The organism is Streptomyces lunalinharesii (genome assembly GCF_039532155.1).
Lineage (GTDB): Bacteria > Actinomycetota > Actinomycetes > Streptomycetales > Streptomycetaceae > Streptomyces > Streptomyces lunalinharesii.
Window position 1 is genome coordinate 286,391 of record NZ_BAAARK010000005.1, and the last position, 113,043, is coordinate 399,433.

Sequence of the window (113,043 nt, forward strand, 5' to 3'; positions counted from 1 at the left end):
GTCGCCTCCGTGGGTGCCGAACCGCTGCTCACCGACGAGTGGGGAGTGGACCTGTGCGTCATCGGCGGGCAGAAGGCGCTGGCCGGTCCGGCCGGGGTCTCCGTGGTGTCGGTCAGCGCCCGCGCCTGGGAGCGCATCGCGGCCAACGAGCAGGCCCCGCGCCGCTCGTACCTCTCGCTGCTGGACTGGAAGGAGCGCTGGGTCGACGCCGGGCGCACCGCCCTGCCGCACGCCCCGGCACAGCTGGAGATGCTGGCGTTGGAACAGGCCGTGGACCGGATCGAGGCGGAGGGGCTGGAGACGGTCATCGTCCGTCACCGGGCCGCCGCCGCGGCGGTGCGGGCGGGTGTCGCGGTGCTCGGCGGCCCGGTGCCGTACGTGATCCGGGACGAGCACGCGGCGCCGGCGGCCACCACGCTCCGCACGCCGGTCGGGGTGGACGCCCGTGAGGTGGTGTCCGCCGCGCTCGCCGCTGACGGTGCGGTGCCGCTGCAGGCCGCTGCCGGGGCCCTGGCAGCGGAGATGATCCGGGTGAACCACTACGGACGGGCCGCGGACCGAGCGGTGGTGCTGGCCTCGCTGGCGGCGCTGGCGGCCGGCATGCGGGCGCTGGGCGTGGCCGTCGACGAGGACGCCGCGGCCGCCGCGGCCGGTGCGGCCTGGGACGGGGTCGTCGCCGCGGCCTGAGCCGTGCCGTTGCGCTGACCCGCCGACGGAGGCGGGTCCGACCGTAGGACGCGCCCTCGACAGCAGGGCCAGGGTGCGGTCCGTTTCACGTGAAACGGACCGCACCCTTTTTGCTGCCCAGTTCCGTGCCCCGGCGCTTCCGAGCCCCTGCCGGGACGGGGCCCCGGGTTCACTCGGCCGTCTTCCTCGCCCCCGTCGCGTCCTCCGCCGCTTCCTCCCCACCACGGTGCGCCGTCCTCCGCCGTTGCCCCGTTCCGGCTCCCGTTCCCAGCCCCCTCTCCTCGGCTCTCCGCGGCTCTCCGCGGCTCTCCTCGGCTCTCCGCGTGGCCCGCCGGCCTCGCGCGCCGATCCGCACGCATGTTTTAAAGCCCTCGTAGAATCGGAACGATCGACCCGGTTCTTTCCCGGGGGTGGAACGCGGAGGAGCACGGTGGTCTCAGCAGGGGCGCGAAGGGCGGACGGCGGAGCGGTGACCGCCCGCGCGGATGCCCGACGGAATCGTGCGCTGGTGCTCCAGGCGGCCCGATCCGCCTTCGAGGAAAGGGGGTTGGGGGTCCCGCTCGACGAGATCGCCCGGCGCGCCGGGGTCGGTGCCGGCACCGTGTACCGCCATTTCCCCTCCAAGGACGTGCTGTTCCGCGCGGCCGTCAGGGAGCGGTTGCAGCTGTTCGCCGATGCCGCGGAGGAGTTGGCCGAGGCGGACGACCCGGGAGGGGTGTTCTTCCGCTTCCTGGCGTCGGTGGTGCGGCTGGCCGCCCCCAACAGGGCGCTCTGCGAGGTGCTGGAGGCGGCCGGGGAGGCCGGCGCGGAGTCGCCGGCGGGGCCGGAGCTGGAGTTCCTGGTGGCGCTCGGCGTCCTGCTGGACCGGGCCCAACGGGCGGGTGCCGTAAGGGCGGACGTCGATCTGGCGGACGTCCGCACGCTGCTGGGCGGGTGCCTGGCGATGGAGCGCCGACGCTCGATCGGGCGGGAGCCGGCGGCACCGGATGCGGGCGGCGGCGCGGTCCCGGCGGGCCGGATGACGGCGCTGCTGCTCGACGGTCTCCGCGCTGCCCGGGCCGTAACGGAACTTCCGGTGGCGGCCCCGGAACGTAACGGAACCGGCTGTGCGGTGTGCGGTGCGGCGCTCGTCACCGCGCGCACCGGGCGGCCCGCGCGGTACTGCGGCGGGGCCTGTCGGCAGAAGGCCCACCGGGCGCGCCGTGCCGCTCCCCCGGGCCGCCGCTGACCGTCTCCGGCGGGTCAGAGCTGCCGCTTGAAGCCCAGGTGGGACGCATCGAAACCGAGGCGCTCGTAGAAACGGTGCGCGTCGACGCGGGTGGCGTCGGAGGTGAGCTGGACGAGCTGGCAGCCGAGCCGCTCGGATTCCGCGACCGCCCATTCGATGAGTTCGGTGCCCAGGCCGGCCCCGCGTTCGTCGGCGTGCACCCGCACCGCCTCGATGATCGTGCGGGTGGCGCCGCGTCGGGACAGGCCGGGGACCACGGTGAGCTGGAGGGTGCCGACCACTCGGCTACCGCGGTCGGCGACGACCAGGTGCTGGTTCGGGTCGGAGTCCAGGGCGGCGAACGCGGTGCGATACGGCGTCAGGTCGTCCGGGGACTCGCGGGTGGCGCCCAGCGCGTCGTCGGCGAGCATCGCGACGATGGCGGGCAGGTCGGCCTCGGTGGCACGGCGTATCTCAAGATCGCTCATGGGCGTGACCTTATGCGGCGGATCCGGGGCGGCCCAGGGGTGCGGGCGGTCCGTGTCGCCGCTCTGGGCGGAATGCGGTGGTCCGGTGCGTTACGCGGAGGTGCCCAGCGCCTCGACCGCGGTCACCAGCGGGGCGAGCTCCGGCCGTTGGGCGGCGTCCCCGAGGGCCTCGCGCAGCGCGGTGTCATGGGTGGGCCGGGCCTCTTCGAGGAGGCGCAGGCCGTCGGGCGTGACGTTGGTGTAGATGCCGCGTCGGTCGTCCGCGCAGAGGTAGCGCGCGAGCAGTCCGCGCTCTTCGAGTCGGGTGACCAGCCGGGTGGTGGCGCTCTGGCTGAGCACGACCGAGTCGGCTACCTGGTGCATCCGGAGGTGCCCGCCCGGCCCGTCGTGCTGCTGGCTGAGCACGTTGAGGACCGAGAACTCCCGCACGCTGAGGTCGTGCCCGGCCTGGAGGGCGCGCTCGATGTGCGACTCGATGCGGCCGTGCAAGGAGGAGAGCGCGCACCAGCCCTGCGCGAGGCCCCCGGCGGCCGCTTCCTGCGTCGTGGCCGTCTCCCGCGTCCGCTGCGTCATCGCAGACCTCCCCATCCGTCGTACGCCCAGGGTAGGGCACATGTGAAATATCCGGCGCACGCCAATAAAAGGCGTCAGCAATAATTGTTAACGCCGGTTAATGGGGTGTGCGATGAGGCGGCGGGGCCGGCCGTCCCCCGTGTGGTCGGCCGCCGCGTCGGGTGCGCCCCCAGGGCTTGAGCACGGAGAGCGCGGTGAGGAAGAGGTAGAGGGCCGAGGCGACCGCCGGCGCGACGAGGAGGCCGGGATCGGGTGCCGGCTGGTCGGCGGCGGCCGCCGAGGCGAGCCGGTCGATGCCGGGGCGGAGCGCGAGCACCGTCATGCCGACGGCCGGCAGCGTCAGCCAGAACTTGGTCAGGACCCAACGGTGCCGGGCCAGTCCCCACGGGGTGCCCAGGGCCAGCACCACACCGCTCGCCAGGGAGAGCACGGCCACCGGGAGCACCAGGTAGTCGGTGAGGATCCGCATCGCCCCGTAGGCGCCCGCGGCGGTCTGCGGGGCGTCGGCCGTGAAGCCGGTGACCCCGAGGGCGAGGAGCCCGGTGGTGAGCCCCAGCCAGCCGACGGACACGGCGACATGGGCGACGAGGAGGGCCCGACGGGCGGGCCGGCTGAGCTGCATGCCCCCACGGTGGCGGGCGGCGCCCGGCGGGACATCTGACGGCGGGAGTATCCGCGCCTACGCGGCGGCGCGTACGGCCCGGCCGGCGTGCGGCCTCCGCCCGCCAGCGCAGGGCTCCGGGGCAGGCCCTAGGCTCCGCCCATGAGCAAGCTGCATCTGTTCGACATGGACGGCACCCTGCTCCACGGGTCCGCGGCCGCCGTCGAGATCTCCCGGCAGCTCGGGCTGGAACGGGAGATCGCCGTGTTGGAGCGGGCGTTCGCGGCCGGCGAGCTGACCCCGGCGGGCTTCGCGCAGCGGGCCTGCGCGCTGTGGGCGGCGGACTTGAGCGAGGTTCAGGTGGCGGCGGCCTTCGAGGGCGCGCCGTGGCTGGCCGGCATCCGGGAGGTGTGGGCCGACATCCGGGCCCGCGGCGAGCGGTGCGCCGTGATTTCCCTCTCGCCGGGCTTCTTCGTCGAACGGCTCCTGGCGTGGGGCGTCGACACCGCGCACGGCTCCCGGTGGCCCGCGGTGCCGATCCGGGAGCCGCTGGAACCGGCCGGCATCCTCTCGTCGTCAGCGAAGGTACGGATCGCGGACGACCTCTGTGCGCGGTACGGGCTGACCCGGGGCGATTGCGTGGCGTACGGCGACTCGATGTCGGACACCGAACTCTTCGCAGTGGTACCGAAGTCGGTGGCGGTGAATGCGGATCACCATGTCAGCGACCTGGCCACGTACGCGTACACGGGGCGTGATCTGCGCGGGGCATACGAACTGGTGCGTACCGGCGAGTAATTCGTCGGGCCGGGCGTTTTCCGCGGTGGATTCGTCCGCTGTGCACAAGGAAATTGCTGTCTGTGGGGAGGATCACGGATATTGCCGCGGGCGTGCGGAGTGTTCCCAGATCGGGGCTTGTGGTTTCAACTACTGCCGGTATGGTCGAGTCCGGCTTGGCGGGGGTGAGGTTCCCCGTGGGCGCGTGGATGGCCGGGCAAAGCTCGTCAGCCTAGCGGGGAAGCAGCCCGTGTCACCCGGGCTTCCGGCTATTTGTCCGGTGCGGTGGGGCGGGATGGCATGCTGACGGTACGGCATCTGGGCCGCTTGGTACAGGGAAGTGAGATGTGTCTGCTTTAGGGGATGTTGCCGGAATCGCTTGAGTCGATTAAGAATTCCGGTCAGGGCGGGGGAATTCCGGCAGTTCCGGTCAGTGGAACGGCGAAGACAACCGAAAGACGTTCGAGGCGAGGCAGACCATGGACGCTCCGACCACCACGTCGGCCGATAGCGGCTCTTCTGGCGGCAGCAGTGGCGATTGGGGTTGGTTCACTCCGCCGTCGAAAAAATCTTCCGGAGATCAACAGGACCGGCAAAACAGCCGGGACGGGCAGCAATCGCCGCAGGACGACCCCAATGCACCGGACGAACGGGCCGCATCGGAACGGATACCCAGCCGTCCGGTGAATCCGATACGCCCGGTGGGCACCGCCGCCGAGCGGGAGCGCGAACCGGAACCGCAGCGGGTGCCGCGCCAGGCCCCGCAGCCCCGATGGGAGACGTCCCGTCAGCCCGCCGGCCCCGCGCCCGCCGAGCGGCCCGCGCCGCCCGCCCCGCGCCAGGAGGCCGAGCCGGAGCCGGTCCACGAGCCCGCCACGCAGTCCCCGTTCGACGCGTTCGGCCTCGTCGCCCCGCCGCCCGAAGCGGCCCCTTCGGCCACCGCCGGGCCCCCCGCAGGCGTCACCACCCCCGCGGCCCCGCCCGCCCCCTCGGCCCCGGCCGCACCCCCGGCCGCGCAGGCACCGGCCACCGCGGCACCCTCCCTCGCCACGCTGGCGGCCACCGGCCCGTCCGACGCGGGGGCCTCACCCGACGCGATCCTCATCCGTCGCACCATGGCCGAGATCGAGCCGGTGGCCGACAAGGTCACCTCGTACTTCTACGCGCTGCTGTTCGTCCAGCACCCGGACCTGCGGGCACTGTTCCCCGCCTCCATGGACGCCCAGCGCGACCGACTCTTCAAGGCGCTGCTCACCGCGGCCCAGCACGTCGACAACGGCAAGGTGCTCACCGAGTACCTCTCCCAACTCGGCCGCGGACACCGCAAGTACGGCACCCAGGCCGACCACTACCCGGCCGTCGGCGAGTGCCTGTTGAGCGCGCTGTCCCGTTACGCCACGTCCAGTTGGAGCCCGGAGGCCGAGGGCGCCTGGGTGCGCGCGTACACCGCGATCTCGCAGATCATGATCGACGCGGCCGCCGAGGACGAGGCGGTCGCCCCCGCCTGGTGGCAGGCCGAGGTCGTCTCCCACGAGCTGCGCACCCCCGACACCGCGGTACTGACGGTCCGCCCGGACCAGCCGTACCCGTTCCGCGCCGGCCAGTACACCAGCCTGGAGACCCCGTGGTGGCCGCGGGTCTGGCGGCACTACTCCTTCGCCTCGGCGCCGCGTTCGGACGGCCTGCTGGCCTTCCACGTGAAGGCGGTGCCGGCCGGCTGGGTCTCCAACGCGCTGGTGCACCGCGCCCGTCCCGGGGACGTCCTGCGGCTGGGCGCGCCGGGCGGCTCGATGACCGTCGACCACTCCACCGCCGGCGGCCTGCTCTGCGTCGGCGGCGGCACCGGCATCGCGCCCATCAAGGCGCTGATCGAGGACGTCGCGGACCACGGCGTCCGGCGCCCGGTGGACGTCTTCTACGGCGCCCGCAGCGACCACGACCTGTACGACATCGACACCATGCTGCGGCTGGAGCAGACCCACCCCTGGCTCTCCGTCCGCCCGGTCGTCGCCATCGGTCCGGGCACCCGGGGCGGCCCCGGCACCCTGACCGGCCAACTCCCGGACGCGGTCCGGCAGTACGGCCCGTACCACGCGTACGACGCATATCTTTCCGGACCGCCGGGGCTGATCCGCAGCGGTGTGGAGGCATTGATGGGGGTCGGTGTCCCGGCCGAGCGGATCCGGCACGACTCCATCGAAGAGCTGGTATCGACAGGAGACTGAAGTCTTGGCAGCAGACGGTGAATACGGTCGGCCGACGGAGGGGAGGGGGCTGCGCCAACCGGCGGAGCGCCCCGGGAGCGACGGTGAGCACCTGGTGCAGCAGAGACTCGGGACGTCCGGGCGCGCCGACCGCTTCTACGCGGACCAGGTCCTGGACCACCTCAACGTGCGGATGCAGGAGTTCGTGGCCCGACAGGAGATGTTCTTCCTGGCCACGGCGGACCGGCACGGCGAGTGCGATTCGACGTTCCGGGCCGGCCCGAGCGGTTTCGTGCAGGTGCTGGGCGACCGGCTGCTGGCGTACCCGGAGTACCGCGGCAACGGCGTCATGGCGTCCGTCGGCAACCTCTCCGAGAACCCGCGGCTGGGCATCCTCATGATCGACTTCACCCGGGATCGGATAGGACTGCACCTCAACGGCCGCGCGCGGGTGGTGCTGGACGAGGAGATGCGGGCGCACTTCCCGGACCTCCCGGTGGACCCGATCCCCGGCCGCCGGGCGCAGCTGTGGGTGATGGTCGAGGTGGAGGAGGCGTACATCCACTGCGCCAAGCACATCCCGCACCTGCAGAAGGTCCCGGTGAACGAGCGCGGTGCCCGGGCCTGGGGCACCGACGACTTCAAGCGCAAGGGCGGCGACTTCTTCGGGGCCGCCGCCGAGGCGGACGGGCGCCGTCCGTTCCGACGTCCGCAGCACGTCAACGAGCACCTGCGCGGCGGACTGCACGAGGACCTCCCGGCGCCCGGCCACGGGGCCCAACCGGGCTCCGTGCCCGGTCCGCGGTCGTCGCGGCACGACCTCGCAGCGGAGCTGAACGGGGAGTTCCTCGACCGGGTCGAGCGAGTGCTGGCCCGTGCCCAGCCGCGTCGCCCCGCGGAGGACGGGCCGGAGTTCCGCGGCTGGTTCGACCGGCGCGACGGCTGACCGGCGCGACGGCCGACCGGCGGGCGGCACCGTCGGCGGCGGGCACCACCGCGCCGCCGCCGGCCCGACCCGCCCTAGCCCAGGTCGGGGGCGTGCATCGCCCGCACGCCCTCGATGTTGCCGTCCAGGTAGTGCCGCAGGGACAGCGGTACGACGTCGACCGAGGCGATCCCCACCCGGGTGAAGGGCACCCGCACGATCTCGTACTCCCCGCACGGCTCCTCGACCTCGGGGCCGTGCCGGCGGGACGGGTCCATCGAGTCCAGCCGGCAGACGAAGAAGTGCTGGACCTTCACGCCGTCCACACCGCCGTCGGTGAGGTGCTCGACGGTGTCCACGAAGACCGGCACCACATCGGTGACCTTGGCGCCGAGTTCCTCGTCCAGCTCGCGGTGGAGCGCCTCGATGACCGTGGCGTCCTCCGGCTCGACGCCGCCGCCCGGAGTGATCCAGTACGGGGCCCGTCCCGGCTTGGTGCGCTTGATCAGTACGAGGTCCGCTCCGTCGAGCAGGATCGCGCGGGCGGTGCGTTTGACGACTGGCCGTACGGTCATAGGGGACAGATGCCGCAGTCACGGCCCGGTGAAACCCCGTCCCGCCGCTCGCGTCACCAGCCCGCGGCGGTGCGCAGCAGCCACTCGTGGGCCCGGGCGATGTGCGGCAGCCCGAGCGTGCCGGTCCGTACGGCCAGGAAGTAGGTGCGCAGCGGGGGCACCGGCGGGTCGAGGAGGGCGACCACCGCGCCGCTCTCCAGCGCCTCGGTGCACAGGTACCGCGGCAGCACGGCCATCCCGGCGCCCGCCGTGACGCAGGACAGCACTGCCCGCAGGTCGCCGGCGACCACCGCGGCGGCGGCGGTCGGCTTGGCGTCGAAGACGGCGGCCCAGTAGCGGGCGATCAGCGGCAGGCTCTCGTGGACCTCGACGAGCGGGACCGGGTCCAGCAAGCGGACGCCGCGGTCCTGGAGGGCGCCGGGGCCGCCCAGTCGGGTCGCCCAGTGCGGCGCGGCGACCAGTACGTGTTCCTCGTCGCACAGGGGGGTGGCGGTGAGCAGTCCGCCGCGCGGTCGGGTGGTGGTGACGGTCATGTCGTGGTGTCCGGCGGCGAGGCCGTTGAACAGTTCGTCGGCGGCGCCGAAGGCGGTGCGTATGGACAGGCCCTGGGAGACGAGCGGGCTCAGGGCGGGTAACGCGCGTTCGGCGGTGAACTCCGGTGGCCCGCCCAGGTGGAGCGTGCGGGTGGGGGAGTCCTGGTCCAGCCCGGTCTCGGTGATCTCGGTGAGGGCGTCGAGGTGCGGCGCGACCTTGTGGGCGAGCTCGTCGCCGACGGTGGTGGCGGTGACGCCACGGGCGCAGCGGACAAAGAGGGGGCGGCCCAACTGCCGCTCCAGCGTGCGGATCTGGCTGGTCACCGCCGGCTGGGAGAGTCCGAGCAGCGCGGCGGCCCGGGTGAAGGAGCCGGCCCGGTGGACCGTGACGAAGGTACGCAGTAGCGCCAGATCCATCGGGTACCTCCTGCGCCCCTCGGAAGCCTGGTCGCGGGACAACTATAAATTTGTCGATAGGGCTGTGTCGCTAGCGTGATTGGACACTGACGCTCAGTCAACTAGCCTTGTTGAAGCGGTTCGTTTCACGTGAAACACCGGTCCGTGGAAACGTCCGGACCGGATTCACGGGAACCGCCGGCCGGCAGGGTGACGAGGGGGGATACCCTGCCGGCCGTTCTGCGCGCTACGCCTTCGCGTTACGCCTTCGCCTCGTCCAGCGCCCGCAGGACGTCGGCGACCAGGTCCTCCGGATCCTCCACGCCGACCGAGAAGCGGACGAAGCCCTCGGGCACGTCGTCCCCGCCCCAGCGGGCGCGCCGCTCGGCGGTGGACCGCACGCCGCCGAAGCTGGTCGCGTCGTCCACCAGCGTCAGCGCGGCCAGGAACCGCTCCGCGCGGGCCTTGTCCGGCAGGACGAAGGACACCACGGAGCCGAAGCGGCCGGGCCGCATCTGCCGGACGGCGAGCGCGTGCGACGGGTCCGACGGCAGGCCGGGGTGGCGCACTGCACGGACTTCGGGGCGGTCGGCCAGTGCGGTGGCCAACGCCATGGCGCCCTCGGCCTGTTGGCGGACGCGCAGCGCCAGGGTGGCGAGCGAGCGGTGGGCCAGCCAGCTCTCCATCGGACCGGGGATCGCCCCGACGGTCTTGCGCCACAGCCGGACGCCGTCGGCCAGCGCCGCGTCCCGGCAGGTGGCGTAGCCCAGCAGGACATCGCCGTGGCCGGTCAGCGCCTTGGTGCCGCTGGCGACCGAGAAGTCCGCGCCCAGGTCCAGCGGACGCTGGCCGAGCGGGGTGGCGAGGGTGTTGTCCACGGCGACCAGCGCCCCGCGGGCGTGCGCCGCGTCCGCCAGCCGTCGCACGTCACAGACGTCCAGGCCGGGGTTGGAGGGCGTCTCGATCCACAGCAGCCGGGCGCCGTCGAGGACGTCGAGCTGGGCGTCGTCGGCGGTGGGGGCCGTGCGGACCTCGATGCCGTAGCTCTCCAGGCGGGAGCGGACGGCGGGCAGCAGTTGGTAGCCGTCGTCGGGGAGCACCACCGCGTCGCCGGCGCGCAGTTGGGAGAAGAGAACGGCGGTGATCGCCGCCATCCCGGAGGCGAAGGCGACCGTGTGGGCGGGTTCGTCCGGCGACTCCAGCTCGCCGATGGCGGCTTCCAGTCGGGTCCAGGTGGGGTTGGTGTCGCGGCCGTAGGTGTACGGGCCGGTGGCCTCGCCCGGGAGGTGGAAGTGGGCGGCGAACACCGGTCCGGGAAGGGCCGGTTCGTAGGCCGCGGGCTCCGGGAGCCCGGCCCTCACCGCACGGGTGCCGTCGCCGGTCATGCGCTCTCCTCGTGGTGGGGGTGGTGGAGGCCGGGCCGGGGCTCGGCGGGGCCGGGCGTCGTGGAGGTGACCTCGGCGCGGACCGCCTCCAGGAGGCCGTCGCAGGCCGTCTCGATCATCTCCAGGCACTCCTCGAAGCCGGCGAAGCCGCCGTAGTACGGGTCCGGCACGTCGAGGTCCGCGGGGTCCGCGGCCGGGCTGGTGCCGCAGCTGTAGGAGCGCAGCAGCCGGACCTTGGCGGCGTCCTCGGCGGTCGGGGCCAGCCGGCGCAGTGCGCGCAGGTGGCCCGAGTCGAGCGCGATGACCAGGTCACGGCGGGCGAACCAGGAGGCGCGGAACTGCCGGGCGGCGTGCGTGCTCGGGTAGCCGCCGGTGCGCAGCACGGCGAGGGTGCGGGGGTCGGCCGCGTCGCCCTCGTGCCAGCCGCCGGTGCCGGCGCTGTCCACCTCGACCAGCGCGTCGAGCCCGTCCTCGGTGATCCGGGCACGGAAGACGGACTCGGCCATCGGCGAGCGGCAGATGTTGCCGGTGCAGACGAAGCAGACGCGGTAGCAGGGGGACAAGCGTCAGTCCTTGTCGGGGAGCATCACGTGCATCGCCCAGGAGACGATGGAGACGATCACGCCGCCGAGCAGCGCCGCCCAGAAGCCGTCCACGTGGAACGCGAGGTCGGCCTTGCCGGCCACCCATGAGGTCAGCAGCAGCATCAGCGCGTTCACGACCAGCGTGATCAGACCGAGCGTGAGGATGAACAGGGGGAACGAGAGCAGCTTGACCACGGGCTTGACCAGGAAGTTGACCAGCCCGAAGATCAGCGCCACCAGGATCAGCGTGAGCACCTTGCGGCCGGTGTTCTCTCCGGTGAGCGTGATGCCTTTGAGGAGCCAGATGGCCACGGCCAGGGCCGCGGCGTTGGCGAGCGTCTTGACCAGAAAATGCTTCATGGTGAGATCGTCGCAGACGACTGCCGACTGGTGAGAGGTGCGAACGGGATGAAGGCTTTCCGACTGGACGAACTGGAAGCGGAACGGGTCGCGAACGACGGCGCGTATCTGCAGTTCCTCCGGGAACGCACCATGTCGGTGGGGCTGTACGCGCTGGACGCCGGCACCGCGGACCCGCAGCAGCCGCACACCCAGGACGAGGTGTACCTGGTGGTGAGCGGCCGGGCGGCGATCACGGTGGGGACGGAGACCGAGTCGGTGGCCCGCGGCAGCGTGGTCTACGTGCCGGCCGGGGTGCCCCACAAGTTCCACCACATCAGCGAGGACCTCCGGGTCGTGGTGGTCTTTTCTCCGCCCGAGAGCTGAGGGCCCGACCCCGGAACCCGTAAGGGTCAGCTCAGGGGAGAGCCGGGGCTGTCGGGCCCCCACGGCGCCAGCCGGCGGCCTAGCATCGATGGTGTACAGGGGGAACCGGAGACGCGGCGCGACGGATGCGGAGCACGCGGACGGTGCCACCGGAGCGGTACGGACCGACAACGGCGCGACAGAAAGAAAGCAGGGCAGAGCAGTGGCTGGTAAGGGGATACTCGCAGGGCTTCCGTGGTGGGTCACCTGGGTCGTGGTGCCCGTCATCCTGATCGTCGTCTTCGGCGGACTGATCGCCACCGCCGTGGGATTCCTGATCGGCCTGCTCTTCAAGGTGCTGATCGCGGCGGCGCTGATCGCCGGTGTGATCTACCTCGTGCGCAGGTTCACCGGATCCTCGTCCTCGTCGAAGAGCGACTGGTAGGCCGAGCCCCCACTGATCGGCACTGTCCGACCCGCACCCCCGAAGACGCCCTGCCCCCGCCCGGGAGCAGGGCGTCCGGCGTTCCGGTGGCCGTCCGACACGCCTTGCGCCGGGGCCGAACGAGGATCGGAATCCGGCCCACCTGCTGTTCTCGCGCCGGTGGGGTGCACGGCGTTCCGCCTGCTCACCAAGAGTGTGTACCGTGCTTCGTAGCGTCATCGGGGCCGGGCACGCCGTCGAGGCGGGGCAACTCCCCGATTTTCGGCTCCCGTTCCGGATCGCCCGGGTTACAGTGCGGACGCAGGCGTCTTCCGGATGTTGACGTTCCGGAAAATACCGAGCGATCGGGCCGGAGTTATGCCGGCAGTCCGGGGAGGCGCACGGCCGCGGGTGGGGATCCCGCGGCCCGGGCCACGGGGCCATGGCACTCGGACCTGGGGGTTGCGTTGGCGATCGGCAACGACGAGTCCGGCTCGCACCCCACCCTGATCGGGTCGGTGCAGCGGGCGCTGCGGCTCCTGGAGGCGGTGGCCGCGCACCTCGACGGGGCGCCCGCCAAGCAGCTGGCCAGGGAGGCCCAACTCCCCCTGCCCACGACCTATCACCTGCTGCGGACGCTGACCCACGAGGGCTATCTGCGCCGGGAGAACGGCGTCTTCGTCATCGGCGAGGGCGCCGAGTCCATCGGCCGGGCGGGGGCCCGTCGCCGGCAGCGCCGGCAGTTGGCCGACGCGCTCGCCGTGGCGGGTCGCGAACTCGGCGCCGCCGTCTACTTCGCCGTCTACCGCGAGGGCGAAGTGGAGGTGGTGGCGATAACTGCCGATCCGGCGCGACCGCCCGTCGAGGAATGGGCCGACTTCCGCTCCACCGCCCACACCCACGCGATCGGCCAGTGCCTTCTCGCGCAACTCGACGAACCGACCAGGAAAGAACACCTGTCCCGTTATCCGGTGCAGTCGATGACGCCCTTTTCGGTGCGTTCCGAAGGCGATCTACTGAATCGGCTGGCTACCGTGCGTCGCGGCCAGGTTGCCTACGATCGCCAGGAATATGCCCTGGGCACGGTGTGTTCGGCGATCCCGATCCGTGTCGGCTCGGCCGCCGCGACGCTGGCGGTTTCTCTTCCTGCGACGGAAGTGCATCGATTGCAAGCAGTTACGGACCGGCTACGGAAAATGGCGGAGAGGGTACTAACGACACTCGCCTTCTCTATCAGTATCTGAAAACTCACTCCTTGTGATCTGCCTGCATGTGACCGACGATGGCGTCAATAGGGCTTCCGGGGATGATTCCCGGCCATCTCCGATCAAGTGCGGGGCAGTGGTTGATGAACGACACGGTTCAGGCAGAAGTGATCATGAGCTTCCTCGTCTCGGAGGAGCTCGCCTTCCGGATCCCGGTGGAGCTGGAATTCGACAGCGCCGATCCCTACGCCGTCCGGCTCACCTTCGATCTCCCCGGAGACGCGCCCGTGACCTGGGTGTTCGGCCGTGAGCTGTTGCTGGACGGGCTGACCCGGCCGGCGGGCGAGGGCGACGTCCGGGTCGAGCCGTCCGCCCCCGAGCACCTCAGCGACGTCTACATCAGCCTTCAAGTCGGCCCCGAGCGGGCGCTGTTCCGGGCCAGTGCGCCGCCGCTGATCGCCTTCCTGGACCGCACCGACCGGATCGTCCCGCTCGGCAAGGAAGAGGTCTGCGACACCCTGGAGGCCGCGCTCGACCGGATCCTCACGGAGGCGCCGGCCGGCTGAGCCGCCGGCCCCTCTCCCCCGTCATCGCCGTCCCGTTGCCGGTCGCCCCTGCCCTGTTGCGCCCACGTCCGTCACACCGCCCCTCTCGCCCCGGCCGGCCTCCGTCGCCCGCCCGCCTTCAGTGCTTACGGCGCCGTCCGCGCGCCGCACGTCGCCCGCCGCGTCCACCGACGGCCGCCGCCCGCCCCGACCCGTCCGGCGCCGGCTGGTCCGCCGAGACCACCAGGGCCGCCAGCAGCGTGGTCACCGGCACCGAAGCGACCAGCCCGATGCTGCCCACGAGGGTGCGGACGATCTCCTCCGCGACGACCTCGCTGCCGGCGACCCGCCCCACGCTGCTCTGCGCGATCGAGAACAGCAGGAGCAGCGGGAGCGCGGCGCCCGCGTAGGCCATGACGAGGGTGTTCACCACCGAGGCGATGTGATCCCGCCCGATCCGCATCGCCGCGCCGTACAGCTTGCGCCAACCCGCCGTCGGATCGGCCTCCTTGAGCTCCCAGACCGCGGCCGTCTGCGTCACCGTCACGTCGTCGAGCACCCCCAGCGAACCGATGATGATCCCCGCCAGCAGCAGACCGCGGATCTCGATGTTCGGGTACAGCCCGTGCACCAGCCCGGTGGTGTCGTCCGTGTTGCCGGTCAGCAGCGCCCAGTGGGTGAAGACCGAGCCCAACAGGGCGATGAGCAGGAGCGAGGCGAGGGTGCCGAGCACCGCCACCGACGTGCGGGCCGTCAGCCCGTGGCACAGGTAGAGCGCGATCAGCATGATCGCGCTGCCGCCGACCACCGCCACCACCAGCGGATCGGAGCCCTGGAGGATCGCCGGCAGAATGAACAGGGTCAACAGGCCGAAACTGGCCGTCAGAGCCACCAGCGCGAGCACTCCGCGCAGCCGTCCGATGATCACCACCGCGAAGGCGAAGAGCGCTGCCAGCACCCACATCGGCACCGTGCGGTCGACGTCGGTCACCGCGTACTGAAGCTCCCTCGGCGCCTTGGGGGAGTAGGAGACGATCACGTCCTGGCCCGTCGTGTAGTGCCGCGGGGCGTCCGGCGTCACCACCGTCTGGAAGGTCCGACCGGTGTTCTCCCCCGTGGTGACCTTGATCGTCGCCTGTTCGCAGGGCTTGCCGCGGGACGCTCCCTCGGCCGGCGGCCGGCCCCCGGGGGCGGTGGGCTGCGGCTGCTGCTCGGCGTGCACCGCCGCGCAGTCCACCTCCTCGACCTTGGTGACCCGGGCCTTCTCGGTGGGCTGGTCGAAGCCCACGCCGGACGGCTTGTGGGGCGGCGCGCCACCGGGCCAGAGGACGAGCAGACCGACCGCCACCGCGGCCGCGAACGGGATCAGGACGGCGGCGATGACCTTGCGCAGATGCCGGGACACCGGTGCGGCCGGCCCGTGGCCGTGCGCGTGCGCATGGCCGGCGGTGGCGTGCTGGGTTTCGGGAGGGCTCACCGCCCGATCATTGCAAGAACCCGTGGGCCCCCTGTTCACACCGCCGCCCCGGCCGCTACCGTGGTGGCACCTTTGCAATCGCGGGAGCTCGGAGCACCGGGCTGAGAGGGCGCTGACCTCCGTCCCAGCGGTGTTTCACGTGAAACACCGGATGACGGAAGCCGCTGCGTCGACCGCCGAACCTGTTACCGGGTAATGCCGGCGTAGGGAGTTGGGTCTACATGACTCTGCAGGATGCACGCACGCCTGAAAACGGCTCGACCGACGGCGAAAAGCCGCAGATCGGCTGGCACAAGGGCTACGTTTCCGGATCGCGTCCGGACCTCCGGGTCCCGGTCCGGCGGGTGCACCTCACCAACGGCAAGGACGTGACGCTCTACGACACGTCCGGGCCGTACACCGATCCCCAGATCGAAACCGACGTCCGCCGCGGCCTGGCGCCGGTGCGCGAGAACTGGATCATCGCCCGGGGCGACACCGAGGAGTACGCGGGCCGCCCGCTGCGTCCCGAGGACGACGGGATCAAGCACACGTCACCGCGCGGTGGCCTGCGGAACCTCGACGCGGTCTTCCCCGGCCGGCCGCGCCAGCCGCGTCGCGGCCGGGCCGGCACCCCGGTCACCCAGCTCGCGTACGCGCAACGCGGCGAGATCACCGCGGAGATGGAGTACGTGGCCGTCCGCGAGAACGTCTCCCCCGAGTTCGTGCGGGACGAGATCGCGGCGGGCCGGGCGGTGCTGCCGGCCAACATCAACCACCCGGAGATCGAGCCGATGATCATCGGCAAGAACTTCCTGGTGAAGGTGAACGCCAACATCGGCAATTCCGCGGTCACTTCGTCGATCGAGGAGGAGGTGGAGAAGATGACCTGGGCGACCCGCTGGGGCGCCGACACGGTCATGGACCTCTCCACCGGCCGCAACATCCACACCACCCGCGAGTGGGTGCTGCGCAACTCCCCCGTTCCCATCGGCACCGTCCCCCTCTACCAGGCGCTGGAGAAGGTCGACGGCAAGGCCGAGGAGCTGACCTGGGAGATCTACAAGGACACCGTCATCGAGCAGGCCGAGCAGGGCGTCGACTACATGACGGTGCACGCCGGCGTGTTGCTCCGCTACGTCCCGCTCACCGCCAACCGGAAGACCGGCATCGTCTCCCGCGGCGGTTCGATCATGGCGGCATGGTGCCTGGCGCACCACCAGGAGTCCTTCCTCTACACGCACTTCGAGGAACTCTGCGACATCCTCGCCGCCTACGACGTCACCTTCTCCCTCGGTGACGGCCTGCGTCCCGGCTCCATCGCGGACGCCAACGACGCGGCGCAGTTCGCCGAGCTGCGCACCCTCGGCGAGCTGAACACCATCGCCAAGCGGCACGGCGTGCAGACCATGATCGAGGGCCCGGGCCACGTCCCGATGCACAAGATCAAGGAGAACGTCGACCTCCAGCAGGAGATCTGCGAAGAGGCCCCGTTCTACACGCTCGGCCCGCTCACCACCGACATCGCGCCCGCCTACGACCACATCACCTCCGGCATCGGCGCCGCGATGATCGCCTGGTGGGGCACCGCGATGCTCTGCTACGTCACGCCCAAGGAGCACCTGGGCCTCCCGGACCGCGACGACGTCAAGACCGGCGTCATCACCTACAAGATCGCGGCCCACGCGGCAGACCTGGCCAAGGGACACCCCGGCGCCCAGGAATGGGACGACGCGCTCTCCGACGCCCGCTTCGAATTCCGCTGGGAGGACCAGTTCAACCTGGCCCTCGACCCGGACACCGCCCGCGCCTTCCACGACGCGACGCTGCCCGCCGAACCGGCCAAGACGGCCCACTTCTGCTCGATGTGCGGGCCGAAGTTCTGCTCGATGAAGATCTCCCAGGACATCCGCCGCGAGCACGGCAGTGCCCTGGCCGTCGACGCCGACGCCGAGGCCGGCATGGCGGAGAAGTCCAAGGAGTTCGCGGCGGCCGGCAACCGCGTCTACCTGCCGATCGCGGACTGAGCCGGCGGGACGGACCGGGCGGGTCGGGCGTGAACCGCAGGACCGGTCGGGAACGGCCCGAAGACGTGCGTCACGTGCGTCTTCGGGCCGTCCGTTCGTCACCACGACCGGGCACCGCGGCGCACCGACCCGGTGCCCGCCCGGCGGCTACTCGGACCGGTGTTCCGACCCCCCGTAGTCCGGGCTGGTGAAGTCCGGGCTGGAGTAGCGGGGGCGGGCCCAGGACGCGTCGGTGTCGCGGCTGCTGAAGCGGGGACGGGTGTAGCCGAGTGTGGGGGTGCGGCGCTCCTGGGCCGGCGCGGGACGGGGCACGTACCGGACCGGATCGTCCTCGGGGTCGGCCGCGGGATCGGCCAGCGCCTCGCGCAGGAAGGGCAGCAACCCGCGGTCCAACAGGGCCTGCCGCCAGGCGTCGTGCGCGCTGTCCAGCGCGGCGGCCCGCTCCTCGACCGCCGCGTCCCGGGCCGTGCCGTTGCGCAGCGCGGTGACGACCACGCAGCCCATGGCGACCAGGGCCCCGGCGGCGGCCAGCCCCGCGAAGACCCAGCCGACGCTGACCAGGGGCCGGGAGACGTCCGGGTCCGGGTCGACGGCGCGCAGCACGTAGCCGATGACGAGGAAGAGGACGGCCGCGATGCCGGCGAGTACCGGCACGAGGACGGTGGCCATCGCGGCGAGCCCGAAGCCGGCAGGATCGGAATCCGGTTCGTCGTCCGCGGTGGCCGGTCCGGTGCGTTCGTCAGAGGTCTGGTCCGCTGACGGACCGCCCCCTGTGGCGCCGGCCGCGGCGGACGACGGGGCGCGCAGCTCGGTGCGCAGCTGTGTGAAGCGTTGGTATTCGGCCGTCGCGCAGGCGGCGATCGCGCTGGTCGCGCTGAGCGCCATCATGCGCAACTGCTCGCTGCTGAGCCGGTTTCCGGCGGCGGTGGCGAGGTCGTCCGGGCGGTTTTCGGCGGTGCGCAGCGCCTCATCAAGGATCCGCGCGAATTCCGCGTGGTCCTCGTTCAGCAGGTGCGGAGCGCTGTTCATGTGGATCCCCCGAAGCTCCGTAGGGCCGTACGGGCCGGCCGGGGGCCGGGCGCCGGGCGGAAACGGAGGAGAGCCTGCTACGGATAGACCGATGGTAGAGCGCCGCCGGCGCGGGGTGACAGAGAGTTTGCGGAATTTGCCTGATGCCGCGACCGATTCCCGTCCTGTCTGATAACAGGTCGGGTCGGCATCGGACCATCAGAGGAACCGTCAGCCGGCCAGCGGGAGTTGGCAGACCAGTAGCTTTCCGGCCATCGTGACACCGCCGTCCATCGCGATGGCCAGACCGTCCGCGTAGACGTGCGGGCCGTCCACGGCGACGCCGTCGTCCTCGCCGTCCTCCCCGCCGACCTCGCCCAGCAGGTACGGGATCGGGCTGTGGCCGTGCACGACGCGGTTGCCGCCGTAGGCGTCGAGCAGTTCGCGCACGGCCTGCGCACCGGCCTCGTCGCGGAAGGCGAACCTCTTGGTGAACTTGCGGAAGAGGTCCCAGACTTCGTCGGCTTCGCTGCGCGTCAGCACGTCGTGGACGGTGTCGTTGACCTCCTCGATCGACGCGCCGTATTCGAGGTAGGCGGTGGTGTCGGAGTGCACGAGCAGGTGCCCGTCCTCCTCCATCACGGCGTCCAGGCGGGCCATCCACTGGAGGTGGTGGTCCTCCAGGCGGTCCATGTCGTTCTTCTGGCCGCCGTTGAGCAGCCAGGCCGCCTGGAAGGAGGCGGTGCCGGCGCCGGACTGCACGGGCGTGTCACCGAACCGCTTGGCGCCCAGCAGCAACAGCTCGTGATTGCCCATCAGGGCCTTGCAGTAGCCGCCGGCCGCCGCGGCCTCGGCGGAGAGCTGCATGACCAGGTCGATGACGCCGATGCCGTCGGGACCGCGGTCGGTGAAGTCGCCGAGGAACCAGAGCCGGGCGTTGCCGGCGGCCCACGTGCCGTCGGCGTCGATCAGCCCCTCGGCCTCCAGCGCGGCGCGCAGCTCCTCGTAGTAGCCGTGCACGTCGCCGACGACGTACAGCGGGCCCAGGCCCTCCGTTTCGGGGGCCGGCTCCTGCGCCGCCAGCACGGACGGGTGGTCGACGAGGGTGTCCGTGCGCGTGATGACCGGCAGGTCGCGGGCGGTCGGGGTGTACTCCTCGGGCATCTGCACCGGAGGCGCGACGGGCGGCGCGACCGGGGGCGCGGCCGGCGCCGGGACCGGTTGCCCGGCGGGCGCCGCGGGCGGTGGAACGGATGCCGGAGGTTGTGCCCCCATGGTCCACACCATGGGTCCCTGACTGGCCCCCTGAGTCATCGACCCCTCCACCGTTGCGCCGCCGTGCACCTCTCGGACCTTTGCCTGGTCGACGGCGGTCCGCAGTGTCGTGCGCCCATCATAGGAACGCCGCTCGCGGGTTGTGACGCACCCGGGGGTGATCAATCCCGCGAAGCCCGGCGTTCACGATGGATTTCTCCCGTGATCAGCCCGTTTTTTCCTCGGCGGAGCGGGCGCCCGGAGTGCGTCGGAGCGCCCGACCCGTCGTGCCGGGGCACGCTCAGTCCCCGGCCGGGCCCCGCGGCGGGCTGACCGTCGTCCTCGGGGAGCGGCGTTGCGAGGAGGTGCGCACGATCAGATCGGTCGGTATCACCTGCTCGACCGGGCACGTGCTGTCGAGTCCCTCGATGGCGTCGATCAGGATCTGGACCACGGCGGTGCCGATGCGCCGCGGCTTGAGCGAGAGCGTCGTGATCGGTGGTTCGGTGGTGGCGTAGACGGTGGACTCGCTGCAGCACACCAGCAGCAGGTCGTCCGGTACCCGCAGTCCGTAGCGGCGGGCCGCGGCGAGCAGGTCGGTGCCGTTGGGGTCGAAGAGCCCGTAGACCGCGTCCGGCCGGTCCGGGCGGGCCAGCAGCCGGTCCGCGGCCACGGCGCCCGCCCGCGGGTCGTACGCGGGGTACGACTCGTAGACCGGGTCCTGGCCGACCCGCTCGCACCAGTTCAGGTAGGCGGTGGTCGACAGCCGGGTGTAGGTGTCGGTGGTGGTGCCCGTGAGCAGTCCGATGCGGCGGGCGCCGGCCTCGGCGAGGTGGTCGAGCAGGCCGAGGACGGCCGCCTCGTGGTCGTTGTCGACCCAGCCGGTGACCGGGATGGTGCCGCCGGGGCGCCCGTCGGAGACGACCGGGATGCCGTGCCGGACGAGTTCGGTCAGGACCGGGTCGCCGTCGGCCGGGTCGATGACGACGGTGCCGTCGAGGGCGACGTTGGACCAGACGTCGTGCCGGGAGGTCGCGGGCAGGATGACCAGGGCGTAGCCGCGGGCCAGCGCGGCGGAGGTGGCGGCTCTGGCCATCTCCGCGAAGTACGCGAACTCGGTGAAGGTGAAAGGTTCATCCCCGTAGGTGGTCACGGTCAGGCCGATGAGGCCCGACTTGCCGGTACGGAGCGTGCGGGCGGCCGCGGACGGGCGGTAGCCCAGCCGGTCGGCCACCTCGCGGACGTGGCTACGGGTGGCATCCGGAAGCCGGCCCTTGCCGTTGAGCGCGTCGGAGACAGTCGTGATCGATACACCGGCTGCGGCGGCCACGTCCCGGATGCCCGCGCGTCCCAGTCGGCGACCGGACGACCGGCCCACCTGGTGCTTCCCTGCTGCTGTCATGGCGAGCCGATAGTAGGGCTCGCTACGGCCATTCGCGGGTGACCGATGGCGACGTTGAGAAGGCACGTTTCTGCATGGTGATGTGTCATCAGTTTCCTTGCAATTGAAGGAACTTGCCGGCCCTGATGGCCCGATGGGGGGAGCGTGAGGTGCTCTGCCTGGCGATACGTCCAGGTCTCGAAGAGGTCTCAAGTCACCTTGACGAGGGACGCGCGCCACGGAGCGAGCCACCGGCGCGCGGTGCATCGCCTAGCGCTCCCCCTCGGATGCACGCCCGGCGCTCGCCACCGCGGAGCCCACGGGAGGGCCGTCACTTTTGGGCCTGACGCCGGACGGGTCAATCCTCATAAGGTGTGCAGTATTGGAGTCGAGAGGGATGGTTGAGGAGGACCTGCGGTGAGCGAGAAGACCCCGAGGCTGCGTGCTGCGCTGGACGGCATCCCCACCTACAAGCCGGGGCGGCCGGCGGCGGCCGGTGGCCCGGTCGCCTACAAGCTGTCCTCCAACGAGAACCCCTACCCGCCGCTGCCGGGCGTGCTGGAGAGCGCGGTGGCGGCCGCCGGGTCGTTCAACCGCTACCCGGACATGGCGTGCACCGGCCTGATGGCGGAACTGGCCGACCGGTTCTCGGTGCCGGTGGACCACCTGGCGACCGGCACCGGATCGGTGGGGGTGGCCCAGCAGCTGGTCCAGTCGACGGCCGGCCCCGGGGACGAAGTGATCTACGCCTGGCGCTCGTTCGAGGCGTACCCGATCGTCACCCAGGTCTCCGGTGCGACGCCGGTGCAGGTGCCGCTGACCTCCGGTGAGGTGCACGATCTGGACGCGATGTTGGCGGCGATCACCGAGCGGACCCGGCTGATCTTCGTTTGCAACCCCAACAACCCCACCGGCACCGTCGTGCGCCGTGCGGAACTGGAGTCCTTCCTGGACCGGGTGCCGGACGACGTGCTGGTGGTGCTGGACGAGGCGTACCGCGAGTTCATCCGCGACGCGGACGTACCGGACGGGATCGAGCTCTACCGCGACCGCCCCAACGTGTGCGTGCTGCGCACCTTCTCCAAGGCGTACGGCCTGGCGGGGCTGCGGGTGGGCTTCGCGGTGGCGCACCCGGAGGTGGCCGCCGCGCTGCGCAAGACGGCGGTGCCGTTCGGCGTCAGCCAGCTCGCGCAGGAGGCCGCGGTGGCGTCGCTGCGCAGTGAGGCGGCGCTGCTGGAGCGGGTCGAGGCGCTGGTCGTCGAGCGGACCCGGGTGCACGACGCGCTGGTGGCGCAGGGCTGGACCGTCCCGGCGTCGGAGGCGAACTTCGTCTGGCTGCGGCTGGGGGATCGGACCACCGCGTTCGCCGAAGCGTGCGAGCGGGCCGGGGTGGTGGTGCGGCCGTTCGCGGGCGAGGGCGTGCGCGTGACGATCGGCGAGGAGCCGGCGATGGACCTGTTCCTGCAGGCGGCGGCGGAGTTCCGCAAGGCTCTGTAGTCGTCTTCCACTCCGCCGGCGGCGTGGCAGCCGTCGTGCGGTGGCGTGTTCCGAGGCCGTGGGTCCCTGTCCGACCCGCGGCCTCCGGCGTGTGCGGCCTTCAGGCCTTCTGGACGTGGATGGCGTCGCCGTTGCGGACGGTGGCCAGTGCCCGCGGGTCGCCGTCGATGCGGCCCAGGACGTTGCAGGGGGAGGCGAGTCGGGACTCGTCGCCGCGGGATATCGGGGTCGGTCCGTAGGGGAGCGCGAGGGCGTTGCCCTCGGTCCAGAAGGCGACGGTGCCGGGGTCGACGACCTGGCGGGCGTCGGACTCCAGGGCGGGGGTGAGCCCGGTGTCGAAGTAGACCTCCTCGCCCCAGGTGTTCGCCGTGCCCTGGAGTGGGAGGGCGGCGAGGAGCGCGGTGGTGGTCGGGGTGTCGTCGAGGGTGGCGGTCACGTGCCCGGCGGGCCAGGAGATGCGGATCTTCATGGCGACGAATTCAACAATATGTTGAAGCTGCGCGGAAGGGCGCGGACATAACCTCGGCATAAACGTTCACGGGCCATGGATTCAAGCGTGACCGCAGTCACGTACCCCCCTTCCCCAAGGCAAGAGGCGCATGGGTAATAATGCTTGTGAATGTGAACGCGTTCACAAGCTCACGTCCTGAGGTGTGCGTCTCGCGCGCCATAAAAGGGACATATCCGCCGTGAAGCGGCGATGCAAGGACGTAAGGAGGTCGCGACGTGGAACTGGCTCTGGCGCCGGAGACTATGGCGCGATGGCAATTCGGCATCACGACCGTCTACCACTTCCTGTTCGTCCCGCTGACGATCTCCCTCGCCGCCTTGGTGGCCGGACTTGAGACCGCATGGGTGCGAACCGGTAAGCAGAAGTACCTCAAGGCCACCAAGTTCTGGGGCAAACTCTTCCTGATCAATATCGCGATGGGTGTCGTCACCGGCATCGTCCAGGAATTCCAGTTCGGCATGAACTGGTCGGACTACTCGCGGTTCGTCGGGGACGTCTTCGGTGCGCCGCTCGCCTTCGAAGCCTTGATCGCCTTCTTCTTCGAGTCCACGTTCATCGGCCTGTGGATCTTCGGCTGGGACAAGCTGCCGAAGAAGCTCCACTGCTTCTGCATGTGGATGGTGTCGATCGGCACGATCCTCTCGGCGTACTTCATCCTCGCCGCCAATTCCTGGATGCAGCACCCGGTCGGTTACAAGTACAACCACGTCACCGGGCGGGCCGAGCTGACCGACTTCTGGAAGGTGCTGACGCAGGACACCACCCTCGTCGTCGTCTTCCACACCCTGACCGCGGCGTTCCTGACCGGTGCCGCCTTCATGGTCGGCGTCTCCGCGTACCACCTGATGCGCAAGAAGCACGTCAAGGTCATGCGGACGTCGCTGCGGCTCGGCCTGATAACCCTGGTCATCGCCGGCATGCTCACCGCGATCAGCGGCGACTCGCTCGGCAAGGTCATGTTCAAGCAGCAGCCGATGAAGATGGCCTCGGCCGAAGCGCTGTGGGACAAGGCCGCGCCGGCGCCGTTCTCGGTCTTCTCGTACGGCGACGTCGCCAAGGGGCACAACAAGGTCGCCATCGAGATACCGGGCCTGCTCTCCTTCCTGGCGCACAGCGACTTCTCCTCGCCGGTCCCCGGCATCAACGACGTCAACAAGGCCGAGCAGCAGAAGTTCGGGCCCGGTGACTACCGGCCCAACATCCCGGTCACCTACTGGGGCTTCCGCTGGATGATCGGCTTCGGGATGACGTCCTTCGTCATCGGTCTGGCCGGCCTGTGGCTCACCCGCAAGAAGTTCTGGCTCGCGCCCGCGCTGCGGACCGGCGACGAGGAACCACCGCACCTCGCGCTCACCAAGGACAGGGTGCTGGGCGAACGCCTGGCCAAGTGGTACTGGCGACTGGCCTTCGTCACCCTCGGCTTCCCGCTGATCGCCAACTCGTGGGGCTGGATCTTCACCGAGATGGGCCGCCAGCCCTGGGTCGTCTACGGCGTGCTGCGCACCCGTGACGCGGTCTCGCCGGGCGTCACGCAGGGCGAGGTGATCACGTCCCTGGTCGTCTTCACCACGCTCTACGCGATCCTCGCCGTGGTCGAGGTGCGGCTGCTGGCGAAGTACATCAAGGCCGGACCCCAGGAACTCACCGACTCCGACCTCAACCCGCCCACCAAGATCGGTGGAGATTCCACCGACGCCGACCGGCCGATGGCCTTCTCGTACTAGGAGGCGACCGTGCAACTCCACGACATCTGGTTCGTCATCATCGCCTTCCTCTGGACCGGGTACTTCTTCCTGGAGGGCTTCGACTTCGGGATCGGCGTGCTCACCAAGCTGCTGGCCCGTGACCGGAGCGAGCGGCGAGTGCTGATCAACACCATCGGCCCGGTCTGGGACGGCAACGAGGTCTGGCTGCTCAGTGCGGGCGGCGCGACCTTCGCCGCCTTCCCGGACTGGTACGCGACCCTCTTCTCCGGGTTCTACCTGCCCCTGCTGCTGATCCTGGTCTGCCTGATCGTGCGCGGGGTGGCGTTCGAGTACCGCGTCAAGCGGCCCGAGGAGCGCTGGCAGCGCAACTGGGAGCACGCGATCTTCTGGACCTCGCTGCTGCCCGCGGTGCTGTGGGGCGTGGCCTTTGGCAACATCGTCCACGGCATGAAGATCGACGCCCACAAGGAGTACGTCGGCGGCCTGCTCGACCTGTTCAACCCGTACGCGATCCTCGGCGGTCTGGTGACGTTGACGCTGTTCACCTTCCACGGTGCGGTGTTCGCCTCGCTGAAGACCGTGGGGGATATCCGGAAGCGGGCGCGCAGGACGGCGGGTGTCCTCGGACTGATCACCGCCGTGCTCGCGATCGGGTTCCTGACGTGGACCCAGGTCGACCGGGGGAACGGCAGCAGCCTGGTCGCCATGGTCGTCGCGGTCGTGGCGCTGGTCGCCGCGCTCGGGGCCAACAAGCTCGGGCGGGAGGGCTGGGCGTTCGCGTTCTCCGGGGTCACCATCGCGGCGGCGGTCGCGATGCTCTTCCTGACGCTCTTCCCGAACGTCATGCCGTCCACGTTGAACGAGAGCTGGAGCCTCACGGTCAGCAACGCCTCGTCCAGCCCCTACACCCTGAAGATCATGACGTGGTGCGCCGGGATCGCCGCGCCGCTCGTGATGCTCTACCAAGGGTGGACCTATTGGGTGTTCCGCAAGCGGATCGGCACCCAGCACATCGCCGAAGCCCACTAGCTGAGTCCCGCCCCGCCCGGCCAGGGCGGGGCTCGGGAGAACGGAAGGTTTCACGTGAAACCGGTCGACCCGCGCCTGCTCCAGTACGCCCGTGCCACCCGTGGTTTCCTCATCGCGGTGGTGGTGCTGGGGCTTGCCGGAGCGGGCCTGGTCATCGGTCAGGCCATGCTGATCGCGGAGATCGTGGTCGGCGCCTTCCAACACGACCTTTCCTTCCACGCGTTGGTCACGCCGGTGGCGCTGCTCGCCGCGATCTCCGTCGGCCGGGGGTTGGTCTCCTGGCTCACCGAACTGGCCGCGCACCGCGCCAGCGCGGCGGTCAAGTCCGAACTGCGGATGCGGCTGATCGAGCGGGCCACGGCGCTCGGGCCCGGGGCGGCGGTCCGGCGCGCGGACGGGACCGAGGACGCCGGCACCCTGGAGCTGCGGACCGGGGAGCTGACGACCCTGGCCACCCGCGGCATCGACGCCCTCGACGACTACTTCGCCCGGTACCTGCCGCAGTTGGGGCTGGCGGTCGTGGTGCCCGTCGCGGTGCTGGTCCGGATCGTCACCGGGGACTGGATCTCCGCGCTGACGATCGTGGTCACCCTGCCGCTGATCCCGCTCTTCATGGTCCTCATCGGCTGGACCACCCAGTCGCGGATGAACCGCCAGTGGCGGCTGCTCGCCCGGCTTTCCGGACACTTCCTCGACGTCGTCGAGGGCCTGCCGACCCTGAAGGTCTTCGGCCGGGCCAAGGCCCAGGCCGCTGCCATCCGCGCGATCACCAACGAGTACCGCCAGGCCACCCTGCGCACCCTGCGGATCGCCTTCCTCTCCTCGTTCGCGCTCGAACTCCTCGCCACCATCTCCGTGGCGCTGGTCGCGGTCGGTATCGGCATGCGCCTGGTGCACGGCGAACTCGACCTCTACACGGGGCTGATGGTGCTGGTCCTGGCGCCCGAGGCGTACCTGCCGCTGCGGCAGGTGGGGGCGCAGTACCACGCGGCGGCCGAAGGACTCTCGGCGGCGGAGGAGATCTTCGCGGTGCTGGAGACCCGGCCGCGGACGCCCGGCACGGCGCCCGCGCCCGACGGCACCGGGCTGACCGTCGAGCAGCTGGTGGTCCGCCACCCCGGGCGCAGCGCGGCATCGCTGCCGGCGACCTCGTTCGAGGTCCGGCCCGGCGAGACCGTCGCACTGGTCGGCCCCTCCGGCGCCGGCAAGTCGACGCTGCTGAGCGTGGTGCTCGGCTTCACCGAACCGTCCGAGGGGCGGGTCCTCGTCGACGGACAGGACGTCGCAGACCTCTCCCCCGCCGACTGGCGCAGCCGGATCGCCTGGGTGCCGCAGCATCCGCACCTCTTCGCCGGCACCATCGCGGAGAACGTCCGGCTGGTGCGGCCGGACGCCGACGACGCGGCGGTCCGCACGGCGCTGGGCGAGGCCGGGGCGCTGGACTTCGTCGACGCGCTGCCCGACGGCCCGGCCACCCGGCTCGGGGAATCCGGCGCCGGCCTCTCCGCCGGCCAGCGCCAGCGCATCGCGCTCGCCCGCGCCTTCCTCGCCGACCGCCCGGTCGTGCTGCTCGACGAGCCCACCGCCAATCTGGACGGTACGACCGAGCAGGCCCTGGTCGAGGCGGTGGGCCGGCTCGCGGCCGGGCGCACGGTCCTGATGGTCGTCCACCGGCCGGCGCTGCTGGCGGTGGCGGACCGGACGGTGCGGTTGGCGGCGCCCGAGGTGGCCGACGGGCCCGTGGCACCGACGGTGGCGGCGGTTTCCGCGCCGGGTCCGGCGGCCGATGCGGTGCCGCCCGCCGAGCCGGTCCCGCCGGTGGTCGACGGGCCGGAGCCGAGCGGCTCCGCGCCGGGTTCGGCGCGCTCCGCGCTGGGGCGGCTGCGTGGACTGGCCCGGGCCCGGCGGGCGCGCCTGGGGCTCGCGTTGCTGCTCGGCAGCCTCGCCCTGGGCTGCGCGGTGGGCCTGATGGCGACCTCCGGCTGGCTGATCTCGCGGGCCTCGCAGGAGCCGCCGGTGCTGTATCTGATGGTGGCGGTGACCGCGACCAGGGCGTTCGGCATCGGCCGGGCGGTCTTCCGGTACGCCGAGCGGCTGGTGGCGCACGACGCGGTGTTCCGGATGCTCGCCGACGTGCGGGTGGCCGTCTTCCGCCGGCTGGAGCGGCTGGCCCCGGCCGGACTCAAGGAGCGTCGCCGCGGCGATCTGCTGTCGCGGCTGGTCGCGGACGTCGATGCGGTGCAGGACTACTTCCTCCGCTGGTTGCTGCCGGTCGGGGCGGCGCTGCTGGTCGGCGTGGGCACCGTCGCGTTCACCGGCTGGCTGCTGCCGGAAGCCGGGGTGATCCTCGCGGGCGGACTGCTGCTCGCCGGTGTCGGGGTGCCCGCGCTGTCGAGCGCGCTGGCCCGGCGTGCGGAGCGCCGGCTGGCCCCCGCCCGCGGGGTGCTCGCCACCCGGGTCGTCGATCTCCTCACCGGTACCGCCGAGTTGACGGTCGCCGGGGCCCTCGGCGCCCGCACGGAGGGGGTGCGCCGCGCGGACCGGGACCTGACCCGGATCGCGTCGCGGTCGGCCACCGCGGCCGGGGCGGGGGCCGGGCTCTCGGCGCTGCTGTGCGGGCTGACCGTGGCCGCCGCCGCGGTGGTGGGCATCCAGGCCGTGCACGCGGGCCGGCTGGCCGGTGTGGAACTGGCCGTCGTCGTGCTCACTCCGCTCGCCGCGTTCGAGGCGGTCGCCGGGCTGCCGCTGGCCGCGCAGTACCGGCGCCGCACCCGGCACGCCGCGGACCGGGTGTTCGAGGTGCTGGACGCGCCGGCGCCGGTCCGTGAGCCGGAGGCACCCGTGGCCGCGCCCGGCGGGCCGTTCCCGCTGACCGTGAGCGGGCTGACCGCACGCCACCCCGGGCAGGAGGACCCGGCGCTGGACGGCGTCGGCTTCACCCTGGCCCCGGGCCGCCGGCTCGCCGTCGTCGGCCCGTCCGGATCCGGCAAGACGACGCTTGCGCAGGTGTTGTTGCGCTTCGTGGACCGCGAGTCGGGGACCTACACCCTGGCCGGGACGGACGCGCAGGAGATGGCCGGCGACGCGGTGCGACGGCTGGTCGGGCTGTGCGCGCAGGACGCGCACCTCTTCGACAGCTCGCTGCGGGAGAACCTCCGGCTCGCCCGGCGGGACCGCAGCGCCGGTGCGGGCGGTGCCGAGGACCAGGACCTCTGGGACGCGCTGGGTCGGGCGCGGCTGGCGGACTGGGTGCGCGGGCTGCCCGACGGCTTGGACACCATGGTCGGGGAGCACGGCGCCCGGCTCTCGGGCGGCCAGCGGCAGCGGCTCGCCCTGGCGCGGGCACTGCTCGCGGACTTCCCGGTGCTCGTGCTGGACGAGCCGGCCGAGCACCTCGACCTGGCCACCGCCGACGCGCTGACCGCCGATCTGCTGGCGGCCACCGAGGGTCGGACCACGCTGCTGATCACGCACCGGCTCGCCGGGCTGGACGCGGTCGACGAGGTGCTGGTGCTGGACCGCGGCCGGGTGGTGCAGCGCGGTGGTTACGCGGAGTTGGCCGTGGCCGACGGTCCGTTCCGGCGGATGCTGGAGCGTGAGCGGGCGGTGGACGCGGCGTATCCGCGGATGGTGACCGGCGGGGACGGCAGCGCGCGGGAGGACGCCGAGCGGGTGCCCGCAGGGGCGTTGACCGGTGCATCCGCTGAGGTGGCCGCGTTCCCGGGCTGACGGTCGCGACCGGCGCCGGGCCCGGGTGGCGCGGGCCGGTCGTCCGCGGCGGACCGGCCGTGCCGGAGAGCTGAACTTTCCCCTGAAATGGGCCCTTATTAGGCTCGGGACATGGCAGTCACGGCAGGATCGCCCCCAGACCCCGTGGACACCGCACGCGCCGGTGGACGCCCGGACCCCATGGACGCCGCCACCGAGGCCACCCGCAGCCTCCAGGGGCTGTCGTCCGAGCTGACCGCCCGGGTCCCGCAGCTGCTGGAGGCGATGCGCACGGTCGGCGCTGGGCTGGACCTGCACATCACCCTGGACCGGATCGTGGAGACCGCCGCCGAACTCGCCGATGCACGCTACGCCGCGATCGGGATCATCGACGACGCCCGCGAAGGGCTGTCGGACTTCGTGACCTACGGCGTCACCGGTACGCAGCACGAACGCATCGGCGCGCTGCCCGACGGCCACAAGGGCCTGCTCGGTGCGCTGATCCACGACCCGAAGCCGGTGCGGCTGGCGGACCTCACGCGGGACCCCCGCTCGGCGGGCTTCCCGCCGGGGCACCCACCGATGCGGTCGTTCCTCGGGGTGCCGATCCGCGTTCAGGGCGAGATCTACGGCAACCTCTACCTGACCGAGAAGCGCGGTGGGGAGTTCAGCGAAGAGGACCTGCACATGGTGCGGGTGCTGGCCACCGAGGCCGGGATCGCGATCGGCAACGCCCGGTTGTACGCGGCGACCCGGCAGCGGGAGCGGTGGATCGACGGTTCGGTGGCGGTGACCACCGAACTCCTCGCCGGCAGCGACGTCGACGACGCGCTCGCGGTGGTCGCCGAACAGGCCAGGAAGCTGGCGGACTCGGCGGCCGGCATCGTGCTGCTGCCGGACGAGGAGGGCGGGCTGGAGGTCGTCGCGGTGTCCGCCGACGACCCGACCGGAATCCTGGGGACCCAGATCCCGCCCGACAGCCCGGTGACCGAACAACTCCTCGCCGGCGAACCGGTCTTCGTGCACGACTCGGCCAGCGATCCGCGGATGGTCACCGCGCTCGCGCCGCGGTTCGGCCCGAGCATGCTGCTGCCGCTCAAGAGCGGTGGGCGGGTGCTCGGCACCCTCGCCACACCGCGGGGCCGTGGCGCCCGGGCGTTCTCCGCCGCCGAACGGACCCTCGCCACCCAGTTCGCCGCACAGGCCGCGCTGGCGCTGGTGCTGGCCGATGCGCAGCGCGACCGGGAGCGGCTGGCGGTCTACGAGGACCGCGACCGGATCGCCCGTGACCTGCACGACCTCGTGATCCAGCGGCTGTTCGCGACCGGGATGATGTTGGAGAGCGCGCAGCGCAAGACCGTGGTGCCGGAGGTGGCCCGGCGCGTCGGCAAGGCCATCGACGAACTCGACATCACCATCCAGGAGATCAGGACCGCGATCTTCGCCCTCCAACAGAGCCCGGCCGAGGCGCCGTCGGGGCTCCGGACCCGGGTCCTGCGGGAGATCGGCACCGCTGCCGTACCGCTCGGCTTCCAACCGTCGGCGCAGTTCGTCGGGCCGGTGGACTCCCGGGTCGGGGAGCGGGCCGGCAAGAACCTGATCGCCGCGCTGCGGGAGGCGTTGTCGAACGCCTTCCGGCACGCCGAGTCGTCCCGGATCGAGGTGGTGATCGACGCGACGGTCAGCCTGCCGGACGGCACTCCCGGCGTCCGGTTGACCGTCGCCGACGACGGGGTGGGGATCGCGCGGGGCGGGCGTCGCAGCGGCCTCAAGAACCTCGCCAAGCGGGCGGAGTCGCTGGGTGGGTCCAGCACGTACGGTCCCGGGCTGGGCGAGGACGACGGGGGGACGATGGTGACCTGGGAGGCGCCGCTTTAGGAGGCGGCGGGGGATGGTGGCCGGCCCGGCCGGAGGCGTTGTTTCACGTGAAACAGCCGTCATTCTCCGGGAGTTGACCGTTTCACGTGAAACATCTCGGTCCGGAAAGCCGTCGTGGTTTCACGTGAAACCACGCGCACTGCGGGAAACCGCTGAACGAACGCGTCAGCTGAGCGAGGGCGTCAGCTGAGCGAGGGCGTCGACCAGCGGTCCGTCGCTGCTCCGGGAGCGGCCGGACCGCTGGTTGACGCCCGCACCGTCCTCGACGTGCTCACCGCTCGTGCAGGATCTGTTCGATCACGGCGGCCACGCCGTCGTCGTTGTTGGACGCCGTGCGGCCCGTGGTGGCCGTCAGCACGTCCGGGTGGGCGTTGGCCATGGCGTACGAGGTGCCCGCCCAGGTGAGCATCTCGATGTCGTTCGGCATGTCACCGAAGGCGACCACCTCGTCCGGCGAGATCCCGCGTTCCGTGCAGCAGCGGGCCAGGGTGCCGGCCTTGCTGACGCCCAGGCCACTGATCTCCAGGAGCGCGGTGGGACTGGACCGGGTGAAGGACGCCAGGTGGCCGGAGGCGGCCCGGGCGAGGGTGAGGAAGGCGTCGGGGTCCAGCTCGGGGTGGTGCGCCAGCAGCTTGAGCACCGGGTGGTCGGAGGCGGCGCCGTTCGTCGGACCGGGGTTGGCCGGTGCGGCGAAATCCTCGGCGAGGAGCTTCTCCGCGGGCGCGATGACCGCGGCCGGGTCGAGGAGGAAGGGCGGGTACTGCGGCTCGTAGTGGATGCCGCTGGTGCGCTCGACGGCGAAGGTGGTGCCGGGAGCCGCCGCGCGCAGGGCGTGGACGACGTCGAGCGCCACCGTGTGGTCCAGCGGGCTGACCTCGACGATCCGGTTCTCCCGGTGCAGATCGACGACGGCCGCACCGTTCGCGCAGATCGCCAGACCGTGACCGTGCACGTGATCGCTGACCACGTCCATCCAGCGGGCCGGGCGCCCGGTGACGAAGAACACCTCGATGCCCGCCTGCTCCGCGGCGGCGAGCGCGGCGATCGTGCGGCCGGAGACCGTCTTGTCGTCGTGCAGCAGCGTGCCGTCGAGGTCAGTGGCGATCAGCCGGGTGGGCCGGGGCGGCGTGGCGGGGGCATCAGTCACGGGGCCATCTTCGCGTACCGGCACGTACAGGCGTGCGGTGGGTGGCCGACGGGAGCCCGGTGCGGAGGCGGCCGGGCGGGGTTTCCGCGGCGCCCCCGTACGCTCGAACGCATGCGACTGAGCACTGTGATCCTGCCCGTCCGCCGCTGGTCCGAAGGCGGGAAGGAGACCTGGCAGCGCGCCGAGGACCTCGGGTTCCACGCCGCGTACACCTACGACCACCTTTCCTGGCGGAGCTTCCGCGACCTGACCTGGTTCGGTGCCCTCCCGACGCTGACCGCGGCCGCCGCCGCGACCTCCCGGATACGCCTGGGCACCCTCGTCACCTCGCCGAACTTCCGGCACCCGGTCACCCTCGCCAAGGAGCTGATCTCCCTCGACGACATCAGCGCGGGCCGCGTCACGCTGGGCATCGGCGCCGGGGGCAACGGCTTCGACGCGACCGCGCTGGGCCAGGAGCCCTGGTCGCCGCGGGAGCGGGCCGACCGCTTCGCCGAGTTCACGGCGCTGCTGCACGAGTTGCTGACCCAGGACGCCGTCTCGCACGAAGGCACGCACTACTCCGCGGACGAGGCGCGCAACGTCCCCGGCTGCGTGCAGCGCCCGCGGCTGCCGTTCGCGGTGGCGGCCACCGGCCCGCGCGGGCTGAAGCTGGCGGCCCGCTACGGCCAGGCGTGGGTGACCACCGGTGACCCCAAGGTGTCGAACGCGGGCGGCACCCCGGCCGAGTCGCGGGAGGCCATCCGCAAGCAGGTCGACGGCCTCGCCAAGGCGTGTGCGGACCAGGGCCGTGACCTCGCCGAACTCCAGAAGATCATGTTGACCGGCTTCACCCCGGACCAGCCGTTGGACTCCTTGGACGCCTTCGTGGACTTCGCCGGCCGCCATGCCGAGCTGGGCATCGACGAGCTGGTCCTGCACTGGCCGATCGCCGATTCGATCTTCGCCACCGACCCGGCGGTCTTCGAGCGGATCGCCACCGAGGGGCTGGCACAGCTCGGCGCGTAGCGGCGTCCGGCAGCGCATCGGCGACGAAGAGCCGCACGTCCGGGTAAAGCCCCGGCCTCCGGCCAGGGCTTTACCCGGTATATAGCCACCAAGAGGGAGAATTGAGGCAGCGGCGCAGTGTGCGGGACCTGGCGCTCGTCGAATGACGGCGCGTGCCCGGGTCGGCGCACTGCGCGAAGTGCGGCGCGTAGTGGAGGAGCCATGGCACAGACCCGATTCGCCCCGGACCGTGGGCTGACCTCGCGCATGGTCATGACGATGTTCTTCATCGGGCTGCTGTACGTCGTGGTCGTCAGTGCGCTGGTGGTGCTGCTCAAGGGCGCCTGGGTGGTGGTGCTGTTGATCGCCGGGGCCATGTTCGTCGCCCAGTTCTGGTTCAGCGATCGGATCGCGGCCTTCAGCATGGGGGCGCACGAGGTCACGCCGGAGCAGGCGCCCGAGCTGCACGGCGCGGTGGACCGGCTCTGCGCACTGGCCGACATGCCCAAGCCGAGGGTCGCGATCGCCGAGTCGGACGTGCCGAACGCCTTCGCCACCGGCCGCAACCAGAAGAATTCCATGGTCTGCGCCACGACCGGGCTGCTCAGGCGGCTGGAGCCGGAGGAGTTGGAGGGCGTCCTGGCGCATGAGCTCTCCCACGTCGCGCATCGCGACGTCGCGGTGATGACCATCGCTTCGTTCCTCGGCGTCCTGGCCGGCATCATCACCCGCGCCGCCCTGTGGAGCGGCGTGGGGCGCAACAACCGCGACCAGAACGCCGCCATCGCGGTGCTGATCGTCACCGCCGTCAGCGTCGTCGTGTACGCCATCAGCTTCCTGCTGACCCGGCTGCTCTCCCGCTACCGCGAACTGTCCGCGGACCGGGCCGCGGCGATACTGACCGGTCGTCCCTCGGCGCTGGCGTCCGCCCTGACGAAGGTCACCGGCCAGATCGCACGGATCCCCACCGAGGACCTCCGCAAGGCCCAGCCGTTCAACGCCTTCTACTTCGCCCCGGCGTTCAACAAGGAGAGCTTCAGCCAGCTGCTGTCCTCGCACCCCACGCTGGAGCAGCGGCTCGACCAGCTGGGCCGGATAGCGGCGCAGTTGGGCCGGCCGTGAGCGGCCGCTGGCGGGACGGCAGTGACCGACGCACGGCGATGTTTCCCGTGAAACACGTCGCCGCGTCACCGGAGCGAAGGATCAAGGAGTAAGCCGCGCATGGGTTTTCTGGACGCCATCCTCGGACGCAGCAAGCCGGTACGCCCGGATCTGGACCAGCTCTTCGCGCTGCCGTCCGCTGCGGTCACCTTGCAGGCCGCGGCGGGGTTCCTCCCCACCGGGCTGGGCTCGGTGTGTTTCGCGAGCGTGGAGGGCGGCACCTTCTCGCGCATCCAGGACGAGGCGCGGGCGCTGCTGGACGGCTCGGTGGAGTTCACGCAGGACGCGTACGGCTACACGTGGCTGTTGGTGCGGCACGCCCCGGAGGACGTGGCGGGCCTGGTCAACGATCTGCACGCGGTCAACACGTCGTTGGAAGAGGCGGGGTTCGGGCCGCAGTTGCTCTGCTCCCTGCTCGGGTTCCGCGATGAGCGGCAGCGGTCGGTGGCGCTGGTCTACCTCTACAAGCGCGGCACGTTCTATCCCTTCGCGCCGCGGCCCGGTGGCGGTGAGAAGCGGGACAACCCGCTCGAACTCCAGGTCCGGGCGATGCTCGGGGACGACCTGACGGTCGAGAAGGACCTGTCCCGGTGGTTCCCGGTGTGGGGCGCTCCCGGGCTCTGACCTGCGCGTTTCCCGAGGGGGAGATCAGCCGGGGAAGCGGAGGAACTCCGGCGGGACCCGTTCGGTCAGCCAGACGCCGTTGGTGCTGACGTGGAAGACGTGGCCGGCCCGGTGCATCGCGCCCGCGTCGACCGTCAGCACGACCGGTGCGCCGCGCCGTGCGCCCACTCGGGCCGCGGTCTCGCGGTCCGGTGAGAGGTGCACGGCATGCCGGGACATCGGGCGCAGCCCCTCGTGCCGGATGGCGGCGACGCTGCGGCCCACCGTGCCGTGGAAGAGGAAGCCGGGAGGCGCCGCCGGCGGCAGTCCGAGGTCGATGCGGACGGAGTGGCCCTGGCGGGCACGGATGCGGCCGCGCTCCAGGGCGTAGCGCTGCTTGTCGTTGTCGGCCTCCACGGTCTCCAGCTCCGCTCGGGAGAACGGGAAACCGTGGCGCGCGGCGGCGTCGATCAGCTCCGCAACGGGAACCCAACCGTGGGCGTCGAGGGTGATGCCGATCCGCTCCGGTTCGTGGCGCAGGTGTTTCGCCAGGTACTTCGAAAGGCGCACAGAGCGCTCGTGGTCCATGGCGTCAGCATGCCGCGGCGTCCGTGCCGCGGCACCCGACATTCGGCGTGGGGCGGACGGGCGGCGCGTCACCGCCGCCAGCGGCCGCGCCGTCGGCGGTGCGCGTCGGACGCCGCACTCACGCGTCGCCGGGCCGCTCGGTGGTCGGCTCCCCGTCCGACTCCGGCTGCCCCGCCTCGTACCGGGCGCGGGCCAGCTCGCTGGCCTTCCTGGCCTTGGCGCTGGTCACCTCGTCGGCGGCCCAGCGGGCCCACTCCTCCATCGTCGCGGACAACCGCAGGCCGTACTCCAGCGCGATCTTCCCGTAGACGGAGATCATTTCGTCGTCCCACTCGGTGCTTTCGTCGACCTGCTTGTAGGAGTCGTGCGCACGGGCGGCCATCTTGGCCTGCGTGAGGAGGTAGGTGCGCGCTTCGAGCGGGGTGAGGATGCCGAGGAAGAAGACCCGCAGCAGGGCGTCGTGGCGCTGCGGGCCGCTGGGGGCGACCTCGGTGAGCCAGTGGCGCAGCTCGGTCAGGCCGTCGGTGGTGATCGCGTATTCCTTGCGGCCGCGCGGGCCGTGGGCGGAGATCTCGACCAGGCCGGCGGTCGTGAGTTTGTTCAGCTCGCCGTAGACCTGGCTCTGGGTCGCCGGCCAGACGCTGGTGAGCGAGGCGTTGAACAGCTTCATCAGGTCGTAGCCGCTCGCCGGGGACTCGGAGAGGAGGCCCAGCACGGCATGTCTCAGGCTCATGACTCGCACATTACCTTCCACAACTGACATGTCAAAGCTGGACTTTCCAACTTCGACATGTCACTGTTGGAATGTCGCTGAGGGTGGGAGCACCCGCCCCGACGCAGCTGCCACCGCGCCCGTCGGCCGGTGCAGCGTCGAGCAGTCGCCCGGCGTGAGCGGGCACGACCGAAATGGGGGGATCATGAACTACCTGCGGAGCTTCATTCCATGGCTGGTCTTCGCGGGGGTGTCCGTGGCCGGCTGGCAGTGGGGGGCGCTCGCCGGACTGGTGGCCTCGGCGGCGCTGCTGATAGCGGACCGCGCGGCGGGACTCGACCTGGAATCCCGGCTGTTGGAGTACGGCACCATCGTCTTCTTCGTGGGCCTGACCGCCGTCGCCTTCGCTCGACCCGACAGCGGACTCCAGGCGTACAGCGGTGCCCTGTCGGTGGGGTGGCTCGCGCTCATCGCCTGGGTGTCGCTCGCCGTACGGCGCCCCTTCACCATGGCGATCGCCCGGCGGATGGCACCTCCCGAGGTCTGGCACACCCCGCTGTTCCGGCGCATCGGCGTCGTCCTCACCGCGGCATGGGCCCTGTCCTTCACCCTCAGTGCTGCTGCCCAGGCCGTGATAGCCGCCTACGGCCTCGGTGCGGGCTGCTCGGTCCTCGTGCAGATCGCCGGATTCGTCCTTCCCCTCCGATTCACCGCCGCTTATCCGGACCGGGCACAGGCCCGCTTCCTGCAGCAGTCCGGCGCGCGGCTCGATGCCCAGGGAGGCATGACCTCATGAGCACACCGCCGTCCACCACGATGCCCGCATCCTCGGCCGCGCCACCGCACCTGGCCGGCAACTTCGCCCCGGTCACCGACGAACTGACCGCCTACGACCTCCCGGTCACCGGCGCCATTCCGCCGGAGCTCACCGGCTGGTACCTGCGCAACGGCCCCAACCCGCAGGACGCCGACAGCCCGCACTGGTTCTTCGGGGACGGCATGGTCCACGGCGTGCGCCTGGAGGGCGGACGGGCCGTCTCCTACCGCAACCGCTGGGTGCGCACCTCGACCTTCGTCGACCGCGTCCCCGTCATCGACGCGCAGGGCCACCACGACCCGACCGCCGGCGTCGCGAACACCCACGTCGTCCGGCACGCCGGTCGCACGATGGCGCTGGTCGAATCGTCCTTCCCCTACGAGATCGACTGCCGACCCGGGCACGAGGGGGAAACCGTCGGACCCCACGACTTCGGCGGCCGACTCACCACCGCCATGACCGCCCACCCCAAAATCTGCCCCACCACCGGTGAGCTGCATTTCTTCGGCTACGGCCGTTCCACGGCCCCCTACCTGACCTATCACCGTGCCGACGCCGCAGGGGAGTTGGTGATCAGCCGTCCGATCGACGTCCCCGCTGCCACGATGATGCACGACTTCCACCTGACGGCCCGCCACGTCGTCTTCATGGACCTCCCGATGGTCCACGACCGCCGAGGTCCCGGCATGCCGTACCGCTGGGATCCGGAGTACGGGGCCCGGCTGGGAGTACTGCGCCGGGACGATCCGCACGGCGAGGTCCGCTGGCTGGCCATCGACCCCTGCTACGTCTTCCACGCGCTGAACGCCCATGACGACGGCGAGCACTGGATCGTCCTCCACGTCTCCCGCTACGCCGCGCTGGACGGCCGCTCGATGCCCTGCCTCTGGCGCTGGACCGTCGACCTCGCCTCCGGCACCGTGACCGAGGAGCAAATCGACGACCAGATGGGCGAGTTCCCGCGCATAGACGACCGGCTTGCCGGACAGCCCGCCCGCTTCGGTCACGTCACCTCCGCCGAGGGGCCGGGCACCGGCGGACGGCCCGGCGCGCTGCTCCGCTACGACCTGAGGACCGGCGTGGCGGCGCGGTACGACTTCGGGCCGGGACGCACCCCGGGGGAGGCGGCGTTCGCCCCCGCTGACGACCGGCCGGGCGGACCGGGCTGGCTGATCACCTACGTCTACGACGCGGCGAGCAACACCAGTGACCTGGTGATCCTCGACGCGGAGGACCTCACGGCCGGCCCGGTCGCCACGGTGTCCCTGCCCCGCCGGGTGCCGTACGGCTTCCACGGCAACTGGCTGCCGGATCCGGCCGTGTGACGCACCCCGGAGGGGTGGTCGGGCGGGAGGGCCCGTCCGGCGTGATCCTTGACAACTGCACAGTGCAGCAAGCCGGGCGGGCCCCAGCACAGGGCCCCGTGTGGGAGGGCGGGGCGCGGGCGTGCGTGAGGTCAGACGCCCGGAGGCGCCCGTCGGCCGTCAGGGACCGGGGGTGTCCCCCTCGGCGGGACGGGGTTCCCGGGCGGCTGCGGTCAGGGCGTCCATGGTGCGGGCCTGCACCTCGCGCTGTGCGGCGGCGGCGATGAAGGCGGCCGCACGCTGCGGCCCGACCAGATCGCGTACGGCCTGGACGCACGTGGTGGGCAGCGACACGGCCTCGGTGTCGGTCGCGGGACGGGGGTCCGCGACCTGTTCGGGAGCCGCTGCCTCCGGTAGGGGCCTCGGCTCGTCCTCGGTCCCCGTCGCGGTCCGCCCGCCGTCGTTCCGCGCGTCCGGAACGGGCGGCTCGGGCCACCACACGGTCGCTGCCGAGGCGCTGTCGGACCGTTCCGTCGGAGGGGTGTCGGATTCCGGCTGGGCGGGCGCCAGGGCCTCGGTGAGGTGGTGACGGATGTACCGGGTGGCCAGGGTCCGCATGGCGCGGGCGAGTTCGGCGTCGATGGTCTGTTGGGCGAGCGGTCGGAGTCGGCGTACCAGCGCGGTGGCCTCCGCCGTCTCGGCCTCGGTGGGGGGATGGTTGAGGAACGCCCGGAAGACGTGCTCGGTGGTGAAGTCCAGGAAACGCGCGGCGATGTGCTCGACCTGGCCGCGCACCTCTCGCAAGTGCCCGGAGATCGCCAGGAGTGGGACGCCCGCCGAGTGCAGTTCGGCGGCGACGGCGAGTTCCTGGGGGCTGGGAACCAGGAACTCGTCGTCCCGGCCGGGGACGCGTTCCAGGACACCGAGGTCGACGGCCTCGCTCACCGCTTGTTCGTCGGGGGTGCCACCGAAGGCGGTGTCGAGGTCGGTGCGGGAGATGCGGGTCGGCTCCTCATCGGTCCACGGCCCGTCGATCTCGGCGACCAGGCCCAGGACGCCGCCCAGGTCGCGTCCGGCGTCCCAGGCTTCGAGGAGCTCCTTGATGCTGGCCAGGGTGTAGCCGCGGTCGAGCAGGTCGGCGATCTGGCGAAGCCTTGCCAGGTGGGCGTCGCCGTACACGTTGGCGCGGCCGCGGCGCTCGGGGCGGGGCAGCAGTCCCCGGTCCTGGTAGGCGCGGATGGTCCGGACCGTGGCGCCGGTGAGATGGGCCAGGTCCTCGATCCGGTACTCGGCCGTCGGCGGCTGCTCGGTCGTCACTGCGGTGCTCCTTACGGGCGGCTCCCTCTCCGAGGAGGGCCGGTGTGCCGGTCAGCCGTCACGGGACGGCTGCCTACCTGGCGGTCGCCCGCGGGTCGCCGTGCCGCGGGCGGGGGATGCCGCGGACCTCGGCCGCGGCACCGTGGGCCGTGCCACGGGCCGGGCGCGGCGGTGCCACGATACGGCTGCCCGGCTGCCTTGGCCGAAGCCCGTGGCGGGCACGGGGCCCGGCCCCGCAGCGCCCGGGCGCGGACGGGTTACCGGAGCGCCGCGCGGCCCACCGCACCCGCTGCGGCGCGGGCGGCCGGGGAGGAGGCCAGGTAGGCGACGGCGGCACGGAGCGACCCTTCCTGCGACGGGTGGTAGGAGCGCCGCAGGTAGCGGGGGACCGCCGCGCCCAGTTCCCGCCAGGTGGGCAACAGCCCCTTGCGCACCGCGCGGTTGTGCGCGCGGAGCGAGTAGCGGGCGGGAGCGGTCAGTTGGGGGTCGTGGCGGAGCAGGTAGGCCGCACCCCAGGCCCAGAGGTACAGCAGGACGGGGGCCGTCACGCCCATGGCCAGGACGCGGCGGGCGTAGCGGGCGGGGTCCGCACCGCCGGCGTGCTGGTACATGTCGAAGGCGACCGCGCGGTGCTCGACCTCTTCGGCGCCGTGCCAGCGGAGCAGGTCGAGCATCACCGGGTCCGGGGCGGCGCGGTCCAGTCCGTCGGCGGCCAGGACCCAGGTGCCGAGCACTGCGGTGAACTGCTCGATGGCGGCGATCAGGGCTAGCCGGAAGCGCAGCCACTCCCGTTCGGGGACCGGGACGCCGAAGGGAGGCCGGTCCCCCAGGAGGTGCTCGAAGAGGAAGTCGACGTGCCGGGTGTAGGGGGCGGTGTCGAGGCCCTGGTGGGCGAGGTGGTCCAGGACGTAGGAGTGCTGGACGCTGTGGGTGGCCTCCTGACCCATGAACCCCTTGACGTCCTGGAGGAGTTGATCGTCCCCGACCAGGGGGAGGGCCTCCTTGAAGACCTTCACGAACCACCGTTCGCCGGCGGGGAGCAGCAGGTGGAGCACGTTGATCACATGGGTGGCGGTGGGTTCGTCCGGTATCCAGTGCAGCGGGGTCTCGCGCCAGTCGAAGGTGACCCGGCGGGGCGCGATGGGGTGGTGCTCCTGGGCGTGTGACGTGCTCATCGGCAGCTCCTGACGTGCGGGATTCTCCTGATCTCGGGGTGGCGGTCGGGCCGGCGGCGGCCGGCGCGACCGCGCACCCGGCACGGGCCGCGGGGGCGGCAGCGGGGGCACGGGCGAGCGGCGGCTACACCGGGGGCTCGATGCGGGCGAGGGCACGCAGTGCCCGCGGGGTGAAGCGGGACAGCAGGTGGGCGCCGCGCGCCTCGGGGGTGACCGGGACCACCGCCTGGTTGCGGACCACCGCGCGCAGGATGGCGTCGGCGACCTTCTCCGGCGGGTAGTTGCGCATCCCGTACATCCGCGCGGCCTTGGCCTGGCGGCGCTTCTCCTCCTCGGCGGAGACCCCGGCGAAGCGGGCGGTGCCGGTGATGCCGGTGTTGACGAGACCGGGACAGATGGCGGTGACGCCGATGCCCCGTCCGGCCAGTTCGGCGCGCAGGCACTCGCTGAGCATGAGGACCGCCGCCTTGGAGGTGCTGTAGGCGGGCAGGATCCGGGACGGCTGGAAGGCGGCGGCCGAGGCGGTGTTGACGATGTGGCCGCCCTGGCCGCGGTCCACCATCCGCCTGCCGAAGATCCGGCAGCCGTGGATGACGCCCCACAGGTTGACGTCCAGGACCTTCTTCCAGTCCTCGGTGGTGGTGTCCATGAAGGAGCCGGAGAGCCCGATGCCGGCGTTGTTGACCAGGACGTCGACGGTGCCGTACTCGGAGTCCACCTTGTCGGCGAGCTTCTCCATCGCCGCCTCGTCCGAGACGTCGACGGCCTCGCCCCAGGCCGCCGGTGCGCCGATCAGCCGGGCCATCTCGGCGGTGCGGCCGGCGCCCTCGGCGTCCCGGTCGACGGCGACGATCCGCGCACCGGCCTCCGCGAACGCGAACGCGGTGGCCCGGCCGATGCCGCTGGCCGCGCCGGTCACCAGGACCAGCTGCCCGCCGAAGCGGTCGGCGTGCGGGCCGGCGGCCACGACGTCCTTGGCCGGGTCGCCCTCCTCCTTCGCGGTGATGAACTCGTCGATCCAGGAGGCGAGTTGGTCCGGCCGGGTGCGCGGCACCCAGTGCTTGGCCGGGAGCGTGCGGCGCACCAGCTGGGGCGCCCACCGGTCGAGGTCGTCGTAGAGGCGCTGGGAGAGAAAGGCGTCGCCGGTCGGGGTGATGAGCTGGACCGGGCAGTGCGCGTAGGCGTCGGGGCGGGGGCGGCGCAGGCGGGCGCGGACGTTGTCGCGGTAGAGCCAGGCGCCGTGGGCCGCGTCGGTGGGCAGCGAGGCGGTGGGGTAGTCGCCGTCGGGCACCTTCTCCACCCGTTGCAGGATGCCCGGCCACCGCTTGCCGAGCGGGCCCTTCCACGCCAGTTCGGGCAGCGCGGGGGTGTGCAGCAGGTAGACGTACCAGGACTTGGCGCCCTGGTTGAGCAGCTGGGCGGCGCGCCCCGGGGTGGGGCGTGCCATCCGCCTCTTGATCCAGTGGCCGAAGTGGTCCAGGGACGGGCCGGACATGGAGGTGAAGGAGGCGATCCGGCCCTCGGTGCGCCGCACGGTGGCGAACTCCCAGCCCTGGACGGAGCCCCAGTCGTGGCCCACGAGGTGGACCGGCCGGTCGGGGCTGACCGCGTCCGCCACGGCCAGGAAGTCATCGGTCAGCTTCTCCAGGGTGAAGCCGCCGCGCAGCGGTCGCGGTGCGGTGGAGCGTCCGCAGCCGCGGACGTCGTAGAGCACCACGTGGAAGCGTTCGGCGAGGCCGCGGGCGACCTCCGACCAGACCTCCTTGCTGTCCGGATAGCCGTGCACCAGCACCACGGTGGGCCGGTCGGGGTCGCCGAGTTCGGCGACGCACAGGTCGATCCCGCCGGTGCGCACCCGGCGCTCCCGGGCCTCCGGGAGTCCGGTGCCGGCCGCCGCCGGCCGCCCTGCGCCCCGTCCCTGCCCTCGGCCGCCTCCCTGTCCTTGGCCTCGGCCCTGGTGCTCGTGCCGTCCGCGTCCCGTCTTCACGCCGCCTTCTCCTCCTGCCAGCGCCGCACGTGCGGCAGATCGTCGTCCAACCAAAAGGCGCTTTCCTGCGGGTCCTTGGAGTCCGTGACGACCAGGATCTCCTCGAACTTCGCTCCCGTGCCCCGGAAGCCGAGGTGGGGTTCGACCGCCCACAGCCCGGGCTGCGGCGGGTGGTCGGAGAAGGAGTACGGACTCCACAGCGGGGACCAGCCGTCCCGGTGGCCGTGCAGCGCGTCGGAGGCGAGGCCCTTGAGGGACTGGGTGCCGAACCCGAAGAGGGTGGGGGACCAGCGGCGCTGCCGGACCCGGTCGACCTTGTGCGCGATGACGCCGAAGGGGTAGGCGCGGTGGCGGTTGGCGTAGCCCTGCCGCACCATCAACCGGTCGACGTCCTGGTAGATCTCGCGCAGCGGGCGGCGCTCGCGGACCTCGCGCAGGATCAGTTCGCGGTGGGCTTCGAGATCGGCCAGCAGCCGGTCGTGCACGGGGTTGAGGCCCAGGCAGCCGGAGTAGCCGATGTCGGCGGTGTAGCCGTTGAGGACCGGTGCCATGTCGAGGATGAACGGCATCCCCGGCTCCAGTTGGCGGTGGGTGGGGAAGAACTGCAGCGGCACCCGGAAGTTGACGAACGCGGTGCGGTCGCCGAACCACGCGAACGGCAGGTGGAACCAGTCCCGTACGCCGCGCTCGCGCAGCCACTCGCGCTGCATCCGTGCCGCGGCGCGCTCGGTGACACCGGGCTTGAGCTGGGCGGCCACCGCCTCCGCGCAGGCGTAGGCGAGCTGCTGCACCTCCCGGAATCCCCTGAGCTCGGCGGTGCGTCCTCCCGTTGCTGCTGAGGTCGCTGAGGTGACTGAGGCCATCGCCAACCGTCCGTCCGTAAGCGGTCCATCGCGGTACGTGCCCGTAACTTGCCACTGATGAATGTGACAATGACTGGAGGCTGCGTCAAGGGGTGTGCGGCCGACCGGCCCCACGGCACGGCGCGACGGTGGGGCACGTGGCGGCGGCGAGGGTGCGGCGCGGTGGCGGTTGCGGTGGCGGGGGACACGAGGAGCGGGATCCGCCCGGGAGGAGTGCCCGGGACCGCCCGGGACCGCCGGGGAAGGCTCGGGAAGGCCCGAGGAGAAGAGGGCGAATGCACCGTTCGCTCCCGGTTCCCGTGCCGCTGAAGCAGGAGAACCCCTACGGGCATGTCGTACCCGAGGGGTAGGCGAAGACCACCGCAGGGGTTGACGACGGGTGTGGGGGGCGCCACTACCGTCGAACACGTGACTGTGATCGTGACCGAAAGCCTAACCAAGCGGTACCCGAGGGTGACCGCCCTGGACCGGCTCTCCGTTGACATCGCCCCCGGCGTAACGGGCCTGGTGGGTGCCAACGGCGCCGGAAAGTCGACCCTGATCAAGATCCTCCTCGGGCTGGCTCCGGCCACCGAGGGGACCGCCCACGTCCTCGGACTGGACGTGACCAAGGACGGCAGCAGCATCCGTGAGCGGGTCGGCTACATGCCCGAGCACGACTGCCTGCCACCGGACGTCTCCGCGACCGAGTTCGTGGTGCACATGGCCCGGATGTCCGGCCTGCCGCCGACCGCCGCCCGGGAGCGCACCGCCGACACCCTGCGCCACGTCGGCCTCTACGAGGAGCGGTACCGCCCCATCGGGGGCTACTCCACGGGCATGAAGCAGCGCGTCAAGCTGGCCCAGGCGCTGGTGCACGACCCGCAGCTGGTGTTCCTGGACGAGCCCACCAACGGCCTGGACCCGGTCGGTCGGGACGAGATGCTCGGCCTGATCCGGCGCGTCCACACCGACTTCGGCATCTCGGTCCTGGTCACCTCGCACCTGCTGGGAGAGCTGGAGCGCACCTGCGACCACGTCGTCGTCGTCGACGGCGGCAAGCTGCTGCGCTCCTCCTCCACCACGGAGTTCACCAAGGTCACCGCCTCGCTGGCGGTGGAGGTCACGGACACCGACGCCCATCCCGACGGCACCGGAGCGCTGCGCGCGGCCCTCACCGCGGCCGGCGCCGCGGTGACCACCGGCGCATCCGGCACCGAGGGGCTGGCCGCCCCGGGGCACGTCCTCTTCGTCGAGGCGTCCGGGGACGAGACGTACGACCTGGTGCGCGACACGGTCGCCGGGCTGGGGCTCGGGCTGGTGCGGATGGAGCAGCGGCGGCACCAGATAGCCGAGGTGTTCCGCGACGCGGACGCGCAGGCGGCGGCCGGTGCACCGGCGCGGTCCGACGCGTCGACGACGGCGCGGCACGCAACGGCGGAGCAGGACACCGATCGGTCCACGACCGTGGGCGGAGGGAACGCAGGATGAGTACGGAAACCACGCCCGGCGGCGCCTACATCCACAACATCGGCTACCGGCACTACGACGGCCCTCGACTCGGCCGCTCCTACGCCCGGCGCTCGCTGTTCTCGCAGAGCCTGCGCGGCGCGTACGGCCTGGGGCGGTCGGCGAAGAGCAAGGTGCTGCCGATGCTGCTCTTCGGGGTGATGTGCCTGCCCGCCGGGATCATGGTCGCGGTGGCGATGTTCACCAAGGCCAGCAGCCTCCCGATCGGCTACACCCGGTACGCCATCTTCCTCCAGGCCGTCATCGGCCTCTATCTGGCGGCGCAGGCCCCGCAGTCGGTCTCCCGCGACCTGCGGTTCAAGACCACGCCGCTGTATTTCTCCCGGCCGATCGAGCGGTCCGACTACGTCGTGGCGAAGTACGCGGCGATGGCGAGCGCGCTGTTCGTCCTCACCGCCGCCCCCCTGGTGATCCTCTACGTCGGGGCGCTGCTGGGGAAGTTGGACTTCGCCGCACAGACCAAGGGGTTCGGGCAGGGGCTGGTCTGCGTCGCGCTGCTGTCGCTGCTGTTCGCGGGGATCGGGCTGGTCGTCTCGGCGCTCACCCCGCGCCGTGGCTTCGGCGTCGCCGCGGTGATCGCCGTGCTCACCATCCCGTACGGCGCGGTCAGCGCCATCCAGGGCATCGCCACCCTCCAGGGCAGTGAGTCCGCCGTCGGCTGGCTGGGGCTGTTCTCCCCGATCACCCTCATCGACGGGGTGCAGTCCACGTTCCTGGGCGGCACCAGTTCCTTCCCCAACGGACTGACGCCGTCGACCGGCGCCGGATGCGTGTACCTCCTCGTCTCGCTGCTCGTCATCGTCGGCTGCTACGGCCTGCTGATGCGCCGCTACCGGAAGGCCGGACTGTGACCTCCCGCCCGTCGCCCGCACACCGCCCCGCAAGGAATGGGCTGCACCCGTGAACACTCTTCACATCGACCACGTCTCGCGCTGGTTCGGCAACGTCGTCGCCGTCAACGACATCACCATGACCATCGGCCCCGGCGTCACCGGCCTGCTCGGTCCCAACGGCGCCGGCAAGTCCACCCTCATCAACATGATGGGCGGCTTCCTCGCCCCCTCCAACGGCACCGTCACCCTCGACGGGACGACGATCTGGCGGAACGCCGCGAGCTACCGCCACATCGGCCTCGTCCCGGAGCGCGAGGCGATGTACGACTTCCTCACCGGTCGTGAATTCGTGCTCGCCAACGCCGAGTTGCACGGCCTGGGCCGGGCCGCGGCGGCCCGGGCGCTGGCCGTCGTCGAGATGGAGCACGCCCAGGACCGCAAGGTCTCGACGTACAGCAAGGGCATGCGGCAGCGGGTGAAGATGGCCTCCGCGCTGGTCCACGACCCGTCGGTGCTGCTGCTCGACGAGCCGTTCAACGGCATGGACCCGCGGCAGCGGATGCAGCTGATGGAACTGCTGCGGCAGATGGGCGACGAAGGCCGCACGGTCCTGTTCTCGTCGCACATCCTCGAAGAGGTCGAGCAACTGGCCTCGCACATCGAGGTGGTGGTGGCCGGCCGGCATGCCGCCTCCGGCGACTTCCGCAAGATCCGCCGGCTGATGACCGACCGCCCGCACCGCTACCTCGTCCGGTCCGACGACGACCGGGCGCTGGCCGGGGCGCTGATCGCCGACCCCTCGACGGCCGGCATCGAGGTGGACGTCGTCGAGGGCGCCCTGCGCATCCAGGCCGTCGACTTCGCCCGGTTCACCGCACTCCTGCCGCGGGTCGCCCGTGACCACGGCATCCGCCTGTTGACAGTCTCGCCCTCCGACGAGTCGTTGGAATCCGTCTTCTCGTACCTCGTAGCGGCCTGAGGCCAGAAAGGAGCCCTGAGGCAGCATGTCCACGACCTCTCCCGCGGCCCCGCCGGCGCCTGCCGCCGCGCCCAAGGCCGCGCTCTTCCACCCGACCGTCGCCCGGCTCACCTACCGGGCGCTGCTCGGCCGACGCCGCGCCCTGATCCTCTTCGCGCTGCCGGCCCTCCTGGTGGCGATCGCGCTGATCGTCCGGGGGCTGACCGGTGCCGACGACACCACGGCCGGCGGCATCCTGGGCGGGTTCGCGCTGGGCACGATGGTCCCGCTGATCGGCGTGATCGCGGGGACGGGCGCGATCGGACCGGAGATCGACGACGGCTCGGTGGTCTACCTCCTGGCCAAGCCGGTCCGCCGCTCGACGATCATCGTCACCAAACTGCTGGTGGCGATCGGGGTGACCGCCGTGTTCTCGGCGATACCGGTGCTGGTCGCCGGGTTCGTCCTCAACGGCAACAGCCAGCAGATAGCCGTGGCGTACGCGGTGGCGGCTGCCGTCGCCTCGATCGCCTACAGCGCCCTGTTCCTGCTGTTCGGCACCCTCACCCGGCACGCCGTGGTCTTCGGCCTGGTCTACGCCCTGGTCTGGGAGGCGTTCGTCGGGAACGTCGTCCCCGGGGCGCGCACCCTCAGCGTCCAGCAGTGGGCGCTCGCGGTCGGGCAGAAGGTGGCCGCCGAGGGGGCGCTCAGCTCCGCGGTCCAACTCCCGCTTGCGGTCTGCCTGTTGGTGGCCGTCACCGGCGCGGCGACCTGGTACGCGGCGCGGCGGCTGAAGTCGCTGACGCTGGCCGGGGAGGAGTGAGCGAAGGCCGTTCCGGCCGGCCGGGGGCGACTTCCCGGTCGGCCCGACCGACCTACCGGCCCGACCGACCTCCCGGCCGGCCCGACCGACGTCGGGTCAGCCGCCGGTGGAGGTGTCGCCGGCGGCGGTGTCCTTCTGGGAGTTGTTGAACTCCTGCACGTTGTGCAGGTGCTCCCGGTAGTCGGCGGTGAAGCGGGTGTCGCCCGGTTTGACGGTGACGAAGTAGAGCCAGTCCCCCGCGGGCGGCGCGGCCGCGGCCTTCAGCGCGTCGGCACCCGGATTGTCGATCGGGGTCGGCGGCAGTCCCTGGAACTTGTAGGTGTTGTAGGGGCTGTTGGTGCGGGTGTCGGCGTGGCTGGTGCGCAGCGTGCTGCGACCGAGCGCGTAGTTGATCGTCGAGTCCATCTGGAGCGGCATGTTCCGGGCGAGCCGGTTGTCGATCACCCGGGCCACCTTGCCCATGTCGGCCGGCCGGTCCGCCTCGGCCTGCACGATGCTGGCGATCACCACCGTGCGGTAGGTGCTGACGCGGTCGGCGGCCAGCCGCTGATCGGCGGTCTTGACCATGTACGTGAGCAGCGATGCCGGCGTGGTGTCCGTGCGCAGCGGATAGGTGGCCGGGAAGAGGTAGCCCTCCGGGTTGCCCCGCGCTTCGGCGGGCAGGTCCAGGTGCGCGGTCTTGGCGGCCTGTGCGGTGGTGCCGTCGGGAACCTTCAGTGCCCGGTCGACGGCCGCGTAGACCTGGCTGGCCCGCTGCCCCTCGGGAACGGTGAGCTGCCCGCTCTGCCGCTCGCGCAGCAGCCGCGGCACGATCAGCACGACGAGGACGACCACGACGCACAGGACGGCGCCGAGGAGGAGCCAGCCGGCGCGGGAGATCCGCGGTCCGGGCCGGTGACCGGTGTGCTGGACGTCGCTCATGGGGGCACGGTAGGCCAGCTCGCCGTGTTGCGGGACCCGCTCGACGCAGCGGACCGAGGCGCGGGACGGCGCGGGCCGGCTGCGGGACGCCGGTGCCGGCACTGCGCGGGGCGGCCCGGGGGCCCCGCCCCGCCCCGGACCGTCGTGAACGGGGCCACTAGCCCGTTGGTGGGGCGGTGGCGCGGCGGTGACGGGCGACGGACGCCGCAACGACCGCCCCCGCCACCACCGTCACCACACCCCGCACCCCGTGGCCCTCACGCCTCCGCCCGCTCCCCGATGCGGCGGTCGCGGCCGGCGCCCAGGCCCAGGAGGGCCAGGCCGGCACAGACGACGAGCAGCAGGCACAGCGGAACGGTCCAGCCGTCGGTGGCCTGGTGGACGGCGCCGAGGGCCAGCGGGCCGACGGCGGCGAGGAGGTAGCCGCCGGTCTGGGCCATGCCGGAGAGCCGGGCGGCGGTGTGCGCGTCGCCGGACCGCAGCACCATCATCGTCAGGGCCAGGCCGAGGGCGCCGCCCTGGCCGACACCGAGCACCGCGGCCCACAGCCAGGCACCGGCCACCGGCGCGATCAGCAGCCCCGTGACGCCGCACGCCATCAGGACGGAGACCAGCACGCCCAGCAGCCGCTGACGGCGCATCCGGCCGGCGAGCGTCGGGACCACGAACGAACCGACCATCTGCACCAGCGTGCTGAAGGCGAAGACCAACCCCGCCTCGCTCTTGCCCATGCCGTGGTCGGTGAAGATCGTCGGCATCCAGGCGATGACCACGTACGCGATCAGCGACTGCGAGCCCATGAACAGGGTCACCTGCCAGGCGAGTGGCGAGCGGGTCAGCTTCGGGCCGTGCTCGCTGGTGTGGGCGGGCGCCGCCGCGGACGCGCCGTGGTGTGTGCCCCGACGGGCGATCACGGCCTGCGGGAGCCAGGCGAGGGCGGCGACGGCGGCCAGCAGCGCCCAGGAGACCAAGGAGCCCTGCCAGCTGCCGAGCGCGTTCTCCAAGGGGACGGCGGAGGCGGCCGAGACGGTCGCGCCGAGGATCATCGCGGTCGAGTAGAGCGCCGTCATGCCCGCCGCCCGGTCCGGGAAGTCCCGCTTGATCAGGCCCGGCATCAGCACGTTCAGCAGGGCTATGGAGCCGCCCACCACCGCGCAGCCGGCGAAGAGCCCGGCGACCGGCGGCGCGATCCGCAGCACGATGCCGCCGCAGAGTGCGAGCAGCGCGCCGCACAGCGCCGCCTCGGTGCCCCAACGCCGCGCCAGCCGTGGCGCGATGACCGATCCCAGGCCCATGAAGACCAGCGGGATGGTGGTCACCAGGCTGCTGGCGGTGGCGGCCAGGTGGAAGTGCTGCGCCATCTCGTTGAGCAGCGGGGAGACCCCGGCGAGCGCCGCGCGCATGTTCACCGCGGCGAGCACGATGCCGGTGAGGAGGAGCGCGGGGTGGGCCCGCAGCCGGCGCCGGGCGGTGGCCACCTGCGGTGCCGGGATCAGGTCTTCCTCGGCGTCGATGAGGTCGACCGGAGCGGTCGAATCGGTCCCTGACATGCGTGCGTACCTAGCCAATCGTGCCCTCGTACCGGGGAGGGCGGAGAAGGTCAGAAGGGGGGAGGGGGACGAGAAGAGGGGTGCGAGGGGGAGAGTGAGGAGGGAGTGGGAGAGCCGGGTCTCACTCGCCGGCGAGGAGGGCCTCCACGGCGCGTTTGGGCTTCTCCAGGAGCGCGCGGGTGGCGCGTTCGGCGGCGTCCGGGTCGCCGTGCGCGATCGCGTCCAGGACGGCCCGGTGGTCGCCGTGCACGATCTTCGGCATCGCCTGGTCGTCCAGCGCGGTGACCAGCGCCTCCCGTACGGAACTGCTGAACCATCCGTAGGTCGCCGTCAACGCGGTGTTGTGTGCGGCCTCGACGACGGCCTTGTGGAAGGCGATGTCGTGGTCGGCGTAGAGCTCCAGGCTGCCGGAGTGCGGCTGGCCCTCGGAGTCCTCCAGCGCGGCCTGGGCGTCCAGGGCCGCCCGCATCCGTTCCAGGTCGGCGGGCTCGTGGCGGAGCGCGGCCAGGCGGGCGGCCTCCGCCTCCAGGGCGATGCGCAGTTCCAGGACGTCACGGATGCCGGCGCGCTGGACGCCGCGCATGATCTCGGCCGGGTCCGCGGTGGAGACGACGAAGGTGCCCTCGCCCTGGCGGGAGCGGAGCATTCCGGCGTGCACGAGGACGCGCACCGCCTCGCGGACGGTGTTGCGGCCGACCTGGAGCTGTTCGGCGAGGGCGTGCTCGGTCGGGATGCGGGTGCCGACCTGCCACTCACCGGCGGCCAGTTGGGCGCGGAGCGCCTCGACGACGGTGTCGACGAGGGATTGCCGTCCTGCTGCCTTGAGTGCCATCGCCCTGATCCCGTGCCCGTTCCTGTGTGTCCGTCGTCGTGCGGGTCGTGTGCCGCGGCGGTCTGCGCGTCGGAGCGCGGCCGCCCACCGGGTCCGGTGCGCCGGCCGACCGGCCCGTTCGCCGATGGCTCCACCTCGCACGTTTGCCCGGTTGCCCAGTCATCCTACAACCAGTTCGTTTCCCTGTGCACCTAAATTGCTCGCGGGGATCCGGAGGAGCGCCCTCCGCCGGCCGTGATCCGTGGCGGGGTGGCGGGCGACGGAGAACAGCAGTGACAACAGTGACAGCAATGACAGCAGCGAACGCCGGCGAATCGGCCACCGGACGGGGCAGAGTGACGGGAGTCGCAGCAGAGCGCAGAGTGGCGCAGGGGGAGAGGAGGCCCGGTGGCGGGCTTTTACCACGTGTGTTTCGTCGTGCCGGACATGGCGGCGGCCATCCGTGACCTGGGGACGGCGGCCGGTGTCGAGTTCAGTGCGCCCCGGGTGGACCGGATCGGGGAGTGGGACTTCCGGATCGCCTTCACGCGGGGCGAACCGCCGTACGTCGAGCTGATCGAACCCGCGCCCGGCGGGCCGTGGGACGTGTCCGAGGGGCCGCGCTTCGACCACCTCGGGTTCTGGACGCGGTCGGTCGAGGACGGGTCCCGGCGGTTGGCGGCGGAGGGGTTCCTCGAGGAGTTCAGCGGCTGCCCCTACGGGCGATCGTTCGCGTACCACCGGGTGGACAGCATCGGCGCCCGGATCGAACTCGTCGACCTGGCCCGGCAGCCGGCCTTCCTCGCGGCCTGGAACCCGGGCGGAGCCCCGATGCCCCCGATGCCCCCGACGCCCCCGGTGGAGCCGGCACCGCCCGGGACGTAACCGGGACGGCGTGGCCCCGGTGGCCCCGGCGCGCCGCGACGTGGAGCCCCCGGTGGCGGAGTCCTGGCGAGCACCACCACCGGGGGCGTTCCCGGGCCCGGACGGCCCCGGGTACGGGGGCGGTCCGGGGCGGAGCCGGGCCCGGGGCCCGGAGGCCGGGGGACCGGGGCCGGCGGATCACCCACCGCCCCGGGTCCGTGCCCGGCCCGTCAGAGGCCGATGTCGCGTTCCTGGATGTCCGCCAGCGACTCCCGGCGGACCAGCAGCCGGGCGTGGCCCGAGGTGACCGCGACGACCGGCGGTCGGCCGACGAGGTTGTACCCGGAGGCCATGGACAGGTGGTACGCGCCGGCCACGGGGACGGCGAGCAGGTCACCGGGGCGGACGTCGCCGGGCAGGTGGACGTCGGAGGCGAGGATGTCGCCCGCCTCGCAGTGCCGGCCGACGACGGTCACCGGTTCGGTCGGCACCGCCGAGCGCCGCCCGACCAGCCGGGGCGCGTAGCGCACCCCGTACAGCGCGGGCCGCGGGTTGTCGCTCATCCCGCCGTCCACCGCGACGAAGGTGTGCGAGCCGGTGCGCTTGACGGACAGCACCCGGTAGAGGACGACGCCCGAGGGGCCGGCGATGGCGCGGCCCGGTTCGACGGCCAGCCGCGGCACCGGGAGGCCGGCCGCCGCGCAGCTGCCGGCCAGCTCGGCGCGGACCTTGGTGGCGAGTCCGACCACGTCGAGGGCGGGTTCGCCGGGCAGGTAGGCCACGCCGTGGCCGCCGCCCAGGTCCAGTTCGGGCAGGGTGACGCCGTGTTGCTCGCGGACCCGGGCCAGCAGGCCGACCAGGCGCCGCACGGCCGAGAGGTACGGCTTGACGGCGGTGATCTGGGAGCCCAAGTGGCAGTGCAGGCCGACGAGTTCGAGCCGCGGCTGGCCCAGGACGCGGGTGATCGCGTGCTGTGCGGAGCCGTCGGTGAGGGACAGCCCGAACTTCTGGTCGTCGGTGCCGGTGCGGATCTTGGCGTGGCCGCCGGCGGCGATCCCGGGGACGACCCGGATCAGTACCTTCTGCCGGCTGTCCGCCGGGACCGCGGCCGCCAGCCGGGCGATCTCGGAGGTGCTGTCGATGACGATCCGGCCGACGCCGAGCCGGAGCGCGGCCCGCAGGTCGGCCGGGCTCTTGGCGTTGCCGTGCAGCACGATCCGCTCCGGCGGGAAGCCGGTGGTGACCGCGAGTTCCAACTCGCCGGCGGAGCAGACGTCCAGGCCCAGGCCCTCCTCGGCGACCCAGTGCGCCATGGCGCGGCACAGGAACGCCTTGGCCGCGTAGTAGACGTCGGCGTCGGGGAAGGCGCGCAGGTAGGTGCGGCAGCGGCGGCGGACCTCGTCCTCGTCCAGGACGTAGGCGGGGGTGCCGAAGCGGTCGGCGAGTTCGGTCAGCGCGACGCCGCCGATGGAGAGGTCGTCCTCGGGGAGCGGCAGGGTCGATGCGGGCCATATGGCGAGTTCGTCCGGGCCGCCGCCCGGGGACGGCGGGGGTGCCGTCGTGGGGGCCGGGTGCAGGGCCGTCGCGTCGGGGGCCGGCGGCGCGGTCCGCGGGGTCTCGGTGGTCCGGGGCAGGGTCGTGTGGCTCATGGTGGGTGCCCCTCCTCAAACGGCCCGTAGCTGGTTGTTGCGGGAACTCCGGGGGATTCCCGGGGTTCCCGGGGCGAAGCGTGGTTCGCGGCGGACGTCGGGGGTCGGGCGCGGGTCCCGGGGGACGTCCCGGGCGAACCGCTGGCCGCCCGCCGCGTCCCGCGCGGCCTCCGGGGTGAACTGCGGCGTGCGGGCGGCGGCATCGGCCGTGCGCCGGCCCTCCCGCGCGACGTCGGGGGTGAAGCGCGGATCGACGGTCACGGTGGCCGCACCGAGGGGTTCGGCCAGTGCGCGCAGCGCGGGCTCGGAGAGCCGCACCCACGGCTGGCCGCCGCCGAGGACCTCGGCCAGCCGCTGCGGTGAGGTGAAGCCGACGGCGGTGCGGCCGCCGAGCGGGGTGCGGAACAGGCGGGCGGTGCAGCCCGCGGGTCCCGGCCGGACGGGGACGAAGAGGGGCCCGGCCGGGACACGATCAGCAGGCTCGGGGTCTTCCGCGTGGAGAGGGTGGGACACGGCGTTGCTCCTCGACGGGACGGCGCCCCGGACCGGTTGGACTGCGTGTGCGCCGGGGCTCGGCACAGACGCTATGCCCGGTGCGGGGGGCATCCCGCGGCTCCATGACGCTTCGTTGACGGTGAGCGGACCGGACTTGACGCGATGCTGCCGCCGGTGGCCGGGGCCCGTCGGACGGTGGCGCGATCCGGTCGCGGAGAGGTCCCGGACCGGCAACGGACCGTGACCGCACCACTCACCCCCTCCGTGGGGTTGCGGCCGTCCTTGACCTTGACACTGTGGGAACCGCTCCACTGGAAGGCGTCATGTTCAGCATCGGAGATTTCGCCAGGTACGGCCGGGTGTCGGCCCGGATGCTGCGTCACTACGACGCCATCGGGCTGCTGCGGCCGGCCCGTACCGACCCCGTCACCGGCTACCGCTCCTACGCTGCGGCCCAGCTCGCCCGGCTCAACCGCGTCATCGCGCTCAAGGACCTCGGATTCAGCCTCCAGCAGGTGGCGGCGATCCTCGACGAGCAGCTGGACGCGGCCGAGCTGCGCGGGATGCTGCGGCTGCGGCGGGCGGAGCTGGCGGCCGCCCGGGACGCGGCCGAGGCGCGGCTGGGGCAGGTCGAGGCGCGACTCCGGACGATCGAGAGTGAGGGACACATGTCCGCCGACGACGTGGTGCTCAAGCACACCGAACCGGTCCTGCTCGCGGAGCTCAGCGAGGTCGCGGCCAGTTACGGACCCGAGGACATCGGCCCGGTCATCACACCGCTCTACCAGGAGCTGTTCGGCCGGCTGGCGGCGGCGGGGCTGACCCCGACCGGGCCGGGACTGGCGTACTACGAGGCCGCACCGGACGGCGCCGGCCCCGAGGGCACGGGGGACGCGGTGGTGGTGCACGCCGGGGTCGCGATCGGCCGGGAGGAGCTGGCGAAGGCCGTGCGGCGTGGCGCGGACGGCGCCGGGCTCGGCTTCGACACCGTCACGCTGCCCGGGCTCGACCTGGCCGCGACGGTCGTCCACCGCGGCCCGATGAGCCGGATCGTGCCGACCGCGCAGCACCTCGCGCACTGGATCGACGGCAACGGCTACCGCTCGGCCGGTTACGCCCGTGAGCTGTACCTCCAGTGCCCGGACGACCAGGAGCAGTGGGTCACCGAGATTCAGGAACCGGTCGTCAGGGCCTGAGGCCGGGGGCCGGGGACGGCGCCGACGGCCGCGGCGGCGTCCGGACCCGCCGCCGGTGACCCGTGCCCGGTGGGCGGCGCCCCGTCCACCAGGCACCGGTTCACCGTCCCGGCGAACTCCACGGCGGCCGGGCTGAGCGCCGCCCACTGGCGCACCGCCCACCCCGTCGTCAGCGGCGGCAGCGCCGGGATCGGCACCAGCCGCAGGCCCGGGTGGTCGGCGGTGGCGCGGTCACCGGGGAGGCGGGGGACGACGGCGGGGCCGACGCCGAGTTCGGCGAGCAGCAGCGCGGTGTCCCAGTCGGCGACGCTGGTGGTGCTGGGCCCGGGGACCGTGGGGGCCGGTGCCGGGGCGCCCTCCTGGTGGCCGAGGTGCCCGTCGAGGCGCATCCGGGAGGTGGAGTTCTCCGGCAGCCGGACGAGGCGGAGGCCGGCCAGTTCGTCCGGTGCGACGTGGTCGCGGGCGGCGAGCGGATCGTCGGCGCGGACCGCGAGCACCCACGGCAGGCCCATCACCGGGTGCTGCTCGATGCCCCGCACGGGCGGGCCGATGGTGATCCAGGCCAGCTCGGAGTCGCCGTCCGCGACCGCCTCGAAGCAGCGGCGGCTGGAACTCTCGGTGTGGAACTCCAGGTTGACGTGCGGATGCCGGTCCCGGAAGGCGACCACCGCGTCCGACATGAAGTGCCGGACGGTGGTCGCCCCGGTGGTGACCCGGACCGTCCCGCCGTCGCCCCGCCGCATGTCGGCCAGCCGGCGCAGTGCCAGGTCCAGTCCGCCCAGGCCGTCGGCGGCGGCGCGGTGCAGGATGCGGCCCGCCGCGGTCGGCGCCACCCCGCGCGGCCGGCGCTCCAACAGGCCGATGCCGGCCTCCCGTTCGAGGCGCTTGACGCGCTGGCTGACGGCGGACTGGGTGCAGCCGAGGTCGCGGGCGACGGCGCTGAGGCTGCCCGCCTCGCAGACGGCCACGAAGGCGCGCAGATCGTCGAGGGTCACCCGGCCACGCTACTGCGCGGCCCACCGGTAACCCAAGCCATGGCTAAGGAGTTTGGAAGGAAACCCGAGGATTGACTTGGGTCTGTGGTCCCGGGACGATCGTCGCAGGGCCCTGGGCGGCAACCCGGAACCGTGGACGGCCGTACGGTTCCGGGTGCCGACCCGCCCGTACGGTGCCGCCCGTACGGGGTGTCGGCGTCACGCCCCCGCCGGCGCTCCCGAGCGCGACCGGGCGTCGTCGTGCTCCGCCCCGCCGGTGCCGGCCGCGCCGTCGGCGCTCGCCGGCGCACCCGAGGGCGCGCCGCCCGGCCGTCCGTCGTCCGTCCGCGGAGCGCGCCGGACCACGGCGAGGACCAGCAGGCCGGTGACCAGCGCCGCCAGCCCGGAGAGCAGCGTGATGTCCCGCAGCCCGGAGAGGTAGCCGTCGGCGAGCGCGGCCCGGCCGCCGGTGGCGGCCCCGGAGTCCCGCAGGGCGGTGCTGAACACCGTCCCCAGGACCGCGATCCCGAAGGCGAACCCGAGCTGGCGGAAGGTGTTGACCGCGCCGCTCGCCATCCCGGCCCGCTGCGGCGGGGCCGCGCCGAGCGCCGCCGACACCAGTACGGGCATCGCCGCACCGATGCCGAGCCCGCTCACCGCCAGACCGGGCACCAGCGCCGGCCAACCGGCGCCGGCGCCGAGCAGCGCGACGTGCAGCAGCGCCCCCGCGCCGATCAGCAACACGCCGATGCCGAGCGGGAGTTGCGGCGACATCCGCTGGAGCGCCCGGCCGCCGAGCACGCCGACCAGCAGCGACATCAGCGCCATCGGAGTCACCGCGAGCCCGGCCCCGATCGGGCTCAGCCCGAGCACGTTCTGCGTCCACAGCCCCACGAACGTCAGGTACGGGAAGGCCGCCGCCTGCATCAGCAGCGCCGCCACCATCAGTACCGCGAACGACGGGCGGCGCAGCAGCCGGAGGTCCAACAGCGGCCCGGCGGTCCGCCGCTCGACGACCACGAACACCAGCAGGGCCAGCGCGGCCACCGCCAACGCCACCAGCGTCCCGCCCTCGGTCCAGCCGTGCTCGCCGCCGCGCATCAGCCCGTAGGTCAGCGCGCCCGCGCACAGCGTGAAGGAGCCGGCGCCCGGCCAGTCGATCCGCGCGCCCCGGTCGCCGTAGGACTCGCCGACGTGGCGCAGGGTCAGCCAGATGGCGATCGCGGTCAGCGGCAGGTTGACCAGGAAGATCGCCCGCCAGTCGGTCCACTCGGTGAGCATCCCGCCCAGCACCGGGCCGACCGCGGCCGCCGCGCCGCTGGTGCCGCCCCAGACGCCGAACGCCACGCCGCGGTCCCGGCCCTGGTAGGCGGCCATCAGCAGCGGGGTGTTGGTGGCGAACATCGCCGCCGCCCCGATGCCCTGCACGATCCGGGCCGCGACCAGTAGGTCCGCGCCGGGGGCCAGCCCGCAGGCCAGCGAGGCGAGCGCGAAGAGCGCCAGCCCGCCGACGTAGAGCCGGCGCCGGCCGTACAGGTCGGCCGCCGAGCCCGCCACCATCAGGAGCGCGGCCAGCGCCAGCGCGTAGCTGTCCATCACCCACTGGAGCGAGGAGAAGGAGGCGCCCAGGCCGTCGGCTATCCGGGGCAGCGCGGTGTTCACGATCGTCACGTCGACCAGCAGCATGAAGTTGCCGAGGGTGATGGCCACCAGGGGCCACCACTTCCCGCGCGCTCTGCCGTGGCCGTCGCCCCCGTCGGGCGCCTGCCCGGGTGCGTCCCGCATGGTCCTGTCCTCCGTTGGGTGGTGCGCTCACGTACGTGGCCGGGCAGACGCCCGGCCGGGTACCACTCTCCGTCGCACCCCGCCCGTTTCCCCAGCCACGGCGTTCCGGGCGGCGCAATCCGACACGGGTTAGCCTCCAACGGTGAAAACCGACGGCAGCGCCGCCAGACCGGCGCCCTTCGACGACCTCGACCGGCGGCTGATCCACGCCCTCCAGACCGACGGCCGCGCCCCCTTCAGCCGGATCGCCGAGGTCCTCGGGGTCTCCGACCAGACGGTCGCCCGCCGCTACGCCCGCCACCGCGGCTCCGGCGGGCTGCGGGTGCTGGGGCTGGCCGAGCCGCGGGCCCTGGGCGAGGTGGAGTGGCTGGTGCGGGTGCAGTGCGCGCCGGACGCCGCGGTGTCGGTCGCCGAGGCGCTGGCCCGCCGCCCGGACACCTCCTGGGTCAGCCTGATGTCCGGCGGCACCGAGATCGCTGCGGTCTGCCGGTCGGGGAGCAGCGAGCACAGCGACGCGCTGCTGCTCCAGAAGCTGCCGCGCACCCCGCGCGTGGTCGGCGTGGCCGCCCACTGCCTGCTGCACGAGTTCTACGGCGGCCCGCAGAGCATGATCAGCAAGTCCGGTGCGCTGACCGCCGAGGAGACCGCCCGGCTGAGCCCGCCGGTGCCCCGCCCGCTGACCGAACCGGTGGTGCTCTCCGACGCCGATCGGCGGCTCTTCGAGGCGCTGGGCCGGGACGGCCGGGCCCCGCTCGCCGACCTCGCCGCGGCCACCGACTCCTCGCCCACCACCGTCCGCCGTCGACTGGAGGCACTGCGCGCGGACGGCGTGCTCTACTACGACGTCGACTACGACCTGCGGCTCTTCGGCTACGGGGTGATGGTCGCCCTGTGGCTGTCCGTCGCGCCGGCCGAACTCGCCGCCACCGGCGCGGCGTTGGCGACCCATCCGGAGGTCGCCTTCGCCGGCGCCACCACCGGCCCGCACAACCTCTTCGCGTCCGTCCTGTGCCGGGACACCGGCGCGCTCTACAGCTACCTGACGACCCGGGTCGCGGCGCTGCCGGGCGTGCGGACCATGGAGAGCGCGCCGCGGATCCGGCACATCAAGGGGCCCGGCCCGTACTTCGCGGTCGGCCCCGCCGTCCCGAGGAGCCGTCGATGACACCCTCGCTGGCCGCCCCGGCCCGCCGGGCGGGGAACTGGGTGCGGGACTGGGTCCGTTCCACGCCCGGCACCCACATCTGGCTGTTGATCATCGGCATCACCAGCCTGGTGATCGCCTCGGCCTCCGAGGGGCTGGAGCAGTTCCTCCTGCACCGCACCAGCAGCAACATCCACGAGCTGAACGAGCATCCGCTGCCCTCGCTGCTGATCAGCGGATTCTGGATCGAGCAGCCGGGGTCGTTCCTGCTCTACGCGGTGATGTTCGAGCTGGTGCACGCCAACGTCGAGCGCTGGATGGGCAGTTGGCGCTGGCTGCTGACCGTCGGCGCGGCACACGTCGCGGCCACCCTGGCCAGCCAGGAACTGGTGCTGCTCGCCATCGAGGGCCACCAGCTGCCGCGCTCGATGACGCACGTGGTGGACATCGGCGTCTCCTACGGGCTGGCCGCCGCGGCCGGCGTGCTGACCTACCGACTGCCGCCCCCCTGGCGCTACGGCTACCTCGTCGGCCTGCTGGCCTTCTTCGGGGTGCCGCTGGCGACCGGCGCGACCTTCACCGACTTCGGCCACGCCATAGCGCTGACCATGGGGTTGGCGTGCTGGCCGCTGACGCCGGCGGCACGGGTGGGGCCGGGTGACGTGGCGACGGGGGACGACGACGGGGACGGGGCCGGAGCGCCGCCCCCGTCCGGACGCCGTCAGGAGTAGAGCCGCTCCAGCACCAACGCGACCCCGTCGTCCTCGTTGGAGGCGGTGATCTCGTCGGCCACGGCCTTGAGTTCGTCGTGGGCGCCGGCCATCGCCACGCCGTGCGCGGACCAGGCGAACATCGGGATGTCGTTGGGCATGTCGCCGAACGCCAGGGTCTCCTTGGCGGTGATGCCCAGGCGGCGCGCGGCCAGTGACAGCCCGGTGGCCTTGGTCAGGCCCAGCGGCAGCAGCTCGACGACGCGGGGCCCGGCCACCATGACGCCGACCAGGTCACCGGCGACCTGGCGGGCGGCGCGGGCCAGTGCGTCGTCGTCCAGCGTCGGGTGCTGGAGGTAGACCTTGTTCAGCGGCGCGGCCCACAGCTCGCCCGGATCGTCGATCAGGACGTTGGGCAGCGGGCCCTCCTGGACCTGGTAGCCCGGGCCGACCAGCACCTCGCCGGCCAGGCCGTCGCGGCTCGCCGCCAGGTGGAGCGGGCCCACCTCCGCCTCGATCTTGGACAGCGCGAGGCCGGCCAGCTGCCGGTCGAGCGTCACCGACGTCAGCAGCCGCCGTTCACCGGCGTGGTAGACCTGCGCGCCCTGTCCGCACACCGCCAGCCCCTGGTAGTCCAGGGCGTCGAGGATGTGCCGGGTCCAGGGCACCGCCCGGCCGGTGACGACGATGTGCGCCGCGCCCGCCGCGGTGGCCGCGGCGAGCGCCTGGCGGGTGCGTGCGGAGACGGACTCGTCGTGGCGCAGCAGCGTCCCGTCGAGGTCCGTCGCGATGAGCTTGTACGGCAGCGGCGAACCCGCCGGGGCTGAGGTGCTCACTTGGTGACGGGCTCCAGTACCTCACGGCCGCCCAGGTAGGGGCGGAGCACCTCGGGGACGTGGACCGAGCCGTCGGGCCGCTGGTGGTTCTCGAAGATCGCCACGATGGTCCGCGGGACGGCGCAGAGCGTGCCGTTGAGCGTCGCCAGCGGGCGGACCTTCGGCTTGCCGTCGGTGGTCTCCCGCATCCGGACCGAGAGCCGGCGGGCCTGGAACTCGTCGCAGTTGGACGCCGAGGTCAGCTCGCGGAACTTGCCCTGGGTCGGGATCCACGCCTCGCAGTCGAACTTGCGGGAGGCGGAGGCGCCCAGGTCACCGGTGGCGACGTCGATCACCTGGAACGGCAGCTCCAGGCCGGTCAGCCACTGCTTCTCCCACTCCAGCAGGCGCCGGTGCTCGGCCTCGGCATCCTCCGGCGTGACGTAGGAGAACATCTCCACCTTGTCGAACTGGTGGACCCGGAAGATGCCGCGGGTGTCCTTGCCGTAGGTGCCGGCCTCGCGGCGGAAGCACGGCGAGAACCCGGCGTAGCGCAGCGGCAGCTGCTCCGCGTCGACGATCTCGTCCATGTGGTACGCGGCGAGCGGGACCTCGGAGGTGCCGACCAGATAGAAGTCGTCGCGCTCCAGGTGGTAGACGTTCTCGGCGGCCTGGCCGAGGAAGCCGGTGCCCTCCATGGCGCGCGGGCGCACCAGGGCGGGGGTCAGCATCGGCGTGAAGCCGGCCTCGGTGGCCTGTGCGATGGCGGCGTTCACCAGCGCCAGCTCCAGCAGGGCGCCGATGCCGGTGAGGTAGTAGAAGCGCGAGCCGGAGACCTTGGCGCCGCGCTCGACGTCGATGGCGCCGAGCAGTTCGCCGATCTCCAGGTGGTCCTTCGGGGCGAAGCCCTCGGCGGCGAAGTCGCGGACGGTGCCGTGCGTCTCCAGGACCGTGAAGTCCTCCTCGCCGCCCACCGGGACGTCGGGGTGGACGATGTTGCCCAGCTTGCGCAGCAGCGCCTGGGTCTCTTCCTTGGCCTCGTCCTGCTCGGCGTCGGCGGCCTTGACGGCGGCGGCCAGCTCGCCGGCCTTCTTCAGCAGCGCGGCCTTCTCGTCGCCGCCGGCCTTGGGGATGAGCTTGCCGAGCGCCTTCTGCTCGGAGCGCAGCTCGTCGAAGCGGACGCCGGACGACCTGCGCCGCTCGTCGGCGGAGAGGAGTGCGTCGACGAGTGCGACGTCCTCTCCACGGGCGCGCTGGGAGGCGCGAACACGGTCGGGGTCCTCACGGAGCAGGCGAAGGTCAATCACCCCACCAGGCTACCGGGGCCGGCAGCCGGCCCTCGACGTGATATTCGCGGGTGCGACCATTTGCCCGTTTTGCGGTTATTTATTCCGCGGTGGGGAATCGACCCCGGGCGCCTTCTCGAAGGGCGCGTCGTAACGCATCGTAAGGCCCTGCGGAATTCCCGGTTCTTGCCGCGAAAAGGGGCATTCGCGGCGGCGGATTCCTGGCTTCCGGATGATGGGCCCGGTGCGGCCCCCAGGTTGCCCACCGGGTTGTCCACAGGAGGGAGGGAGTTGCGGATTCTTATCCACAGGCTGTGTGTGAGATCTGTGGAAGCCGGAATTGATCATTCTGTGCCCGAAATGCTCGCCTATGGATTCTTGGTCCAAACCCTGTTCACGCACTCTTTCGTGTGGGATTACCTCGCCCTAAAGGATTGGTTACGGGAATTGTGCTGACGAGGTGCGCGGTGATCCACTGTGGGCGGCTGTGGAGGGGTGTGTGGTCACTAGGGTGATATGTCGACTCTGTCCGACTCGGATGTCGACTTACCCACAGGTCGAGAAGTGGGCCTGTGGATAACTTTGTGGACAACCACGGAGGGCTCTGGGACGGCACGCCGGAACGGCGCCGCCGGCCCCGCCGAAGGCGCAGGTCACAGCCCGTGACCTGAGAGGTGGGAGGGGGAGCGGAGGTCAGCCCCGGCCGTCCTGGCAGCGCGCCAGCCAGTCCGACGCGGCCGTGAACGCCGCATCGGTCACCTGCGGCCGGACGTTGGCGCTGACCTCGTCCGCCCGCGGGTACGAGCCGAGGAACCGCACGTCGCGGCAGACCCGCTTGAGGCCCATCAGGACCTCGCCCACCCGCCGGTCGGTGACGTGGCCCTCGCAGTCCACCGAGAAGCAGTAGCGGCCGATGCCCTCACCGGTCGGCCGGGACTCGATCCGCATCATGTTGACCCCGCGGACCGCGTACTCCTGGAGCAGCTCCAGCAGCGCACCGGGGTGGTCGGCGGCCAGCCACAGCACCACCGAGGTCTTGTCCGCCCCGGTGGGCGCCGCCGGCCGGGCCGGGCGGCCGACCAGGACGAAGCGGGTGGCGGCGTTCTGCGCGTCGTGGATGCCGGCGACCAGAGGCTCCAGCCCGTACGTCGCGGCCGCGAACTCACCCGCGAACGCGCCGTCGTAGCGGCCCTCCTGGACCAGCCGGGCACCGTCCGCGTTGGAGGCCGCCGACTCCCAGACCGCGTCCGGGAGCCGGGCCGCCAGCCACTTGCGGACCTGGGGCTGCGCCACCGGGTGCCCGGTGACCGTCTTCACGTCGGCCAGGGCCGTTCCCGGGCGGGCCAGGAGCGCGAAGGCGATCGGCAGCAGCACCTCGCGGTAGATCATCAGCGGTTCGCCGGAGGCCAGTTCGTCGAGGGTGGTGGTCACCCCGCCCTCGACGGAGTTCTCGATCGGCACCAGCGCCGCCGCGGCCTCGCCGGCCCGGACCGCGTCCAGCGCGGCCGGCACCGACACCATCGGCACCAGCTCCCGGGTCGCCGCCTCGGGCAGGGTGCGCAGGGCGGCCTCGGTGAAGGTGCCGGCGGGACCGAGAAACGTATAGCGACTGGCCGACATGCCGTGGACTCCCTCACGTGCTCGCGGGAGCGTCCCGCTGTCTTTCCCTGCCCTCGTCACGATACCGAGCCCGGTGGTGGTGGGCGGACGCGTTCCGAAGAGTGGTCCCGGCCGCCCCGCTCAGCCCTCCAGCAGCGGCTGGGCCACGTAGTCGCCGTCCGACGGTGCCGGCGGCACCGCGTACAGGCCGCTGGCCTCGTGCCGCAGGAACGGCGAGAGCGCGTCGCCGCGGTCCAGCTTCCGCTGGATCTGGGTGAAGGCGCGCAGCGGGTCGGCCTGCCAGCAGACGAAGAGCAGCCCGGCGTCCGGGGCGCCGTCGTCGCGGAAGCCGTCGTGGAAGGAGAACGGGCGGCGCAGCATCGCCGCGCCCTGGTTGGCCTCCGGGGCGGCGATCCGGGCGTGCGCGTCGGCGGGGATGACCGGGAGCCCGTCGGGGCCGGTGGCGTCCAGCTTCATCGGGGTGGTCTCGGTGCCGCCGGTCAGCGGGGCGCCGCTGTCCTTGCGCCGGCCTATGACCCGTTCCTGTTCGGTGCGCGAGCGCTGCTCCCAGTCGTCGAGCAGCATCCGGATCCGGCGCACCACCGCGTACGAGCCGCCGCGCATCCACTCCTGCGCGGTGTCCGCGCCGACGAAGATCCGCCGGTCGAAGTCCGGGTCGGACGGCTTGGGGTTGTTGGTGCCGTCGACCTGGCCCATCAGGTTGCGGGCGGTCATCGGGCGCGCGGTGGCGCCCGGCGTGCGGTTGAAGCCGTTCATCTGCCAGCGCAGCCGGGCGGCCCCCGCGGCCTCCTTCTGGAGCGTGCGCAGGGCGTGGAAGGCGACCAGCGCGTCGTCGGCGCCGATCTGGATCCACAGGTCGCCGTCGGAGCGCCGGGGGTCGAGGGCGTCGTTGGAGAAGGCGGGCAACGGGTCGAGCTGGACCGGGCGGCGGGCGGTCAGACCGGTCCGGTCGAAGAAGCCGCGGCCCAGTCCGAAGGTGACGGTGAGCGAGGACGGGCCGGCGTCCAGCGCCACGTCGGTGTCGGCCTGCGGGGTGCGCCCGGCCATCAGCTCCCGCGCCGTCTGCGACCAGCGGCGCAGCAGCGCGGCGGCCTCCTTGCGGCCGGCGCCGGGCGCCAGGTCGAAGGCGACGAGGTGGCCGCTGGCCTGGAGCGGGGTGGTGATGCCGGCCTGGTGCTTGGCGCCCGCCGTGCGGAACGCGACCTCGGTCGACCCGAGCGTGGTCAGCGCCGCCGGGGCGTCGCCCTGCGCGGCCGAGGCGCCGAGCGCGCCGCCGGCCCCGCCGACGACCAGCCCGGCCGCGCCGGCCGCACCGACGGTCCCCAGGAGGCGGCGGCGGGACAACTGCGGGGCGGTGCCGTCCGGGGCCGGCGCGGGCCGGGTGCGGGGGGCGTCGTCGGGCGGGGTGGCGGTGGCGTCCTGCTGCTTGCTCATCAGTCGATCGTCACGTTCCTGGTCTCGGTCACCTGGTCGAAGTCGGAGGTCCGCACGAGCAGTGACAGCTGCCACCGTCCCGGGACCGGGAGTTGGATGCCGCCGGCGGTCCAGTGGCCGGTGCCGCTGTGCCGGAGCGTGACCGGGAGCGGCCCCAGCTTCTTGGCGTCGAGCGTGAAGGAGACCGCTACCTGGGGGACGTCCCGGGCCTTGCCGGACGGGTCGGCGATCCGCAGCCGCAGCTCGTTGCCGCCGCCGCTGCGCCCGGGGTCGAGGTCGAGCCGGGCGGTGCCCTTGCCGTCCGCGCCGCCGGTGTCGAACGGGACGTTCAGCACGCGCGGTTGGTTGGCGTCGGGGGACCGGCCGGCCGAGGCGGCCTTGACGGCCTCCGCGGTGCGGGCCGGCTCGGTGGTGGTCAGGGCGGTGGTCACCGCGAGCAGCAGCACCGCCACGGAGGCTTCGGTCAGGACGGACCGCCGCAGTCCCCGCCGCACCGGGTCGGCGTCCCGGACCCGCTTCTTCCGGGCAGTGGCCAACGCGGCCTTCTGGCGCTCCAGTTGGGCGACCCGGGTCGGGTCGGCGGAGCCGCCGGAACCGGCCGCGTCCACCGCCGGCGCGTCCTCGGCGTCCGAGGCATCCGAGGCGTCCGAGGCGTGCTGCGCGTCAGCCGGGGCGGCGGCGGGCTCCGTGCCGTCCGTGCCCTCCGCGGTGTCCGCGGTGTCCGCGGCCGTCAGTCGGCCCGTCCAGCGGCGGGAGAGCCCGGCGACGGCCACCATCACCGCGACCAGGCCCACCTTGACCAGCAGCAGCTGCCCGTAGGAGGTGTCGGTCAGCGCGTGCCACGAGCCGACCTGGCGCCAGGACTGGTAGGTGCCGGTGGCGACCAGCACCAGCACGGAGCCGAAGGCCACCCGGGAGAAGCGGCCCACAGCGGTCCGCTCGACCGGCGGGCCCCAGTAGAGGGAGACCAACAGGGCCGCCAGACCGCCGAGCCAGGCGGCGACCGCGAGCAGGTGCAGCACGTCGACGGGCATGGCGACGGCCGGCTGGAGTCCCGTCGAGGCGTGCTCGGCGATCGCCCAGGTGGTGGCCAGCCCCGCGGCGACCACCACGCCGCCGAGCGCAAGCCCGAACGTGAGGTCCTTGCGCCGCTTGACGGCGTCCCGGCCGTCCCCGGTGCCCTCGGTGTTCCCGCCGTCCGTGCCGTCCGTGCCGTCCGTGCCGTCCGGCGCGTGGGCCCGGGCGTACGCGCCGAACAGCACCGCCACGAACAGCGCCGCCGCGGCGAGCAGCAGCAGTCGGGAGAGCAGCGCGGCCCCCGGCTTGCTCAGCACCACCTGCTGGAGCCCGCCGAAGTCGAAGACGTCGGCGAGCTTGCCGGAGCCGGTGTACGGGGTGCGCAGCAACAGCATCGCCAGCGTGGCGCCGGTCAGCAGCGCCCAGCCGCGGACCACCAGGCGCTGCACGGACCGCACCCGGGCGGCGGCCGGCCGGCACGCCAGCACGAACGCCGCGCCGCCGACCAGCAGCACGAACCCGGCGTAGGCCAGATAGCGGGCGATCTCGTAGAGCGCGCCCACCAGGCCGCCGCCGACCTGCTGTTGGGGAAGGGCGGCGGTGGTCTTGGACGGCGCCCCGATGGAGAAGGTGAAGGCACCGGACACCGGGTGGCTGTCCGCCGAGATCGCCTGCCAGGCGACGGTGTACGTCCCGTTGGGGAGTCCCGGCGGGAGCCCCGCGCCGTATTTGACGACGCTCCCGCTGCACAGGTTGCGCAGCTTGCCGCGGTCCACCCGTTTGCCCTTGGGGTCCAGGACGCGCAGCGAGTCGTTCCCCATCGCCACGCCCTCGGAGAAGGTGAGCGCGACCTGCTCGGGGGCGTGCGCCACCACCGAGCCCTGCGCGGGGTCGCTGCCGGTCAGTGCGGCGTGCGCGGCGGCCGGCGTGACGCCGGCGGCCAGCACCCCGAACAGCACCGCCACGACGACCAGCAGCCGTCGCGGCCGGAAGCCGGTGAGGACCATGGTGCGCGCTCCCCTTCCCGTTGGCATGAGGTGTCCGTTTCCTTCACCGGGCCCGTCGCCGGGCCCTGTTCTCACGGTGTCCGCGCTGCGGCGGGGACCGTCACTTCTGCGGGCGGTAGTCGGCGGGCTTCACCGGGACCTCGACCTTGACCGGGTCGGCGGTGGCGAAGTGCAGCTCGACGGTGACCTTCTGGCCCGCGGTGGGCTTGCGGGTCAGGCCCATGAACATCAGGTGGTTGCCGCCGGCGCTGAGCGTGAGCTGCCCGCCCGCGGGCACCGGCAGCGAGTCGACCTGCTCCATCTTGTTGCCGGTGGTCTTGTGGATGCTGATGTCCTTGGACAGGTCGCTGGTGACCGACGTCAGCTTGTCGGCGGTGGCGCCGTCGTTCTTGATCACGAAGTAGGCGCCGGCCATGTCCTGGGTGACCGGCTGCGGCATGTAGGCGCCGCTGACCGAGAGCTGCGGCTTGCCGTCCCCGCCGCCGCAGCCCGCGAGGGCGAGACCGGCGGTGAGGGCGAACGCGGAGCCGATGGCTATGCGGCGGCTGACGGGGGCGAGGCGGGCGCGGGGGGTGGTGCGGCGGGTCACGGGTTCTGTCCCTTGATGATCTGAGGAAGTGCGGCGGTGTAGTTGTCGGAGGTGGCTTCCTGCATCCCCATCCAGTGGATCTTGTCGTCCTTGGGGGAGCTCAGCAGGACCTGGGCGCCGTGGGTGGAGACCACGTCGCCGTTCTTCTTCTTGACCGGCGCCTCGATGCCTATGTTCACGCTGCGGGCGGCCTGTTGGATCTTGTTGAACGGGCCGGTGAGCCCGATGAAGTCCTTGTTGATGCCGCCGAGCCACTTCTTGAGCTGGGCGGGCGTGTCGCGCTCCGGGTCGGAGGTCACGAAGACCACCCGCAGGTCGCTGCGTTCGGCCGCCGGCAGCTGCTTCACCGCGACCGCGATGTTGGCCATGGTCGTCGGGCAGACGTCCGGGCAGTTGGTGTAGCCGAAGTAGATCAGGGTGGGGTGGCCCTTGGTCTTCTCCAGCAGGTCGTACGGCTTGCCGTCGGAGTCGGTGAGGCTGAGGTCCGGCTTCTCCATCGGGCTGTCGAGGGTGACGATCGGCTTGGCCGCCGTCCCGCCGGAGACCTGGGCGATGGGCTGGTCGGAGCCGTCGCCGGAGCCGCAGGCGGTCAGGGTCAGGCCGAGTGCGGCGGTCGCCCCCAGGGCGGAGAGCAGCAGTTTTCTTCTATGCATGACGGGTGTGTCCTGGTATTTCCATGGCGCTGGGCCGGTGGGTGTCAGGTGTTCTCGGATCGACGGGTGCGTACCGGAGGGTGCCGGACCGGCGCGTGGCGCGCGCCGGTCCGACCGGGTCCGGTCGCGGGGCGCGGATCAGGCGTTGCGGCGACGGCCGGCGAGCACGCCGAACGCGACGCCGACGATGCCGACGACGATCCCGCCGACGGCCAGCACCCGTGCCGTGGTGTCGCTGGTGGACGCCGGGGCGGCGGTGGTGTCGCCCTTGGCGCCGTTCTTGCCGTCCGCCGGGTCCTGGGCGTCGGCCGCGGTGAGCTTGAGCACCGGCGCCGGGTTCTGCGGCTCCGGGCCGCCGGGCTTGGCCGGCTCGATCCAGCGCACGACCTCCTTGTTGTCGTACGTCTGGAGGGCCTTGAAGACGAGCTGGTCGGTGTCGCTGGGCAACTGGCCGACCGAGAGCGGGAACTGCTGGAACTGGCCCGGCTCGATGCCCTTGCCGTCCGCGGTCCAGGTGATCTTCGAGGGGGCCTCGTTGACCTTCTCGCCCTCCATCTCGACGGGCTTGGCGAGCTTGGACTTGGTGATGTCGACCTTCCAGCCGGGCACCGGCTGCGGCATGACGGACGTCAGCGGGTGGTCGGTCGGCAGGGAGACCTCGACCTTCACCGTCGAGGCGTCGTCGCGCTCGTTCGGCACCTTGATGTTGACGGTGGCGAAGCCGCCCTTGGGGGCGGTGCCGGGCTGCACGGTGACGTGCGCGAAGGCCGGGCCGGCCAGCAGCAGCACGCTGCCGGCCGCGATCCCGCCGACGACGGGGAGCCGACGGGCCAGGCGTCGCGCCGAGGACGACGCGCCGCCCGAAATCTCTGACATACCGGACTTCTTGGTCATGTGGACGCTCCACGGGGAGAAGGGAGGAAACGACTGCGGGGTGACGTGGTGCGGGGCCCGGCCTCGGCGCGCACGGCCGCCGCGCGCCGCCGTCCCTCCCCGTGGTCCGTCGTGGTCCTCGGGGTTCCTCGGGAGCGTGCTGCGCGTGGCGTCAGGCCGCGAGGGCCAGGCGGTCGGCCGACGGCGGGCCGCGGCGTATGACGCTGTGCTGGAGCGCCGGGTCCTGTGGACCGGGCTCGTCCCCGTGGGTCGAGGGGGCGCGTCGGCCCTCCTCCTGTGCCGCGCCGAGCGCCGCGAGCAGCGTCCGGACCAGCGCGAGCGAGCGGCGCACCGCACCGACCAGCGCCCGGGCCGCGACCTCGCGCGCCGCCGGAGCGGACAGCCGCACCAGCCGCCACAGCGCGGCCTCGCCGCGCCGCAGCAGCCACCCGAGGACGAGCGCGGCGAGCAGGTGCCCGAGCAGCATCGGCAGCGACGGCGCCAGGCAGCCCGCCATCATCGGCGCGCCGCCCCCGCCCGTCGGGTGCCCGCCGGCGCCGGCCAGCCCGGTGTTGCCGGCCAGTTCCAGCCCGCCGGGGCCGAGCAACTGCCGTGCCGTGCCGCCGTCGAGCCGGACGCCCTCCAGCCCGCACGTCAGGTGCCGGGCCAGTGCCACCGCGGCCTGGTCGGAGAGGCCCGAGGCACGCCCGGACGGCGCCGACATCGGGTGCTGGCCCATCGCGAACAGCGCGTGCAGCGCCAGTTGTCCGAGGGTCAGTCCGGCCGCGATCCCGGGCAGCGAGCGCTCCCGGCCGGCCAGCGGGGCCGCCACCGCGAACACCGCGACCGCGGCGAGCCCCAGCGTCCACAACGGCACCGTGGCCATCGAAGCGGCCATGTGCCCGGCCGCGGACAGCGTGACGCAGGCCGCGGTGAACACCGCGGCCCGTAGCAGCCGCAGATCGGCGGCCGCCCGCGCTGTGGGGACGGAGGGGGCAGTCATGGCGGGCGCCATCATCCCACTGCCCCCGTTCGTCGCGTACGGCAGGGTTTCAGCGGCTACCGCACGGGTGGCTCACGGGGCGCCCGCCAGAGGCGTCCGGAGTCCCGCAGCGGGCGCGCGGTGGCGCACGCCCGGCACCACGCCTACACCTGTGCGCTCACTTTTCGCATCCGCCGAATGAGCGGTATCACGTCCCGGAGACGCTTACCGACCTTGCGGCCCGGCAATAGGTATCGGTATGTCGAGCCGTGGCCAGGAGGCGGGAGCGATGAGCATCTGGTGGTCCCTCCATCTGCGGCGGGAGGCCGCAAGCGTGCCGCTCGCCCGACGGCTGCTGCTGGGCGCGATGGAGACCGCCGGCGTCGACCCGGACATCTGTTACGACCTCTCGGTCGCCCTCTCCGAGGCGTGTGCCAACGCCGTCGAGCACGGCGGCGACGTCACCGACGACTACCGCGTCACCGTCTACATCGACGGCGACACCTGCCGCATCGAGGTCACCGACTCCGGCCCCGGCTTCGGCCCCGCCGCCCCGCCCCATACCGCCGCGGACCGCGCGCTGCCGCCGGTCCCCGTCCCCGCCCCCGCGCAGGCCCCCGGATACGCCGAGGACGGCCGGGGGCTCTTTTTGATCGAGGCCCTCACCGACCACGTCCAGTACCGCAACCGCACCGGCCGGACCGGCGCCGTGGTCAGCTTCGACAAGATCCTCAAGTGGCGCGAGGGGGCGGCGCTTCCTATGGCGTCGTAGCCGGTCAGCTATGGCTACATGGCCTTGACCTGCTGAAACCCGCTCACCGGAGATAACGGCCGGGCTCTTTTGGCTACCCCTAACAGCCCAGATTCAGGCGGCCAGGGCACAGGCAGGGCACACGGCGGAGGAAGCCGTCGTGCCAGGTGTGCCCTCAGGGGACGGGGGCGCTGCGGTCGCGGCATCTGTGCCCGCCCGAGTGAACGCCGCATCCATCGCCCGCCGCGTACGGGACTCGCTGTTGGGCATCAGATGCGTGTACGTGCACAGCGTGAAGCCCGCGTCGGAGTGGCCGAGGTACTCGGACAGCGCCTTGATGCTCTCGCCGGCGTCGAGGAGGACGGACGCGTAGGCGTGGCGGTAGGCGTGCATCCCGTCGTCGGGGGCGGCGGCGTAGCGCGGCGAGCCCTTCTCGCGGGGCGGGATGACTCCGGCTCCGGCGAGGGCCCCCTTCCAGACGTACTGGTTGAAGACGCTGCGGTGGTACGCGCGCCCCTGCTCGTCGGTGAAGAGCAGCCGATACGTCCGTGGCTCGCCGTCGGGTTTGATCCACGGCAGGGTCACGGCCACCGTCGGGTACTCCTTCATATGAGCCTTGATCGCAGCCGTGAGCTGGTCCGACAGGGGGACGGTGCGGAGCCGGTTGCCCTTGGGCGGGGCGAACACCATCGTCGACCGGACCAGCTTGATCTGCTGGTTGATGTGGACCACGCCGCGGTCGAAGTCGAGCTCGTCCTCGTCGAAGCCGAAGACCTCGCCCTGGCGCAGGCCGCAGCCGAACGCCAGCTTGCCGCCGCACTGGAAGCGGTGGGGCAGCGCGGCGTTGACCGCGTGCACGCGGTCCAGGCTCCACGGGATGATCTTCCGTTTCGGCTTGCTGGGTAGCTTGACCGAGCTGGACTTGCACGGGTTCTTGGGCAACAGCCCGTCCTCGACGGCGGCGTCCAACATGGCGGAGAGCACGGAATTGACCAGGCCGATCGTTGACGCCTCAAGGCCCGCACCCTGAAGTTTCTTCACCCAACTCTGGATGAGCGAAGGCCGGTTGAGGACGCGCATCTCCAGGTGGCCCAGGTGCGGCTCGATGTGGTTGCGGACGATGCCCTTGTACGCGTCCACCGTGCCGATGCCGGCGGTCGCGTCGTCGAGCCACTCGCGGGCGTACGCCTTGAGCGTCTTCTTCGCCGCCGTCGGGTCGACGTACTTGCCCTGGCGCAGGTCGTTGTCGATTGCTGCGCCGGCCGCCTCTGCGTCGACCTTGCGGTCGTAGTTCTCCTTGCGCTGCTTGCCGAACGGATCGCGGTAGCGCAACTGCCAGCGCTTGCCCTTGCCGTGGTCGGCGGAGGGGACCTTCCCCTTGTGCTCCGGGCATTCCGCCTCGCCTTCCTTCGGGAAGGTCTTGTGCCAGCGGTCGTACACCTCAGCCAAGGAGGGCCCCCTGTATGCGGTTGAGGGGCTGGAACACGGTGCCGTGGGCTGTCCGCGAGGGCAGCAAGGCAGCTGGCAGCACGCCGAGGGCGGTGGCGATGGTGACGAGGTCGTCGACGTCGCAGCGGCGACGGGCGCGCTCGGTGCGGCTGAGGGCGGTGTTGGTCAGCGGGCGCCCGAGGGCGGTGCAGCGCTCGGCGAGCTGCTGCTGGGAGAGGCCGCGCGCGAGGCGCAGGCGCTCGATATTGCGCGCGGTTCGGATTCCGGCGGAGCCTATTTCAATTGGTCGGGTAGCCATGACGGATAGCTGTAACTCGAAAAGACCGGCCATGGCAAGGGTTTACTCAAGCATCCGAGAAAACTTGCTGGCGCTGGCTATTCGGGCGGCTCGGCGAAGCCGGATTTCCATGGTATGGTCCCGCGCCGCGAAAGCGGAGGTGCGTCTGATGGCCTCTCGTCTGAGGCTCGTGGTGGTCCTGGCCTGGTGCTTTGACGCAAGCTGGGATGCCCAGTGGAACGGTGATGATCCGGGGAGGAACCGGACAGACCCCCTCGCTTTCTGGCGTGATTTCGGCAACCGGGGATTCGCCCTTACTGTTTTGGTTCCACTCGACGAAGGGCCGTTTGGTGCGGCCGTGGAATTTCCACATAATGCCGCTGGACGCCGCAGGAAACCTGTGGCTGTCTTGTCCATCCCGCCATTTCCGTGAAGGAGTCCCATGCCCCGAAACCCCCGACCCTCAGCCGATGCCGGTGGTGCGGGCCGTGCACCGCTGGCCACGCCGGAGGAGGTCGCCATCTACCTCGGCGTGCCGGTGAAGACCCTCTACCAGTGGCGCCACCGCCGTATCGGGCCGAACGTCCTGAAGGTCGGCCGGCACCTGCGCTATCGCTGGCAGGAGGTGGATGCGTGGCTGAACGCCCAGACCTCGTACGACCTCACGGCGTGAGCCCGCAGCTGACGCGGGCAGAGAAGCGGCCCTCGGCGATTCGTCGCCGAGGGCCTCAGATTCCCCAACCGATCGCCCATCCCTGAACGAACGAGCTGGTGAGGGACGGGACCTTGCCCGTCCTGCCCCTCACCGGAGAGGAACGTCTATGGAGGACTCTACGTCCACCACCACGGAGAACACATCCCCCACGATCTGGCCCATCGCCAGGGTCCCTGGCCAGGGCATCCCTTGGCGCCGCGAGAACCAGGCGGACGCACCGTCGCCTGTAGCGAAGGCTGTTGAGCCTTCGGCCGACGAGGCCGCACGCGGGGACCGGCGTGCCGCTGATACGGCGGCTGGGGACCGTCCCCGCGAAGTGCCCGAATCCAGGTCCCCGCAAGCCACGGCCCCGCTCTCCCCGCCTGCTGGAAACACGCAGGCCAGCGGCGTGGAAATGGGGACCGGTCCCCAGGATGCCCACGTTGCACCAGGGGACCGCAACGGGGACCGTGCCGCCCACACGCTGTTGGGGACCGACGGTCCCGTGCATCCCCACGTCACGGTCCCCGATGACGGATCGGGCACTGGGGACCGTGAGGGTGCCGAAGCCGTGGCGGCCGGGGACGGGGTCGTGCTGCTGGATGAGTTGCGGGCAGCGATCGGCAAGTACGTGGTGCTGCCCAGCCAGGAGGCGCTGACCGCGGTCACGCTGTGGGTGGCGGCCACGCATATCCAGACCGCTTTGCAGCACGCGCCCCGCCTGGCGGTGATCAGCGCGACCAAGGGGTGCGGCAAGTCCCGCGTGCTGGATGTGCTCTACGAGACCGTCCACGATCCGATGATGACGGTGAACACCTCTCCGGCGGTCATCTTCCGCACCATCGGCAAGATCCCGCCCACCTTGCTGGTGGACGAGGCGGACACCATCTTCGGCCCCAAGGCCAGTGGCGACAGCGAGATCCTGCGCGGTCTGCTGAACGCGGGCCATCAGCGCAACCGGCCCGCATGGCGGATCTCCGGTCCGGAACACAAGCCCACCCCGTTCCCCACCTTCGCGATGGCCGCGATCGCGGGGATCGGTGACCTGCCCGACACCATCACGGACCGGTCGGTCGTGCTGCGGATACAGAAGCGCAAGCCGAGCGAGAAGGTCGCCCCGTTCCGCTCGCGGTACGCGGCGCCTGAACTCAACGCGCTGCGTGGCCGGCTGGCCGCCTGGCTGGGGCCGCTGCGGAGCACGGCGGCCCGTATGGTGCCGCAGATGCCGGTGGAGGACCGGGCGGCGGACACCTGGGAGCCGCTGGTCATCATCGCCGACCTGGCCGGCGGTCACTGGCCTGCCCAGGCCCGTGCCGCGTGCGTGGCCATGACCCGATTCGAGGCGGTCCAGGACGAGCAGACCAACGTGAAGGTGCGGCTGCTGCGCGACATCCACCGCATCTTCGAGCGGGCGCACAATCCCGAGGCCCTGTCCAGCCAGGACCTGGTCGCCGCGCTGATCCAGGACGCCGATGCCCCGTGGGCGGAGCACGGCAACAAGGGATTGAACGCCCACCACCTGGGCTTCCTGCTACGGGACTTCGATATCCACCCGGCCAACTACCGCTTCGCGGGCGGCAGGCAGGCCAAGGCGTACATACGCAACCGGTTCCTGGACCCCTGGGCCCGCCACTGCCCCCACCTCACCGAGGCGACACCCGAGCCCACACACAGCGGCGCGCCTGCCCGTTCGGCCCAGGGCAAGCCGCCCGCCGCCCCGGCGGGTTCGCTGCCCGTCGGCCCGCCAGGCGGTCCCGCGGGGCCGAAGCGAACTCTCTGATCCCACCAGGGACGTAGTCCGTAGCAATGCGTCGCAACCGTCCCCGCGCAGGTCAGCGCGGGGACGGACTTTCTCGCCGGGACGCTCTCATCCGTACCTGGGCTTGTGTCCGTACCTGTGCTGACCAGGCATGGGACGGATGCAACGGACGTGACACAGCCCCACCCCCCTTGCCACTGGAGCACCACATGCACACTGACAACGACACAGACCCCGCGTCTTCCCGCCGCTGGGGATGGTTCGGCCTGGGCCGACGAACAGCAGCAAGCTGGAGCGTTCGAGCCCCTAACGGGGCTTCGTCCGCGCTTGCCCCCGCTCCCGGGGTGGCGGAGGAAGAGGGGGCCGGGCGCCAGCGGGCACCCGAGCCGGGGGAGGGGAAGGACGAGCCCAGCACCGCGCCCCACGCCGAGAGCGCCGAGCAGCCCGCTGCCGTGCACGATGAGCCGCCCACCGAGAGTGCAGACACCGCGCTGCCCGTCGAGCAGCCCTCGTGGCGTGAGCCGGATGATCCCACGCTGCCTGCGCGGTTGAACCGTAAGCGGACCACCGAGAAGCGCGACCGAGACAAGACCATCCGCTTCACCCCGACCGCCGTACGGACCATCGATGACGAGGCCAAGCGACGCGGCCAGACGTTCGCCGGGTTCGTCGGCGACGCCGCCCTCGCGGTCGCGCTCGGTAAGACGAACATGGCCGGCAGCCCCGAGGACGACCCCATCCGCCCGCTGGTGGAGAGCATCGAGGCGCACACCAAGGCGCTGAACCGGATCGGCACCAACCTCAACCAGATCACCATGGCCATCCACTCCGGCGCGATACCCGAGCGCACCGAAGCCGTCCTCGACCGCATAGGGCAGGCCGCCGGGGCCAGTTACCAGCTGATGGACCAGCTCATAGAGGAAGGCGCCGCTCATGGTGCCTGACGTCTCCACCGGCTCCGACACCCGCGGCCTGATCAACTACCTCTTCGGGCCGGGTCGGCGGGACGAGCACACCGACCCGCACATCGTGGCCGCCTGGGACATGGCCGGCACCCCCGACCCCGGCCGCGACCCGGAGGCCACCTACACCCAGCTCGCTAAGCGCCTCGACCACCATGTCGACCTGCGCACCCGCGAACTCGGCAAGAAGCCACCGCAGCACGTGTGGCACTGCCCGGTACGCACCGCGCCCGGCGACCGCTACCTGACCGACGCCGAATGGGCCGAGGTCGCCCGCCGCGTCGTCGCCACCACCGGCATCGCCCCCGAAGGCGACGAGAAAGCCTGCCGGTGGATCGCCGTGCGCCACGCCGACGACCACATCCACATCCTCGCCACCACCGTCCGCGCCGACGGCCGCCGACCCCGTACGAACCGCGACGGCTGGCGGGCACAGAAGGAGTGCCGCAAGATCGAGGCCGAGTTCGGGCTGCGCCGCCTCAAGTCCGGTGACCTCACTGCCGCTCGCACCCCCACCGGGGCCGAGCGGGCCAAGGCTGAGCGCCAGGGTCAGGAGGTGACCGCGCGGGAGTGGCTGCGCGAGCAGGCGTACGCGGTCGCCGCGTCCGTGCACAGCATCGATGACTACTTCACCGTGCTCGGCGCGCTCGGCATCCAGGTCATGCCACGTATCAGCGCCAAGACCGGTGAAGTAGACGGCTACAGCTTGGCGGCTCCCGGTGACACCATCTTCTTCGGCGGCTCCAAACTCGCCCCCGACCTGTCCTACAACCGCCTGACCGAACGCCTCCCCATCCAGGAGGTGGCCGATCAACCCCAGCAGGTGGCCGACCGGGCCGACCCGTGGCGCCGTACCGAATCCGCCATGCATATGGCCCGCACGGTTCTCGGCGCGGATGATGACGCCGTGGCTCAGGGCCAGTTGGAAGCTTTCGGTGACACTCTGCACAACCTGGCCCGCACCATATCCGGCCCCCATCAGGCCGAACTGCAAGCGGCAGCAAGGGCGTTCAACCGTGCTCGCCGCTCGGCAATCCGGGCCGACCGCCAGGCCGCCACCGAACTGCGCCAGGCCGCCAAGGAACTCGCCTACGCCCCCAACCTTCCGGGCGGCCTGGCCATCGCCCTCGTCTTCGCCGCCCTCCACCTGGCCCGCGCCGCCGCCAAGTGGCACGAGCAACGTGGCCACGAGCAGCAGGCCGCAGCAGCCGAGCAAGCTGTCCACCACCTGCAGGCCAGCTACCAGCAGGCCGCCGAGCCCGTCCTTGCGGATCTCGCCCGACGCGTCCCACGTCCCCAGACCGTCCAGCGCTTCGAGGCCGCCGTGCGCCAGGCCGTTCCCGACCACGCCGACCGCATCCTCACTGACCCCGCCTGGCCAGCCCTTGCCACCACCCTCGCCCGCGCCGAAACCGCCGGCCACAACCCCCGCCACCTCCTGGCCGAAGTCAGCGCTCGCCGGGAACTCGACACCGCCGAGCGCCCCGCCGAGGTCCTGAACTGGCGCATCACCGCACAACCGAACAGGCGGGCGGAGGCAGCACGCACCAGCAGCACTCGCCACGCTGCACCCACCGCACGCTCCGCGCCCACACCACAGCCCGCACCCGCGACGATCAGCGAGCAGCCTGCGGATCGGCGCCGACGCCGATGACGATCACGGCCTTCTTCTTCAGCTCGACCTGGCCGAGGACAGCGTGGCCACGAGCTGGCTCGGATCTCCCGTGTAGACGATCGTCTCTTCGTCTTCGGCCGGGGCATCGAAGCGGGCGAAGAAGTCGTCGAGGGCTTCGGGGGTCACGGTGAGGGCATTGGCGTCGTCCCGTTGGTTGCGCTCGGCGAGCCGCCGGAGCAGTTCCTCCCTGTCGGCGCGGAGGTAGACGACGAGGGGGCGGCCGCCGGCTTCACGGGCGGCCTGCCTCCAGGCGTCGCGCTCGCCACGGCGCCACAGGCCGTGGTCGAGGACGACGTCGTGCCCGGCCTCGATCTCCTTGATGAAGCGTTCCCGGGTCGCCTCGACGACGGGGCGTTCGCGCTCGAAGTAGCTGTGCTCGGGGTAGTCCACGCCGTACCGGCCATGGAGGCGGTGCACCTCCTCGTCCACGGACAACCGGACGTAACCGTGATCGGCCAGGGCCTGGGCGAGGGTGGTCTTCCCGGAGCCGGTCAGGCCGACCAGGAGAACGGCGAGGGGCATGTGCTCATCCCTTCCGCGACGTATCCGTGAGCGTGGGCATTCTCTCTAATCCTGGCCGGTGTGCGCGAACGGTCGCCAGGTGGTGAAGATGCTCCGGGCTTCGGTCGGCCAGTTGGAGGGCATCCGGTCCAGGCTGACCCGGCGGAAGGCGAACCGCGGATCGCTGGTGTTGATCACGCCGCGGTGCTGGTCGACGTGGGCGAGCAGGCGGCTGGCCTCATCTCTGACGGCTGGGGTCTGTTCCTGCCAGGTGCCGGTGGTGAAGTGGTGGACCCGGCGGCGGAGGTCATCCAGGATGCCCGAGCGCCACTTGAAGTGGTGCACCGCGCAGATGCGGTCGGTGTCCAGCCGGTGGCCGGGTGCCCGGTGATTGCCGGATGCCATGGTGACGTCGTGGCGGGCGAGGACGATCTTTCGGGGGTCGCCGTGCAGGAGCCGGTGGGTGAGGTGGCCTCCGAGGGGATAGGTGAGGTCGAGTCCGTTTTCGGGGCTCCAGCCGGCAAGGTGTCCGCCTGCGGCCACGCGGTCGAGCATCAGCCCACCGACCACGCGGTGGCCGGACTGCTGGGCATGGGCGATGACCTCCGGGAGCGGGGCGGGGTACTGCTGGAACTCGTCGGCGTCGGCGAGCAGATGCCAGCCCGGTCCGGCCTTGTGGCGAAGAGCGTCGCGGAGTTGCGTGTTGGTGTGCTCGTGCCACGGGCCGGTGCTGGTTCCGGTGGGGATGATGCCCAGCTCGCGGCTGGCGGCCTGGAGTTCGTGCCGACGGGCGTCGGGGACGTGCTCGGGGAAGTGGAAGGCGATCAGGAACCGCTCGATGCCCAGATGCCGGTAGTGGCGGACCCAGGCGGCCAGCAGCGGCGGGTCGATGGGGCCAATCACGGCGATCAGAGCGGGAGGTGTGCTCAGCATCGGGACTCCTTCGTACGCAGTGAGGCGAAGGTCCAAGCGAGGAAGTCGGCCTGCTCGGCGGCGGTCCACATCCCCAGCAGCCCTGGCACCTCGGGGCCGGGCCGTTCGGGCGGCTGGCGGATCATGGCGAGCAGGGCGTCGGCGAGACCATCCACGTCGTCGGCGGTGAAGGTCAGGGCCCAGGGCTGGCCGCGCAGGCGGGCAGTGAGATGGGGGTCATGGTCGGAGACGACCAGGGGGACACCGAGGCGGACTGCGTCCATCACGAGCCCGGATTCCTTGCTGACGCCTCGGTGGCGGGAGACCAGGGCAGCGTCGGCGGCGCCGTACACCAGCCGCAGCACGCTTTCCGCGACGGAGCCGACCACGAGGTGCAGGTGAACGTTGGGCAGGTCCCGCCACCGCTCCAGTACAACTACGTCAAGCGGTTGGCCTGCGACCACGACGTGCAGCGGTTCGGCCAGGCGGGTCAGTGCAGCATCGACGGTGGCGATGTCCTTGTACGGCCACCAGCCGCCCATCAGGCACACCACAGCTTCGGCTGCCGGGATGTCGAAGGCCACCCGGCCGCCCTCGCGTTCGGCGTCGGTCAGGCGGCGGCCGTCGTCGACCGCGAACGCTCTCACCACCCCGGGCAGCTCAGGGAAGACCGCGGCGAACTGATCGGCGACGGCCTGAGTCGGGTACACCGCGACAGTCCGCCCCTCGCCTCGGCGGGCGAGCCGGCCGAGCAGCCGCACAGCTGCGTCCTCGGTGGTGACCTGCTCGTGAACGAACCGCAGGTGCGGCTGGCCGCCGAGGAGGGCGGCGGCCCCATGTAGGGCCTCGCTCGCGGTCAGGATCACCACCGCCTCGGCGCCGGGTTCCAGGCGGCCGGCGGTCCGCAAGACGGACGCTTCAGTCAGGCAGCGGGCCACCAGGGTGACCTGGTGCGGTAGCCGCCGCAGATAGCGGGGCCAGCGGCGCGAGCAGAAGACGCGCCGCCCGATGGCCGAGAGCCTGGCCAGGAGCCGGGAGGCGGTCAGCAGCACGGCCGCCTGCCGTCCGGCAGGTGCGGTTACCAGCCGGGCGCCGGCCTCACGCAGGACCCAGGCCGTTTCCTGCGCTATCCCGTTCGGGGCGATGACCAGGCTGCAGGGCCGAGCCTGGGCGAGTGCCACCAGTGTGCGTTGGTGGTGCCCGCCCAGGCGGTCGGCGTACGGCTCGATCAGCACGAGAGGCCCGGTCATCCGGCCACTGCCTGATCCCCGTGGTCGGATGCGAACCTGCTCCGCAGCCAGGACGGATCGTTGAGGTGGTCGAAAGCCTTCGGGTCACGAGCAGCCGCGCGGGCGAAGGTGACCCCCTCTCGGGCCCCTGCCGCGGCGTAGGTGGCGAACTCCCCGTCGCGGCTGTTGATCCATGCCGCTACCCGGTGGCGGGCGTCCTTGTCCGCCATGCCGTACTCACTCCCGCGAGCGAGCATCGCGCACTCGCGGAAACCAGCCTTCCAGGCATGGAAAGGGCTCTGATTGAAGCGAGTGAAACCCGCGGACTGTTCGGCGAACTCCACGCGGCCGGGCAGTGCGGCCAGCACGTCAACGGCCTCGCCCATCTCACGAAGGGCACTGCGGCGGATCAGTTTCAGCCCGCCGTAGCCGTAGGTCAGGCCGTTGACCGGATTGACCGCCCGCCACACCCGCATGGACACGCCCTCGCCCAGCGGCTCGACGACAGCAGGGTCGAAACCGGTGTCGATGGCGAAGTCGCCGTCGGCAAGGAAGAACTGTTCGCGGTCGACGACCTCGGCGCACAGCCGGTAGGCCCGGCGCATCCCGTGTACGCCGTGCAGACGCTTGACCGAGCCGCCGAGCGTCCGCTGGAGCCGGGAGTGCAGGCAGTCGGCCATCGGCTCGTCGTAGGAGAGGAAGACCGCGTCGAATCCGTTCACGTGAGGGCCTCCAGGTAGCGGGCGGCGACCAGGGTGGGGGCGAAGTCGGCAGTGGAGGCGTGAGCGCGCTTGGCGTGCACGGCGTGGAACTCGTCATCCGCGGCAAGGCGTTCGGCCAGGGCAACGGCCTCGGCCGGAGTGGTGAAGCACAGCTCGGGGTCGATGTGCTCGGCGAGCCAGCCCAAGCGCGGAGCAATGACCGGCAGGCCCATGCCCTGGCAGTCGATTACGGACATGGACCAGGGGCAGCCGGCGCGGAACGGGGCGATGCCGAAGCGGGCGCCGGCCAGCAGGTTCTTGTAGCGGACGCGGTCGCCCCGGTCAGAGACGACCTGGACGTGCGGCAGGGCGGCGAGTTGGTCGCGCATTCGCTCAGGGCTGTCGTCCAGGCCCGTACGAGTCGCCCGGCGCTGGCCGAACAGATCCATCACCCGCAGATGGACCGTACCGGAGGCCACGATGTCGCGGGCCATGCGCACGAACCGCTCGGTCCCGTAGTGCGCGTACAGCCGGTGGTTGTAGATCCCGATCGCCGCAGCACTCTGCTGGTGGCGGACTGTGACCGGGTCGCGAACGAGTCGCTCGTCACGCGGCGCGGGAACCACTCGCAAGCGATCACCGAGGTCCACCGTCATGTGGGCGGCGGCGGCCGACACCCACGAGGCGGCCGTCGAGGAGTGGACCATCACCCGGTCGCAGGCCGCCAGCCCGGCGGCGAACGCCAGCAGCACCGGACGCCCCAGCCCCACGTCGTTCAGCGACGGATCAAGCAGGAGCTGACCGCCACCGCTGAAGGAGAACGGCAGGTAGTGGCAGTAGCCAGCCAGCAACGCGTCCGATCCGGCCTCCAACAGGGCCGTGCGGATCGCCGGGGCCTCCTCGATCTGGTTGGCCACGACGGCATCCGGCTTCTCGGCATGGATCAACGCCACCAGCTCGTCGATGTCCGCGGAGAACCGGGCGCGGTACTTCGTCCCCGGCACCTTCGTCTGATGGAAGCCACAGCGGGTGTCCCCGGCCGCAGCCGGAGCCGCGACGGTTACCTCGGCGTCGGCATCGGCCAGAGCGGGGGCGAGAAGGTCCGCGAAGATCCATCCCGAATCCGCGGACAGCCGGTCAGGGTTGGAGATGTTGAGCAGGTACAGCACGCGCATGATGCGTCGCCTCCCTCATCTGCCCGGAAGGATCGATCCGGGTCGGTGAGGGAAGGAAACCGGCGACGTGAGCCGTGACGGGATGATGAACTGGGATCACTCACGGTTCACTCACGCTCACCAACGAGGACGCGGGGCGGGGCTTCGATGGAAGCGCAGGACGACGACATCACCGTCGAGCAGGCGGCCGAGAACTTCGCAGCGGAGGTCGCGCGGTGGCGGGAAGTGCGCGGCATGTCCAAGCGGGCCTTAGCGCAGGCCATGGGCTTCGACCCGTCGTACGTCAGCCACATGGAATCCGGCCGCCACAGGCCCCGCGAAGAGTTCGCCCGGCTCGCCGACGAGGCCCTGAACGCAGGGAAGGCGATCTGGCGCCGCTGGCGCGATTACGAGCAAGCCAAGGCCAGGGAGGGGCAGGTCCGGCGTCCTCCCGCAGCCCCGCCGGCGCCACGCAGGCCCGAGCAGCCGTACGCGACCGGTTCTGCCCTCGTCGTCGAGCATGACGCCGCCCGACTCCAGTACGACGGTCGCTCCTACCGGCTCACGATGCGGCGACTGCTGCGAAACACCGGCGAGGAGCCGGTGACCCGCTACCTGATCCGCATCTCGGTCGACCGTTATCCCGGTGACCCCGAGCGATCCAACGCCCACTACCGAGCACACCCGCTGACCTGGGATGAACTCGACCTCACTGCCACCTGCCGGGGCGAGGAGATGCGCTGGCAGGCCAAGCACGACCGTGACGCCTTCAAGGAAGTCTGGCTGGTGTTCGACAACGAACACGGCCGCTTCCCGCTCTACCCCGGCGAGTCCGTGTGGATCGAGTACGCGTACACCGTCGGCGACGACAAGTGGGGCAACTGGTTCCAGAGAGCCGTTCGCCTCCCTACCGAGCAACTCGAAGTGCAGCTTGTCTTCCCTGCCGACCTCGACCCGGCGGTGTGGGGCACCGAGACCTCCATGACCGCCGAAGCCACCCCTCTACGCACCCCTCCTGTCCGAAGTGACGACGGCGACCTACGGCAATTCACGTGGATCACCACCACACCCGCCCTGCACGCTCGGTACCGTCTGGAATGGCGGTTCCGGAAGCGGCCCGAACCCGACACACATCAAGGGGAGTTCAGGTGATTGACGTGCGGCCCAGCCAGCAGATGCGAGACCTCGGGGTCGTCCAGCGCGGCGCCGGCATCCTCGCCGAACCGGCCCGCGCCTTCGATCTGCCAACCGAACGAGACGTAGCCGAGCACGTCGTGGACGAGTTGTTCGCCGCCATGGAGCGGATCGGCCAAGTTCACCCCTTTGCCAAGGGCATGGGCATCGCCGCCCCGCAGATCGGCATCGCACGTGCCGCCGCTGTTGTCCATCCGCCCGGCGACGCCCCCACCATCATCCTGCTCAACCCGAAGATCACAAGCAGCTCTGACGAGATGGACGAGCAGTACGAAGGATGCCTGAGCTTCTTCGACGTCCGCGGACTCGCTCCCCGTCCGTTGAAGATCACAGTGGAGGCCACGGCCCCGACGGGCGAAACCGTGACCACCGTGTACGACCGCGGCCTCGCCCGCCTCGTCCACCACGAGATCGACCACCTCGCCGGACTGCTGTACACCGCACGCATGCGGACTGGCATCGAGCCGATCCCCGTGGAGGAATACCGCCAGACCGGCCGCGCATGGATCTACGACGGTGCTTGACCTGCCTGGGCAACGCCATCGCCAAGTGAGGATCACTCCGACGCCCCGAGCGTGACCATGCCCTCCGCCCGGTAGCCGCAGGTGCGAGGAGCCAGGGACGTGCGCTCCCTTGGCCGCGAGGAAGTCACGCAGGGCACGGTGAGGTTCCGTCGTCTCGACAGAAGTTCCACCTGAAAGGCAACAGCGTCCACCACCCCATGCTCGGCATCGTCTGCCCGCACAACCTCACCCTCGCCGCGTGACGGGTGAACACCACGATCTACCGGCGGTCGTAGATCATTTATTGGGCGGTTCCTGGGCTACCCCTCTGCGCACGGGCGCAAGCCCGTGTTCTTGGTCTTCCTGAGTGCGCTCCCGGAAGTGCGCCTCATGCGCTCTACCGTGGCCTGATTTGCGTTCGCGACAATCCATCTACCTGGCTCTCCGCCGATCAGCCAGGGGATCCGTCCTTTAGGGCGTGGTGAAAAGGGTCGGGAAGCCATGACGATCCGACCATCCTTATTCAGGACCGCTCTGCCAGCCGACCGAAGCGACCGGGCAACCGCGACTGGAGCTCTTGCTCCTGCTCCGCGGCGCACCCGCTGGATTTTCCTGCCCGAATCAGTGGCTTTCTCCTCGGGCCCAGAAGTGAGAGGTGAACAGAGTGGCCATTGAGGCTTTCGTCTTCCCTGGCCAGGGGGTGCAGAGAGCAGGCTTCGGCCGTGCACTGTTCGACCGGTTTCCAGACCTTGAGGCCGAGGCCGACGACGTTCTCCGTTACCGTATCCGCACGCTGTGCCTGGATGATCCCGAGCATTTGCTCACCGAAAGCGCGTATGCCCAGCCCGCGGTCTTCGTCGTGAACGCGCTGCTCCTTCAGGCGGCGTTGGAGGAAGGACCGGCGCCGCAGGTGGTGCTCGGACACAGCCTCGGCGAGTACAACGCGCTGTATGCGGCCGGGGTGTTGAGCTTTCGTGAGGCGCTTGTTCTCGTTCGTGCCCGCGGAGTGGCATTCTCCCGGGTCTCGGGGGTGATGCTGGCCGTGGTCGGCCCGACCAGTACCGAGATCCAGAAGCTGCTCGATGGCGCCGGCTCTGATCGCGCTGTGATCGCCAACTACAACAGCGCACGACAGCACGTGCTGGCAGGCACGGCGAAGGCGATCACCGCCGCACGAAGTCTCCTTGAGGCGGCGGGCGCGCAGCTGACGGCCCGCCTGCGGGTGAGCGCCCCGGCCCACTCGCCTCTGATGGCCCCGGCCGCCGAGGATTTCGCCCCTCACGTGGCCCGTGTCCCTCTGGGGCCACTGCGAATCCCCGTGATCTCCAATCGGACCGCCCGCCCGCACCGCTCGGACGAGCTGCGGCAGGTTCTCGTCGACCACCTCACGCACCCGGTTCTGTGGCAACTGTCGGTCGAGGGTCTCTGGGGCACCTACGGCGGTCCTGACAGCGTCCGTTTCACCGAGATCGGCCCCGACCGCACCCTCACCAAACTGATCACGCACATCCGCCGGGACTACGCCGCAGCCCGTACGCCAACCGCGAGGGAGACAATGATGGAGCCCTTCACTCTCACCCAGCTCAGCGTCGTCCTGCGAACGGTCACCAACAACGAAACGCTGCCCGACCTCGACAACGACCGCCTCGACACTCCCATGGAGGCTTTGGGTGTCGACTCGATGCAGCTGGTGGACCTCTCCCGCCGGCTCAATACGGCATACGGCCTGCCCCCGGCGCCGGATCTGCTCGCGGACTTCGCGACCCCGCGTCTTGTCCTCGACTACGTGCACTCGAACCGGGTCGTGTCATGACGCCGACTCTGCTCCAGCCCGAGGGCTGTCAGCCCTGCGCCATCGCCGGCCTTGGCGTCTACCGCCCGCGGCGCGTGGTGGAGAACGCGGAGATCGCTGCCGGCCTTGGGGTGGACGCCCAGTGGATCGAGAGTCGCTGCGGCATCCGATCCAGACGCTTCGCGGATCATGACGAGACCCTCGTCATGATGGCCGCCCATGCCGGCCGTGCCGCGTTGACCGCGGCTGGGGCCGAGGCGTCACAGGTGGACCATGTCCTGCTCCTCACCTCAAGCAACGTGCGCCAGATGCCCGCTCTGGCCCCTGCTCTGGCCTTCGCCCTTGGTGCCAGCGGGGCGGGAGCCTGTGATCTCAACGCCGCGTGCAGCGGGTTCACATACGGCCTCCTTTACGCGAGTGCGCTGATCGGTGCGGGCCAGGCGCGGCATGTCCTGGTTGTCGCGACTGAACGGATGCGCGACCTCGTCGATCCCGGTGACCGGAGCACCGCGATCATCTTCGCGGACGGGGCGGGCGCCGCGCTTGTCAGTGCGAGCCAGGAGCCGGGGATCGGACCGGCGAGCTGGGGCAACGACGGGTCTGCTGAACAACTCCTCATCCTCGAACCCGACTTCACCCAGCTCGACGCCGACCACCCCCGCCCCTACATGCGCATGAACGGCCTCGAACTCGCCCACCGGGTTCCGGACCTCGCCGTCGGCTTGGCTCGCCGTACCCTGGCCACCGCGGGTTTGAGCTGGAAAGACCTCGTCGCCTTCATCCCTCATCAGGCCAACCGGCGACTCAACGACATCTGTGCGGAAAGGCTCGGCCTGCCCGCGCACGTCACCGTCGCCAACACGGTCACCCACGACGGGAATACCTCGGCAGCCTCCATCCCCCTGGCCGCCCACCACCTGATCACCGAGCAGCTGGCCCGCCCGGGCGACCTTGCCATGCTGCTCGGCTACGGCGTCGGCCTCACGTGGACCGCCATGATCGTCCGTCTCCCGCCCATCAGCATCTGACATGAGTGATGGCCCCCAGCGAGCCGAGCTGTCTCTTCCGATGCCCTCGCTGCCGCCGGCGTTTCCGTACCCCTCTCACCGCAGCGAAAGGCCCCTCCATGATCGGCATCTCCAGTCTGAGCTACGAACTCGGCTCGCGCATCGTCAGCAACACCGAGCTGGCTCTCTCGCATGGACTCCCTGCGGACGAGCTGGTCAGGCGGACCGGCATCGAGACCCGTCGGCAGTTCGGCGACGGCGAGGACCACTTCTCCCTGACGGTCACCGCCGTGACCAACGCCTGCACGGAGGCCGGGATCGACCTGGAGAGCACCGGGGACGAGACGCTGCTGATCTACATTCGCACTGGCGTGCCGACGTCCTTCATTCCCCCGGACGTGGTGCGCCTTGCCGCCCGTCTCGGTATGCGTCACACGCGGGTGATCAATCTGGAGGGCTCCTGCGTGGACCTGGTCACCGCCATGGACCTGGCCCATCTGATGATCGAGTCCGGCCGAAGCGATCAAGTGATCATCGCCGCAGGGATGGACCCGATCATCTCGGACCCCCTGGACCTGGCCACCACGTCCTTGCTTGGAGGCGGTGCCGGGGCCATGGTCCTCACCAAGGACAGCCCCACCGAACTCAAGCTGGACCTGCGGGCCAGCCACTGGGAGACCTACCCGCAGCTGTGGCACCTGACCAACATGCCGCTGCGGAAGCAGCGCATGACGCAGACCGGTTTCGAGATCGAGGCGGCGTTCTACGAGATGGCAGGTGTCGAGGGAATCCAGCGCCTGGCCGCCATGGCACCCGACCTCGTCGACAAGGTCCTGGCCAAGGCCGGCTGGCAAAAGCCAGACGTCGACCTCGTCATCTGCCACCAGCCCAACGGACGGGCCCTGACCGTCATCAACAACGCCATCGGCTTTGACCCCGGCATCGTCCCGGCACCGGTGCGCGAGATCGGGAACCTCGGGGTGGCCAGCGCCCTGGTGAACCTCGCCCAGGCTCGTGAACACGGAAGGCTGAAGCCCTCCAGCAACCTGTTCATCCTCACCTTCGGCGCCGGGCTCTCCTGCGCCGCGGCCGCCGTCACCGTCTGAACCACTGGCCGGACCTGCTCCCGCCGATCAGCCGAGTGGCACTACTGCTCACAACCGGCTTCGCGGCCGTCGACCACTGCACGCGCTCGCACACCCCGGGACAACGATGACCTCCACCACGGCCGTCCTCTGCGCGCTCGGGACCTGCCTTCCCAGCCGCATCGTGACCAACACCGAACTCGCCTCCCGCCTGAACACCAGACCCGAGTGGATCCACACCCGTACCGGGATTCGCGAGCGCCACATCCTCACCCCCGGCACCACCATCGCCGACCTCGGCGAGGCCGCGGCCCGCAACGCCCTGACCGCCGCCACCGTGCCCCACGCGGACGCCGTTCTCGTGACCACCTCGACCGCTCCCCGCCCCTGCCCCGCCCTGGCCCCCGAACTGGCTCACCGCCTCGGGCTGACCGGCGCCATCGCCTACGACCTCAACTCCGCGTGCAGCGGCTTCATCGCGGCGGCGGCAACAGCGCTGGGACTGATCCTCTCCGACCTTGCCGACTCGGTCCTGGTGGTATGCACCGAGGCGCCGTCAACGATCATCGACCCCACCGACCGCACCACAACCGTCGTCCTGGCCGACGGTGCCGCCGCCGCCCTCTTCCGGCGCGGAACCCGCACTGAGCCCGGCGCGCTCCTTGCCCTGGACCTCGGCAGCGACGGCCGGCACTGCGAGCTCATCGCCTGCCAGGGCCCCGAGGGCTACCTGCACATGGACGGCCTCGCTGTCTATGAACTGGCGCCATCGGTCATGGCGGCCAGCACCCGGCGTGTTCTGGCCGCCACCGGCTGGACCACGGCCGACCTCGACACCTACGTCCCCCATCAGGCCAACCAACGCATCATCGACAACGTCGTCCGAGAGCTCGCCCTCGATGCGGGCAAGGCCGTCTACGACATCGCCCTCGTCGGCAACACCAGCGCCGCATCCATCCCCCTCGCCCTCGCCCACGCCAGCCAACACGGCCGGCCGGCACCGGGCCACCGCACCGTCGTCAGCGCCGTCGGCGCCGGATTCGCCTGGGGGTCCGCCGCCCTCATCTGGCCCGACCACCTGACCTCGAAGGAATCACTGGTTTGACCGACCACCCACTCCAGCCAGACCCCCGCCTTCAGGCACCCCATCCGAGGTCCGGACGCTGCCGACCGAAGCCACCGCTCCCCACGTGACCGCAGGAGATACGGCGATGGAACCCTTCACCCTCACTGACCTGAACACCGTGATGAGCCGCCTTTCCGGGCACCAGCTGACCACCAGGCTCGACGAGAACCACCTGGACGCCCCTTTCGACGACCTCGGCATGGACTCCATCAGCCTGGTGGAGCTCGCCCAGAAGCTCGGCGAGCATGGTGCTCCGTTCCCCGAGGAGATCGTCGAGGAGCTGCGCACCCCCCAGTTGGTCCTGGACTACGTGAACCGCCACCGAAGCGAACCGTGACAACCATGGCCGTTCGGTGGCAACCAGCCAGAGTTGACCATAGGGCCGACTCGCGCGAAGGCATGGCCTTCGGCTGCAGGTGCCGTGCCCCGGCACACCAGTGCACCCTCGCGCCATACGGCCTGACCAGTCTGGCCAACGACGCCCGCCCCAGTGCGACGGCGGTGCGACGGTGACCGCAGCTGTGCTTGAGGCCCTGAGCGGCTTCGTGCCCCCACACCCGGTGCACAACACCAACCTGCCGGCCGCATGGGGGGTGGACGACCAGTGGGTGCAATCGCTCACCGGCGTCATCACCCGCTACCACGCAGGTCCGGGCCAAGCCACAAGCGACTTGGCGTTTGAGGCGGCCCGCCGCGTCCTTGACGCCTCCGGCGGCCAGGCTCCGAACGCGGTCCTTCTGGCGACGTCGACGCCCGATCGACCTTGCCCGGCCACCGCCCCTCTGCTCGCGGCACGGCTCGGCATGGTCGGCGTCCCTGCATTCGATCTGGCGGCAGTGTGCACGGGATTCATCTACGCCCTGGCCGTGGGCCAGGGCCTGATCACTGCAGGCACGGCCAGCCGTGTCCTGGTCGTGGCCGCCGACATCTGGTCAACGCTCGTCCACCCCGACGACCGGTCCGCAGGCGTAGTCCTGGGCGACGGCGCAGGCGCCGTCCTGCTGCGGGCCGGACAGAAGAACGAACCGGGCGCCCTGCTCGGCTTCGACCTGGGCAGCGACGGCACCGGAGAAGACCTCATCACCATCCGTGGCGCCGGAGCACGTGAACGCGCGATGGCAGCCCCGCTGTCCGAGCGTGAACGCTACTTCACCATGGCCGGATTCCGGGTGTTCCAGCGCGCGGTCACCGCCATGACCCAATCCACCAAACGAACCCTCACCCGGGCCGACTGGCTGCCCGACCAACTCAACCATCTGGTCCCGCACCAGGCCAACAGCCGCATCCTGGCAGCCGTCGCGGAACGGCTTGGTATCCCGACCCAGCGGGTCATCACCACCCTCGCGCGGACCGGCAACACAGGCGTCGCCAGCATCCCCCTTGCACTGGCGGACGCTGCGGCCGACAACCGGCTGAGCCCGGGCGAGCGGGTCGTACTGACCGCCTTCGGCGGGGGCCTCACCTGGGGCTCCGCCGCCCTGTACTGGCCAAACCTGCCCGCCACCGCCTCCCCCTACCCAGCCCAGCCGCTCAAACCGACCCGACCCTGACCGAAGGGAAAGCCCGTGAGTGCCGTTTACAAGCACCTCACCACCCTGCTCACCGAGAAATTCAAAGTCCCGGCCCAACAGATCCGCCCCGACGCCACCTTCGCAGATCTCGGCGTGGACTCCCTGGCCATCGCCGAACTCTCCCTCCTCCTGAGCGAGAGGAACGGAGTCGAAATCTCCGACGAGGACCTGAAGGGCTCCACCACCCTCGCAGAAGCTGCGCACACCATCGCCTCCCGAACCATCGAGCCCCTCTAGCAATGGGTTCCGGCCCTATTCAGAAGAACGCCTGGCGGCCGAACGGGCTCATACCGAGGGGCCGTATGCGGGCACACCCAGGGCACAACGCACCGAAAAACCCCGCGGACCAGTGAGAACTACCGAGCGTAGTTTTCCCTGGTCCGCAGGGTTTTCGCAGCGAATCCGCAGGTCAGCCCCCATCTCCCGCCATTCGATCCTCAAGTGGCGCGAGGGCGCGGCGCTTCCGATGGCGTCGTAGAGGAGCGACCGGCGCGCGGCGCCGCGTGACGGCGAACGGTGCCACCCGGCGCCACGTGGCATCACTTGGCGCCATCCGGTGCCATCCGGTGCCATCCGGTGCCAACGCGGGGTCATGGGGGTCGGCCGGGGCCCGCGGCGCTCTCCTGTTCCGCACCGACTTTCCCCCCGTCTCCGCAGGTCAGAGGCGTTTCGGTCGCGTCCGTGAGGTGCGCGGTGCCATGGGGGCTTGCGTGTGGCGCCATCATGGTGCCACTATGGCGGCATGGACCTCACGCCGTATGTCGACTCCCTCCACCGTGAACTCGCGGTGGCCGCCGAAGCCGGTGGGGACGAAGCCCGCGAGCTGGCCGAGCGGCTCACCGCTCCGCTGGACTCGGCCGCCCGGCTGACGATGCTCAACGTGCTCTCCGCCGCGATGGACGAGATCACCCGCGAACTCGCCCCCGGCTCCGTCGACGTACGGCTGCGCGGGCTCGACCCCGACTTCGTGGTGACGCCGCCGCCCACCGACGCCGCCACCGCCGGGCCCGCCGCGCCCGTCGAACCCCTCGGCGCCCCGGCCCCCGCCGACGGCGACGACGGCGGCACCGCCCGCGTCAACCTGCGCCTGCCGGCCCACCTCAAGGCGCGCGCCGAGGAGGCCGCGAGCCGCGAGGGCCTGTCGGTCAACGCGTGGCTGGTGCGCGCCGTGTCGGCCGCGGTCGGCGGCGGCCAGGGCCGCCCGGCGGAGAAGGCCCGCACTCTCGGACAGAGCTTCACGGGCTGGGTGCGCTAGCCGCGCCGGCGTCCGCCCACCCCGCGCCACCCACACCACGTCCCACCAGCAGGGACGACTCCACGACCCAAGAGGACGGTACAGCCATGCCTTCTTTCGACACTCCCGAGCCGATCGCCGCGGTCGCCCACGTCGAGGCCGGTTCCCTCCAGTTCACCGCGGGCGCCCGCACCGACACCGTCGTCGAGGTGCGCCCCCGCGAACCGAAGAAGGACCTGGACGTGCGGGCGGCCGAACTGACCGAGGTCGCCTACGCGAACGGCGTGCTGACCATCCGGACGCCCAGGCCGCGCTACCGCATCGGGCGCACCGGCGTCGTCGACGTGACGGTCGAGCTGCCGGCGGGTTCGCGCGTCGACATGACCGGCGCCTGGACCCAGGTGCTCGGCGAGGGCCGGCTCGGCGAGGTCCGGGTCAAGACCTCCGCGGGCGACGCGCGCTTCGATGCCACCGGGCCGCTGTACCTCACCGCGTCGCACGGGTCCGTCACCGTGGACCGGGTCGAGGGCGCGGCCGAGATCACCACCAGCTCCGGCAGCCTGCGCATCGGCACCGTCGACGGCTCCGCCGTGCTGAAGAACTCGCACGGCACGACGAGCGTCGGCGCGGTCACCGGTGACCTGCGGGTGAGCGGTGCCCACGGCGACGTCGACGTGGCCCGCGCCGAGGGCTCGGTCACCGCGACCACCGCCTACGGCGCCCTGCGCATCGCCGAAGCCGCCCGCGGCACCATCCAGTTGGAGACCAACTACGGCGCCATCGAGGTGGGCGTCCGCGCGGGCACCGCCGCCTGGCTCGACGTCAGCTCCCAGTCCGGCCAGGTGCGCAACACGCTCACCGCGTCCGAGAGCCCGAACGAGGCCGAGGAGACCGTCGAGGTCCGCGCCCGCACCAAGTGGGGCAACATCGACGTCCGCCGCGCCCGGGCCTGAAGTCCGGCCCCGCCCGCCCCACCCACTCCCCCGCCAACCTCACCCTTCGAACGGGAGGGCTCCATGTCCACTACTGTCATGAACGCGCCAACGGGCGCGGGTGTGTCGTCGTCCGTCGCCGTCTCCGCCACCGGACTGCGCAAGTCCTACGGCGACAAGACCGTGCTCGACGGCATCGACCTGCACATCCCGGCCGGGTCCGTGTTCGCGCTGCTCGGGCCCAACGGCGCCGGCAAGACCACCACCGTGCAGATCCTCTCCACGCTCCTCGCCGCCGACGGCGGCGAGGCCCGCGTCGCGGGCCACGACGTCGCCGCGGCACCGGACGGGGTGCGCGCCGCGATCGGCGTCACCGGGCAGTTCGCCGCGCTCGACGACCTGCTCACCGCCGAGGAGAACCTGCTCCTCATGGCCGACCTGCTGCGCCTGGGCAAGCGCGAAGGGCGTTCCCGGGCCCGGGAGTTGCTCCGGCGCTTCGAGATCGCGGACGTCGCGCAGAAGCAGGCCGCGACCTTCTCCGGTGGCATGCGCCGCCGGCTCGACCTCGCGATGACGCTGGTCGGCGACCCGCAGGTGATCTTCCTCGACGAGCCGACCACCGGACTCGATCCGCGCAGCCGCCGCACCATGTGGGACACCGTGCGCGCACTGGTCGCGGGCGGCACCACCGTCTTCCTCACCACCCAGTACCTGGAGGAGGCGGACCAGTTGGCCGACCGGATCGCCGTGCTCGACGGCGGTCGGATCGTCGCCGAGGGCACCGCCGACACGCTCAAGGCGCAGATCCCCGGCAGCCACGTCCGGCTGCGGTTCACCCACCCCGCCGAGTACGAGCGCGCGGTCGTCGCCTTCCCCGGCGCGGCCCGCGACGACGAGGGCCTCGCCCTGCGGGTGGCCGGCGACGGCGGCCTCGACGCGCTGCGCGCCCTGCTCGACCGGCTCGACACCGCCGGGATCAGGGCCGCGGACTTCTCCGTGCACACCCCCGACCTGGACGACGTGTTCCTCGCCCTGACCGGCACCGGCACCCCGCACCCCGCCAAGGAGACCCGACGATGAGCACCCTCGTCCACGCCGCGCACGACTCGATGACGATGCTGCGGCGGAACCTCAAGCACGCGATCCGCTACCCGTCCGTGGGGTTCGGCACCGCCATGATGCCGATCCTGATGCTGCTGCTCTTCGTCTACGCCTTCGGGGACACGATCGGCACGGGGCTGCCGGGCGGCGGCGGACGGGACGCCTACCTGGAGTACCTGACGCCCGGAATCATCATCATGGGGGTGGCGGCCGGCTCGATGTCGACCTCGATCGCGGTCTGCTCCGACATGACCGAAGGCATCATCAACCGCTTCCGCACCATGAACATCACCCGCTCGTCGTTCATGACCGGGCACGTCCTCGGCAGCGTCCTCCAGACCATGGTGTGCACCGTGCTGGTGGTGGGCGTCGCGCTGGCCGTCGGCTTCCGGTCCGGGGCGACGCCGCTTCAGTGGCTCGCCGCCGCCGGCCTGCTCGCGGCGATCGCCTTCGCGGTGACCTGGTTGTCGACCGCGCTCGGCCTGCTCTCCAAGACCGTGGAGTCCGCGAGCAACAAGCCGCTGCTCATCCAGTTCCTGCCGTTCCTCGGCTCCGCGGTCGTGCCGGCCGCCTCGATGTCGCCGGGGCTGCGCTGGTTCGCCGAGCACCAGCCCTTCACGCCGATGACCGAGGCGCTGCGCGGCCTGCTCTCCGGCTCCGCGATCGGCAACAGCGGCTGGATCGCGCTCGCCTGGTGCGCGGTCATCTCCCTGGTCGGCTACGTCTGGTCGCGCGCGCTGTTCAACGGCACCACCAAGCGTTGAGGGCCCCGCGGCCCCAGCCGGACCCCGCGCGAACGCGGCGCTCACGAGGCTTCGTGAGCGCCGCGTCGACGTTGTCCGGGGCGCCGCCCGTCAGTGCCGGTACTTGTTGTAGACGATCAGGAGCGTCGTCACCACGGCGGTCACCAGGAGGGCCGTGAAGGCGATCTTCCAGGGGCTGTAGGGACGGTCCCCGGACACCTCGCCGGTCTCGGCGTTGACCATGACCTGCCACTGCTTGCCGTTGTAGACGTAGGAGGCGAACCACACGGGCAGCAGCAGGAGCTTGTAGGTCACCGACCCGTAGTTGGTGTCCACCGAGTGCAGCCGCTGCCGGTCACCGCCGATGTCCCGCTTGCAGTCCTTCTCGATGACCTTGGCCATCTTCTGCTGGGCGTTCTGGAAGCCCGCTTCCGGCTCGACGTCGTACCGCAGGGTCCGGAAGCCCGCCAGGTACGCCTCCTGGTAGGCCACCGCCTGCTTCAGCGGCCAGGGCTCCAGGGCCTGGAGCCGGTCGGCCGGGACGTGCCCGGCCCCGGGGACCAGGACGTCGTCGAAGAACCGTTGGACGGTGCCGTTGGCGCGGTACCAGCGGACCTTGGTCTCCTTGTTGTCGCCGGTGCCGACGGTGTACTCCTCGCCGCGTTCGCCGCTGTAGGCGGACGTGGTCGCGGCGTCGTACGTCCAGTGCGGCACGTACGTCCCGTGCAGGGTCTCCGCCGCGTTCACCTTCTTCAGGCTGTTCGGCGCGAACCAGCGGGACTTCGCCCACTTGCCGAGGTTGTCGTGCACGTCCCGCTTGTTCACCCGGAACGGCACCAGGCCCTCGGGCACGATCCGGTCCCCGGCGGTCGAGGCGACCAGGGGCGTGGCACAGAACTGGCAGCGGCCGGAGAGCGCGGAGGTCTCGTTGGCCGCACCGCAACCGGGGCACTGCAGGACCTGCCCGCCGGCCGCCGTCGGCTTGGGCGCCAGGCCCGCCAGCTCCTCCCAGGCGTGTTCCCGCACCTCGCGGTTGACGGGCGCGATGGGCTGCTCGTACCGGCAGTTCGGGCAGCGCAGCACCTGGGTGCCCGGGGCGTACTCGGCGGTGGAACCGCAGCTCGGACACGCGTAGGACTGCGGCTGTTGCCCGTCCTGCCCGTCCTGCGGGGGCGGCGGGGGCGGCTGCTGCTGCGGGTCGTGCGGCTGCTGCTGGTACGGCTGTTGCGGCGGCTGCTGTTGCGGCACCTGCTGCGGGTACGCCTGCTGCTGTGGGTACCCCTGCTGGGGCGGATACCCCTGCGGCGCCTGCTGCGGGTAGGGCTGTTGGGGCGGGTACCCCTGCGGCGCCTGCTGGGGATACGGCTGCTGCGGCTCGTACGGCTGGTAGCTCATGGGGTCACGGCCTCCTGGCGGTGCGTCACGCCTGCGGCGGCAGCGGCGGCGGGGTGGCACGGAAGTGCGGGGCGAGCTCCGGCACGTTCTCCACGGGCTGCCACGCCGCCATCCCCTCGCGCCAGGCGAGCATGCCGCGCCGGACCGCGCCCGAGCCGATGTGCCCGGTGAACGTCGCGTGGTCGTAGGGGCCCTGCTGCTGCCCGTCCACGGCCACGTACCACTGGTACTGCTGCTGCCCGGGCAGCGGCGGCGGCACGGCCCCGCCGCCCGGGGCCGGCGCGGCGGGCTGCTGGGGCTGCTGGGGCGCGAACGCCTGCGCCAGCTGCTGGCCGGCGGCCATGCCCAGCCCCAGGCCCACGCCCTCGCCGGCGCCGCCGGGGTTGTTCGCCGCGTCCCGCACCGCGTCCGCGGCCTGGAGGCGCGCGTAGTTGTCGACGTTGCCGATGATGCCCATGCGGCTGCGGGCGTCGATGGCCTGCTCGACCTCGGGCGGCAGCGAGATGTTCTCGATGATGAACTTCGGGATCGAGAGGCCGTGCGACGTCGCCAGCTCGTCGGTCAGGGCCTTCGCCAGCCGGTCGCCGAGTTCGGCCTGGCGCGCGGCGAGGTCGAGCATCGGGATGCCCGAGCTGGCCAGCAGCGTGCCGAGCCGCCCCACGATCAGCTGCCGCAGGTACTCCTCGACCTCTTCGGTGCGGAACTGCGGGTCGGTGCCGGCGAGTTCGGTGATCAGCCGGCCCGGGTCGGTGACCCGCACCGCGTAGCCGCCGAACGCCCGCAGCCGCACCATGCCGAACTCGGGGTCGCGCACCGTGACCGGGTTCTGCGTGCCCCACTTCAGGTCCGTGAACTGCCGGGTCGTGACGAAGTAGACCTCCGCCTTGAACGGCGAGTGGAAGCCGTACTTCCAGCCCTGGAGCGTCGACAGGATCGGCAGGTTCCCGGTCTGCAGCTCGTGCATGCCCGGCGCGAAGACGTCCGCGATCCGGCCCTGGTTGACGAAGACGGCGGCCTGCGACTCGCGCACGATGAGCTTGGCGCCCATCTTGATCTCGTTCTCGAAGCGCGGGAAGCGCCACACGAGGGTGTCCCGACTGTCGTCGGTCCACTCGATGATGTCGATGAATTCGCCGCGTACGCGGTCCATGAAGCCCACGCCAGGTCCCCCCAGTTCGCTCCGACCGCCCCGACCGGACCGCTGCCGGCGGTGACGACGACGGAGTACGTCCGCTCAGATGTCCCGCTCATAGTAGAAGCCGGACCTGTGGCGGCGCCGTGGTGGTGCGGGCGTCGCCCCGGCCGGCGTCTTCCCGGTGGTCCTTGTTGCGGCACCGACCCATCGGATACGTTCCTGTATCGGTTGTTACGGACATGGACGCGACAAGGTTGTCGGCCGGGTGTCGACGGCCGCCGCGGAACCGCAGAGGAGCTCCCCCCATGAGCGAGCGCAACGAGGTGGCGGAATGAGCGACGACGCCGACGTCATCGTCGTAGGGGCCGGGCTGGCCGGGCTGGTCGCCACCTACGAACTCACCCGTGCGGGGCGCCGGGTGCTCGTCGTCGACCAGGAGAGCGGGGCCAACCTCGGCGGCCAGGCGTTCTGGTCGCTGGGCGGGCTGTTCCTGGTGGACAGCCCCGAGCAGCGACGGGCCGGCATCAAGGACTCGCCCGAACTGGCGCTGTCCGACTGGCTGGACTCCGCCGGCTTCGACCGGGACCGCGAGGACCACTGGCCGCGGCAGTGGGCGCAGGCGTACGTGGACTTCGCGGCCGGCGAGAAGCGCCGCTACCTGCACGACCTCGGGCTGCGGGTGATGCCGACCGTCGGTTGGGCCGAGCGTGGCGCCGGCCTGGCGACGGGCCACGGCAACTCCGTCCCCCGCTTCCACCTCACCTGGGGCACCGGCCCCGAGGTGGTCCGGGTCTTCGCCGAACCGGTGCGGGCCGCGGCCGAGCGCGGGCTGGTGGTCTTCCGGCACCGCCACCGGGTCGACGAGCTGATCGTGGAGGACGGGGCGGCGGTCGGGGTGCGCGGCACCACGCTGGCGCCGTCGGACCTCCCGCGCGGGGTGGCCTCCGGGCGCGAGGCGACCGGCGAGTTCGCGCTGCGCGCGCAGGCGGTGGTGGTGACCTCCGGCGGCATCGGCGCCAACCAGGCACTGGTCCGCGAGAACTGGCCGGTCGACCGGCTCGGCCCGGCCCCCAAGTCGATGATCACCGGCGTGCCCGCCTACGTGGACGGGCGGATGCTGCAGATCACCGAACGGGCCGGCGGCTCGCTGGTGAACCGCGACCGGATGTGGCACTACACCGAGGGCATCAAGAACTGGGACCCGATCTGGCCCGACCACGCGATCCGGATCATCCCCGGCCCGTCGTCGCTGTGGCTGGACGCCACCGGACGCCGGCTGCCCGCACCGCTCTTCCCCGGCCACGACACCCTGGCCACCCTGCGCCACATCGTGCACACCGGCCACGACCACACCTGGTTCGTCCTGACCCGCTCCATCGTGGAGAAGGAGTTCGCGCTCTCCGGCTCCGAGCAGAACCCGGACATCACCGACAAGGACCTCAAGCTCGCGCTGGCGCGGCTGAAGAAGGGCGCACCCGGCCCGGTCCAGGCGTTCCTCGACCACGGCGCGGACTTCGTCGTCCGGCGCACCCTGCGCGAACTGGTCGCCGGGATGAACGCCGTCGAGCCGTCGGCCCCCCTCGACTACGCGACGGTCGAGCGGGAAGTGCTGGCCCGGGACCGGGCGGTGGCCCACCCCTACTCCAAAGACCTCCAGCTGATGGCGGTGCGCAACGCCCGCGAGTACTGGCCCGACAAGCTGGCCCGGGTCGCCAAGCCGCACCGGCTGCTCGACCCGGCGCACGGCCCGCTGATCGCGGTCCGGCTGCACCTGCTGACCCGCAAGACGCTGGGCGGTCTGGAGACCACCTTGGACTCGCAGGTGGTGCGGCCGGACGGCACGCCGTTCGCCGGGCTGTACGCGGCCGGCGAGGTCGCCGGCTTCGGCGGCGGCGGGGTGCACGGCTACAACGCGCTGGAGGGCACCTTCCTGGGCGGCTGCATCTTCTCCGGCCGCGCGGCGGGGCGGGCGCTCGCCCGCGACCTGACGTGAGCGCCCCCGCGACGGGCCGGCACCCGGCCGGTGCGGGCGACCGCGGCGGGCGCACCGCGCTGGTGACCGGCGCCTCCTCCGGCATCGGCGCCGCGGTGGCCGCGGCACTGGTCGCCCGCGGCTACCGCGTCCTGGGCACCAGCCGGGACCCGTCGACCCTCGCCGCACCGCTGCCCGGCGTCCGCTACCTCCCGCTCGACCTCGCCGACGAGGCGGGCATCGAGGCGTGCGCCGCGGCGGCGGGCCCGGTGGACGTGCTGGTCAACAACGCCGGCGAGAGCCAGAACGGGCCCTTCGAGGAACTCCCGATGGCCGCGGTCCGCCGGCTCTTCCAGCTGAACGTCTTCGGCGCCGTGCGGCTCACCCAGCTCGTGCTGCCGGGGATGCGGGAGCGCGGCCACGGCCGGGTGGTGATGATCGGCTCCATGCTGGCCAGCTTCCCGCTCGCCTACCGCTCCTCCTACGTGGCGTCCAAGGCCGCGCTCAAGGGCTTCGCGGACGCCGCCCGGCGGGAGGTCGCGCCCTACGGCGTGGCGCTGACCACCGTCGAACCGGGCTCGATCGCCACCGGCATCAGCGCCCGGCGCACCCACTACGTGGCGGACGGCTCGCCGTTCGCGGACGCGTACCGGACGATGCTGACCGCCCTCGACGCCAACGAGGCGCGCGGCATCCCGCCGGAGAAGGTCGCCGCCACCGTCCTGAAGGCGGTCGAGGCGGCCCGCCCCCGGCCGCACTACGCGGTCGGCAGCAACGCCCCCGCGGTCTTCCTGCTGCGGCGGCTGCTGCCCGACGCGGCGGTGGAGCGGATGGTGGCCCGGCGGCACGGGCTGCGCTGAGCGGGCCGCGAACGGCGGGCCGGGACGGTCCCCAGGGCCGGGCGGGCCGGGCGACAACAGGGGGAACTCGGAAGAGCCGGAAAACGGCTGGAATTCGCCGTTCGGCGAAGGTGGACTGCGCGGTCTCGCGAGAGGAGGACCTCCCCCGCGGCGTCCCCTTTCCCAGCGAGACCAGCGCGGCACCCCGATTAACGCGAAGTTGCTCGCGTTAATCTGTCCTGGACAATACTTGGCCAGAACCCGCACTGCAATCCGCGCTGCGATCCGTATCACGACCCCGTAACGGAGCCGCCGTGACGACCGCGCACCAGGCCCCGGGCGAGACCCGCCCCGGGGGACGAACGGCGCGTACCCGCCGCGCCGTACTGACCGCCGTCTCCGAGGAGTTGGCCGACGGCGGCTTCGCCACGCTCTCCATGGAGCGGGTGGCCCAACGCTCCGGGGTGCACCTGGCGACCCTCTACCGCCGCTGGCGCAGCGTGGACAAGCTGGTCTGCGAGCTGCTGACCGACATGAGCAGCGGGGTGCCGCTGCCGGACACCGGCACCCTGCCCGGCGACCTCCGCGCGCTGGCCCACGGAATAGGACGGTTCTACGGTGCGGACCGGACCCGCGGCCTGATCGAGGCGGTGGTGGCCGTCGCGGCCCGCGACCCCCAGGCGGCCACCGCACTGCGGGACTTCTTCGACGAGCGGCTGGTGCTGGCCGGCGCACTGGTGCGGCGCGGCATCGCGCGCGGCGAACTCCCCGCGGACACCGACCCCGAAGCGGTGATGGCGGCCCTCGGCGCGCCCTTCTACTACCGGATCCTGATCGCCCGCCGCCCGGTGGAGCCCGGCCTCGCCGAGTCCACCGCCACCGCCGTGTGGGCCGCGGCGCGGGCGGGCGCGTACACCACCGGTACGTGCCGGCCGGCCGGCACCCCGGAGCCCACCGGCCCGGACGACGACGGTCCGGACGACGACGGCGCGCCGGAGCGGGGGGACTGAAGCCACCCGCTCCGGCGCGCCGTTGACGTCGCGCGCGGGACCTACTTGCCGAGCAGGCCCGCCATCCACGCCTCGACCTCGTCCGACCGGCGCGGCAGCGCGGCGGACAGGTTGCGGTTGCCGTCCTCCGTCACGAGGATGTCGTCCTCGATCCGGATGCCGATGCCGCGGTACTCCTCGGGGACCGTCAGGTCGTCCGCCTGGAAGTACAGGCCGGGCTCGACGGTCAGCACCATGCCGGGCTCCAGCGTGCCGTTGACGTAGCTCTCGGTGCGGGCCGCGGCGCAGTCGTGGACGTCCAGGCCGAGCATGTGGCCGGTGCCGTGCAGGGTCCAGCGGCGCTGGAGTCCCAGCTCCAGGACGCGCTCCACCGGGCCCTCGACCAGGCCCCACTCGACCAGCTTCTCGGTGAGCACCCGCTGGGCGGCGTCGTGGAAGTCCCGGAAGCCGGCGCCCGGCTTCACCGCCGCGATGCCGGCCTCCTGGGCCTCGTGGACCGCGTCGTAGACCTTGCGCTGGAGGTCGGTGTAGCGGCCGTTGATCGGCAGGGTGCGGGTGACGTCCGCGGTGTAGAGGGTGGTGGTCTCCACGCCGGCGTCGAGCAGCAGCAGGTCGCCGGAGCGGACCGCGCCGTCGTTGCGGACCCAGTGCAGGGTGGTGGCGTGCGGGCCGGCGGCGCAGATGGAGCCGTAGCCGACGTCGTTGCCCTCGACCCGGGCGCGCAGGAAGAAGGTGCCCTCGATGTAGCGCTCGCTGGTCGCCTCGGCCTTGTCGAGGACCTTGACCACGTCCTCGAAGCCGCGCACCGTCGAGTCGACGGCCTTCTGCAGCTCGCCGATCTCGAAGTCGTCCTTCACCAGCCGGGCCTCGGAGAGGAACACCCGCAGCTCTTCGTCCCGCTCCGCGGTGACCTTGTCGTGCAGCGCCTGCTCGATCGGGGCGTCGTGACCGCGGACGACCCGGACCGGGCCGGTGGCCTCCTTGAGCTGCTCGGGCAGCTCGCGGACGTCCTTGCAGGCGATGCCGAGCAGGGCCGCGGACTCGTCGAGGCCGTGCCGCCGACCGACCCACAGCTCGCCCATGCCGTTCAGCCAGAACTCGCCGTTCTCGCGGTCGGAGCGGGGCAGGCGGTAGACCGTCTCGTCGTGGCCCTCGGCCCCGTCGCCGCGCGGCTCCAGGACCAGCACGCTGCCGTCGGTCTGGTCGCCGGTGAGGTGGACGTACTCGGTCGAGGCCCGGAAGGGGTACTCGGTGTCGTTGGAGCGGGTCTTCAACAGGCCCGCGGGGATCACCAGGCGCTCGCCGGGGAAGCGCGCGGAGAGCGCGGCGCGCCGCCGGGCGGCGTGCGACGCCTGCGCGATCGGCTCCAGGCCGCGCAGCTCGGTGTCCGCCCAGCCGCCCTTCATGTTCTCGGTGAGCTCATCCGATACGCCCGGGTACAGGCCGTTCTTGCGCTGCTTGATCGGCTGCTCTTCCTCTTCCGGGGTCTCCGGAGCGAGCTCGTCGGTCACCACGCCTCCTTTTAAGGCTTTTCAGACTGAACCGGATTCCATCGTAAGTGCGAGCGGATTCCGGTCCAGGGGTCGGACGAGGTGACCTGTCCCGCACGACGGCCCCGGGCGCCGGGTGCCGCCGTGCTCACCCCTCTGACCTGCGGTGACGCCGTTACTCCTCGAAGTACGCCGCGAGCAGAACCACATCCTCCTCGGAGGTCGCGTCGTCCAGCCCCTGCGGCAGCATGGCCCGTACGACGTGGCCCACCACCGCCTCCGGGTCGTGCCGGTCGGCCCGGGGGACGCCGGCGGCCGCGGAGTGCAGCCGGGCGAACGCCCGGTCCATCGGCTCGCCGGTGCGGTGCAGCAGCCCGTCGCTGTACAGGAGCACCGTCTCGCCGGGGGCCGGCTCGATCTCCACGCTGGGCGCCTCCCAACAGGCGAGCATGCCCAGCGGCGCGGACAGCGAGGTCTCCACGAACTCCGCCCGCAGGTCGCCGAGGACCAGCGGCGGGCAGTGGCCGGCCCCGGCCAGCACCATCTTGCGCGGCGCCGGGCCGCGGAGCCCGGCCGGCACCGGGGGCCCGCCCGGACCGCCCGGCGGCGGCTCGGTGAAGGCGAACAGCGCGGTGGCGCTCCGGGCCGGCTCGGTCAGCCGCATCAGCAGTTCGAGGTCGGAGAGGACCGCGACCGGGTCCTCGCCCTCCATGACGGCGTAGGCCCGCAGCGAGGCCCGCAGCCGCCCCATGGCGGCCACCGCGCTCGGCCCGGAACCGGTGACCGATCCCACCGCCAGGCCCAGCGCGCCGTCCGGCAGCGGCAGCGCGTCGTACCAGTCGCCGCCGCCGCGCGGCCCGGTGGCGTGCCGCACCGCGAGCCGGACGCCGGGGATCCGCGGCAGCCGGCGGGGCAGCAGTTCGTCGCGGAGGGTCCGGGCGGCCTGCCGGCTGCGGTGGAGTTCGAGCAGCCGGGCGAGGTGTTCGGCGGCGTGCGCGCGGTAGAGGCCGACGAGGTGGCGCCGCCGGTCGCCGGGCTCGGCCGGTTCGTCGTACAGCCAGACCGCGGCGCCCAGCCGACCCACGGGGCCGGCGGTGAGCGGCACGGCGTAGCTGGCGGCGTAGCCGAGGCGGGCGGCGACCTCGCGCAGCCGCGGGTCGAGGTCCTTCTCCCCGGGGATGTCCGGTTCGACGATCTCGGTGCGGGCCTCGGCCTCGGCGCCGTCGCCCGCGCCGGGCTCGGGGAGGCCGTCCAGTAGCCGCGCGTACGACAGGGCGCGGCGCGGCACGGTCTCCAGATGGCCGATCTCGGCGTGGCCCAGGCCCAGTCCGACGGTGGTCTCCGGGCCGAGCCCGTCCTGCGGAGCCAGCACGACCAGTCCGCGCCGGGCGCCGACGAGGAAGGCGCCGGCCCGCAGGAGTTCGCGCAGCGCGTCGTCCAAGGTGCGGGTGCGGGCGAGCCGTTCGGTGAGGTCGTGCAGGGTGCTGAGGTCGGAGATCCAGCCCGCCAGCCGGTCCTGGACGGCGGCGATCCGGTCGACGGGGGAGGGGACGTCGGGGGCGTCGGGGCGGGCACCGCCCTGGTCGGTTCCGGCGGTGCCGGACGGGCCGTCAACGGAGGCGTCGGAGGCGGGGCCGGTGGGATCGGCTGGATCGGCGGGATCGTTGGGAGAGGCCGTCACACGAGGGCCGGCAGTGTGCGCCGGACCGGGAAGCGCTGGTTCGATTCCAGCCACTTTCGGGACGTGGGGGGCGCTCATGGCCGACGACCTACGAAGCGACCGAAAAAATCCCAGTTCAGGCCGCGATGTGACGGGGAGTGCGGCTTTTTGTTGAGTGATGTTGTGCGGTCGTGCGGTCCGCTCAATGTCCTCAATAGCATCGCAAACCCCCATGTCATGCTGCTCCGCTATCAATGCCTCCACATGTACACGCACCAGCAATGTGATGTCCAGCACTGTCCCCTTGGGGTTTGTGGTGTCAGCGAGGTCTGTAGATTGGCCTGAAAAAAGCCCACCGGGCGTCAATTTGAGGTCTGCTGGCGGCGATCAGCAGCGCGTCATATCCACCGTGGCGGGTACGTACTCGGATAGGTGCGGGGGCAGTTGGAGCCGCACCGGAACTCTCCGGCCGGCACCAGCGTCCTATACGGCGACCACCGCGACGCACTCCCCAGTGGCGGGAAGGCACCACCGGAAGCGCAAGCGCCATGCGCGCGCCACCCTCCGCCACGTTCCACGCCCGGTGTACGGCGTGATGCGCTGCCTCGTACACGCGGTGACCCGATCGCCACGTGTGGTGATCGAGCGCGAACGGCCTCCGGGTCGCACCATCAGGCCGGCCGGCCGAACCGCACGACCGGGCCGCAGCACCACCCGCACCACTCCGTACCGGCCCGGAACAGCACAACGGCAATTGCGAAACGGCACGCACCTACGGTGTGTCCAGCTCATCGGTGTGCAGTGCGAAGGACCAATCCCTCGGCGTAACGGAAAGGAACGAGCGCTCATGCGCGAGATCCTCGGAAGGCGACGCAAGCCCCTGTTCCGGCGCAGCGGGAGGTCGGCGCTCCTCGGTGCGGCGCTCCACTGCGCCACCGAGTGGCAGTGGCCCGTCCTCCCGGGCGTCGGGCTGCGACCCGCCGGGCGGCAGCAGGCGGGCGGGCGGCTCGGCCTCGGCGAGCGGGCCCCCCGCCGCTGCAACTGCCCCGACGCCGACTGCGTGGTGCCGGGGGCGCACCCCTTCGACCCTGCAGTGCTGGCGGCCACCACCGACGCCCGCATGGTGCGGTGGTGGTGGACCAACCGCCCGGACGCGCCGGTGGTCCTGGCGACCGGCGGCCGGGCGCCCTGCGCGGTGAGCCTGCCGGCCGTCGCGGGGGCCCGGGCGCTGGCCGCGCTGGACCACTTCGGCGTCCGCACCGGACCCGTGGTGGCCACCCCGACCCGCTGGTCGCTGCTCGTAGCGCCGTACGACCTTGCGGAGTTGGGCGAACTGCTGAGCTCCCGGGACTGGGTGCCGAGTTCGCTGCGCTTCCACAGCGAGGGCGGCTACCTCGTGCTGCCGCCGTCGCCGACCGGCGCCGGCAAGGTCCGCTGGGAGCGCCCGCCGGCCAGCACCCAGGCCGCCCCCTGGCTGCCGAAGGTGGCCACGATCGTCGACGCGCTGGTGACGGCGAGCACCAGCACCCCCGACGGCGGCAGCCGGCTCGCCTACTGAGCACCGCCGCGCACCACCGCACCGCGTGCCTCCACGGGTGGCCGGAAACGCGCAGTTCCGGTTCACCCGTAAGGGTATGAGCTGTCCCGATTCCTCCGGGAATCGCGGTTGGGGGCACCCGGTGCCGCCCCGATGGCCCGATAGGTTCGAGGCGCACCGCCCGCCGCGCCGCGGGCGGCACCTTCCCCGTGCCACACCTCCGGCATACCTCGCCATCTCCGCAAGTGGGTTCCATGCAGCGTGCGCGGATTCTCCGCCTGATCGGGCTCGCCGGCACCGCCGTGCTCGCCCTCGCCGTCCCCCTGGCCGCCGCGACGGCCGGGCCGGCGGACAGCCTCCTCCCGCCGGTGGTCCCGGACGCCGGCCGCGACCCCCATTCGTCCGGCCCGTCGGCCGCGTCCGGCGACCCGCTCACCGAGTTGACCCGCCCCCTCCTGGCCCAGGGCCGCACCACCCACTGCGGCCCCGAACTCACCGCCCGCCCGGGGATCACGGCCCAGACCTGCGTCCTGGTCGAGGCCGGCCGCACCTGGGCGCGGACCTTCTTCCACAACTCCACGGGTGAACCGCTGCGCGCCGCGTTGACGCTGCTGCGTCCGGACGGCCGGAGCGTCCAGGCGAACTGCGCGGTACCGGCGGACGGGGCGCCCGGGGTGTGCGAGACGCCGGCCGGGCCCACGGCGCGCGGGGCGCGGCTGCCGTACGGCGCGGTGGCGGAGTTCTCGGACCTGGCGGGGGAGCGGCTGCTGTTGCGCTCGGGAGGCAACTGGACGCCGGACGGCGGGAGTTCGGGGCGCTGAGGGCCCGGCCGTGCGAGGGCGTGCGCCCGGAGCCGGCCGTGCGCCGTCCGGGCATGGAAACGCCCGGTCGCTGGCGACGGGGGATGCACCAGCGACCGGGCTCCTAGAACCGTAACAAGAGATCGGCGGTTCGCAAATTCGATCGTGGAATTCCGGACGCGGATTTACCGGCAAGTACGGGCAGTTGCCGGGGCCTGTGACGGTTCTCACGTCCGTGATCGAACCGGCCGGGCGATCAGCTCAGGGTGATCTGACGGTTGGTGAGCCCGCCGCGGGCCCGGCGCTCCTCCGCGGTCAGCGGGGTGTCCGTGGCGAGCGCCTTGGCCAGCCGCTCGCCGAAGGCGGCGGCCGGGGCGGTGACCTCGTCGGCGCCCATCGACGACGGCAGGTCCCACACCGGGACGACCAGGCCGTGCGCCCGGAACGAGCCGACCAGGCGGGTGCCCTCGCCCAGCGACGAGGTGCCGGCGGCGTGCAGCCGGGCGAGCGCGTCGAGGAGCTGCTCCTCGGGGTGCGCGGTGACCCAGCGCAGGTGGTTCTTCTCCGGGGCCTCGCACCAGTACGCGCCCTCAAGGCCGGGGATCCGGGCGGTCGGGATCGCCGCGGCGTTGGCCCGCTCCAGGGAGGCGGCGACCTCGGCGGTGGCGTTCTCGGCGTTCTCCACCCAGAACTCGAAGCCGGTGTGGACGGTCGGCTCAAAAGGCGCGTCCGGGTCCAGCAGGTCCTGCAGCCGCGGCCCGTCGGCGGGGGCCCGCCCCGCGGCCACCGGGTGGCCGGGCTCGGTGGTCAGCGCCCGCTGGAGGGTGTCGGCGAGGTCCCGGCTGATGTCGCCGGACGAGGTGTCGTTCTGGAGGCCGAGCAGCACCGCCCCGTTGTCCCGGCGCAGCGCGGGCCAGGCCATCGGGAGCACGGTGGCCAGCGTCACCGACGGGACGCCCTCGGGCAGGCCGCCCTTGAGGGTCAACTCGGTGGTGGCGGCGGGCACCAGCTCGCGCAGCGCCACCCAGTCGCACTCGCCGGGCAGCCCCTCGAACGGACGCCGGACCAGCTCGGTGACGGCGTGCGCCGCCTCCCGGCCGTGGCATGCCTTGTAACGGCGGCCGGAACCACACGGACAGGGCTCGCGGGCGCCGACCACCGGCACCTCGGCGTCCTTGGTCTGTACTGCTGCGGCCCGGGGTTGGGGACGGCGCTTCTTGGCCATGGCGACGGTGTCTCCTGGTGGTTCCTCTGGTGCGGACGCGTTCCGGCGCGAGCCTAGAGGAGAGCGGCGCCCGCAAGCCCGCCAAACATCGCCGTCAGCGCGGCGGGACCCTCGGCACGGAGGGCGCGACGCCGGCGTCAGGGCAGGTCGTCGAGGTCCGCGAAGGTCAGACCGGACGCGCCGCGGCCCGGGCGGCGGCCGTGCTGCCCGGTGCGGGGCGGGGCGGCGCGCGGGACCTTCCGCAGGGAGAGCGGGAGCCCGGCCGTCAGGTCGGCCGGCAACTCGGGTGTGAGCTCGGCGGACAGATCCGCCGTCAGGTCAACGCGCGTAGCGAAGGCGCCCTGAAGCGAGAGGGCGGCCCAGACCGTCACCTCGCCGGGTGCGGTGTCGCGGACGCCCCAGTCCTTGGCGAGCGAGCGGATGATCGCCAGCCCACGCCCGCCGCGGGCGGTGACGGACGGAGTGGCCGGAACCGGACGGGTCGGGCCGCCACCGTCGGTGACCGCGACGACCAGGCGCCCCTGCCCGTCGATGCGCCAGGCGGCGCGCACGGTGGCGCCGGTGCCGACCGCGGGGGAACCGTCGCGGTCGGTGTCCAGGGCGCCGCCCCGGTCGGGTCCTGACGCGCCGTCGGGAACGCGCCCCGTTACGGAATCCGACGCGACGTCGTCGTATATCGGACGCGCATGGCGACACGAATTACTCAGGAGTTCCGAGAGGACCAGCACCGCATCATCGACGACACTGTCCTGAACTCCACTTGCCAACAGCTCTGCTCGCATGCGCCGCCTGGCCATGCCGACACCCACTGGACCATGAGGTACGGCCATGATCGACGACGTCGGCACCTCTTGTGCCACCACCAACGCCACCCCCGAGACCTCCTTTGCCCCACGCCACGGGATGGATGCCCCAATGGACTGGACCGGAAACCGGCCAACCGGCACACAGTGACGCACTCGACACCGTCACCTACGGGCCGAATGCGCCGGTGCACACCCTGTGATGAGCCTTACCTAAGGCCGAGTTGGGTTCGTACCTGCTTGGGGCGGTTCGTAATGATTGCGTCGACGCCGAGGTCCCGGCACATCGCCACGTCGTCCGTCTCGTTGACCGTCCAGACGTGCACCTGGTGGCCCGCCCGGTGCGCCTTGGCGACGTATTCCGGATGGGCGCGCAGGATCCGCACCCCGGGGCCGGCGATGCCCACCCCGGGCGGCAGCCGGCCGTCACGGTGGCGGGGGGTGAGGAACTGCATCAGGTAGACGCCCGGGATGCCCGGCGCCGCCGCCCGCACCCGGTGCAGGGAGCGGGCGGAGAAGCTCATGACGCGGACCGGGGGCGTCCAGTCGCGGGTGGCCGGTTTCGTGTGGCCGAAGCGGGCGAGCAACTCGACCAGCCGCTCCTCCACCTGTCCGGCCCAGCGGGTGGGGTGCTTCGTCTCGATGGCCAGCTCGACGCGGCGGTCCGCGTCCGCCACCAGCTCCAACAGCCGTTCCAGGGTCAGCACCGAGGTCCGTTCGGCGTTGCCTGGTTGCCAGTCCGGCTCCTCGTCGGCGTGCACCTCTCGCCCGCCGGTCCGCCGCGCGTCCTCCACGGCTTCCTTCCACGACCCGAAGTCCAGCGCGGCGAGATCGGCCAGCTCCAGTGCGGAGACCGCGCCGCGCCCGTTGGAGGTGCGGTTGACCCGCCGGTCGTGGACGCAGACCAGGTGCCCGTCCGCGGTCAGCCGGACGTCGCACTCCAGGGCGTCCGCCCCGTCCTCGATCGCCTTCCGGTAGGCGGCCAGGGTGTGCTCCGGCGCGTCGTCGGAGGCGCCGCGGTGGGCCACGACGGCGATGGCGGGACGACCCGGGCGGGCCTCCTCGGCGGGGCGTGGGTAGGTCACCGCGCCATCGTCCCATCCACCGTTCCGCGGCCGCCCGGGAGGCGATCACCGGCGCACCCGGTGCACCGCGCGCACCCGGCGCGCTCGTCGAGGAGGAGCGGTGCCTGTTATGTCGCATGCGCCGGGTACCCCGCGTCCGAGCCGCTTTGCTCATGAACGAGGTGAATAAGTCACAGGTTCGGCTTACGGTCCTCTGACGGGCCATGGGGAAGGCTGGGGGACGCTGGGCGGTGGCGGTCGGGCCGGGTCGGTGGACCACCGACGGGACGGTCGGGACTCGCCCGGAGCGGCAGGATCGCGGATGCTGGAGTACCGCGGGATCCCGGATGCCGGGAGACCCGGGATCCGGTCCCCGGGCCGGTACCGCCGTGAAGCAAGCTGACTGAGGAGAGAGCTGTGAGCACCGAGAACGAGGGAGCCGGCGTCCCGTCGGAGGCCAAGCCGCCGACCGGGCCGCAGCCGGACAGCGCCCCCGCGCCCGCCTCCGGCGACCCGACTCAGGCCGCGCCGGCCACGCCGCCCGCGGCGCCCCCGCCGCCGGACTACGCGCCGCGGCCCGCCGAGCCCGGCACCGCCGGCCCGGCCGAGCCCGACCGCACCCAGCCGCTCCCCCCGACCCCGGCCGCCCACCCGGAACAGCCCCCGGCCCCCTCCTCCCCGTACGCCGCGGCCGGACACGGTCCGGCCGGTGGGTGGGGTGCGCCCCCGCCCGGCGGCGGTGACCCCTGGGCGCCGCCCGGCCACCAGCCGCCCCCGAAGAAGCGCAACGGCGGCCTGATCGCCGCGGTGCTGGTCGCCGCGCTGGTCGCGGGCGGCGTCGGCGGCGGCATCGGCTACTGGGCCGCGGGCCGCAACGACACCGGCTCGACGACGGTCTCCGCCTCCGGCGACCCCGAGGCGCTGAACCGCAAGCCCACCTCCGTCTCCGGGATAGCGCAGCGGGCGCTGCCCAGCGTCGTCACCATCGAGGCGCAGGGCGCGAGCGGCGACGGCGGCACCGGCACCGGCTTCGTCTACGACAAGCAGGGCCACATCCTCACCAACAACCACGTGGTCGCCAGCGCGGCCGACGGCGGCCGGCTCACCGCGACGTTCTCCAACGGCAAGAAGTACGACGCCGAGGTCATCGGCCACGCCCAGGGCTACGACGTCGCCGTCATCAAGCTCAAGAACGCCTCCGGCGCCACGCTCAACCCGCTCCCGCTCGGCAAGTCCGCCAACGTCCAGGTCGGCGACGCCACGATCGCGATCGGCGCGCCCTTCGGCCTGTCCGGCACGGTCACCACCGGCATCATCAGCGCCAAGGACCGCCCGGTGGCCTCCAGCGACGGCGGCGGCAGCAGCGCCTCCTACATGAGCGCGCTCCAGACCGACGCGTCGATAAACCCCGGCAACTCCGGCGGCCCGCTGCTGGACGCCGGCGGCAACGTCATCGGCATCAACTCCGCGATCCAGTCCGCCGGGAACGGCGGCGGGATGGGCGGCGAATCCGGCCAGTCCGGCAGCATCGGCCTGGGCTTCGCGATCCCGATCGACCAGGCCAGGCGGGTGGCGGAGGACCTGATAAGGACCGGGCAGCCGGTCTACCCCCAGATAGGCGTCCAGGTCGGCATGCGGGAGTCCGGCGACGGCGCGACCATCGCCCAGACCGGCAACAACGGCAGCGAGCCGGTCACCCCGGGCGGTCCGGCCGACAAGGCGGGCCTGAAGCCCGGCGACACCATCACCAAGCTCGACGACACCGTCATCGACAGCGGCCCGACCCTCATCAGCGAGATCTGGCAGCACAAGCCCGGCGACCGTGTCACCCTCACGTACAAGCGGAGCGGCAAGGAGCACACCACCCAAGTCACCTTGGGACAGCGCACGGGCGACAAGTGACGCGCTAGTCTGATCCCCGCGACACCGCACGCGCGGTGCCGCGGGGAGGCTTGCCCGAGCGGCCTAAGGGAACAGTCTTGAAAACTGTCGTGGCGGCAACGCCACCGTGGGTTCAAATCCCACAGCCTCCGCAATGAGAAGGCCCCTGACCGGGAGGACCGGTTGGGGGTCTTCGGTGTTTCTGGGGTGGCCGGGTGGGGCTATTCGCCGAGGGCCTGGCGTTCTTCGGCGGCTTCGTCCTGGGCGTGGAGGTGTTTGAGGGCGGAGCGGGCGGCGGGGGTGTCGTCGCAGGTGGACCAGAAGGCGTGGGTGACGACGCTTTCGGCGAGGGCGAGTTGGCGGGTGCGCAACTCGGCGACCTGGGCCTGCTCCTCGTCGGACCAGCCCGGTGAGTCGGGGCGTGCGGCCTCGTGGAAGTGGCCGTTCTCCTTGGTGTGCGTCCAGCCGGGGAGGGGTTCGATCGACCACGGCAGGCGCTTGTAGAGGTCCGCGAGGGCGGACTGGACCTGATGCAGCTCCAGCTGTGCTTCCCGCAGGTCCTGGGGGAAGTCGTAGGTCTTCTGCTTGTCAGCCACAGAGGAAAGGGTACCGCTCACTCGTTCGATTCTGTGGGGTTGGCGCGGGTGCTGTGGGGGGATTCACCTGGTTGGCGGGGCGGGGGCGCGGCTACTGGCGCGGGGGTTCGACGCGGCTCAGCCAGGTGGTGAGGAGGGCTTCCAGGTGGGCGGCCTCGTCGGGGGCGAGGGCGTCGAGGAGGGTGCGCTCGTTGTGCATGTGGTCGGTGAAGGCCCGGTCGAAGAGGTCGCGGCCGGCGTCGGTCAGGGCGACCACCCGGCCGCGGCCGTCGGCGGTCGAGCGGCGGCGGGTGACCAGGCCGTCGCGTTCGAGGCGGTCGATCCGCTTGGTCATCGCGCCGGTGGTGACCATCGTGTGCGCGGCCAGTTCGCCGGGGGCCCGCTCGTAGGGTGCGCCGGCGCGGCGCAGGGCGGCCAGGACGTCGAACTCGCCCTCGCTGAGGCCGTATCGGCGGTAGACGAGGCAGAGGCGGTCGGTGAGGAGTGCGCCGAGGCGGTGCAGGCGGCCGATGACGCCCTGCGGGCGGACGTCGAGGTCGGGGCGTTCGCGGGCCCATTCGGCCTGGATGCGGGAGATGTGGTCGGGGGTGGTTGGCGGGATCTCGGGCATGGGGGGAGCGTATAGCTTCCAGGGAAGGTAGTTTACCTTCCATGGAAGGTACTTTGCGGTGGGGTGTGGTCACGGCCGTGGCGCCGGTGGCCTGGGGAGCCAACTACTACGTGACGCACGAGTTCCTGCCGGACGGCCATCCGCTGTACGGGGCGGCGATCCGGGCGTTGCCCGCCGGTCTGCTGCTGCTGGCGGTGGGGCGGCGGCTGCCGCGCGGGGCGTGGTGGTGGCGGTCGGTGGTGCTCG

General features: G+C 71.9%; 106 protein-coding genes and 1 tRNA gene (2 of these 107 only partly in view). 55 read left to right on the forward strand and 52 right to left on the reverse strand.

The window, feature by feature from the left end:
- Together ABD385_RS10775 and ABD385_RS10780 are read left to right on the forward strand one after the other, a co-directional pair.
- On the forward strand, positions 1-687 hold the 3' portion of the coding sequence (locus ABD385_RS10775) for a pyridoxal-phosphate-dependent aminotransferase family protein (RefSeq protein ID WP_344574889.1). Its footprint begins 453 nt before the window's first position; the window shows 687 of its 1,140 coding nt (coding positions 454-1,140); the start codon falls outside the window, past its left edge; its stop codon occupies positions 685-687.
- 508 nt (positions 688-1,195) lie between these two features.
- On the forward strand, positions 1,196-1,915 hold the full coding sequence (locus ABD385_RS10780; protein ID WP_344575028.1) for a TetR/AcrR family transcriptional regulator: 720 nt from the start codon (positions 1,196-1,198) through the stop codon (positions 1,913-1,915).
- Between the two features lie 14 nt (positions 1,916-1,929).
- Here ABD385_RS10780 and ABD385_RS10785 read toward each other — a convergent pair whose 3' ends face one another.
- The 3 genes from ABD385_RS10785 to ABD385_RS10795 form a co-directional block, all read right to left on the reverse strand.
- A complete protein-coding gene (locus ABD385_RS10785; protein ID WP_344574890.1) occupies positions 1,930-2,382 on the reverse strand; it encodes a GNAT family N-acetyltransferase in 453 nt (150 codons plus the stop codon).
- A 90-nt stretch (positions 2,383-2,472) separates the two neighbouring features.
- On the reverse strand, positions 2,473-2,955 hold the full coding sequence (locus ABD385_RS10790) for a MarR family winged helix-turn-helix transcriptional regulator (protein ID WP_344574892.1): 483 nt from the start codon (positions 2,953-2,955) through the stop codon (positions 2,473-2,475).
- 97 nt (positions 2,956-3,052) lie between these two features.
- The gene (locus ABD385_RS10795) at positions 3,053-3,577 is read right to left on the reverse strand and encodes a DUF2269 domain-containing protein (RefSeq protein WP_344574893.1); all 525 of its coding nucleotides are present in this window, start codon (positions 3,575-3,577) and stop codon (positions 3,053-3,055) included.
- 141 nt (positions 3,578-3,718) lie between these two features.
- Here ABD385_RS10795 and ABD385_RS10800 point away from each other — a divergent pair, with 141 nt between their 5' ends.
- From ABD385_RS10800 to ABD385_RS10810, 3 genes are all read left to right on the forward strand, one after another.
- Positions 3,719-4,354: an HAD family hydrolase gene (locus tag ABD385_RS10800; RefSeq protein ID WP_344574894.1), complete on the forward strand. Its 636-nt coding sequence runs from the start codon at positions 3,719-3,721 to the stop codon at positions 4,352-4,354.
- A 458-nt stretch (positions 4,355-4,812) separates the two neighbouring features.
- Entirely contained in the window at positions 4,813-6,558 is a 1,746-nt protein-coding gene (locus tag ABD385_RS10805; protein WP_344574895.1) for a globin domain-containing protein, read from the forward strand.
- A gap of 94 nt (positions 6,559-6,652) precedes the next feature.
- Positions 6,653-7,483 (forward strand): pyridoxamine 5'-phosphate oxidase family protein, encoded by an 831-nt coding sequence (locus tag ABD385_RS10810; RefSeq protein ID WP_344574896.1) that lies wholly within the window; start codon positions 6,653-6,655, stop codon positions 7,481-7,483.
- Positions 7,484-7,557: 74 nt separating this feature from the next.
- Here the strand turns inward: ABD385_RS10810 and ABD385_RS10815 are convergent, their stop codons facing one another.
- The 5 genes from ABD385_RS10815 to ABD385_RS10835 form a co-directional block, all read right to left on the reverse strand.
- Positions 7,558-8,037: an NUDIX domain-containing protein gene (locus ABD385_RS10815; RefSeq protein ID WP_233657280.1), complete on the reverse strand. Its 480-nt coding sequence runs from the start codon at positions 8,035-8,037 to the stop codon at positions 7,558-7,560.
- 53 nt (positions 8,038-8,090) lie between these two features.
- A complete protein-coding gene (locus ABD385_RS10820; protein ID WP_344574897.1) occupies positions 8,091-8,987 on the reverse strand; it encodes a LysR family transcriptional regulator in 897 nt (298 codons plus the stop codon).
- Between the two features lie 239 nt (positions 8,988-9,226).
- A complete protein-coding gene (locus tag ABD385_RS10825) occupies positions 9,227-10,351 on the reverse strand; it encodes a cystathionine gamma-lyase (RefSeq protein WP_344574899.1) in 1,125 nt (374 codons plus the stop codon).
- Positions 10,348-10,914 carry a low molecular weight protein-tyrosine-phosphatase gene (locus ABD385_RS10830; protein ID WP_344574900.1) on the reverse strand — a complete coding sequence of 189 codons (567 nt, stop codon included), beginning with the start codon at positions 10,912-10,914 and terminating at the stop codon, positions 10,348-10,350. The genes ABD385_RS10825 and ABD385_RS10830 overlap by 4 nt, the downstream gene beginning before the upstream one ends.
- 3 nt (positions 10,915-10,917) lie before the next feature.
- A complete protein-coding gene (locus ABD385_RS10835; RefSeq protein ID WP_344574901.1) occupies positions 10,918-11,295 on the reverse strand; it encodes a phage holin family protein in 378 nt (125 codons plus the stop codon).
- Between the two features lie 48 nt (positions 11,296-11,343).
- On the opposite strand from ABD385_RS10835, the gene ABD385_RS10840 reads away from it, so the two are divergent.
- The 4 genes from ABD385_RS10840 to ABD385_RS10855 all read left to right on the forward strand — a co-directional run bounded on the left by ABD385_RS10840 (position 11,344) and on the right by ABD385_RS10855 (position 13,835).
- Entirely contained in the window at positions 11,344-11,661 is a 318-nt protein-coding gene (locus tag ABD385_RS10840; protein ID WP_344574902.1) for a cupin domain-containing protein, read from the forward strand.
- A 202-nt stretch (positions 11,662-11,863) separates the two neighbouring features.
- Entirely contained in the window at positions 11,864-12,085 is a 222-nt protein-coding gene (locus ABD385_RS10845; protein WP_275463838.1) for a DUF5326 family protein, read from the forward strand.
- 446 nt (positions 12,086-12,531) lie between these two features.
- Positions 12,532-13,308 (forward strand): IclR family transcriptional regulator, encoded by a 777-nt coding sequence (locus tag ABD385_RS10850; protein ID WP_344574903.1) that lies wholly within the window; start codon positions 12,532-12,534, stop codon positions 13,306-13,308.
- Positions 13,309-13,412: 104 nt separating this feature from the next.
- On the forward strand, positions 13,413-13,835 hold the full coding sequence (locus ABD385_RS10855) for an SsgA family sporulation/cell division regulator (RefSeq protein WP_078486673.1): 423 nt from the start codon (positions 13,413-13,415) through the stop codon (positions 13,833-13,835).
- Between the two features lie 118 nt (positions 13,836-13,953).
- On the opposite strand, the gene ABD385_RS10860 is transcribed toward ABD385_RS10855, so the two are convergent.
- Positions 13,954-15,291 carry a YibE/F family protein gene (locus ABD385_RS10860; RefSeq protein ID WP_344574904.1) on the reverse strand — a complete coding sequence of 446 codons (1,338 nt, stop codon included), beginning with the start codon at positions 15,289-15,291 and terminating at the stop codon, positions 13,954-13,956.
- A 221-nt stretch (positions 15,292-15,512) separates the two neighbouring features.
- On the opposite strand from ABD385_RS10860, the gene thiC reads away from it, so the two are divergent.
- Entirely contained in the window at positions 15,513-17,297 is a 1,785-nt protein-coding gene (thiC, locus tag ABD385_RS10865; protein WP_344574905.1) for a phosphomethylpyrimidine synthase ThiC, read from the forward strand.
- A gap of 147 nt (positions 17,298-17,444) precedes the next feature.
- Here thiC and ABD385_RS10870 read toward each other — a convergent pair whose 3' ends face one another.
- The 3 genes from ABD385_RS10870 to ABD385_RS10880 all read right to left on the reverse strand — a co-directional run bounded on the left by ABD385_RS10870 (position 17,445) and on the right by ABD385_RS10880 (position 20,961).
- A complete protein-coding gene (locus ABD385_RS10870) occupies positions 17,445-18,326 on the reverse strand; it encodes a hypothetical protein (protein ID WP_344574906.1) in 882 nt (293 codons plus the stop codon).
- Positions 18,327-18,536: 210 nt separating this feature from the next.
- Positions 18,537-19,592 carry a metallophosphoesterase gene (locus ABD385_RS10875; RefSeq protein WP_344575029.1) on the reverse strand — a complete coding sequence of 352 codons (1,056 nt, stop codon included), beginning with the start codon at positions 19,590-19,592 and terminating at the stop codon, positions 18,537-18,539.
- 268 nt (positions 19,593-19,860) lie between these two features.
- Positions 19,861-20,961 (reverse strand): LacI family DNA-binding transcriptional regulator, encoded by a 1,101-nt coding sequence (locus ABD385_RS10880; RefSeq protein WP_037632549.1) that lies wholly within the window; start codon positions 20,959-20,961, stop codon positions 19,861-19,863.
- 396 nt (positions 20,962-21,357) lie between these two features.
- Here ABD385_RS10880 and hisC point away from each other — a divergent pair, with 396 nt between their 5' ends.
- On the forward strand, positions 21,358-22,437 hold the full coding sequence (gene hisC, locus ABD385_RS10885) for a histidinol-phosphate transaminase (RefSeq protein ID WP_344574907.1): 1,080 nt from the start codon (positions 21,358-21,360) through the stop codon (positions 22,435-22,437).
- Between the two features lie 100 nt (positions 22,438-22,537).
- Here hisC and ABD385_RS10890 read toward each other — a convergent pair whose 3' ends face one another.
- On the reverse strand, positions 22,538-22,906 hold the full coding sequence (locus tag ABD385_RS10890) for a cyclophilin-like fold protein (protein WP_344574908.1): 369 nt from the start codon (positions 22,904-22,906) through the stop codon (positions 22,538-22,540).
- Between the two features lie 257 nt (positions 22,907-23,163).
- Between ABD385_RS10890 and ABD385_RS10895 the strand changes: the two genes are divergently transcribed.
- The 4 genes from ABD385_RS10895 to ABD385_RS10910 all read left to right on the forward strand — a co-directional run bounded on the left by ABD385_RS10895 (position 23,164) and on the right by ABD385_RS10910 (position 31,269).
- On the forward strand, positions 23,164-24,672 hold the full coding sequence (locus tag ABD385_RS10895) for a cytochrome ubiquinol oxidase subunit I (protein ID WP_344574909.1): 1,509 nt from the start codon (positions 23,164-23,166) through the stop codon (positions 24,670-24,672).
- A 9-nt stretch (positions 24,673-24,681) separates the two neighbouring features.
- Entirely contained in the window at positions 24,682-25,683 is a 1,002-nt protein-coding gene (gene cydB, locus ABD385_RS10900) for a cytochrome d ubiquinol oxidase subunit II (RefSeq protein ID WP_344574910.1), read from the forward strand.
- 54 nt (positions 25,684-25,737) lie between these two features.
- A complete protein-coding gene (cydD, locus tag ABD385_RS10905; protein WP_344574911.1) occupies positions 25,738-29,412 on the forward strand; it encodes a thiol reductant ABC exporter subunit CydD in 3,675 nt (1,224 codons plus the stop codon).
- Positions 29,413-29,592: 180 nt separating this feature from the next.
- A complete protein-coding gene (locus ABD385_RS10910; protein ID WP_344575030.1) occupies positions 29,593-31,269 on the forward strand; it encodes a sensor histidine kinase in 1,677 nt (558 codons plus the stop codon).
- Positions 31,270-31,540: 271 nt separating this feature from the next.
- Here ABD385_RS10910 and ABD385_RS10915 read toward each other — a convergent pair whose 3' ends face one another.
- Complete coding sequence (locus ABD385_RS10915; RefSeq protein ID WP_344574912.1) at positions 31,541-32,416, reverse strand: Cof-type HAD-IIB family hydrolase; 876 nt, start codon at positions 32,414-32,416, stop codon at positions 31,541-31,543.
- A 111-nt stretch (positions 32,417-32,527) separates the two neighbouring features.
- On the opposite strand from ABD385_RS10915, the gene ABD385_RS10920 reads away from it, so the two are divergent.
- The 3 genes from ABD385_RS10920 to pspAB all read left to right on the forward strand — a co-directional run bounded on the left by ABD385_RS10920 (position 32,528) and on the right by pspAB (position 35,188).
- Entirely contained in the window at positions 32,528-33,424 is an 897-nt protein-coding gene (locus tag ABD385_RS10920) for an LLM class flavin-dependent oxidoreductase (RefSeq protein ID WP_344574913.1), read from the forward strand.
- A 201-nt stretch (positions 33,425-33,625) separates the two neighbouring features.
- Positions 33,626-34,525, forward strand: coding sequence for a zinc metalloprotease HtpX (gene htpX / locus ABD385_RS10925; RefSeq protein ID WP_016570627.1), 900 nt, complete (start codon positions 33,626-33,628; stop codon positions 34,523-34,525).
- A gap of 99 nt (positions 34,526-34,624) precedes the next feature.
- A complete protein-coding gene (gene pspAB / locus ABD385_RS10930; RefSeq protein ID WP_344574914.1) occupies positions 34,625-35,188 on the forward strand; it encodes a PspA-associated protein PspAB in 564 nt (187 codons plus the stop codon).
- A 24-nt stretch (positions 35,189-35,212) separates the two neighbouring features.
- Here the strand turns inward: pspAB and ABD385_RS10935 are convergent, their stop codons facing one another.
- Together ABD385_RS10935 and ABD385_RS10940 are read right to left on the reverse strand one after the other, a co-directional pair.
- Positions 35,213-35,755 carry an RNA 2'-phosphotransferase gene (locus ABD385_RS10935; RefSeq protein WP_344574915.1) on the reverse strand — a complete coding sequence of 181 codons (543 nt, stop codon included), beginning with the start codon at positions 35,753-35,755 and terminating at the stop codon, positions 35,213-35,215.
- A gap of 118 nt (positions 35,756-35,873) precedes the next feature.
- Positions 35,874-36,488 (reverse strand): PadR family transcriptional regulator, encoded by a 615-nt coding sequence (locus ABD385_RS10940; protein WP_344574916.1) that lies wholly within the window; start codon positions 36,486-36,488, stop codon positions 35,874-35,876.
- Between the two features lie 184 nt (positions 36,489-36,672).
- Here ABD385_RS10940 and ABD385_RS10945 point away from each other — a divergent pair, with 184 nt between their 5' ends.
- Positions 36,673-37,263, forward strand: a complete 591-nt coding sequence (locus ABD385_RS10945) for a DUF3159 domain-containing protein (RefSeq protein WP_344574917.1) — start codon at positions 36,673-36,675, stop codon at positions 37,261-37,263.
- Positions 37,260-38,609 (forward strand): carotenoid oxygenase family protein, encoded by a 1,350-nt coding sequence (locus ABD385_RS10950; RefSeq protein ID WP_344574918.1) that lies wholly within the window; start codon positions 37,260-37,262, stop codon positions 38,607-38,609. The genes ABD385_RS10945 and ABD385_RS10950 overlap by 4 nt, the downstream gene beginning before the upstream one ends.
- Before the next feature lie 159 nt (positions 38,610-38,768).
- On the opposite strand, the gene ABD385_RS10955 is transcribed toward ABD385_RS10950, so the two are convergent.
- From ABD385_RS10955 to ABD385_RS10970, 4 genes are all read right to left on the reverse strand, one after another.
- Entirely contained in the window at positions 38,769-39,905 is a 1,137-nt protein-coding gene (locus ABD385_RS10955) for a MerR family transcriptional regulator (RefSeq protein ID WP_344574919.1), read from the reverse strand.
- A 257-nt stretch (positions 39,906-40,162) separates the two neighbouring features.
- Positions 40,163-41,080, reverse strand: a complete 918-nt coding sequence (locus tag ABD385_RS10960) for a metal-dependent hydrolase (RefSeq protein ID WP_344574920.1) — start codon at positions 41,078-41,080, stop codon at positions 40,163-40,165.
- A 124-nt stretch (positions 41,081-41,204) separates the two neighbouring features.
- Positions 41,205-42,935, reverse strand: a complete 1,731-nt coding sequence (locus tag ABD385_RS10965; RefSeq protein ID WP_344575031.1) for an SDR family oxidoreductase — start codon at positions 42,933-42,935, stop codon at positions 41,205-41,207.
- Between the two features lie 128 nt (positions 42,936-43,063).
- Positions 43,064-43,930 (reverse strand): M24 family metallopeptidase, encoded by an 867-nt coding sequence (locus tag ABD385_RS10970; protein WP_344574921.1) that lies wholly within the window; start codon positions 43,928-43,930, stop codon positions 43,064-43,066.
- 330 nt (positions 43,931-44,260) lie between these two features.
- Here ABD385_RS10970 and ABD385_RS10975 point away from each other — a divergent pair, with 330 nt between their 5' ends.
- From ABD385_RS10975 to ABD385_RS10990, 4 genes are read left to right on the forward strand one after another with little or no spacing between them, the layout of a single operon-like run.
- On the forward strand, positions 44,261-45,400 hold the full coding sequence (locus tag ABD385_RS10975) for an ABC transporter ATP-binding protein (protein WP_344574922.1): 1,140 nt from the start codon (positions 44,261-44,263) through the stop codon (positions 45,398-45,400).
- Complete coding sequence (locus ABD385_RS10980; protein ID WP_344574923.1) at positions 45,397-46,290, forward strand: ABC transporter permease; 894 nt, start codon at positions 45,397-45,399, stop codon at positions 46,288-46,290. Before ABD385_RS10975 ends, ABD385_RS10980 begins: the two co-directional genes overlap by 4 nt.
- Positions 46,291-46,339: 49 nt before the next feature.
- Positions 46,340-47,251, forward strand: coding sequence for an ABC transporter ATP-binding protein (locus ABD385_RS10985; RefSeq protein ID WP_344574924.1), 912 nt, complete (start codon positions 46,340-46,342; stop codon positions 47,249-47,251).
- A gap of 25 nt (positions 47,252-47,276) precedes the next feature.
- Entirely contained in the window at positions 47,277-48,053 is a 777-nt protein-coding gene (locus ABD385_RS10990; protein WP_344574925.1) for an ABC transporter permease, read from the forward strand.
- Positions 48,054-48,149: 96 nt separating this feature from the next.
- On the opposite strand, the gene mltG is transcribed toward ABD385_RS10990, so the two are convergent.
- From mltG to ABD385_RS11005, 3 genes are all read right to left on the reverse strand, one after another.
- A complete protein-coding gene (gene mltG, locus ABD385_RS10995) occupies positions 48,150-48,974 on the reverse strand; it encodes an endolytic transglycosylase MltG (protein WP_344574926.1) in 825 nt (274 codons plus the stop codon).
- 257 nt (positions 48,975-49,231) lie between these two features.
- Positions 49,232-50,524 carry a CynX/NimT family MFS transporter gene (locus ABD385_RS11000; RefSeq protein WP_344574927.1) on the reverse strand — a complete coding sequence of 431 codons (1,293 nt, stop codon included), beginning with the start codon at positions 50,522-50,524 and terminating at the stop codon, positions 49,232-49,234.
- A 121-nt stretch (positions 50,525-50,645) separates the two neighbouring features.
- The gene (locus ABD385_RS11005) at positions 50,646-51,356 is read right to left on the reverse strand and encodes a FadR/GntR family transcriptional regulator (protein WP_344574928.1); all 711 of its coding nucleotides are present in this window, start codon (positions 51,354-51,356) and stop codon (positions 50,646-50,648) included.
- A 387-nt stretch (positions 51,357-51,743) separates the two neighbouring features.
- On the opposite strand from ABD385_RS11005, the gene ABD385_RS11010 reads away from it, so the two are divergent.
- Positions 51,744-52,220 (forward strand): VOC family protein, encoded by a 477-nt coding sequence (locus tag ABD385_RS11010; protein WP_344574929.1) that lies wholly within the window; start codon positions 51,744-51,746, stop codon positions 52,218-52,220.
- Positions 52,221-52,429: 209 nt separating this feature from the next.
- Here ABD385_RS11010 and lysA read toward each other — a convergent pair whose 3' ends face one another.
- Both lysA and ABD385_RS11020 read right to left on the reverse strand, forming a co-directional pair.
- Positions 52,430-53,848: a diaminopimelate decarboxylase gene (lysA, locus tag ABD385_RS11015; protein ID WP_344574930.1), complete on the reverse strand. Its 1,419-nt coding sequence runs from the start codon at positions 53,846-53,848 to the stop codon at positions 52,430-52,432.
- A gap of 15 nt (positions 53,849-53,863) precedes the next feature.
- Complete coding sequence (locus tag ABD385_RS11020; protein ID WP_344574931.1) at positions 53,864-54,361, reverse strand: SAV_915 family protein; 498 nt, start codon at positions 54,359-54,361, stop codon at positions 53,864-53,866.
- Between the two features lie 305 nt (positions 54,362-54,666).
- Between ABD385_RS11020 and ABD385_RS11025 the strand changes: the two genes are divergently transcribed.
- Positions 54,667-55,539, forward strand: a complete 873-nt coding sequence (locus ABD385_RS11025; protein WP_344574932.1) for a MerR family transcriptional regulator — start codon at positions 54,667-54,669, stop codon at positions 55,537-55,539.
- On the opposite strand, the gene ABD385_RS11030 is transcribed toward ABD385_RS11025, so the two are convergent.
- Together ABD385_RS11030 and ABD385_RS11035 are read right to left on the reverse strand one after the other, a co-directional pair.
- On the reverse strand, positions 55,515-56,534 hold the full coding sequence (locus ABD385_RS11030; RefSeq protein WP_344574933.1) for a LysR family transcriptional regulator: 1,020 nt from the start codon (positions 56,532-56,534) through the stop codon (positions 55,515-55,517). The genes ABD385_RS11025 and ABD385_RS11030 overlap by 25 nt on opposite strands.
- A gap of 198 nt (positions 56,535-56,732) precedes the next feature.
- A complete protein-coding gene (locus ABD385_RS11035; protein ID WP_344574934.1) occupies positions 56,733-58,298 on the reverse strand; it encodes an MFS transporter in 1,566 nt (521 codons plus the stop codon).
- 142 nt (positions 58,299-58,440) lie between these two features.
- Here ABD385_RS11035 and ABD385_RS11040 point away from each other — a divergent pair, with 142 nt between their 5' ends.
- Both ABD385_RS11040 and ABD385_RS11045 read left to right on the forward strand, forming a co-directional pair.
- A complete protein-coding gene (locus ABD385_RS11040; protein ID WP_344574935.1) occupies positions 58,441-59,463 on the forward strand; it encodes an Lrp/AsnC family transcriptional regulator in 1,023 nt (340 codons plus the stop codon).
- Positions 59,460-60,173 carry a rhomboid-like protein gene (locus ABD385_RS11045; RefSeq protein ID WP_344574936.1) on the forward strand — a complete coding sequence of 238 codons (714 nt, stop codon included), beginning with the start codon at positions 59,460-59,462 and terminating at the stop codon, positions 60,171-60,173. The genes ABD385_RS11040 and ABD385_RS11045 overlap by 4 nt, the downstream gene beginning before the upstream one ends.
- Here ABD385_RS11045 and ABD385_RS11050 read toward each other — a convergent pair.
- The 9 genes from ABD385_RS11050 to ABD385_RS11090 form a co-directional block, all read right to left on the reverse strand.
- Positions 60,164-60,988 carry an HAD family hydrolase gene (locus tag ABD385_RS11050; protein WP_344574937.1) on the reverse strand — a complete coding sequence of 275 codons (825 nt, stop codon included), beginning with the start codon at positions 60,986-60,988 and terminating at the stop codon, positions 60,164-60,166. The two genes, ABD385_RS11045 and ABD385_RS11050, sit on opposite strands and share 10 nt — an antisense overlap.
- Positions 60,985-62,274, reverse strand: coding sequence for a serine--tRNA ligase (gene serS / locus ABD385_RS11055; protein ID WP_344574938.1), 1,290 nt, complete (start codon positions 62,272-62,274; stop codon positions 60,985-60,987). Before serS ends, ABD385_RS11050 begins: the two co-directional genes overlap by 4 nt.
- A gap of 672 nt (positions 62,275-62,946) precedes the next feature.
- Positions 62,947-63,873 (reverse strand): prephenate dehydratase, encoded by a 927-nt coding sequence (gene pheA / locus ABD385_RS11060; RefSeq protein ID WP_344574939.1) that lies wholly within the window; start codon positions 63,871-63,873, stop codon positions 62,947-62,949.
- A gap of 120 nt (positions 63,874-63,993) precedes the next feature.
- A complete protein-coding gene (gene efeB / locus ABD385_RS11065; protein ID WP_344574940.1) occupies positions 63,994-65,307 on the reverse strand; it encodes an iron uptake transporter deferrochelatase/peroxidase subunit in 1,314 nt (437 codons plus the stop codon).
- Entirely contained in the window at positions 65,307-67,331 is a 2,025-nt protein-coding gene (locus ABD385_RS11070; protein ID WP_344575032.1) for a copper resistance CopC/CopD family protein, read from the reverse strand. Before ABD385_RS11070 ends, efeB begins: the two co-directional genes overlap by 1 nt.
- 100 nt (positions 67,332-67,431) lie before the next feature.
- Entirely contained in the window at positions 67,432-67,920 is a 489-nt protein-coding gene (locus tag ABD385_RS11075) for a copper chaperone PCu(A)C (RefSeq protein WP_344574941.1), read from the reverse strand.
- A complete protein-coding gene (locus tag ABD385_RS11080) occupies positions 67,917-68,573 on the reverse strand; it encodes an SCO family protein (RefSeq protein ID WP_344574943.1) in 657 nt (218 codons plus the stop codon). The genes ABD385_RS11075 and ABD385_RS11080 overlap by 4 nt, the downstream gene beginning before the upstream one ends.
- Before the next feature lie 138 nt (positions 68,574-68,711).
- Positions 68,712-69,449: a YcnI family copper-binding membrane protein gene (locus ABD385_RS11085; protein WP_344574944.1), complete on the reverse strand. Its 738-nt coding sequence runs from the start codon at positions 69,447-69,449 to the stop codon at positions 68,712-68,714.
- A 169-nt stretch (positions 69,450-69,618) separates the two neighbouring features.
- Positions 69,619-70,449 carry a hypothetical protein gene (locus ABD385_RS11090; RefSeq protein ID WP_344574945.1) on the reverse strand — a complete coding sequence of 277 codons (831 nt, stop codon included), beginning with the start codon at positions 70,447-70,449 and terminating at the stop codon, positions 69,619-69,621.
- A gap of 268 nt (positions 70,450-70,717) precedes the next feature.
- Here ABD385_RS11090 and ABD385_RS11095 point away from each other — a divergent pair, with 268 nt between their 5' ends.
- Positions 70,718-71,200 carry an ATP-binding protein gene (locus ABD385_RS11095; RefSeq protein WP_233657320.1) on the forward strand — a complete coding sequence of 161 codons (483 nt, stop codon included), beginning with the start codon at positions 70,718-70,720 and terminating at the stop codon, positions 71,198-71,200.
- A 93-nt stretch (positions 71,201-71,293) separates the two neighbouring features.
- On the opposite strand, the gene ABD385_RS11100 is transcribed toward ABD385_RS11095, so the two are convergent.
- The gene (locus tag ABD385_RS11100) at positions 71,294-72,628 is read right to left on the reverse strand and encodes a tyrosine-type recombinase/integrase (protein ID WP_344574946.1); all 1,335 of its coding nucleotides are present in this window, start codon (positions 72,626-72,628) and stop codon (positions 71,294-71,296) included.
- Positions 72,621-72,959 (reverse strand): helix-turn-helix domain-containing protein, encoded by a 339-nt coding sequence (locus tag ABD385_RS11105; protein WP_344574947.1) that lies wholly within the window; start codon positions 72,957-72,959, stop codon positions 72,621-72,623. Before ABD385_RS11105 ends, ABD385_RS11100 begins: the two co-directional genes overlap by 8 nt.
- 388 nt (positions 72,960-73,347) lie before the next feature.
- On the opposite strand from ABD385_RS11105, the gene ABD385_RS11110 reads away from it, so the two are divergent.
- The 4 genes from ABD385_RS11110 to ABD385_RS11125 all read left to right on the forward strand — a co-directional run bounded on the left by ABD385_RS11110 (position 73,348) and on the right by ABD385_RS11125 (position 77,974).
- Positions 73,348-73,578, forward strand: a complete 231-nt coding sequence (locus ABD385_RS11110) for a helix-turn-helix domain-containing protein (RefSeq protein WP_344574948.1) — start codon at positions 73,348-73,350, stop codon at positions 73,576-73,578.
- Between the two features lie 628 nt (positions 73,579-74,206).
- The gene (locus ABD385_RS11115) at positions 74,207-75,379 is read left to right on the forward strand and encodes a DUF3631 domain-containing protein (RefSeq protein ID WP_425585385.1); all 1,173 of its coding nucleotides are present in this window, start codon (positions 74,207-74,209) and stop codon (positions 75,377-75,379) included.
- A 323-nt stretch (positions 75,380-75,702) separates the two neighbouring features.
- Complete coding sequence (locus tag ABD385_RS11120; RefSeq protein WP_344574951.1) at positions 75,703-76,302, forward strand: MobC domain-containing protein; 600 nt, start codon at positions 75,703-75,705, stop codon at positions 76,300-76,302.
- A complete protein-coding gene (locus ABD385_RS11125) occupies positions 76,292-77,974 on the forward strand; it encodes a relaxase/mobilization nuclease domain-containing protein (protein WP_344574952.1) in 1,683 nt (560 codons plus the stop codon). The genes ABD385_RS11120 and ABD385_RS11125 overlap by 11 nt, the downstream gene beginning before the upstream one ends.
- Positions 77,975-77,992: 18 nt before the next feature.
- Here the strand turns inward: ABD385_RS11125 and ABD385_RS11130 are convergent, their stop codons facing one another.
- From ABD385_RS11130 to ABD385_RS11150, 5 genes are read right to left on the reverse strand one after another with little or no spacing between them, the layout of a single operon-like run.
- A complete protein-coding gene (locus ABD385_RS11130; protein ID WP_344574953.1) occupies positions 77,993-78,517 on the reverse strand; it encodes a P-loop nucleotide/nucleoside kinase family protein in 525 nt (174 codons plus the stop codon).
- A 45-nt stretch (positions 78,518-78,562) separates the two neighbouring features.
- Positions 78,563-79,429, reverse strand: coding sequence for a glycosyltransferase family 2 protein (locus ABD385_RS11135; protein ID WP_344574954.1), 867 nt, complete (start codon positions 79,427-79,429; stop codon positions 78,563-78,565).
- Entirely contained in the window at positions 79,423-80,658 is a 1,236-nt protein-coding gene (locus ABD385_RS11140) for a glycosyltransferase family protein (RefSeq protein ID WP_344574955.1), read from the reverse strand. Before ABD385_RS11140 ends, ABD385_RS11135 begins: the two co-directional genes overlap by 7 nt.
- Complete coding sequence (locus tag ABD385_RS11145) at positions 80,655-81,359, reverse strand: hypothetical protein (protein WP_344574956.1); 705 nt, start codon at positions 81,357-81,359, stop codon at positions 80,655-80,657. Before ABD385_RS11145 ends, ABD385_RS11140 begins: the two co-directional genes overlap by 4 nt.
- Complete coding sequence (locus ABD385_RS11150; protein ID WP_344574958.1) at positions 81,356-82,513, reverse strand: glycosyltransferase; 1,158 nt, start codon at positions 82,511-82,513, stop codon at positions 81,356-81,358. Before ABD385_RS11150 ends, ABD385_RS11145 begins: the two co-directional genes overlap by 4 nt.
- 147 nt (positions 82,514-82,660) lie before the next feature.
- Here ABD385_RS11150 and ABD385_RS11155 point away from each other — a divergent pair, with 147 nt between their 5' ends.
- The 13 genes from ABD385_RS11155 to ABD385_RS11215 all read left to right on the forward strand — a co-directional run bounded on the left by ABD385_RS11155 (position 82,661) and on the right by ABD385_RS11215 (position 94,801).
- The gene (locus ABD385_RS11155; protein WP_344574959.1) at positions 82,661-83,644 is read left to right on the forward strand and encodes a helix-turn-helix domain-containing protein; all 984 of its coding nucleotides are present in this window, start codon (positions 82,661-82,663) and stop codon (positions 83,642-83,644) included.
- On the forward strand, positions 83,641-84,210 hold the full coding sequence (locus ABD385_RS11160; RefSeq protein WP_344574960.1) for a peptide deformylase: 570 nt from the start codon (positions 83,641-83,643) through the stop codon (positions 84,208-84,210). The genes ABD385_RS11155 and ABD385_RS11160 overlap by 4 nt, the downstream gene beginning before the upstream one ends.
- Before the next feature lie 643 nt (positions 84,211-84,853).
- Positions 84,854-86,002, forward strand: a complete 1,149-nt coding sequence (locus ABD385_RS11165; RefSeq protein ID WP_344574961.1) for an acyltransferase domain-containing protein — start codon at positions 84,854-84,856, stop codon at positions 86,000-86,002.
- Positions 85,999-87,009, forward strand: coding sequence for a 3-oxoacyl-ACP synthase III family protein (locus tag ABD385_RS11170; protein ID WP_344574962.1), 1,011 nt, complete (start codon positions 85,999-86,001; stop codon positions 87,007-87,009). Before ABD385_RS11165 ends, ABD385_RS11170 begins: the two co-directional genes overlap by 4 nt.
- A gap of 98 nt (positions 87,010-87,107) precedes the next feature.
- Complete coding sequence (locus ABD385_RS11175; protein ID WP_344574963.1) at positions 87,108-88,094, forward strand: 3-oxoacyl-ACP synthase III family protein; 987 nt, start codon at positions 87,108-87,110, stop codon at positions 88,092-88,094.
- Positions 88,095-88,200: 106 nt separating this feature from the next.
- Complete coding sequence (locus ABD385_RS11180) at positions 88,201-89,178, forward strand: beta-ketoacyl-ACP synthase 3 (protein WP_344574964.1); 978 nt, start codon at positions 88,201-88,203, stop codon at positions 89,176-89,178.
- Positions 89,179-89,284: 106 nt separating this feature from the next.
- Positions 89,285-89,536, forward strand: coding sequence for an acyl carrier protein (locus ABD385_RS11185; RefSeq protein WP_344574965.1), 252 nt, complete (start codon positions 89,285-89,287; stop codon positions 89,534-89,536).
- 172 nt (positions 89,537-89,708) lie between these two features.
- Complete coding sequence (locus ABD385_RS11190) at positions 89,709-90,749, forward strand: beta-ketoacyl-ACP synthase 3 (RefSeq protein ID WP_344574967.1); 1,041 nt, start codon at positions 89,709-89,711, stop codon at positions 90,747-90,749.
- Positions 90,750-90,764: 15 nt separating this feature from the next.
- Entirely contained in the window at positions 90,765-91,007 is a 243-nt protein-coding gene (locus ABD385_RS11195) for an acyl carrier protein (RefSeq protein ID WP_344574968.1), read from the forward strand.
- Between the two features lie 505 nt (positions 91,008-91,512).
- Complete coding sequence (locus ABD385_RS11200; RefSeq protein WP_344574969.1) at positions 91,513-92,025, forward strand: hypothetical protein; 513 nt, start codon at positions 91,513-91,515, stop codon at positions 92,023-92,025.
- Between the two features lie 86 nt (positions 92,026-92,111).
- Positions 92,112-92,957, forward strand: a complete 846-nt coding sequence (locus ABD385_RS11205) for a DUF4097 family beta strand repeat-containing protein (protein WP_344574971.1) — start codon at positions 92,112-92,114, stop codon at positions 92,955-92,957.
- A gap of 63 nt (positions 92,958-93,020) precedes the next feature.
- A complete protein-coding gene (locus ABD385_RS11210) occupies positions 93,021-94,016 on the forward strand; it encodes an ATP-binding cassette domain-containing protein (protein ID WP_425585382.1) in 996 nt (331 codons plus the stop codon).
- Positions 94,013-94,801, forward strand: a complete 789-nt coding sequence (locus ABD385_RS11215) for an ABC transporter permease (protein WP_344574974.1) — start codon at positions 94,013-94,015, stop codon at positions 94,799-94,801. The genes ABD385_RS11210 and ABD385_RS11215 overlap by 4 nt, the downstream gene beginning before the upstream one ends.
- Before the next feature lie 90 nt (positions 94,802-94,891).
- On the opposite strand, the gene ABD385_RS11220 is transcribed toward ABD385_RS11215, so the two are convergent.
- Both ABD385_RS11220 and ABD385_RS11225 read right to left on the reverse strand, forming a co-directional pair.
- Entirely contained in the window at positions 94,892-96,175 is a 1,284-nt protein-coding gene (locus ABD385_RS11220; protein WP_344574975.1) for a TFIIB-type zinc ribbon-containing protein, read from the reverse strand.
- Positions 96,176-96,200: 25 nt separating this feature from the next.
- Entirely contained in the window at positions 96,201-97,325 is a 1,125-nt protein-coding gene (locus ABD385_RS11225; RefSeq protein WP_344574976.1) for an SPFH domain-containing protein, read from the reverse strand.
- Between the two features lie 316 nt (positions 97,326-97,641).
- Between ABD385_RS11225 and ABD385_RS11230 the strand changes: the two genes are divergently transcribed.
- The 3 genes from ABD385_RS11230 to ABD385_RS11240 all read left to right on the forward strand — a co-directional run bounded on the left by ABD385_RS11230 (position 97,642) and on the right by ABD385_RS11240 (position 101,131).
- Positions 97,642-99,303: an FAD-binding dehydrogenase gene (locus tag ABD385_RS11230; protein WP_344574977.1), complete on the forward strand. Its 1,662-nt coding sequence runs from the start codon at positions 97,642-97,644 to the stop codon at positions 99,301-99,303.
- On the forward strand, positions 99,300-100,142 hold the full coding sequence (locus ABD385_RS11235; RefSeq protein WP_344574978.1) for an SDR family oxidoreductase: 843 nt from the start codon (positions 99,300-99,302) through the stop codon (positions 100,140-100,142). The genes ABD385_RS11230 and ABD385_RS11235 overlap by 4 nt, the downstream gene beginning before the upstream one ends.
- Positions 100,143-100,435: 293 nt before the next feature.
- A complete protein-coding gene (locus tag ABD385_RS11240; protein WP_344574979.1) occupies positions 100,436-101,131 on the forward strand; it encodes a TetR-like C-terminal domain-containing protein in 696 nt (231 codons plus the stop codon).
- A gap of 41 nt (positions 101,132-101,172) precedes the next feature.
- On the opposite strand, the gene ABD385_RS11245 is transcribed toward ABD385_RS11240, so the two are convergent.
- Both ABD385_RS11245 and ABD385_RS11250 read right to left on the reverse strand, forming a co-directional pair.
- Entirely contained in the window at positions 101,173-102,642 is a 1,470-nt protein-coding gene (locus ABD385_RS11245; protein ID WP_344574980.1) for an aminopeptidase P family protein, read from the reverse strand.
- A gap of 154 nt (positions 102,643-102,796) precedes the next feature.
- Complete coding sequence (locus ABD385_RS11250) at positions 102,797-104,380, reverse strand: PP2C family protein-serine/threonine phosphatase (RefSeq protein WP_344574982.1); 1,584 nt, start codon at positions 104,378-104,380, stop codon at positions 102,797-102,799.
- A gap of 748 nt (positions 104,381-105,128) precedes the next feature.
- Between ABD385_RS11250 and ABD385_RS11255 the strand changes: the two genes are divergently transcribed.
- Positions 105,129-105,839, forward strand: a complete 711-nt coding sequence (locus tag ABD385_RS11255; protein WP_344574983.1) for a bifunctional DNA primase/polymerase — start codon at positions 105,129-105,131, stop codon at positions 105,837-105,839.
- 233 nt (positions 105,840-106,072) lie between these two features.
- Positions 106,073-106,639, forward strand: coding sequence for a hypothetical protein (locus tag ABD385_RS11260; RefSeq protein ID WP_344574984.1), 567 nt, complete (start codon positions 106,073-106,075; stop codon positions 106,637-106,639).
- A gap of 235 nt (positions 106,640-106,874) precedes the next feature.
- On the opposite strand, the gene ABD385_RS11265 is transcribed toward ABD385_RS11260, so the two are convergent.
- Together ABD385_RS11265 and ABD385_RS11270 are read right to left on the reverse strand one after the other, a co-directional pair.
- Positions 106,875-107,843 carry a DUF5926 family protein gene (locus ABD385_RS11265; RefSeq protein ID WP_344574985.1) on the reverse strand — a complete coding sequence of 323 codons (969 nt, stop codon included), beginning with the start codon at positions 107,841-107,843 and terminating at the stop codon, positions 106,875-106,877.
- A gap of 137 nt (positions 107,844-107,980) precedes the next feature.
- A complete protein-coding gene (locus tag ABD385_RS11270) occupies positions 107,981-108,715 on the reverse strand; it encodes an ATP-binding protein (protein WP_425585383.1) in 735 nt (244 codons plus the stop codon).
- Here ABD385_RS11270 and ABD385_RS11275 point away from each other — a divergent pair.
- Entirely contained in the window at positions 108,672-108,797 is a 126-nt protein-coding gene (locus tag ABD385_RS11275; RefSeq protein ID WP_312636285.1) for a hypothetical protein, read from the forward strand. The genes ABD385_RS11270 and ABD385_RS11275 overlap by 44 nt on opposite strands.
- A gap of 58 nt (positions 108,798-108,855) precedes the next feature.
- On the opposite strand, the gene ABD385_RS11280 is transcribed toward ABD385_RS11275, so the two are convergent.
- Positions 108,856-109,731: a glycerophosphodiester phosphodiesterase family protein gene (locus ABD385_RS11280; RefSeq protein ID WP_344574986.1), complete on the reverse strand. Its 876-nt coding sequence runs from the start codon at positions 109,729-109,731 to the stop codon at positions 108,856-108,858.
- Positions 109,732-110,127: 396 nt separating this feature from the next.
- Between ABD385_RS11280 and ABD385_RS11285 the strand changes: the two genes are divergently transcribed.
- On the forward strand, positions 110,128-111,612 hold the full coding sequence (locus ABD385_RS11285; RefSeq protein WP_344574987.1) for a S1C family serine protease: 1,485 nt from the start codon (positions 110,128-110,130) through the stop codon (positions 111,610-111,612).
- A gap of 44 nt (positions 111,613-111,656) precedes the next feature.
- Positions 111,657-111,743, forward strand: a tRNA-Ser gene (locus ABD385_RS11290).
- 69 nt (positions 111,744-111,812) lie between these two features.
- Here ABD385_RS11290 and ABD385_RS11295 read toward each other — a convergent pair.
- Both ABD385_RS11295 and ABD385_RS11300 read right to left on the reverse strand, forming a co-directional pair.
- On the reverse strand, positions 111,813-112,187 hold the full coding sequence (locus ABD385_RS11295) for a hypothetical protein (RefSeq protein ID WP_344574988.1): 375 nt from the start codon (positions 112,185-112,187) through the stop codon (positions 111,813-111,815).
- A 91-nt stretch (positions 112,188-112,278) separates the two neighbouring features.
- Positions 112,279-112,797 carry a MarR family winged helix-turn-helix transcriptional regulator gene (locus ABD385_RS11300; RefSeq protein WP_344574989.1) on the reverse strand — a complete coding sequence of 173 codons (519 nt, stop codon included), beginning with the start codon at positions 112,795-112,797 and terminating at the stop codon, positions 112,279-112,281.
- 41 nt (positions 112,798-112,838) lie between these two features.
- On the opposite strand from ABD385_RS11300, the gene ABD385_RS11305 reads away from it, so the two are divergent.
- Positions 112,839-113,043 carry the 5' portion of a DMT family transporter gene (locus ABD385_RS11305; protein WP_344574991.1) on the forward strand. The gene runs 728 nt beyond the window's last position, so 205 of the gene's 933 nt are visible here — the first part of the coding sequence; the start codon lies at positions 112,839-112,841; the stop codon falls past the right edge of the window.

Excerpts from the sequence above, each read along its gene's own strand:
- ABD385_RS10785 (WP_344574890.1), bottom strand. The coding sequence starts at position 2,382 with ATGAGCGATCTTGAGATACGCCGTGCCACCGAGGCCGACCTGCCCGCC.
- ABD385_RS10790 (WP_344574892.1), bottom strand. The coding sequence starts at position 2,955 with ATGACGCAGCGGACGCGGGAGACGGCCACGACGCAGGAAGCGGCCGCC.
- ABD385_RS10795 (WP_344574893.1), bottom strand. The coding sequence starts at position 3,577 with ATGCAGCTCAGCCGGCCCGCCCGTCGGGCCCTCCTCGTCGCCCATGTC.
- ABD385_RS10800 (WP_344574894.1), top strand. The coding sequence starts at position 3,719 with ATGAGCAAGCTGCATCTGTTCGACATGGACGGCACCCTGCTCCACGGG.
- ABD385_RS10805 (WP_344574895.1), top strand. The coding sequence starts at position 4,813 with ATGGACGCTCCGACCACCACGTCGGCCGATAGCGGCTCTTCTGGCGGC.
- ABD385_RS10815 (WP_233657280.1), bottom strand. The coding sequence starts at position 8,037 with ATGACCGTACGGCCAGTCGTCAAACGCACCGCCCGCGCGATCCTGCTC.
- ABD385_RS10820 (WP_344574897.1), bottom strand. The coding sequence starts at position 8,987 with ATGGATCTGGCGCTACTGCGTACCTTCGTCACGGTCCACCGGGCCGGC.
- ABD385_RS10825 (WP_344574899.1), bottom strand. The coding sequence starts at position 10,351 with ATGACCGGCGACGGCACCCGTGCGGTGAGGGCCGGGCTCCCGGAGCCC.
- ABD385_RS10835 (WP_344574901.1), bottom strand. The coding sequence starts at position 11,295 with ATGAAGCATTTTCTGGTCAAGACGCTCGCCAACGCCGCGGCCCTGGCC.
- ABD385_RS10840 (WP_344574902.1), top strand. The coding sequence starts at position 11,344 with ATGAAGGCTTTCCGACTGGACGAACTGGAAGCGGAACGGGTCGCGAAC.
- ABD385_RS10855 (WP_078486673.1), top strand. The coding sequence starts at position 13,413 with ATGAACGACACGGTTCAGGCAGAAGTGATCATGAGCTTCCTCGTCTCG.
- thiC (WP_344574905.1), top strand. The coding sequence starts at position 15,513 with ATGACTCTGCAGGATGCACGCACGCCTGAAAACGGCTCGACCGACGGC.
- ABD385_RS10870 (WP_344574906.1), bottom strand. The coding sequence starts at position 18,326 with ATGAACAGCGCTCCGCACCTGCTGAACGAGGACCACGCGGAATTCGCG.
- ABD385_RS10875 (WP_344575029.1), bottom strand. The coding sequence starts at position 19,592 with ATGGTGTGGACCATGGGGGCACAACCTCCGGCATCCGTTCCACCGCCC.
- ABD385_RS10880 (WP_037632549.1), bottom strand. The coding sequence starts at position 20,961 with ATGACAGCAGCAGGGAAGCACCAGGTGGGCCGGTCGTCCGGTCGCCGA.
- ABD385_RS10890 (WP_344574908.1), bottom strand. The coding sequence starts at position 22,906 with ATGAAGATCCGCATCTCCTGGCCCGCCGGGCACGTGACCGCCACCCTC.
- ABD385_RS10910 (WP_344575030.1), top strand. The coding sequence starts at position 29,593 with ATGGACGCCGCCACCGAGGCCACCCGCAGCCTCCAGGGGCTGTCGTCC.
- ABD385_RS10920 (WP_344574913.1), top strand. The coding sequence starts at position 32,528 with ATGCGACTGAGCACTGTGATCCTGCCCGTCCGCCGCTGGTCCGAAGGC.
- htpX (WP_016570627.1), top strand. The coding sequence starts at position 33,626 with ATGGCACAGACCCGATTCGCCCCGGACCGTGGGCTGACCTCGCGCATG.
- pspAB (WP_344574914.1), top strand. The coding sequence starts at position 34,625 with ATGGGTTTTCTGGACGCCATCCTCGGACGCAGCAAGCCGGTACGCCCG.
- ABD385_RS10935 (WP_344574915.1), bottom strand. The coding sequence starts at position 35,755 with ATGGACCACGAGCGCTCTGTGCGCCTTTCGAAGTACCTGGCGAAACAC.
- ABD385_RS10940 (WP_344574916.1), bottom strand. The coding sequence starts at position 36,488 with ATGAGCCTGAGACATGCCGTGCTGGGCCTCCTCTCCGAGTCCCCGGCG.
- ABD385_RS10945 (WP_344574917.1), top strand. The coding sequence starts at position 36,673 with ATGAACTACCTGCGGAGCTTCATTCCATGGCTGGTCTTCGCGGGGGTG.
- ABD385_RS10950 (WP_344574918.1), top strand. The coding sequence starts at position 37,260 with ATGAGCACACCGCCGTCCACCACGATGCCCGCATCCTCGGCCGCGCCA.
- ABD385_RS10960 (WP_344574920.1), bottom strand. The coding sequence starts at position 41,080 with ATGAGCACGTCACACGCCCAGGAGCACCACCCCATCGCGCCCCGCCGG.
- ABD385_RS10970 (WP_344574921.1), bottom strand. The coding sequence starts at position 43,930 with ATGGCCTCAGTCACCTCAGCGACCTCAGCAGCAACGGGAGGACGCACC.
- ABD385_RS10975 (WP_344574922.1), top strand. The coding sequence starts at position 44,261 with ATGTCGTACCCGAGGGGTAGGCGAAGACCACCGCAGGGGTTGACGACG.
- ABD385_RS10980 (WP_344574923.1), top strand. The coding sequence starts at position 45,397 with ATGAGTACGGAAACCACGCCCGGCGGCGCCTACATCCACAACATCGGC.
- ABD385_RS10990 (WP_344574925.1), top strand. The coding sequence starts at position 47,277 with ATGTCCACGACCTCTCCCGCGGCCCCGCCGGCGCCTGCCGCCGCGCCC.
- mltG (WP_344574926.1), bottom strand. The coding sequence starts at position 48,974 with ATGAGCGACGTCCAGCACACCGGTCACCGGCCCGGACCGCGGATCTCC.
- ABD385_RS11000 (WP_344574927.1), bottom strand. The coding sequence starts at position 50,524 with ATGTCAGGGACCGATTCGACCGCTCCGGTCGACCTCATCGACGCCGAG.
- ABD385_RS11005 (WP_344574928.1), bottom strand. The coding sequence starts at position 51,356 with ATGGCACTCAAGGCAGCAGGACGGCAATCCCTCGTCGACACCGTCGTC.
- lysA (WP_344574930.1), bottom strand. The coding sequence starts at position 53,848 with ATGAGCCACACGACCCTGCCCCGGACCACCGAGACCCCGCGGACCGCG.
- ABD385_RS11025 (WP_344574932.1), top strand. The coding sequence starts at position 54,667 with ATGTTCAGCATCGGAGATTTCGCCAGGTACGGCCGGGTGTCGGCCCGG.
- ABD385_RS11035 (WP_344574934.1), bottom strand. The coding sequence starts at position 58,298 with ATGCGGGACGCACCCGGGCAGGCGCCCGACGGGGGCGACGGCCACGGC.
- ABD385_RS11045 (WP_344574936.1), top strand. The coding sequence starts at position 59,460 with ATGACACCCTCGCTGGCCGCCCCGGCCCGCCGGGCGGGGAACTGGGTG.
- pheA (WP_344574939.1), bottom strand. The coding sequence starts at position 63,873 with ATGTCGGCCAGTCGCTATACGTTTCTCGGTCCCGCCGGCACCTTCACC.
- efeB (WP_344574940.1), bottom strand. The coding sequence starts at position 65,307 with ATGAGCAAGCAGCAGGACGCCACCGCCACCCCGCCCGACGACGCCCCC.
- ABD385_RS11070 (WP_344575032.1), bottom strand. The coding sequence starts at position 67,331 with ATGGTCCTCACCGGCTTCCGGCCGCGACGGCTGCTGGTCGTCGTGGCG.
- ABD385_RS11080 (WP_344574943.1), bottom strand. The coding sequence starts at position 68,573 with ATGCATAGAAGAAAACTGCTGCTCTCCGCCCTGGGGGCGACCGCCGCA.
- ABD385_RS11085 (WP_344574944.1), bottom strand. The coding sequence starts at position 69,449 with ATGTCAGAGATTTCGGGCGGCGCGTCGTCCTCGGCGCGACGCCTGGCC.
- ABD385_RS11090 (WP_344574945.1), bottom strand. The coding sequence starts at position 70,449 with ATGACTGCCCCCTCCGTCCCCACAGCGCGGGCGGCCGCCGATCTGCGG.
- ABD385_RS11095 (WP_233657320.1), top strand. The coding sequence starts at position 70,718 with ATGAGCATCTGGTGGTCCCTCCATCTGCGGCGGGAGGCCGCAAGCGTG.
- ABD385_RS11105 (WP_344574947.1), bottom strand. The coding sequence starts at position 72,959 with ATGGCCGGTCTTTTCGAGTTACAGCTATCCGTCATGGCTACCCGACCA.
- ABD385_RS11110 (WP_344574948.1), top strand. The coding sequence starts at position 73,348 with ATGCCCCGAAACCCCCGACCCTCAGCCGATGCCGGTGGTGCGGGCCGT.
- ABD385_RS11125 (WP_344574952.1), top strand. The coding sequence starts at position 76,292 with ATGGTGCCTGACGTCTCCACCGGCTCCGACACCCGCGGCCTGATCAAC.
- ABD385_RS11130 (WP_344574953.1), bottom strand. The coding sequence starts at position 78,517 with ATGCCCCTCGCCGTTCTCCTGGTCGGCCTGACCGGCTCCGGGAAGACC.
- ABD385_RS11135 (WP_344574954.1), bottom strand. The coding sequence starts at position 79,429 with ATGCTGAGCACACCTCCCGCTCTGATCGCCGTGATTGGCCCCATCGAC.
- ABD385_RS11140 (WP_344574955.1), bottom strand. The coding sequence starts at position 80,658 with ATGACCGGGCCTCTCGTGCTGATCGAGCCGTACGCCGACCGCCTGGGC.
- ABD385_RS11150 (WP_344574958.1), bottom strand. The coding sequence starts at position 82,513 with ATGCGCGTGCTGTACCTGCTCAACATCTCCAACCCTGACCGGCTGTCC.
- ABD385_RS11155 (WP_344574959.1), top strand. The coding sequence starts at position 82,661 with ATGGAAGCGCAGGACGACGACATCACCGTCGAGCAGGCGGCCGAGAAC.
- ABD385_RS11170 (WP_344574962.1), top strand. The coding sequence starts at position 85,999 with ATGACGCCGACTCTGCTCCAGCCCGAGGGCTGTCAGCCCTGCGCCATC.
- ABD385_RS11175 (WP_344574963.1), top strand. The coding sequence starts at position 87,108 with ATGATCGGCATCTCCAGTCTGAGCTACGAACTCGGCTCGCGCATCGTC.
- ABD385_RS11180 (WP_344574964.1), top strand. The coding sequence starts at position 88,201 with ATGACCTCCACCACGGCCGTCCTCTGCGCGCTCGGGACCTGCCTTCCC.
- ABD385_RS11185 (WP_344574965.1), top strand. The coding sequence starts at position 89,285 with ATGGAACCCTTCACCCTCACTGACCTGAACACCGTGATGAGCCGCCTT.
- ABD385_RS11200 (WP_344574969.1), top strand. The coding sequence starts at position 91,513 with ATGGACCTCACGCCGTATGTCGACTCCCTCCACCGTGAACTCGCGGTG.
- ABD385_RS11205 (WP_344574971.1), top strand. The coding sequence starts at position 92,112 with ATGCCTTCTTTCGACACTCCCGAGCCGATCGCCGCGGTCGCCCACGTC.
- ABD385_RS11210 (WP_425585382.1), top strand. The coding sequence starts at position 93,021 with ATGTCCACTACTGTCATGAACGCGCCAACGGGCGCGGGTGTGTCGTCG.
- ABD385_RS11215 (WP_344574974.1), top strand. The coding sequence starts at position 94,013 with ATGAGCACCCTCGTCCACGCCGCGCACGACTCGATGACGATGCTGCGG.
- ABD385_RS11220 (WP_344574975.1), bottom strand. The coding sequence starts at position 96,175 with ATGAGCTACCAGCCGTACGAGCCGCAGCAGCCGTATCCCCAGCAGGCG.
- ABD385_RS11225 (WP_344574976.1), bottom strand. The coding sequence starts at position 97,325 with ATGGACCGCGTACGCGGCGAATTCATCGACATCATCGAGTGGACCGAC.
- ABD385_RS11230 (WP_344574977.1), top strand. The coding sequence starts at position 97,642 with ATGAGCGACGACGCCGACGTCATCGTCGTAGGGGCCGGGCTGGCCGGG.
- ABD385_RS11250 (WP_344574982.1), bottom strand. The coding sequence starts at position 104,380 with ATGAGCGCCCCCCACGTCCCGAAAGTGGCTGGAATCGAACCAGCGCTT.
- ABD385_RS11255 (WP_344574983.1), top strand. The coding sequence starts at position 105,129 with ATGCGCGAGATCCTCGGAAGGCGACGCAAGCCCCTGTTCCGGCGCAGC.
- ABD385_RS11260 (WP_344574984.1), top strand. The coding sequence starts at position 106,073 with ATGCAGCGTGCGCGGATTCTCCGCCTGATCGGGCTCGCCGGCACCGCC.
- ABD385_RS11265 (WP_344574985.1), bottom strand. The coding sequence starts at position 107,843 with ATGGCCAAGAAGCGCCGTCCCCAACCCCGGGCCGCAGCAGTACAGACC.
- ABD385_RS11275 (WP_312636285.1), top strand. The coding sequence starts at position 108,672 with ATGATCGACGACGTCGGCACCTCTTGTGCCACCACCAACGCCACCCCC.
- ABD385_RS11300 (WP_344574989.1), bottom strand. The coding sequence starts at position 112,797 with ATGCCCGAGATCCCGCCAACCACCCCCGACCACATCTCCCGCATCCAG.